Raw genomic sequence first — 115343 nt, forward strand, 5'->3', positions numbered from 1 at the left:
CGCGACCTCACTGGTCTCGAACTTCACCACCGTGATCGCCTCGGTGATCGCCATGATCGCCCTCGACTGGCGGCTCACCTTGGTCTCGCTGATCATGCTGCCGTTCTTCGTCTGGATCAGCCGCCGCGTCGGCGACGAACGCAGGAAGATCACCGCGCAGCGGCAGCAGAAATTGGCGGGCATGTCGGCGATCGTGGAGGAATCGCTCTCGGTGAGCGGCATTCTGCTCGGGCGCACGATGGGCCGCTCGCCCGCGCTGGTCGACGATTTCGCGCGGGAGTCACGCGGGCTGGTGGACCTGGAGATCCGATCCGGCATGGCCGGACGGTGGCGGCAGTCGACGATTCAGATCGTCATGGCGGCCATGCCAGCGATCGTCTACTGGGCGGCGGGATTGACCGTGGCAGCCGGACATCCGCTGGTCTCGATCGGCACGTTGGTTGCCTTCACGACCTTGCAGACGAGCCTGCTGCGGCCGATGGTGCAGTTGCTGAACACCGGTGTGGAGGTGCAGAGTTCCATGTCGCTGTTCAGCCGGATCTTCGAATACCTGGACCTGAGGCCGGAGGTCGAGGAACCGATAACGCCGGTGCCGGTACCGGATTCGGGTGTCAAGGGCGAGGTCCGCTTCGAGCACGTCGGCTTCAGTTATGGATCCGGAACACGGGATGTGTTGCAGGACATCGACATCTGCGTGCCCGCCGGATCCAGTCTGGCCATTGTCGGCGAAACCGGTTCGGGCAAAACCACACTCGGCTACCTGGTCGCGCGACTCTACGATGTGACATCCGGACGGGTGGAGATCGACGGAATCGATGTGCGGGACTTGTCCTTTGCCGATCTCGCCGCCGCCGTCGGTGTGGTGTCGCAGGAGACCTACCTGTTCCACGCCTCGGTCGCGGACAATCTGCGCTTCGCCAAACCCGATGCGACCGACGAGGAGCTGTACGCCGCGGCGCGGGCCGCGCAGATCCACGACCATATCGCGAGCCTGCCGGACGGTTATGACACGCTGGTCGGCGAGCGCGGCTATCGGTTCTCCGGCGGTGAGAAGCAGCGTCTGGCGGTGGCGCGGGTGATCCTGCGCAACCCGCCGATCCTGGTGCTCGACGAGGCCACCAGTGCCCTGGACAACCGGACCGAGCAGGAGGTGCAGGCCGCCATCGATGCGCTGTCCGAAGGCCGGACCACCATCACCATCGCGCACCGGCTCTCCACCATTCGCGACGCCGACCAGATCGTCGTACTCGATCGCGGCCAGATCATCGAACGCGGCACCCACCGCGAGCTCATGGACTCAGACGGCCGCTACGCCGCCCTGGCCTCCGGCGGCGACCTCCTCCAAGCCGCCTGACGCATTCAGACGGGTTCCGGGTCGGTTGCGGCGCGCGTGTCGAATTCATCACGGGCGGTAAGGATTTCGCTGTGGTGCCGCACCGACCAGACCCCCATCGCGTGGCTGAGCTCGCCGAGGCTGGCCCCGAGATCGGTCAGCGAGTACTCCACACGCGGCGGGACGGTGGGGTAGACGGCGCGGCGGACCAGTCCGTCGCGCTCCAGGTTGCGCAGGGTGCGGGTGAGCATCTTCTGGGTGATGCCGTCGAGTCGGCGGCGCAGATCGTTGAAGCGCACCGGCCCGCCGGCCATGCGCAGCACGCCAAGGACCAGCAGCACCCATTTGTCGGCGAGCACCGTCAGCACTTCGCGTGCCGGGCAGTTGGTCAGATAGCTCTTGACCAGGTTGTCGGAGCCGGACCAGTCGACAATGGTATCCATCAGGTACCTCGGGATCATTGAAGTGCCTTCTTTCCCTTGGATACTAAGGGACCGCAGAATCGGTGGCATGCTCGCAATCACGCAACAAACATTCGGTGGTCCCGAGGTCCTGGAAATCGTCGAGGTCGATCGGCCGAGCGCCGGACCGGGCGAGGTGGTGGTGCAAGTCGCCGCCACCGGTATGAATGCGGCGGACTGGAAGCTGCGGTCCGGGCTGGTGCGCAAACTCGGGGATCCGCCGTTCACCCTGGGCTTCGATGTGTCCGGGATCGTCGATGCGGTCGGCGCCGGTGTCGAGCAATTCCGGGCCGGCGACGAGGTCTACGGCATGGTGTTCAGCAGGTCCGGCGCCTATGCCGAATACGTTGTGGCACAGGCAGATATCCTCGCACCGAAACCGGCGATCCTGGATCACATCCACGCGGCCGCCGTGCCGACCGCGGTGCTGACCGCCTGGCAGGGGCTCACCGAAGTCGTTGCCGGACAACGCGTACTGGTACATGCTGCGGCCGGTGGTGTCGGACATTTCGCGGTGCAGATCGCCAAGGACCGCGGCGCGTATGTGATCGGCACGGCTCGTGCCGCCAACCACGAATTCCTGCGGGAGATCGGCGCGGATAAGGTGATCGATTACACGACAACAGATTTCGCGGAGGCGGTGCGTGATGTCGATGTCGTTTTCGATCTCGTCGGCGGTGACTACGGATCGCGGTCGCTGCCGGTGCTCGCCGCGGGCGGTCGCCTGATCGACGCGCAGGGCAATGATGCCGAGGAAGATCCGCGGTACGAGCGGCTCTATGTCGAACCCTCCGGCCGCGATCTGGGCGAGCTGGCCGCCCTGTTCGAGACGGGCCGGTTGCACGTGGAGATCGATCAGGTGCTGCCGATGGCCGAGGTGGTCAAGGCCCATCACCTGAGCGAATCCGGGCGCGTCCGCGGGAAAATCGTGCTGGTGCCGTGGAATTCGCCGGTGTGAGGGTCAGGCCGCGCCGATGGCGGTGATAAGGGTCTGGTTGCCCACGCGCGCCGTCGTGACGACCTGGGGTTTGTAGGTGATCGATGTCGCATCGGGTCGATGCTCGGTCACCTGCACCAGGTACTGGCCGACGAAAGCTCCCGGTGTAATGCTGATGCAGTGCGTGGTGCCGGCCGGAATGCCATCGATGCCCTGTTGAATCGTCCCGGCGGGGGAGACGGATGCGTTGGGCGCCACGAACTCTCGCGTCGCAACACCGGATCGAGTGACGTAATAGGCGTACTGGAACGCGAATATGACACCCGGTCCGGAATCCAGCCCGCCCGCTCCGTTGCCGGTAATGGTGTCCCCGACGCGCTCGGCCGGGCATTGTGCCGCGGACGTGGATCCGGAGACCGCGACCTGGCTGGGCGTGGACGAGGCTACCGTCGCTGGTTGCGGTGCCGGTCGAATCTGCACGAACGCCACCACGAGTAGTCCGGCCGCCGCGACCGACCCGACCAGCACCGGCATCCACCGGCGCTTCGAGCGATTCCGACCGGACCGATCGATCATCGCAGCCAAGGCATGCTCATGCCGGAAGTAGTCCGGCGCAGTCGGTTTCGGCTCCGCGGGAAGTTCCTCGACCCATTCGGACCAGTCGCTTCCATAGTCGAGCTCATACTGCGCGGATTCCCCGTCCACTGCCTGAATCGGGTTGTGCCGCGCCGGATCCTGCTCGTATCGGTCCGGTGCGTAGTGGTTCGGATCTTGCCGAGTGTTTTCTGTGTCGAAAGCCCCTGGGTGAATCGGGTTCTGGCGCATGGGGTCTCGCTGAACCGGCCCGCGCTGGTCCATCTCTTGGGCAACAGGCGCATACCAATTCGGATCTTGCGAGGCATGCGGACGCGGCACGGCAGGCGCAGGAGGGCTCGGGTTCCGGTTGACGGGCACCTGACGGATCGGTTCGGGCAACGTCAGCGAGCCCTCCTGCGCGCCGTCGTGCGCAGTCGGCGCCTGGCCCGTCGAGACTTGCGGAACCGGGGGCTGACGCGGGGGACCTTCCTGGATCGGAATCCGTGGTATCGGCCCGGTTTGCCTCGGGCCCTGGGGATTCGGAGCCTGGCCCCCGGCAACTTGTTGACCGCGAATGCGCCGGAACGGGTCCGTATTCGTCGGCGCACGGTCGACCGGAACTCGGGGCAGCGGTCCGGATTGTGTTGCGGCGCGGCCGATCGGCACTCGGCGTAGTGGACCGGTGTCGACGGGTGCGCCGTCGATCGGGATCCGCGGAATCGGCCCGGTCGGCGCGTTGTCCTCCGTGAAGCCGATCCGGTGGAACGGGTTCGGCGGTGTCGGAGGCTGGTATGCCCTCGGCGCACCGAGCGGCTGTTGTGGCGCAGCGCCCGGCTGCGGGCCTGAATTCGCCCGCGAGGTCATATCCGGTCGATCCATCGCCCCACCTTCATCAGGTCATACGATCACGTGTGTCCCGCAGTTGTATCAACCTCGGCAGGATACTGCCAGGTTTGCTGCCCGTGATGAAATTGAGGGGAGGTGTCGCGAAGGAAAACGGATTGTTTACGGCTCACCAGTGCACGGTGACCGGATCGCCGACGCCGACGGTCTGGTAGTACCAGGCGGCGTCATCGGGAGCCAGGTTGATGCAGCCGTGGCTGACATTGGCATAGCCCTGCGAATCCACCGACCACGGTGCGGAGTGCACGAAAACGCCACCCCACGTGAGGCGTTCGGCGTACTCGCCATTGATGACGTAGCCCTCGGGCGAGCTCAGTGGGATCCCGATGGTGCGCGAGTCGAAGACGATCGAACGGAACTTTTCCAGCACCGGGAAGGTACCTGTCGGTGTCTCGTGGCCGGGCTTGCCCATGGATGCGGGCACCGACCGCGCGAGGGCACCGCCGATGCTCACGGTGAAGGTATGCGCCGACATATCGGCGTCGGCCACCACGCCCGCATTGGTGCGGAACTCCGTGCGCGCGTTACCGACCTGTACCGAGATCGGCGCCCGGGCCGGAAGGAAACTCGTTGGCGTCCAAGTCAATTCACGATCACTCGCCCAGGAGAAAACGCCTGGCAGTGGGTCGGTGGCTCGGATATCGACCAGTCGTTCGGCTCGGTCGCGGTTGGCGACCGGATTGGCGAATCGAATCGTCACCGGTGCCGCGATGCCGACTTCCTGGCCTGCCGACGGGGCAATCGTCGCGACCGCGTCGGCGTTGGGTTCGATAATCGTAGTGGCGAATGCCGTTCCGGATCCGAAGGCCGCCAAGGCGACGACCGTGGTCGCGAGGAACAGGTATCTGAGTGCGCTCCGCATGGTCCACCCCTTCACGCTGGTGTGGGACGCAGAAATCCATTCTAGGACTTCATGATCAACTCGACGTACCGGTTCTGTAACGGGCGTCCAAGTCCACAAGTTTTCAATATAGGGGCGACATACCCGGCATCACACCGAACAAACGATCCGACCGCGGTCGAATTCAGCCGCGCACGGCGTGCAATACGTCGGCGTGCAGTGCGTCCGCGCGGGCGGTGATCTCGTCGATGCGGATCAGCACCGTGGCGAACTTGTCGCCCTGTTCGGCGCTGAGTGAGCGGACGTTGATCTCGATATTGAGCTGCGAGCTGGTGGCCGCGGCCCGCGCCGCATCGGCGGCGGCGCCGATATCGGTGACCACATTGGGATTGCCGATCGGCAGCAGTTCGGTGGCGAGTGAGAGCACCTCGTCAGCCTCGTCGACGACCGCGGCGGGCACCCGGGCGGCCTCGAGCAGCGCGGCGGTTATGGCATCGCTGCGCGCGGCGGCCAGCTCGGAGGAATCCTTCGGCAACTTGTAGGCGTTGCCGACGGCGGTGAACGCCGCGGCATCGGCATCGGCCAGGGCCAGTGCGCGCTCGCGGGCCGCATCGGCCGCCTCGATGATCCGGTCGATGACCGGCCGGTGCTCGGCATCCTTGGCCCGGGTGGTGTAGCGCGCGACCATCGCGACCAGTGCGGCGCCCTGTGCGGCGTGCAGCGCTGCGACGGCGCCGCCACCTGGTGCGGGTACCTTCGCGGCCAGGTCGGTCAGGTACTGCGCGAGGGTGGCCTCAGCGAAGGCGGGCTGCGACACGGCGGGTGGCCTTTCGTTTTCCTGCGACGACAGTGGAGAACTACGGCGAATACGCTACCGCTCGCGCCGGGGTGGCCGGTGCGCGGCCGGTGCGTAGCTGCGGTTAGGTTGAGTGCTATGCGGATCGGATTGAGCATCAACTACTCGGGCGGCTTCAAAGAGGCGGCCGCGGAGGTGGCCGACCTCGAAAAGGCTGGACTCGACATCGTGTTCGTGCCGGAGGCCTACTCATTCGACGCGGTGAGCGCGCTCGGATATCTGGCGGCCAAGACCACTCGGCTGCAGCTGGCCTCGGGCATCCTGCAGATCTACACCCGCACGCCCAGCCTGACCGCCATGACCGCCGCCGGCCTGGACTTCGTCTCCGACGGTCGCTATGTACTCGGCCTCGGCGCATCGGGCCCGCAGGTGATCGAGGGCTTCCACGGCGTCCCCTATGACGCGCCCATCGGACGCACCAGAGAACTGGTGGAGATCTGCCGCAAGGTATGGCGTCGCGAGCGGCTGGAGTACCAGGGCAAGTACTACCAGATCCCGCTGCCCGCCGACCGGGGCACCGGCCTGGGCAAGCCGCTCAAGCTGATCAATCATCCGGTGCGTGAACGCATTCCGGTGCTGCTGGCCGCGCTGGGCCCGAAGAATGTGGAGCTGGCCGCGGAGATTGCCGAGGGCTGGCAGCCGATCTTCTTCGTACCGGAGAAGGCCAAGGAAATCTGGGGCGAATCGCTGGACGCCGGTCTGGCCAAGCGTGATCCGGTCCTCGGCGAGCTGGACGTCTACGCCGGGCCCGCGCTGGCCATCGGCGAGAATGTCACGCCGCTACTGGAATTCGTGAAACCGCATCTGGCGCTCTACATCGGCGGCATGGGCGCCAAGGGCAAGAACTTCTATCACACGCTGGCCACCAAGTACGGCTACGGCGCCGAGGCGGACCGCATCCAGGAGCTGTATCTGGCGGGCAAGAAGGAAGAGGCCGCCAAGGTGGTCCCGGACGATCTGGTGCGGGATATCTCGCTGATCGGTCCGGCCGGATTCGTGAAGGAGCGGATCGCCGCATTCCGTGCGGCGGGTGTCACGGTGCTGAATGTGGTGCCGATGGCGGCGACCCCGGCCGAGCGGGTCAAGCTGATCGAGCAGCTGCGCGAACTCTGTGTCTAATGTGCAGCGCCTTCGGCGCTGCGTGTTCGCGGCCCCATGGTGTCTCGCGGCCGAGCGGTCGAGACTCGCGACTTCGTCGCATGCGCTTCGACCACTCGGCCGCGAGACGGGCCGCGAACGTCGCTCGTAAGACTCGCTCCGTGGCGGTCAGGTGATCGGAAGGTTCCGGTTGAAATCAGACCGCGCTACCGGAGCGCGGCCAGCGCCTCGGCCAGGGTGGTGTGCAGTGCGAACACCTGATCCAGACTCGTCATCTTGAGCTGTCGGCTGGTGGCCGGACCGTCCGCGACCACCACGATGGTCGTCGTGTCGCCTGCCCGCTGATGCGCCGCGACCAGGGTCGCCATACCCGCCGAGGCGAGGAAGCTGACACCGGTCAGGTCGATGATCAGGACCGCCGGTTTGCCGGTGAGGATGGCCTCGATGGTGTTCTCCAGCGCTGGCGCGGTCGCCAGATCGACCTCGCCGGAAACCGTGAGCACGGTCGCGCCATCGTGTGCCTCGACTGTGGTGGTCATCGTGTCCGCCAGGGGATACGCGTCTCCGGAGTTGTTTGTCACATCATCACAATCTGCCATGAACCCGCCTTTCGCGCTGCATTCCTCAGCCAGAAACCTGGCGGTTCGTGCCACGCAGTGGGTTCGCTACGGGGGATTTGATCGCGGGCAACGTTACCGACATGCGGACGCGGGTGCCCAGCCCGCTGTGGTCTATCTCCAATTCTTCCGTCAAAGCCCGCATCATGTCGATGCCGCGTCCGCGCGGCCCCGGATCGGCGGAGCGTGGTTTCCACGTTCCGGTGTCGGCGACCAGAATGACGACCTTTTGGGTATCACATTCGGCGGTCAATTCGACGAGTCCAGGATCGGTGGTGGCCGCCGCGGCGCTGGTCGCACGGCCGAGCAGTTCGGCCGTGGAGCTGATCGCGCGGGTGACCGGGCCGCCGCCGTTGCGGTAGGCATGTTCGATGCTGTTGCTACAGGCCTCGTTGGCCGCGGCGATGAGATCGGAGGCGAGATCGTGCGGTACCGCGGCCGCTGCGAGCCAAGCCTTGAGCCGCTTACGCATGGCCGAGAGCTGATCCGGATTGGCCGGAATCGCCAGCCGCAGCGGTGCGGGGGGTTGCCGGTACACGACCATGGCGACGTCATCGTCGTAGCCCGCGGCCGGACGCAGCCGGGAGAGCACGGCATCGGCGACCTCACGCGGCAGCTTGCCCGCGGTATCGGCGAGCACCCCCGAGATCTTCGCGAAACTGTCATCGATATCGACGCCGCGCTGTTCGACCAGGCCGTCGGTGAACAGCACCAGCGTCGAACCCGGTGTGAGCGCCGTGGTGGCCTCGGGACGCCGTGGCGTATCGAAAGTAGCCAGCGGTACCGCACGCCCGCCCTCGAGCAATCGGCCCGGCTGACCGACATCGGCCAGAATCGGCGGCATATGTCCGGCGCTGCTGTAGCGGACCAGTCCGCGCACCGGATCGAGGACCGCGGCGCAGACCGTCGTGCACATCGCGCCGGGAATCCGGCCCGCGACGGTATCGAGTTCCGCGAGCAGCTGCGCCGGGCCCGCCCCGCGCAGTAGGAGAGCCCGTGCGGCCGTACGCAATTGGCCCATCACAACGGCCGCGGACAGGCCACGTCCGACACAGTCGCCGACTACGACGCCGATGGTGCCGTCGCGCAGCGGAACCACGTCGTACCAGTCGCCGCCGATCTCCAGCGGCGGCAGCGCAGGCTCGTAATGCACCGAGAACCGCGGCGGCAGTTCGATCGGACCGAGCATGGCGCGCTGCAGCGTCAGCGAGGTCGAGCGCGCCTGATCGAAGTTGCGTGCTCGCTGCACCGCCAGACTCAGATGTCCGATGAGCAGCGAGAACAGTGTCCAGTCGGCGGCGCTGATGGCGCGCGGCGCGGCGAAGCGCAGCCACAGTGCGGCATCACCGGTCTCACCGAGCGGTGCGACGATGCCCTCGGAACTCTCGATGCCCTCCGGAATCGCGAACAGACTGCGCGCCGGACGACGGCGAGCCCGATCCAGTAGCGCCCGCGCACGGGCATCGAGCACCGAGCCCTCCGGCACACCCTCGGCCCCCGAGACATACGTCTCCGGCCCGGTATTACGGTTGGGCCACACCATCACCACCGCGGTTTCCGCGCCGACGGTGCGTCGCAGTTCGTCCAGCCCGACGGCGAGCACCTCGACCACGCTCGTCGCCGCACCGACCGCGGTGGCCAGTCGTGACGCGGCCTGATCGCGGGCCTGTGCATCGTGTTCGGCGGTGACATCGCGGATGGTGCCGACGAAGATCTGCTCGTATTTCTCCGGTTCGACCATCGCGCTGGTGCTCACCGCGAGCCAGACCGTGCGGCCGTCGCGATGTTTGACCGGAATCACGAATCGCTGTGCCTCGCTACCGAGATCGGGATAGCGCGGCCCCTCCGGCGTCGACCATGGATGCGGCAGCGGGAACGGAAGTTCCGACGCGCCGTAGCCGGTCAGCGCGCCGAAGGCGGAGTTGACCTCGATGATGGTGCCGCGCGCGTCGGCCACGAAGAAGCCGTCCTGCAGCGACTCCACCAAGGCGGTGCGGAAGGCGTCGCGTCCCGCGAGATCGTCGATGCGCGAACGCTGTTGTTCGGCGCGGCGGGTGCCATCGATATAGCCGCGGGTGGCGATGTCCAGGGCAGCGAGAGTCTGCAGCAGGAATTCCAGTGCGGTCTCGGCGTGTTTGGCGTCCGCGGTGCTCGATTCCACGGTTTGTACTACGCGGTAATGGTTTTCGGTGAGATCGAGCAGGCTGATGCCCTCGATGAGGGCGCGGCGGCCGAGTTCGTAGCCCTCGCCGAGACTTGCCTGCGTCGGTGAGTTCAGATGCCGCCGTAGCGCATCCGAGTAGGCGTCGAGAAATGCGGCCAATGCCGCGCTCATGTCTCCGCCTCGCCGGCGCTCGGCTCCGCCATGACCGCGATGGCGGCTGCGCCTTTTGTTCGCTCGCTCCGCTGTATTCCGCCGTTCACGCTGATCCCTCCAGTACGCCGCCTCGGTGGCGGGCCGCGAGCACCAATGCGTCGTCGGTGTCCTTGGCATGCCTGGCCAGGATTTCGGCGGTGATCTCGGCGGTCGATTTGGACGGATCGATGCCGCTGTCAGCGGATTCGGTGACGATGCCGTCGGTCGACATCAGCAGCAGATCGCCCGGACGCACCGGAACGGTCTGCACCTGTAGGTTCTGAGGTAGCCGATAGCCGACAATGCCACCGGTCATCAGGACCGTCGCGCGCATGGCGAGCCCGACCGGACCCGCGGTCAGAATCCGGCAATCGACATTGCCGACGCCGAGCCAGTGCACGGTATCGGATGCGCCGAACAGCGCCAAGGACACTGCCGCACCTCGGGTGTCGGCCATGGCCCGATGACACAGCACCATCAGCACGTCCAGCGGTTCGGCGCGGTTCTCCGAGAGCACCTGCGCTGCGCGATCGGCGGCGTCCGCGGCCGCCGCACCGTGGCCCAGTCCGTCCAAGACGGCGAAGAGCACCGCGCCGCCGCCCGCGTCGAGGACCACGCCGCGATCACCGGAGACTCGCTGACCGGGCAGGGCACGGCCGGCCACCGCCCATTCGATCCGGCCGATGATCCCGTCCTCATGCACCGTTGGGTACCCACTTCCACATCTCCACCAACGTGCCGCGTCCGGGTGGGGATTCGACGGTGAGCCGGTCCATCAGCCGACGGGCGCCGGGTAGGCCGAGTCCGAGACCACGGCCGGTGGAGTACCCGTCGTCGAGTGCGCGGGCGATATCACGGATGCCGGGCCCTCGGTCCGAGGCTTGGACGACCAGGGCTTGGCGGCCCTCCCGGTCATCGACCAGCAAACGTATTTCACCACTGCCCGCATAACTGGTTATGTTGCGGGCGATCTCGGAGATGGCCGTCGAGATCATGGTCATATCTGTCAGAGAAAAACCGAGCTTGGCCGCCAGCTCACGTCCGGCTTGACGTGCGATCACGATGTCACCCGACACCTTGATCGCGATCACCAAGTTCTCAGCGGCCACTGTCACGACCATCTCGCTGGCGGCGGGCCGGAGTCTTGCGGTTCAGCCACGCCAAGCCCTCTTCCAGGTCGAGGGCGGTGTGCATGCCCTCGAAGGTGAGGCCAAGCTGCACCATGGCGAACGCGACTTCGGGCTGTAATCCGACGATGACCGTTTCGGCGCCGCGGAGCTGCGTCATGTGCGCGATGGTACGGAGCGATCTCGCCGCGAACGAATCCATCACATCGATCGCGGTGACGTCCACGATGATCCCGTGTGCTCGGTATCTGCTGACCTGCTTCATCAGGTCGTCCTGGAGACGCTCGGTATCCGCGTCGGTCAAGGCTGACTGGACCGACGCGATTAAAAAGGTGCCTTGTTTGAGGATCGGAACCGGCATAGGTGGGCCCGATCAGCGCCCATCGCGCTCGGTGAGCATTCGATCCGTGACTCGGGTCACCTCGTAGCCGAGTAAGCGTTCGGCCTCTTCGATACCTCCCTGGAGGTCGCCGACCGCGTTCATCTTGGACAGATCGAGGCCAATGGTCACCAGGGTGAGGGCGATCTCGGAGGACAGACCGGTGATGATCACATTGGCGCCCATCAGGCCGGACGCGTCGACGGTCTGCACCAGGTGGTTGGCCACCGTGGAGTCGATCTCGGGCACACCGGTGATATCGATGACGACCACCTTCGCGCGATTGGCGCGGATGGCGCGCAGTAGCTGTTCGGTGAGCTGACGGGCACGCTGCGAGTCGAGCACACCGATGATCGGCAGGATGAGCAGCTGTTCACGCACCTGCAGCACCGGGGTGGACAGCTCGCGAATGGCTTCCTGCTGCTGGCGGATGACCCGCTCGCGTTCCTGCACGAACGAGATGGCCACGGTGCTCGCGATGCGGTTCGCGGCGGGCTCGTAGGCATCTAGTACCGCGTTCAGTAATTCGAAATCGGCCTGGTATTTCTCGAACAACGAGCGGGCCAGCACGTCACGCAGGAGCAGCACGATGCCGAGGACCTCGTCGGTGTCGACGCCTCTCGGAATGATGCGCTCGGACAGATCGCGTGCGTAGGCCTGCAGCGCTTCGACGCTACCGGTCACGAGCACCTCGACGTAGTTGTCGTACATGGAGGTCGCCTCGGAGAAGATTTCCTCCGGGGTCATCGCGGTCAGCAGTTGCGCCTCGGTGATGCGCCTTGCCCACTCTTCACGCAGCCCGGTTCGGTTCTGCCGCAGGTGTTCGACCAGCTGCGGAAGCAGGTTGTCGACCGGTCCTACGGGCAGGGAATCCGCCGAAAGGCTCATGGACACCTCGGACATGGAAATTCCAGCCCCTTTCGACGGGATTGTCGGGATAGTCGTGCATTCGGCTGCGCGCCGATACCGAGCCTAGTCATACCCCATCCCGGTCGCCGGTGAAACCTGCCGTTAGCTCGATGGTAGATCCGCATCCTCGCTCGGCGGCGCGAATCCGCGTGCCAGTGCCGCGAGCGCCTCGTCGAGATAGACCGTGAGGTCGGCATCGGCGCGGGTAAGCCAGGCATCGAAGGCAGCGCGCGCCGCGGCCAGGGTGGTGCGGCCGACAGCCAGTGCGACCAGGTTGTCCTGTGGTACGCCGAGTCGGCGTGCGGCGAACGCGCTCACGGCCCGCTCCCAGGCGTCGTAGTGCGCGCCCGCGGTGGCGGCCAGTGCCGGATCGCCGCCGACGAGCTGCATGCGAACGCGTAGTTCGGGCACGTCTTCGGCGCGATATCGGTTGGCGTTCACCACAACTCGGCGTACAGCCGTCATCATCGGCACCTCGTCCGGCACGGTGGCGAAGGCCGCGCGCAGCGCCTCGACCTCGGCGTCGAACTGATACCAGAGCACTTCCGCCTTAGTGGGGAAGTAACGGAAGAAGGTGCGCCCGCTGATACCCGCGGCCGCGGCGATCTGCTCGACGGTGGTTTCGTCGAAGCCCTGTTCGGTGAACAGTCGCATGGCGATCAGTTCGAGTTCGCGCTTGGTTGTGCCGCGTGGTCGGCCCCGCACCTTGGCATCTGTCACGGTTGTCGATTATGGGCGTCGATCGCCGGATCTTGATTATGTCAGTGACTGACGATAATCTCGCGGCATGGTGGAAAGTGTCGCGGAACACACCGTGGCCGCACGATTGACCTGGCCGGAGGCCGGGGCGCGCGCGGCTGCGGGCGCGATCCTTGCCGTGCCGGTGGGAGCGACCGAACAGCATGGACCGCATCTGCCGCTGTCCACCGACACCGATATCGCGATGGCGTTGTGCGTGCGGCTGGCCGAGTTGCGGTCGGATGTGCTCATCGCACCGGCGATTCCGTATGGAGCCAGCGGTGAGCACGCGGGATTCGCGGGCACGCTGTCCATCGGACAGGCCGCGCTGGAGTTGCTGATCGTCGAGTTGTGCCGTTCGGCCACCGATACTTTCGACCGCATAGTGCTCGTCAACGGGCACGGCGGCAATCTGGAACCCCTGCGCAAAGCGCAGGCGTTGCTGCGTACCGAATCCCGGGACGTGCGGGTGTTCATGCCGCGCTATCCGGGTGATCCGCATGCGGGTCGCGCCGAGACCTCGATGCAATTGGCGCTGCGCCCGGATGCGGTGCGGACCGAACTCGCCGTCGCCGGTGATACGAGGCCGCTCGCCGAGCTCTTGCCGCTGCTGCGCGCCGGGGGTGTGCGCGCGGTGAGCGCCAACGGGGTCCTCGGCGACCCGACGGGCGCCAATGCCGACGAAGGCACTGCACTGCTCACCCAACTGACCACTGACCTGCATGAACAGATCCGGCTGTGGTGGCCGGTGGCTTCCCCGAAAGGATCCCTGACGTGAACTCGTGGTTCGAAACCGTTGCCGAGGCGCAGCGGCGGGCAAAGAAACGACTGCCGAAGTCGGTGTACGGCGCACTGATCGCCGGATCCGAGCGCGGCCAGACGATCGACGAAAATCAGCAAGCCTTCACCGAACTCGGCTTCGCACCGCACTGCGCGGGCCCGATCGGCGATCGTGACCAGTCGACAACCGTACTGGGACAGCAGCTCTCGATGCCGGTGCTGATCTCACCGACCGGCGTGCAGGCGGTGCACCCGGACGGCGAAGTGGCCGTGGCCCGTGCGGCGGCGGCACGCGGGATCGCGATGGGGCTCAGTTCCTTCGCGAGCAAGCCCATCGAGGAGGTCATCGCGGCGAATCCGGCGACATTCTTCCAGCTGTACTGGTGCGGTTCGAAAGATGAGATCCTGCAGCGGATGTCGCGCGCGAAGGCGGCGGGCGCGGTCGGTCTGATCCTGACCCTGGACTGGTCGTTCTCGCACGGGCGCGACTGGGGCAGCCCGGTGATCCCGGAGAAGCTGGATTTCAAGACCATGCTGACATTCGCGCCGCAGACCCTGGCGCGGCCGCGCTGGCTCGCGACTTATGTTCGCTCCGGCCGTATTCCGGATCTCACCGCACCGAATATGGCCGTCGGCGGTGGTCCGGCACCCGGCTTCTTCGGTGCCTACGGCGAGTGGATGGGCACTCCCGCACCGGATTGGGCAGACGTGGCGTGGATCTGCGAACAATGGGACGGCCCGGTCATGCTCAAGGGCGTGATGCGCGTCGATGATGCCTTGTGTGCGGTCGATGCCGGTGTCGCGGCCATCTCGGTGTCCAATCACGGCGGGAACAATCTGGACGGTACGCCTGCCGCGATTCGGGCATTGCCGGTGGTGGCCGACGCGGTCGGATCGCAGATCGAGGTGGTGCTCGACGGTGGCATCCGCCGCGGTAGCGATGTGGTGAAGGCGGTCGCGCTTGGCGCTCGCGCGGTCATGATCGGGCGGGCCTACCTGTGGGGCCTCGCCGCGAACGGGCAGGCCGGTGTCGAGAATGTGCTCGACATTCTGCGTGGCGGTATCGATTCGGCGCTGCTGGGACTGCGCAAGACCAGCATCGGCGATCTCGATCGGGGCGATCTGGTGGTGCCGGACGGGTTCGAGCGGGCATTGGGAGTGCCGGACCCGGCCGTGCAGTCGGCTTGACCCGGCGGATTATTCGGTAGCCGCGGCTCTTCGATGATGGGCGAGCAGCGTGTCGTAGATATCGGCGAGGGCGGCCAATTGCTGGCGGTCGAGTACGTCGACCATATGTTTGCGCACGCTCTGCACATGTGCGGGCGCGGCGGTGGCCAGCACATCGGCGCCGCGCGGGGTGAGCCGCGCGGCGGTGCGGCGGGCGTCGTCCGGAATCGGTTCCCTGGCGACGAGCGCGCGCTTCTCCATGCGGGTGATCTGATGGGACAGCCTGCTCTGCGACCATTCGAGTTTGGCGGCGAGATCGGCGAAGGTGAGTCGATGATCCGGTGCCTCGGCCAGGTAGGCCAGCACCGAGTATTCGACGTAGGTGAGGTTCGACTCGCGGGATGAGTCGCGCCCGACCGCGGCGGCGATGAGGTCCCTGGTGCGCACATATCCCACCCATGCGCGCATTTCGATGTCATCGAGCCAGTGGGGATCGGTCACGAGAGCGCTCCAAACTCTGACATGTCATTGAATTGTCCCGTCGCATGATGTCGCGCGACAACTGCCAGATCTGAGAGGTAGCACTGCTGGGGTTGAACGTGCAACCTTTTGGCAGGATGCACCGAGTGAGGGTTGCCTAAGCACGGTCGGCCTCCTATTGCTGGATACGCTCCTTGTGCTCGTGACCAGCCTGCCGAAGCCCTTACTCGAGGCCCCGGCGGTGCGTCAGCCCTGAGACCGAATAAGGAGTGCGTCCGTGACCGCGCCGGATTTCCGCTATTCAGATCTGCTGCCGATCGGCGCCGACGACACCCCCTACCGGTTGATCACCACCGAGGGCGTCAGCACCTTCGAACACAACGGCCGTACCTTCCTGCAGGTCGAACCGGAGGCATTGCGCCTGCTTACCGCGGAGGCGATGCACGACATCAGCCACTACCTGCGGCCCGCGCATCTGTCGCAGCTGCGCCGGATCATCGATGATCCCGAGGCCAGCGGTAATGACCGCTTCGTCGCGCTGGACCTGCTCAAGAACGTCAACATTTCCGCGGGCGGCATCCTGCCGATGTGTCAGGACACCGGCACCGCCATCGTGATGGGCAAGAAGTCCGAGGGTGTGCTCACCGGCGTGGACGATGCCGAATGGATCAGCCGCGGCGTATTCGACGCCTACACCAAGTTGAATCTGCGCTACTCGCAGCTCGCGCCCATCACCATGTGGGAGGAGAAGAACACCGGCACCAATCTGCCCGCGCAGATCGAGTTGTACTCCACGGCGGGCGATCCCGCGCATCCGTCCTACAAGTTCCTGTTCATGGCAAAGGGCGGTGGTTCGGCGAACAAGTCGTTCCTGTACCAGGAGACCAAGGCCGTGCTGAATCCCACGCGCATGCTGGAGTTCCTGGACGAGAAGATCCGCTCGCTCGGCACCGCCGCCTGCCCGCCGTACCACCTCGCGGTGGTAATCGGTGGCACCAGTGCGGAATTCGCGTTGAAAACGGCCAAATACGCTTCCGCGCACTACCTGGACACCCTGCCAACCGAGGGGTCCCTCGCGGCACACGCCTTCCGTGATCTGGAGCTGGAGGAAGAGGTCTTCAAGCTCACCCAGTCCTTCGGTATCGGCGCGCAATTCGGCGGTAAGTACTTCTGCCACGACGTGCGTGTGGTGCGCCTGCCCCGGCACGGCGCCAGCTGCCCGGTCGCCATTGCGGTGTCCTGCTCGGCCGACCGGCAGGCGCTGGCCAAGATCACACCGGAGGGTGTTTTCCTGGAGCAGCTCGAGCGCGAGCCCGCGCACTACCTGCCCGAGCAGACCGACTCCATCCTCGGCGGCGATGTGGTCGAGGTCGACCTGAACCGGCCGATGTCGGAGATTCGCGCCGAACTGTCGAAATACCCGGTGAAGACCCGGCTTTCGCTGACCGGTCCGCTGGTCGTGGCCCGCGACATCGCACACGCCAAGATCAAGGAGCGCCTCGACGCGGGCGAGCCGATGCCGGAATATCTGCGCGAGATGGCCGTGTACTACGCCGGCCCGGCGAAGACGCCCGAGGGCTACGCCTCCGGTTCGTTCGGCCCGACCACCGCGGGCCGGATGGACTCCTACGTCGATCAGTTCCAGGCTGCGGGCGGGTCGTTCGTCATGCTGGCCAAGGGCAATCGCTCGGCCCAGGTGACCAAGGCGTGCAAGGAACACGGCGGTTTCTACCTCGGTTCCATCGGCGGTCCTGCGGCGCGACTGGCACTGGATTGCATCAAATCCGTCGAGGTACTGGAGTATCCGGAGCTGGGCATGGAGGCGGTCTGGAAGATCGAGGTCGAAGACTTTCCGGCATTCATCGTGGTGGACGACAAGGGCAACGACTTCTTCGCGGAAACGCAGAAGCCGATTGCGTTGCGGGTGCGCACCCGCTCGAAGGAACGCGTCTGAACGGGCCGCGAGCGACTGCTTGCAGGTCGCTCGGAATGGGCCGTTAGCGACTGCTTGCAGGTCGCTCGGAATGGGCCGTTAGCGACTGCTTGCAGGTCGCTCGAAATGGTCGGCCATCAGGGCACATGTCCGGACACCGGATTGTCACCCCGTTCGCCGGGGTAACAATCCCGCCGAGCGATGCACTCTTGATTAGGGGTACATCGCTGCACCGGTGTCGATGGATGTCGAGGAGGGCAATGAGTACGTCGTTTCGTATCTCGGAATCCGCCAGCCGTCGGTTGGCCGAACGCGCCGCTCGTGAGGGAACCAGTTCCACCGCACTACTCAACCGCCTGATCCGGGAGGGTTTCGATCAACTCGACCATCCCGGAATCGTTTTCCGCGGGCCCATCTCCGACCGCCGCGCGGCATTGGCCGCGGGACCGGAGGTGTGGGAAGTCGTTGCGCGCCTACAGGAACTGGACGGTCCGGAGGAACGCCGTATCGCTGTCCTGAGCCAGCAATCGGATCTGCACTCCCGCAGAATCAAGATCGCCATCGCCTACGCGCGGGCGCACGGCCCGGAGATCATCGAGCGCATCGACCGCAATCGTGAAGCAGCCGAAGCGATCCACGGTTCGTACTCCGTGCGCCCCTGACTCATAGCCTATCGGCATCATAGCGGGTGGCTGTCGCACACAACTAGTGTGCGGTAGCCACCCGTTCTGCGTCTGTGGGGCGTTCGTGTCGCAGCGGAAAGGCTTGCGATGCAATAGGGTTGCGTCGCATGTGGGCGATCGTGGGGCGCTGGGTTGCCGATCGGGACGGCGGCTTCGGGGTCGTGACGACCGAGTCGTGCGAGGAGTTCGTGGTGCGCGATGTGGTGATCGAGTCCGATGCGCCACTGCATACCGGGGATCGCGTGTGGGTCGAATTCGTCGACGGTGGGGATTCCGGCGAGGTCGTGAAACTCGTGAAGGCGCGGTAGTTTCCGGGTTTCTCGGGGGTTGCTGGGGATTGTTGATCGTGATCCACAACACTGGAATAGATTGTGGACAGGGGGATTTCCGCTGCGACAAATCGGGCGTGGCACAGGATGTTTCGGACATTGGTGATTTATTGTGCTGTGAGTATGTGGAAAGCTATGTGAATGACGTCCGTTCGGACAGTAGCGTGTCCTCGCGTTCGCCGGTGTGTTGCTAGCGGTGATCGACGGTGCGGTGTGAGCCGTAGGGGAGTAGATGGGGGGTCCGCGGCCGGGGGGCCGTTACTATCGCTGACATGCCGCTGACGCTTCGTGCCCGGACCCTGCTAGGCGTATCCGCCGCACTGTTGCCGGTGACGGGCGCGGCCGGGCTGTCCATGCCCGCCGCCACGGCCGCGCCGATCGTGCAGGTGGCCGGCAATGCCAGCGGCACCGAGGGGCTGGAGCCGGGGCTCGCCGCGGCGTACACGCGGGCGGAGAACCAGGCACATGCCGAAGGGGTCGGACTGTACATAAACTCCGGCTACCGCACGCTCGCCGAGCAGCAGGCGCTGTGGGACGACGGGGTGGAGACCTACGGCAGTCCCGAGGAGGCGCGACGGTGGGTGCTGCCGCCCAACGAGTCGACCCATGTGCAGGGCCGGGCGATCGATGTGGGACCGCAGGCCGGGGCGCAGTGGCTGGAGGCGAATGGGAATCGCTGGGGCCTGTGCCGGATCTATCAGAACGAATGGTGGCATTTCGAACTCGCCACCGCCCCTGGCGGAGCCTGCCCGGCGTTGCGCGCGGACGCGAGCGATGGCGGTACCGCCCCGGCTCCGTCGTCGCCGATCCAGCCCGTCCTCCCGGGATTGCCGTCCATCCCGCTCCCGCCGTGGTCGAGCGGCTCCTTCGGGCTGTAGTCAGCCGACCGGTACGGGCACCGCGACTCTGCGTTTCCCTCGGCCGCCCGGATCAGCACCGCCGCGCTGATCGTGCTCAACGCGCAGACGGCGACGATATAGCAGGTCACCGCTGCCGAGGTCGAGCCCGCGGTCCACAGTGCGGTTGCGATGAGCGGGGCGAGGCCGCCGCCGAGAACGACCGAGATCTGCACGATCAGCGAGGTGCCGGAGTAACGCACCGATGGCGGGAAGAGTTCGGCGATGATGATGCCGCCGACGCTGTGGCCGATCGGCAGTGTCACGCCCATGCCGAGCAGCGCGAGAAAGACGACGGCCTTGTTGCCGGTGTTCAGCAGCGGGAAGTACACCGCACACCACACCGTCAGCGCGGCGGTACCCGCGAGGAATATCCGGCGCGTGCCGTAGCGGTCGGCGAGCGAGCCCCAGAAGGGCATTGCGGCACACCAGAAAACGGCGGAAACGATGACGCCGAGCAGGAGGAAGTCTCGGCTGAACCCGAGCGCCTTGGTGCCGTAGGTCAACGTGAACACCATGAAGATATAGACGACGGCCGAGGTCGCGATGGCGGCCAACAGAATCAGCAGCAGCCGCACCGGTCCTACCCGAAGTGCGTCGCGAAGCGGGAATGCCACTACTCCGCCGCGTTGGACGAGTTCGGCATAGTCCGCGGATTCGGCGATCCCGAGTCGCACCCAGAGCCCGACGATGACGAGAATCGCGCTGAGTAGGAACGGAATTCGCCAACCCCAGCTCACGAAGGCCGCATCCGGCAGCAACGCGCTGGTGCCGAGGAAGATGCCATTCGCCAGGATCAGCCCGGCCGGTGTGCCCATCTGCGGAAAGCTGGCATACCGGTTGAGTCGTCCCGGTGGCGCATGCTCCATCGACAGCACCACCGCGCCCGCACCTTCACCGCCGAGTCCGACGCCCTGCAGCAGTCGCAGCGCGACGAGCAGTACGGGAGCCCAGAATCCGATGCTCTCGTAGCTCGGGATCACCCCGATGAGCATGGTGCTCACACCCATCAGAAACAGCGAGACGACGAGGGTGGTCTTGCGACCGATCCGATCACCGAAGTGGCCGAAGAGCAGACCGCCGATCGGTCGTGCACCGAAGCCGACCGCGAAAGTGCTGAACGACGCCAGCGTTCCGGCGGCGGGGCTCAGCGTTGGGAAGAATTGTTTACTGAAGATCAGCGCGGATGCCGTGCCGTAGAGCATGAAGTCGTACCACTCGAGGGTGGTGCCGACCAGCGTGGCGATCGCGACCTTGTGGTGGGGCGGGGTGGAGCTCGAAGACACTACTATCCATTCGAATTCAGCCGACCGGCGCCGGGCTGCCCGGCATATTGTCCAGTGCCAGCCCGCCCTCGATCGAGTTCGGGACGCGGCGGCGGTTGGGGGAGCCGAGCGCGGCGGTGAGATCGGTCCCATCGTGTTCGGCGAGCAGATCGCCGCTGTCCCACACCAGCAGCGTCGCGCTGACAGTGTTCTCGGCGGCCGAATGCGCGAGATCGTAATGCGCGCAGCCGGGGACGTGCGGGTAGGTGATCCACAGGTCGTAGCCGGTCATGAACAGGTCGAGGTCGAATTGCACACTCAGGCCGAGCAATTCGCTGCGGCCGTTGTCGTCGACACCGGCGAACGCCTCGTCCAGCGCGAGCAGCCGCGGCGCCTGCGGATCGGCCGAGTCGAGCATGACGTGCGCGGCGGCGAACAGCGGCAGATGCAGCGAGACCGACTGTTCACCGCCGGAGAGCGCACTGTGCCTGGCCACCGTCAGCTTGTCCTCGCTGCCGTCGGCGGAGATGAGAGTGAAGGAGAACACCCGCCAGGTCCGGTAGTCCAGTGTCGCGCCCAGGATTTCGGGGTAGGAACGCTCCGGATGCGCGGCACGCGCGGCCCGGATCTCGGCGGCGAAGTGCGCGCGGATGGCCGCCAGATCATCGGCGACGAGCGAGGATGCGTCGCGATCCAACAGCTTGCACATGGCCCGGGCCGCATCCGAGAGTGAATCGGACAGCACCCAGTGCACGCCGATGGTATTGCCCGAGGACATGCGGCGCTGCTTCATTTCCGCACCCATGCGGGCGATGAGATCGCGCGCATCGCTGGTGCGCTCATAGATCTGCTGCGCCAGGCCGGTGAGCAGTGCGTCCTCGAGGATCCGGCGTTCGGCGTCGGTGAGCAGCAATTCCTGATCGCGGCGGGCGGCATCGATGCGGGTGGCGAAATCCGCGAGGGCCGACAGCCCGTTGTCGTCCTGTACCTGAACGACTGTGAGGCCGTCCGCGGCATCCCATTGCAGCCGGTAGTCGCGGCCGGAGGCGGCGAGCGCGGCGTCGAATTCCTGGAGTGCGGAGGTCACCGCACTGCGCGTGGATTTGCGGGCCGCCTCACCCGCCCGCACGGAAGACGTTGCGGCGGTCAGGTTGACGAAGAGTTCGGCTACCTCGTCCGGCAGCACCTGGGGTTCGACCTGCGGCCCGGCCGCCGAAATGCGGTAGAGCAGTTGTTCGGGCGTCGACCAGGCGGCGTCGCTGCTCGGCCAGCGGCTGTCGGCGGGTGCGCCGAGCAGGGTGAGCAGATCCGGCTGGGCATACGGCGCAAGGGCTTTCACATCGGCCAGGACCTCGGTGAGCGCCGTACCGAGCGACTCGTGCGCGGTGCGGTAGGCCGCCTCTGCATCACCGACCGCCTCGATCGCCTCATTTGCGGCCTTGCGAGCGGCCTTCTGCTCGGCCCGAGTCGCCTCGATCCTCGCGCGCGCCTGTTCGAGTTCGCGATCGATATCGGCGGCGCCCGCGCCGAGTGCCTCGCGCAGGGTTTCGAGTTTGCGCAGCTGCTCCTGGTAGCCCGCGTTGGCGGCCTCGGCCTCTTCGGCGAAGGCCTCGGCCAGATCGCGGGCCTCGTCGAAGCGGTCCGAACCCTCGCGTTCGCGTTCGCGTTCCCGTTCGTGGTCGGCGCGTAGGCGCAACAGGCCCATTCCGGTGTTCTCGAAGTGCCGGATGGCGGCGGCGAGGGCATCGATCTCGCGGGCATCGCGCGGTGTGCGGTGCGCCTGGGCGACTGCGCGCAGCTTCTTCTCGACGGCCGATGCCTCGGCGACCGCTTGGTCGAGGTCGCGTTCGGCCTGTGCGACGGCCTCGGAGCGCGAGCGCATCATGCCGGCGGCTTCCGAAACCGAGCGCAGGGCGGCGGTGACGGCCGAGGGACGCGGTAATGCCTTGGCGGCGGCGGAGATTCGCGCCGATTCGGCGCTCGCTGCCGACTCGGCGGCCTGAGCCTGCTGCTGTGTCTGCTCGGTGGACTCGATCGCGGCGGCCAACTCGGCGAGCCGGATTTCCCGGCGCTTCGCGCGGGCGGTCGCGCCGATGAATTCAGCATCGGGTTTGTGGTGGCGGCCCACCTGAACGCCCTGGCCGAAACCGCCGGTGATGCTCACGCCGACTTCGGTGCCGAGGTCGGAGTCCTTGTCGTACAGGGCGATGGAGGCCAGCACGCCTGCGATGACCTGTTTCGGCACCGTGAGGTCGGCCGAATCATCCTCCACGACAAGGACATCGGCCAGCGTGCGCCCGGACGGCCGCGCCGAGGCAGGCAATGGAACCAGGAACTGGTCGGAGGTGTACTCCGGCCGTTCGGATTCCGCGCAGACCCAACCGTCGAGCAGGTCCGCGGCGTGCAGAGCGGCCTCGATGCCTGCGGCCTGCGCTGGTGTCACGGAATCAGCGAAACGGACCAGCCGCCACAGTGGCGCCCCCGGACGGCCTTGCGCATTCCGCGCACGAGCGGCCGAAACCGGCGGGGCCTCGTCACGCTGGGCCGCGACCTCATCGCGTTCGGCGTCGAGTTCGACCAGCCGGTCACCGGCCAGCGCGGCGGCGGCGCGCGCTTCCTGACGGCGGGTGCGGATGTCATCGAGCAGCGGTTCGGCGCGTTCGGCCAAAACCTCGGCGACACCGGCCGCCTCATCGGAGCCCGCAGCGGCCAGTGCGGTGTCGAGCGCTTCGAACAGGCCTTTCTGAATGGGGGAGTACACCTCTCGATGCGCATCCCACCAGGTGCGCAGTGCACCAGCGGCTTCGGTGCGCGCCAGCACAACGGCCGCCTCGGCGGCCGAGACCTCGGCGGCGGCCGATTCGCGCAGCGCCCGAGCCCGTTCGGCGAGCTGTTCGGCCCGATTCCGTTCGGCCGTAGCGGAATCCATCAGACCGAGCGCCTTGCGCACCGCGCGCACGTCGGCGTCGCGTTCCTCGGCATGTCCACGAACCGCGGCGGTCAGCTGATCGCCACGGGCCTGGTCGGCCGCTCCGGCCCAGGTGATGCCCGCCTCTTCGGCGGCGGCACGCAATTCGTCCTCGCCGCGGGCCAGCGCGGCGGCCGCATTCTGTACCGCCGCCTTGGCGCGTTCGGCCTCCTGACCGCGCTGATCGAGGGTTTGCCGGGCCTTGAGCGCCTTATCCTTGTGTACACCCGCCGAGGTCTCCAGGCGGCGCACCGCGTCGGCGAGATCGTCGAGTTGCTGTTTGCCCTCGTAGGCGCTGGAGCGCTGTAGGGTTTCCCGGTCGGAGAGTGCCTGCTCGTAGGCGCGGTCGGCATCCTCGGCGCGCGCCTCTGCGGCGGTCCGTTCGCCCTCGCGACGTTCGCGCAGTGCGGTGGCGGCGAACAGTGCAGTGCTGGCGTGGGTCACCGCATCGAGTCGGGTCCGTACCTGATCGACATCGGTTTTCGCCTGTACCGCAAGGTATTTACGGTACACATCGACGAACGACCTGGTGGCGGTATCGGCGTGAACCAGCCCCTCCAGGGTGCGCCCGACCTCCTCCATATCGCTGAACGAACGCGCCGCGTCCAGGATCAGCTGCTCGTCGAGCGGGCGCAGACCATCGGTCAGCGCCTGCGAAAGTCCGCGCGGATCAAGGTTTTTCGCGAGCTGTGGACGGCGCAGCGTGAGGATGAGATTGATCAGCTGGTCGTAGCGCTGGGTGCCCAGACCGAACATACGTGCGTCGATCGCATTGCGGTACTCGACCGGTCGATCGACGATGGCATCGGTGCCGATCTGCTCGGCCAACTGCTTGCGGGTCAGCGGCCGATCGTCGGGCCCGATGAGCGAAAAGTCGACGCCGGCACGGCCGTCGGCGACAAAGTACCAGCGGGTCACCTTGTCGGAGGACCGGGTGGCGCGCATACCGATGCCGATGGTGACGACCTCGGGATCGTCCCATTTACCGCGCGCGAACTCCATCCACACATACGAATACGCGGATTCCTGCTTGCGGTACAACAGGTTCGACTTCATGGTGCGCTCCTCACCCGCGAACGGATTGAGCCTGCGCGGTTCGATCCGGCCGTCGAGCACGAATGGGAACAGCACCTCGAGCGCCTTGGTCTTACCGGACCCGTTGGGTCCTCGCAATACCAGCCTGCCGTCGGCGAAGCAGTATTCCTGGTCGCGGTAATCCCACAGGTTGATGATGCCGGCGCGGGTCGGGACGAACCGCACTCCGCCATGGATGAGCGACATGGTTAAATCCCTTCCGTACCAACGCTGTCGGCCCCGAGCGTGTCCGAGGCGGTGACGAACAATTCGGCGGCCCGCTTGGTGCGGACGGTGACGACCGCACCGCGGTAGCGAGCCAGTGCGGGCAGAATTATCAGACCGTCCTCGACCACCTGGACCAGCCGCAGCCGCTCCAGCAGGGCGGTAACCTCCCGGGCCAGCCCGGGCACATTCGCCTGCCACTGCGCGGCGAAGGTGACACCGTAGCGGTCGGTCAGCGCCTGCACGGTCTCGCCCACCCAGCTCGCTTCGACGAACGGGTACGTCGCGCGCACATACGCCATCGCCTTCGCATCGCGATCCGAAACCTCTTCCACCAATTCGGGATCGGTCGATGGGAGATCGGCGAGCGGCACGAATACGGTGGACTCCGGGATGGCGCCGTCGAGCTGCTCGGCAAGGGCGACGGCGGGATCGGGCGCGCCGGGACGCACCGGTACCGGATTGTCGATATCGAGGACACGGTCGGCGATCTCACCGACCAGTAGCAGCGCCACCTGCGCCAGTGTGCCGGTGCCCGGAAAACGGACATCGGAGAGACGCCCGGAGACATCGATCAACGCGACGCCTTCCGCGCGTCGTTCGGCCCGCAGCCCCGTGAACTGTTCGACATCCGCGACGACCCGATCCTGCAGCAACAGCGGTCGTTCGTCGTAGGCCAGATCCTCGGCGTACACCACCGGACGCTCCACGAGACTGCGCCGCACCCGCCGCGCCGCATCGGCGGCCTGCGCATTCGCGGCCGGACTGTGCGCGAGCGCATCCTCGGTCAGCAGACCACGGACACTGTGCAGATGCTGCAGTGCGCGCGGCGGTCGGAACAGCGCGAAAACGACCGGCCGGTCGATGTCGTAGAGAGCCTCACCCGCCTCCGGATCGGCGGCCCAGCCACCCGCATCGCCGTCGGCCAGGGTGAGTGCACCTCGATGTGCGAGCCAGCCGACGGCATCGACGAAGGCATCGCGATCGGCGGCGCGGTCGGGTGACAGTTCGAGGCCGTCGACCCGACTGGTGTAGGCGGCGACCTGATCGGCCAACTCCGACAATGTGATCTGATCGCCGGCCCGGCCGAGCGCTGCCAGTGCCAAGGCCAGATAGGCGTAGCGGCGGCGGTCGAAGACGCGTTCGGTGACGGAGCGGGCCGGTTTGCCCGAATCGAGTCGATCGATGACCGGGAAGACCCGGGCCGTCGTTTCGGTGACCTCGAGCCGGTAGCCGAACAATTCGGCCAGATCCTCGCGGAGTTCGGTGGCCCAGCGCCGGATCAGCGGCAGTGCGATCCGGTCCGGATAGGTCCGGGTGACCAGGTGGTTGGCCAGGATTACGCGGGCGGCGCGTTGATAGTTGTCGAGTGCGAGCGAATCGATGCGGCGGGCGTTGATCATGCGCGCCGCCCGCGGGTCGACTGCTTCACCTCGAGGCGGCGGTTGTTCAAATGCAGTAGCCCGCGTGCGGTGCGGATCACCGTCGAACCCGGATGTTCGGAGACGGTGAGGGTGACACCGCTATCCGAGCCGGTGGTGCCCTCGACGCGGCCGCTCACCGGAACCCAGGCGGTGGACGCGGCGTCGAGCAGGCGCAGCAGCACCTCGGTCTCCCGTTCGTCGAGGACGCGTTCGTGCACCGAGGCGGCGGCCAGGGATTTGGCGGCCTCGGCGCGGGCGCGCTGCGCGTCGAGCTGCGCCTCGCGGAGTCGGCGAATTCCCGCGTCATTGCGTTGAATTCGGGCGGGGGCTCCGGCCTGCGGCGGCCTGCCCGTTTCGGCGAGGGTGCGCGAGATCTCCAATGGCGGTGCTTCCCACCAGGAGCGGATCGCCGGAATCAGGTCCGCATCCGGATGTTCCAGCGAAATGTGACGTGGCCTGCCGAGACCGAAGACGGCATCGAAAAGTGCATGCGCGCTGTCGGCGGTCGGTGCGGCGGTGAACCAGCCCGCGAGGTGCCGAAGCGCCGATTCGCGACTCACCCCGCCCTTACGTGAATCGGTGACCCGCCGCAGCAGCGACAGCACAGCGGCAATGGCGCTCATGGTCGCCTCCCGCAGCCGATCCGCCTCGGTGCCCGACGATTCGCCGGGAATATCGGAGGCCGTCGCGACGAACCAGGTCCGAAGCCCCTGCCAGCGCGCCCGCCAATCCGCTTGCCGCTCGACCGAACTCAGCAGCACCTGTTCGTCACAGCGCGCCGCCCGCTCGATGAGTTCCTCGACGCCGGTCTGCTCGATCTCACCGATTGCGGCGGCCAGGCGCGGCGCGAAACGAGCCAGATCCATGCTGAATTCGCGCATATGCGCGAGCAGCGCGTCCTTGTGCGCCAGGAACGACTCCGGGGTGATCTCGGTGGTGCGCACCATATCGCCGAGCGAGAGGTAGAAATGCGCGGCCCGCGCCGCCATATCCGAGAGTGCGGCGTCCAGACGGCGCAGCGTCCGGTACACACGCTCCGCATCGCCGGCCTTATTCGCCTCGGCGAGGGTATTGAGATCCGCGAGCAGTTCGGGCAGGACCAGTCGCGACAGCGCCGCCTCGTCCAGCCGCGCCTCGAGCACACTCGCGACCGCCCGATATGCCTTGAATCCGGCCTGTGTCAGCTGATAGACGTAGTGCCGATTCCGATATTCCGCGAGCGTCGCGGCGCGCGTGCCGTCATAGCTGCGCTCGACCACACCCCACTGATGCAGCTGATCCAACAGCGGCCCGATCTCCGCGCCGGTCAGCTGCGGTGCATCGGGCGCACTGCGTTCGATCCAGGTCGCGACATCGTCGGCGTGCAGCAACACCACATACGCCGCCCGCGCATTGTCGAACGCCCGCAGCACCCACAGATACTCCGCCCGCTTCTCGGCCGTGGCGAAGGAGAACAGCCGCAACCGCTCATCCCATAGCGCGGGCGCGGCATACGGCAGGCCGTCAACGGAGTCGGTCACCGGGAACAGGGTAGTAGCGGGTCGGTCGCGGGTGTCGAGACCGACCCCCATTCGGCGTGGCCGCGTCCGGTTTGCACCTGTTCGCCATGACTCACAGGTCGAATCGGGCTCGCAGCCCGATCTTGACCTGTTCGAGCATCTCCGAGGTGAGCTCGCCGACCTGCTCGGTGAGACTGTCCTTCGACACGATGGCGATGTCGTACAGCGCGATCACCTGCGAACTCGCCGGCATTGCGACGGTGAGCAATTGATGGCGTGACGGAACTTCGCGAGCCTCGCGCACCGGCGCGGCGACCAACATCGGCCGCTGCCGAATCACCACATCGGAATCCACGATCACCACCGTCGCGCGGCGTCCGGAGATCCGGCTGACGAGATTCCAAATCTGGCCTTGGTGCGTGGGTTCAGCTGGCACGGCCGAACAATACTTGTTCGGCGGTCTGCTCGGCGTCCTTCACCCATTCGGTCCCGGTGCTGTCCGGCAGTGCCCTGAGTTCATCCTCGAGCAACTGCCTGCGCACGGCCTTGGAGATGTAGTCGCTCAACTTATCGTCGGAGGCCGCACGGAGACGGGCCGCGAGATCGTCGTCCATCGAGATATTCAGGCGCACCGTCATACAGCAGACTTTACAGCGGACACCGCACATAGTGGTACGGCGATGGGCACTACCTGCGGAATTACGTCGGCGGCAGGAGGCGCCGGAGGAATGTCTTCCCCTGTTCGAGCAGGGCGTCGATGCGGGTCGACCCGAGTGGGTTCGCCTCGACGATGTCGACCACGCGCCCCAGGTTGGTCAAGGCGAATTCCATATCGCGCAGGGCGCGGGGGCTGGCCGGATCGGTTTCGAGGATGTCCTGGGCGATCGCGAGGGCCTCGCGGTAGACCTCGACGGCGGTGTCGTAGTCGTGTTCGCGTTCGGCGGCATCACCGATCGCCCAGAGGATCAGACCGACATCGCGGTGCAACTGCAGATTCTCGGGGTCGGCGGTGGCCAAGCGGCGGGCGATCGTGAGTGCCTCGGTGTTGTGGCGAAAGGCGAGAGTGAAGGCGCCGGTCGCGGCGGCGACCCTGGCGAGTTGGTGGTGCGAGATGCTCAGGTCGCGCTGCTTTTCGGTATTGGTTGGGTCGGCCGCCGCGAGTTGTTTTGCGAGGGTGAGGGATTGGGTGTAGTGGTGGTCGGCGGCCAGATAATCGCCGGTGCGGACGGCCAAGTCGCCGAGTTTGTCATGGGAGATGCTGAGGTCGCGCTGATTTCGGGCATTTCCCGGGTCGGTGTCGGCGAATCCGCGGTGGATGGCGAGGGCTTGGGTGTAGTGGGTCGAGGCCGTGGTGAATTCGCCGAGTTGCAGTGCCACATCGCCGGATCGGTTGAGTGCGATGGCGAGATCGCGTCGATATTCGGCATTGCCGGGATCCTTCTCGGCGAGTTCGCGGTGGATGGCGAGGGATTCGGTGAAGAAGGTGAACGCATCCTCGGGAGTTTCATATAGCAATGAGGTGTCGCCGATCTGCTGCATGGCAATGGCGACATCGCGGGTGATCTCGGTATCGCCCGGATCGGCAAGCGAGAGTTCGGCACTGATGCGCAGCTTTTCGAAGTAATGCCTGCTCGCGGTCTCGCCGTGCCCCGCGCGCATGGCGAGGTCACCGAGTTTGCCGTGCGCGATGGCCAGGCCACGCCGGGATTCGACGGCGTCGGGGCCGGATTCGATGAGACCACCGTGCAGCGTGAGCGATTCGGTGTAGAGGTAATGTGCCCCGTCGAGATCGGCGGTCAGCACCGCCAGGTCGCCGAGTCGGGTGCAGGCATTGGCGAGGTCGCGGCGCAGGTCCACGCGGGCGGGGTCGTTATCGGCGAGGGAGCGTCGAATGGCCAGTGCCTCGGTGTGGTGGGCGAGGGCGGCCGTGAGATCGCCGGTGCGTACGGCGATATCGCCGAGGCTCTCCAGCGCGCGGCTGAGCACCTGTTGCATATCGACGTTGTGCGGGTCGGTATTCGTGAGATGCCGCGCGGTGCGCAGGGATCGGCTGTAGTGCTCGCGCGCCGTGCCGAGATTTCCGGCCAGCATCGCGAGTTCACCGAGGGTGTCCAGGCCGATGACCAGCGCGCGTCGGGCATCGGCACTGCCCGAGGCCGATTGGACCCGGGCCCGCAGCACCTCGACCAGCGCACACTGGCGATCGGTTGCGGCACCGAGGTTCCCGGTCCGGCGCAGTGCGCGCACCTCGCGCTCGCCGAGCTCGAGATAGCCGGGAGTTTCGGTCGGCAGTGTGGGCATGATCTCGCCGAGCAGGGCGGCGACCTGCAATTGGTCCAGCTCGCGGCAGAAGGGGATGGCGAGTTCGGTGAGTTCCGCGTACCGACCCGCGGCGAGGAGATGTCCGCACGCCTCGCTGTAGTCGTCGAAGTCCCGGAAACCAGCCGAGATTCGGGCCATCCGCATCCCGTGGGCGCGGTTGTGACGGCGAATACGGTCAGTGCCCTGGTGGGCATCGAGGGCTTGGGCGACCCACGGGTGCACGAGATATCGGTCGTCATCGGTGGTCAACAGCGTCAGCCTGAGCAATGTATCGATGGCCGCCATCACTTCGCGGCGCTGGTCTCGCGTCGCGTCGGCACCGAAGCGGGCATGGGAGATATCCAGATCGCGCAGCGGCGTCCGTGAGAGCGAAATCTGTAGCAGCAGTTCGCGTTCGGATGCATCGAGCAGGTCGAGCAGTGCGTCGACGAGGATGTCGCGGGTGCCGAGCACCACCGCGGTATCGAGGCTTTCGGACAGCGTGCGGTCCTGGCCGAGATCGACGGCGTGTTCGTCGGCCAACCGGCGCAGCCGTTCACCGACCGGCCGCAAGGTGCCGTCGCCACCACGCAATAGCGCGTCGACGAATTCGATGAGCCGTGGGTGTCCACCGATCGTCCGCGCGACCAGCCGCTGCTCGTCCACGCGTAAACCGCTGATCTGGGGCAGCCGCAGGAACATTCGTTTCAACTCCGCGGGGCTCAGCGGAGTCAGGCCGACCTCGGTGAGACCGCCGGGAACCGGATAGCGACAAGTGAGGAGTAGTCGGCCTGTTCCGGCAACCCGGCACAACTGCGAAAACTGTTCGGCGAAACCGGGGTCCAGGAATTCGGCACCGCCCGGTCGGGTCAGATTCTGTTCGAAATCATCGAACAGCAACAACACCTGGCTCCCCGCCAACAACCGGTGGACGTGCTTCAGCGCCTGCTCCCCGCTCTCGCGGGCAAGCGCATCGGACACCGTGCGCAATGCCGGGTCGTCCTCGATCGCCGTGCGGACCGCGTCGCACAATGCGGACGGATTCCATTGCCCCACATGTTCGGCGATATGCCAGCCGCGCTCGCGCATGCGCGCGGCCACGCGACCGGCCACCGCCGTCTTCCCGAGCCCGCCCATGCCGGTGATCACCACACCCGGTCGCCCACGCGACGAATCGAGCCTCTGGACGATATCGCGCACCGGCCCACGACGACCGATCAGATATCCGACCGGCAACTCACGCACCGTTGCACCGCTCGGCGCTTGCGTCCGGCGCCCGAGCGGCCGCGGTGGCGCCGTCGCATGCCAGAGCGGCCGGTCCGCGACGCCGGTGAGCAGCGTCGGCACGAACCATTCGGGCGGAACCGATGCGCCATCGGCGAGTCGTTCCTGCTCGAGGGCCCGGCGCGCCTGCCCCAATGCGAAGGCGACCGACCCGGCCGGATGCGCGGACAGCATGGCGTAGAACGATTTCGCCAACAGCGTGGCATACCGGTCCGACACCCGCGTCTGCATGACCAGCACCCGCTCGACACCCCCGCTGATCAGTGTGCGCGCCAACCCGGCAGGCCCACCGTCGACACCGCCGCAACTCGACAACACCACCAGCGGCAGCGCCCGCTCCGAAGCACGCAGCGCGGCAATGAGATCCGCGGCCTGGACCACATCCGGATCGCCGTCCTCATCCTCCAATTCCAGAATCGTCGCCGACCCGTGCGCACTCAGATGCAGAACGTGGAACTCCTCGGCCCGCAGTGCCGCGGTGATCTGTTGCAGCGAAGCGACTTCCAGAATGCGCACGCCGCCCCCGTCCGCGGTCGGCACCTGTGTGACCGCGTCGAGGATCGCCTGCATCTCGGCTTCCACATCCAATGCCACATTGGCCGTGCGTGTCTCGGTCGGCGCGGCGACCGCGGCGAGGACTTTCAACGGCCCCGGTGCCGGCACCGGGGTGGGCTGCCCGTTACCCGAATACCTGCGGGAGATGGTTACGGTCGGCCGCAGAGCCAGGGGCATATCGTCGGCGAGTACCAGCATCTCGTAGGGGAGCAGCATCGTCTCGTCGTCCACATCGAAGACGACCTCGGTATCGGAGCCGTCGACGAGTCGCGTCAGCTGCCGGGTCGTGTGTGGCTCGAACAGTGCGTCACGCAGTGCGGTACCGATCTGAACGGCGGCTCGACGCACCGTTTCCGGTTGGCCGCCCACCACGTCCCACGCGCACGCCACCAGATCAGGCAGTGGCGCTACCCGTTCACCGATGGGCGCACCCGCCTCGAACACTGTGGTGCGTAGCGATTCGTTCGCATCGCGACGCACAATGACGCGAACCCTATTCATCGCCCACCCCTTACCGCTGGCGATGAGTCAAACCTACGCCGAAATGATCACTCGCAGGACAAGGTCCGCAACTGATCCAGATACACTCGGGTGCGCGGATCGCCCGGAAAGCGCTCGATGAATTCGCGCGCCGCCTCGCCCGCGATCCACATCAGCGATGGCAGCGACCGGCGCTTGCCCGCGAAGGCCCGCATACCCTCGTCCAGTGCGAGCTCCAGATCGCGGTTGCGCACCGCGACCACCGCGAGGGTCAGATGTGCCTCCGACACCCGCATCGGATTGCGTATCGTGCCGTCGGCCCGGGTCGAGTGGCGGATGACCTCGCGCGCATAGGATTCCGCGAGCGGATCCTCACCCGCGACCCGGCAACAGTCCATGGCGTAGAAGTCGAACTTCTGCGGATCGACCACGAAATGGTTGTCCAGATTGGTCGGATGGTCGAGTCGCTCGAGAATAGCTCGCCCCCGGTTCAGCGATGCCTCCACCTCGCGCCGATCACCCAGGCGGGCCCAGGCCTTCGCACGTTGTGCGCATAACTGGACACCGGCGCCCAGTTTGCCGCTGGTTGTCAATGCCGGGTCGACCGCCTCGATCGCACCCCGATAGTTGCCCTGGGTCAACGCGAACCAGGCCGCCATTTCCGCACTCCAGCCGGTGATCTCGGCATGCTCGGCTTCCTGGCCGAGCGAATAGGCCGCGCGGCGAGTGGCTTCCGCGGTGGTGCGCCGACCGAGGTCGTAGTCCACGCAACCGACCAGCAGAGCAACCCAACCCGCCAGTACGAGAATTTCGCGATGCTGTGCCAGGGTCAGTCGGCCGTCCAGCAGCGAGGTGATGCGGCGCAACCAGGATGTGCCCTCGGTATGCAGATCGTGCGGATCGGCGAATGGATATTCACAGCACAGCCGCTCCGCAGTGATGCGGATGGCATCGAGTGTGGCCGTGGAGACATCGGACATCCGTAGCCTGCCAATGAATTCGAGGGTGTCCATCCCGGTTGCCGAGAGCAGCTCATCGTCGCGATTCGGACGATTTTTCGGGAAGAACGCGGCCGTCACCGTATCGAATGCGGCCGCGATGATAGGGGCATAGAAATCGTCCGGACGCGACTCGCCCGACTCCCAGCGTCGCCAGTTACGCAGCAGGGTACTGTCCGTCGGCAGGTTGTGCGAAGACTTCGCGCGCATCACACGGACGGCGTCGGCTTGTGACCACCCCCGCGCATCGCGTTCGGAGCGCATTCGGACAGCCCAGACGGGTCGATCGTCTCCAGCGGCCACGTCTGTAGTATCGCATCAGTTAACGCTCAGTGGCCCGGATAGGGCACACCAATGTCATTGGGTTGACACCTGCACTCGCAGTTTTGCGTCCTACATGATGGATAAAGGCGCGGAAGATTTGCCACGCTCCAGATGTAAGAACATGTGCTCTTGCAAGTGCGCAATACCCCTCGGCGACGGGGGTGATCCACATAAGAGAACAGCGAGATCCCCAATCCAACGGAGGTTCGGGTGGAAGCGTTGATCTATGGATACTTGCGTGACGATCTGGCCGATGGCCACAGTGCAGAGCTCGAGGATGCGATGAGCAGCCTCGCCCGTGAGGAAGGGCTTTGCTTCGCCGCAACTTTCCATGAATCGACTTCCGGTGACGGCACGGCATTCGCCGAGCTGACCCAGGAGCTCAAGCGGGCGGACGCGCACCACGTGGTGGTGCCGTCACTCGATCACTTTGCCGGCCAGACGATTCCGCGAGACATTCTGCTCGCGAAGCTGGCCCAGGATGCGGCGGCGCAGGTGTGGACCATCGAGAGCTGCGCGCTTCCAGACGAGGCTCTTGGCGAAGAGGCTGTGCACCAGGACTGACCTGCCGCGCAGGTGCGCCACCAGCCAGGTCGCGACCGCACCGGCTGCGAGGGATGCGAGCAGAGCCGCGACATGGTGTTGCCCGAATGGCGGATAGACCTGCCAGTGCAGCAGATAGACGAACAACGAGCTGTCGGCCAGTAGCGCGGCGACCCCGGCCATCAGGGCGGGCACGCGGATAGCGGGCAGCCAGATCAGCAACAGCAGCCCGGACATCACCAGCCGCTCCCGATCGGGAACGCCGAAGTAGCCGTGCACCGAGATCAGCAGCACCCCGCTCACCAGCAGCCGCTGCCAGATCGCCGTAGCCTTCGCGGCCGCCCACCCGAGAGCGAAGAACCAGCAGGCCAGCGGCGAGAACGGTACATCCTTGGGCGGGTAGAGCCCGAACGACCAGAGCCGGAACACCATGGTGAGGCCGACCAGCCCCATGGCGAACCAGAACGGTTCGCGCCGCTGCACGGCATCGATGAACGGCACCCGCACCAACAGCGCGGACACGACCATGAACAGCACAAGCACCTCGATGAACCACAGGTGCCCCGCGGTGTCGCTGTCGTGTGGTCCGAGAATCTTGTTGAGCAGCAACACGTTCTGCCAGCTGTAATAGTCGGTGAACAGCAGTGTGAGTGCCACCCAGGCAGCGGTCGGAATCGCGATGAGCGCCACCGTGTGCAGCGCGTGCCGCAGCCGTTCGGCGCGCGGGGACATGGTCACCGCGAAGCGGGCGAAGTTGAATCCGGCGACACCGAGCAGGATATGTGCCGCGCCCCAGTGCACGAACATGCCGATATGCGAGCTGGCGATGAGCACGATTCCGGCGGCGCGCAACAAGGTCGGGGTGTCCACCGTGCGACCGAATGTCCGGTGGCCGTGCGGAACTCGCTCGAGTTCGGCGACGGTCAGGTCCGGCCAGTTCGCGGGCAGTCGCCCGAGTGCGCGCTCGAGGCGGGTCGAGGTGGTGATGTAGGTCAGCGAGTTGCCGCCGAGGTCGACGAAGGTGCTGTCGGGCCGGATCCGGGCCGGATCGATGCCGAGGGCAATGGCATAGAGCGCGCGGATATCGCGTGGCGGCAGTTCGGGTTCGGGTGCGGCGAGTCGGCGAACCGCCGGATAGTCGGGCTTGCCATTGGGCAGGCGCGGTATTTCCTCGACCGCGCAGGCGCGAATCGCCGCGGTCGGCAGACCGGACAGTTCGGCGGCGGTCGCGGCGAGCAATTCCGCCGGAGATTCGGCGGCGACGACCAACTGGTCGTCACCATCGGTGCAGCACGCGGTGAAACCGGCTGCGGCCAAACCGGATTCGAGCCGTTGCAGATCGATGCGCAGGCCGAAGATCTTGGCGAACCGGCTGCGCCTGCCGACCACCTGGTACAGGCCCTCGGGTGTACACCAGGCCAGATCGCCGGTGCGCAGCGATTCGACCGTGCGGCCGAGGGCGAGATCGCGTGGGCCGTCGGCATAGCCGAGCATCACGTTGGGCCCGTGATAGACCAGCTCCTTGTCATCGGTATCCGGCACCGGCTCCAGGGTGAATCGGCCGCCGGGAATCGGCTTGCCGACGCAGTCCGGATGTTCGGCGGCCAGTTCTGGTGGCAGATAGGCCATTCGCGCGGTCGCCTCGGTCTGGCCGTACATGACGACGAAGTCCCAGCCCGCCCGCTTGCCGAGCATGGCGTAGTCGCGGACCCGCTCAGGTGCCAGACGGCCGCCCGCCTGGGTGAGGTAGCGCAGGCTCGGCAGTGTCATCTCGGCGAAGCCGACGCGTTCGAGCAGATCGATCGTGTACGGCACCGCCGCGAAAGATGTTGCGCCGTAGCGACGGAACTGGACCCAGAATTCGTCGTCGAGGACCGATCGGTCGGTGAGCAGCAGGCTCGCGCCGCGCAGCAGATGGCTGTGCACCACCGACAGTCCGTAGCAATAGAACATCGGCAGGGTCGTCGCGGCGCGATCATCGGCGTCGATGGCCAGATATTCGGCAATGGCTTCCGCATTCGACATCAGGTTGGCCGCGGACAACCGCACCAGCTTCGGTGAACCGGTCGAGCCCGAAGTGCTCAGCAGCAGCGCCAACTCCGGATGCAGGCGATGTGCGGAGCGGACCCGCCGGATATCAGGGGGGCCCGCATCGATCACGACATCGGGATCGTAGGTGTCCAGCAATTCGCTGGTGACCTCCGCGGTGAGCAGAACAACGCAGCCCGCGCTAAGCGCGCCGAGATACGCGACGAGCGAGTCGATATCGTTGCGCGCTGCGAGCGCGACGAGGCGCCGGGTCGCTCCGAGCTGCCGCGCGTACTCCTCGACACGTGCCGCCAGCTGCGCATAGGTGATCCGCTCCAAACCATCCGGCACCGATTCCGCTGCTGTGACGGCCGCCGATGGAGATCGAGAGCAGAGGACGGCGATCCGGTCGTCGAAACTGCGAAGGTGCGCGACGATCCGGTGAATAGTCACCCGGGAAGTCTAGATGGCAAGCCTTCCCATACCTACGCGTGGCCCCATGGCGAACTTTCGGTGAATTGTCCGGACCCGGACCGCAACGGCGCGAACCGATTACAGCCCGAAGCTGCCCGGACCCCGCCTGCGCAGGTACTTTTCGAATTCGGCCGCGATCGCGTCGCCATCGATCTTGGCCATCGCGTCATTGAGATCGACGGCCGCATCGCCGCGTTCCTCGAGCGAGCGCACGTACTCGCTGATCTCATCGTCGCCGACGGTCATCTCGTTGACGGCGGTCTCCCAGTCCTCGGCCTGTTTGGGCAGCTCACCGAGTGGCACCTCGATATCGAGCACATCCTCGACGCGGTGCAGCAGCGCGATGGTCGCCTTCGGATTCGGCGGCTGCGAGACGTAATGCGGCACGGCCGCCCAGAACGAGACGGCGGGTACGCCCGCCTTCACACACTGATCCTGCAGCACGCCGGTGATGCCGGTCGGTCCCTCGTAGCGGGTCTGCTCCAGGCTGAACCGCTCGGCGGCTTCCTTACTATAGGCCGATCCGGTGACCGGTACCGGGCGAGTGTGCGGGGTGTCGGCGAGCAGCGCGCCGAGTATGACGACGGTCTGCACGCCGAGTTGTTCGATGAACTCGAGCAGATCCGCGCAGAAGCTGCGCCAGCGCATATTGGGTTCGATACCGCGCAGCAGCACCACATCGCGATCGCTGCCGGGCGGCGAGCAGACCGAGAGCATGGTGGAGGGCCACTGGATTTCCCTGGTCACACCGTCGACCTGACGTACCGTCGGCCGATTGACCTGGTAGTCGTAATAGTCCTCGGAGTCGAGTTCGGCCAGCGGCTCGGCATCCCAGATCAGTTCCAGATGCTCGACGGCACCACTTGCCGCATCACCCGCGTCGTTCCAGCCTTCGAAGGCGGCGACCAGTACAGGTTCCCGCAATGTCGGCAGTTCCGGCTCGGGTGACACCGGAGATTCACTGGAGTTCACCCCGGTCAGCCTACGGCTTGTGAGCACGCGGTGTTGAATTTGCGCAGTCGGCGCGGCACCGTCGGTTCATCTGTCTGGGCAGGTGTGGCGCCCGACACCGGTACGGTGGTTCGGCATGTCGTAGCGGCCCACTACGCTTGATCACATGTCTGAGTCCAGCCCAGTCGCCTTTGATACCACCCTTCTCGACACGCTCCGTCGGCGTGTCGTGATCGGCGACGGTGCGATGGGCACGATGTTGCAGGCGGCCGAACTGACCCTGGACGACTTCCGTGGTCTGGAGGGTTGCAACGAAATCCTCAACGACACCCGCCCTGATGTACTGCGCAATATCCATCGCGCGTACTTCGAGGCCGGTGCGGACGCGGTCGAGACCAATACCTTCGGCTGCAATCTGCCGAACCTCGCCGACTACGACATCGCCGACCGGATTCGCGATCTTTCCGAGCGCGGCACCCGCCTGGCCCGCGAGGTCGCCGACGAGATGGGCCCGAGCGCCGATGGCACCCCGCGGTACGTGCTGGGTTCGATGGGACCGGGCACCAAACTGCCGACACTGGGTCATGCCCCCTTCAACGCGCTGCGCGATGCTTACACCGAGGCGGCGCTGGGCATGCTCGAGGCCGGTGCGGACGCCATCCTGATCGAGACCTGCCAGGACCTTTTGCAGGTCAAGGCCGCGGTGACCGGAAGTCAGCGCGCGATGGTCCAGCTGGGTCGGCGCATTCCGATCATCACCCACGTCACGGTGGAGACCACAGGCACCATGCTGGTCGGCAGTGAGATCGGCGCGGCGCTCACCGCGCTGGAGCCGCTCGGTATCGACATGATCGGCTTGAACTGCGCCACCGGCCCGGCCGAGATGAGCGAGCACCTGCGCCATCTGTCCCGGCACGCGACTATTCCGGTGTCGGTCATGCCGAATGCCGGTCTGCCGGTGCTCGGCGCGAACGGCGCGGAGTACCCGCTGACCCCCGAGGAGCTGGCAATCGCGTTGCGCGGCTTCGTATCCGAATTCGGGCTCGCGCTGGTCGGCGGCTGCTGCGGTACGACGCCCGAACATATTCGTCAGGTCACGGCGGCGGTGCGCGAGGTGGAACCGACGCTGCCACCGCTGGAGGCGCGCCGCGAACCGGTGCACGAGCCGAGCGTATCGAGTATGTACACCGCGGTGCCGTTCGAACAGGACGCCTCCGTCCTGATGATCGGCGAGCGCACGAACGCCAACGGCTCCAAGGCATTCCGCGAGGCCATGCTCGCCGAGGACTGGCAGAAATGCCTCGATATCGCCAAGGATCAGACCCGCGACGGTGCGCATATGCTCGACTTGTGCGTCGACTACGTCGGACGCGACGGCACCACGGATATGTCGGCGCTGGCGTCGCGACTGGCGACCGCGTCGACCCTGCCGATCATGCTCGACTCCACCGAAACCCCGGTCCTGCAGGCCGGTTTGGAACATCTCGGTGGTCGCTGTGCGGTCAACTCGGTGAACTACGAGGACGGTGACGGTCCCGAATCCCGGTTCCAGCAGACGATGAAGCTGGTCGCTGAACACGGCGCCGCGGTGGTCGCGTTGACCATCGATGAGGAGGGCCAGGCCCGCACCGCCGAGAAGAAGGTGGAGATCGCCGAGCGGCTCATTGCCGATATCACCGGCAACTGGGGTCTGCGTGAAAGCGACATCATCATCGACACGCTGACCTTCACCCTGGGCACCGGCCAGGAGGAGTCGCGCCGCGATGGCGTCGAAACCATCGAGGCCATCCGGCTGCTCAAACAGAAGCATCCCGAGGTGCAGACCACCCTCGGTCTGTCGAATATCTCCTTCGGCCTCAATCCGGCCGCACGCCAGGTGCTGAATTCGGTCTTCATGCACGAATGCGTCCAGGCCGGGCTGGATTCCGCGATCGTGCACGCCTCCAAGATCCTGCCGATCGCCCGCATTCCGGAGGAACAGCGCGAGACCGCACTGGACCTGGTCTATGACCGCCGTCGTGACGGTTACGACCCGCTGCAGAAGCTCATGTCGCTGTTCGAAGGTGTGTCGGCCTCGTCGTCTCGGGCCTCGCGCGCGGAGGAGTTGGCGGCGCTGCCGCTGTTCGAGCGGCTCGAACGCCGGATCGTCGACGGTGAGAAGGCCGGGATGGAGGCCGATCTCGATGCCGCCATGACCGAGGTGCCGCCGCTGCAGATCATCAATGAAACGCTGCTGTCGGGCATGAAGACGGTCGGTGAGCTGTTCGGCTCCGGCCAGATGCAGCTGCCGTTCGTGCTGCAGTCGGCCGAGGTGATGAAGGCGGCGGTCGCCTACCTCGAGCCGCATATGGAGGCCACCGACGACAGCGGTAAGGGCCGCATCGTGCTGGCCACCGTCAAGGGCGATGTGCACGATATCGGCAAGAATCTCGTCGACATCATCCTGTCCAATAACGGCTACGAGGTCGTCAACCTCGGCATCAAGCAGCCGATCGCGACCATTCTCGACGCCGCCGTCGACAAGAAGGCCGATGTCATCGGCATGTCCGGTCTGCTGGTGAAGTCGACCGTGGTGATGAAGGAGAATCTGGAGGAGCTCAACGCCAGGGGCGTCTCCGACCAGTTCCCCGTGCTGCTCGGCGGTGCGGCGCTGACCCGCGCCTACGTCGAGAACGACCTCACCGAGGTCTACCACGGCGATGTGCACTACGCCCGCGACGCCTTCGAGGGCCTGCGGCTGATGGACGACATCATGACCCGCAAGCGCGGCGGCGGCATCGATCCGGACAGCCCGGAGGCGATCGCGGAACGCGAGAAGGCAGCCGAGCGCAAGGCGCGGCACGAGCGTTCCAAACGGATCGCCGAACAGCGCAAGGCGGCCGAGGTGCCGATTGAGGTGCCGGCACGCTCCGATGTCGCCGCGGACCTGCCGGTGGCGGTGCCGCCGTTCTGGGATACCCGAGTAGTGAAAGGTGTCTCGCTGCACGAGTATTCGGGACTACTCGACGAGCGCGCGCTATTCCTCGGCCAGTGGGGGCTACGCGGTCAGCGCGGCGGTGAGGGCCCGAGCTACGAGGAGTTGGTGGAGACCGAGGGTCGGCCGCGACTGCGGTACTGGCTGGACCGGTTGTCCACCGAAGGCGTACTGCAACATGCGGCCCTGGTCTACGGCTACTTTCCCGCGGTCTCCGAGGGCGATGACGTCATCGTGCTGACCGAGCCGAATCCCGATGCGCCGCAACGCCACCGGTTCACCTTCCCGCGCCAGCAGCGCGACCGGTTCCTGTGCATCGCGGACTTCATCCGCTCGCGCGAACGCGCCCGCGAAACCGGTCAGGTCGATGTGCTGCCGTTCCAGTTGGTCACCATGGGGCAGCCGATCGCCGACTTCGCCAACGAGCTGTTCGCCGCGAACAACTACCGCGACTACCTCGAGGTGCACGGCATCGGCGTCCAGCTCACCGAGGCGCTCGCCGAATACTGGCACCGCCGCGTCCGCGAAGAGCTGGTGCTGGAAGGGCATTCGATCGCCGACTCGGACCCCTCGGATGTGCAGGAGTACTTCAAACTCGGCTACCGCGGCGCCCGCTACTCCTTCGGCTACGGCGCCTGCCCGGATCTGGAGGACCGGGCGAAATTGGTCGACCTGCTCGCGGCCGACCGCATCGGCGTCGTATTGTCCGAGGAGTTGCAGCTGCATCCGGAACAGTCGACCGATGCGTTCGTGCTGCTGCATCCGGAGGCCAAGTACTTCAACGCGTAAGCGCCGACCAGTCTGTTTCCGGTCGGGATTCGTTATCCGGCCGGTCCGGTCGTTGTGATTCTCACCCCATCGGAAACGGTTCGATCGGTGCGTTTCCGGTGCGGTGACGGCCTTGATTACCTCGTGATATGTGAGATCGAATGCGGACGCCGACGACACGAGGGCTTGCGACGCGCGGGCGAATCCGATCGGCCACGCGTCTCTGACCTGGGATATCGCCTCCAGGTTCGCGCGTCGGTGGATGGATGTCGGTCGGGTGTGACAAAGTCGGAACTGTTGCAACTGCATCCGGGGCAGTCGGCGGATGTGAACGTCCTGCGGCAATTCGGGTGCAAAGGACTTCGGCGCGTAGCATTTTCGAAGATTTCCGCTTACGCGCGGAGTGCGGAATTGGCTCGGCGGCAAGCAGGAGGGGCACAACACCATGACAGCGGACCGGTTGATCGCTGGACGGTATCGGCTGACGGATCCGATCGGCACCGGTGCCATGGGTGTGGTGTGGCGGGCCACCGACGTCCGGCTGCGCCGCACCGTCGCGGTGAAGCAGCTGCTGCTCGCGCCCGGTCTGTCCCGGTCCCAGGCCCTGGAGGCCAAGCTGCGGGCCATGCGGGAGGGGCGCATCGCCGCGCGACTACACCATCCCAACGCGATCACCGTCTTCGATGTCGCCGAGGAGGACGGCCAGCCTTGGCTGGTCATGGAGTACATGAATGCGCCGAGCCTGGCCGCGAAACTGGCGGGCAAGCGGACCCTGGCACCGACCGAGGTGGCCCGCATCGGGGCGCAGGCCGCGGGCGCGCTGGCTGCCGCACACGATGCGGGCATCATGCACCGGGATGTGAAACCGGCGAATCTGCTCGTCGGCGACGACGGCACGGTGAAGATCACCGACTTCGGCATCTCCCGTGCCGTCGGCGACGTGACGGTCACCGCGACCGGATTCCTGGCGGGCACCCCCGCCTACCTCGCGCCGGAGGTGGCGCGCGGCGAGAACCCGGAACCGGCCTCGGATGTCTTCGCGCTCGGCTCCACGCTGTATGCGGCGGTCGAGGGCAGTCCGCCGTTCGGTGAGGGTGATAACGCCCTCGCGGTCCTGCACGCCGCGGCGCGGGCGCAGATTCCGCCGCCGCGGCACGCCGGGGAACTCGGGCCGGTGCTGATGCGGTTGCTGTCCGCCTCGATCGACGGCCGCCCGAATATGCGCGAAGCCAAGGAGGCGCTGGAAGCCGTGGCGGCGGGGCGGACTCCGGCACTGGTGACCACACCGACGGTGACCAAGGTGCTGCCCGCGCCGGGCGCGGATGCGACCACCGTGCTGAACAAGTCGGGTGACGCGGAAGGCGCAACGCAGGTCGTCGCGCTCGGGGCTCCGGCCGTCACCGTCCCGCCGCCGCCCGCACCGCCGAAGTCGGGCGGCACGCTGCCCGGCGGTGGCGGCGGCGAGCAGAGTCGTGGCCGACTGATCGCGGTGGCGGCGGCGGCCGCGGTCGCGGTGCTGGTGCTGGTCGCGGTCATCGTGTCGTCACTGAACAACGACGACAAGGGCGGTACGGCGGGCGGCTCGACGACTCCGACTTCCGCGCCCAGCAGCTCGGAGACCGGACCGGAGTCACCGATCGCGATCCAACCGGGTCAGCCCGAGCAGCAGGCGCCGACGACCACGGCGGCGCCGACCACCCAGCCGAGCACTACGGTGACGCCGACACCGTCGACAACCGCACCACCGACGACCGTCACCACCACCCCGTTCGGTCCGGCTACGGCGGACCGGATCTCGCAATTCGTTTACGGCTACTACGGGATGCTGCCGGGCAACGTGCAGGGCGGGTGGTCTGAGCTGACGCCGTCGTACCAGGCCCAGACCGGTGGCTTCGGCTCCTACTCACAGTTCTGGTCCACCATTCGTTCGGTGAGCGTGGGCGCCGTCACACCGAACGGTGAGAACCGGGCAGTCGTTTCGCTTACCTATAGCCTGAAGAACGGCTCGACCTCGTCGGAGAACCGATGGATCCAGGTCGCGTCGGACAACGGGCGATTGCTGATCGCCGCTTCGGGCGTTTAGGAAAGGGAGACGAATCGGGACGTGAGGGAGCGAAGCGAGCGAACCATTGGCACAGCCGCATCGGCGGCGACGGAGCCGAGCGCCAGCGAGGCGCAGTCGATCGCGCGACTTGCCGGGGTGCTGTGGGATATGGACGGCACCCTGCTCGATTCGGAAAAGCTGTGGGATGTCGCCGTGCGCGAATTGGCGCGGGCGCACGGCCACGAGATGACCGATGAACTGCGGCACGCGTTGATCGGTGCGTCCGGACCGAACGCCTTGCGGCTCATTTTCGATGGTTTGGGTATCGAGGCGACGCCCGAGGCGGTGCGGGCCGCCGGTGAATTCATCGAGCGGCGAGTGACCGAATTGATGGCGGGCCCGATCCCGTGGCGGCCTGGCGCGAAGGATGCGCTCTCGTTGGTACGCACCGCGGGCCTCGCGACCGCATTGGTCACCAATACCAAGCGATCGCTTACGGAATTCGGATTGGATACGCTCGGCCGCGATTTCTTCGACGTCTCGGTCTGCGGTGACGAAGTCGCACACGGCAAGCCCGAACCCGAGATCTATCTGCGCGCCGCCGAACTGCTCGGCGTGCACCCGCGAGACTGTGTGGCACTGGAGGATTCGCCGACCGGTGCCGCCGCGGCCGGTGCGGCGGGCTGTGCGGTCATCGTGATCCCGTGTGAGATACCGGTTTCGGCGGCGCCGGGGCGGGTATTCCGTAGTTCGTTGGTGGGATTGACCCTGCAGGATCTGGAAGACGCGCTACGCGTCAGAGGTTGAACCGCGCACCCGGGCCGAGGCGGTTTCGGGACGGAACATGATCGCGAGTCCCGCCGTTTGTGAGCCGACACTCCCGGCCTCGGCATAGTGAGAGTTACTGTGCCGCAACGGATGTGCGTGCAGTTGATAGGTGTGACCGTAGTCACCGGCAACTTTGTCGAATCCCGGGCGTGTCGCCGATTGCTCTACCAAAATGACGCCATGGCAGCGACGGATGTCCTGGACGAGATCGTCGATACGGCACGGTATCCGCTGGGGGATCCGACCGGCGCGGCGTGGGAGGAAGCGGTGGCGCGGGCGCGGGCGGAGCTTGCCGAAAGTGGCTGCACCGTACTGCGGGAGTTCATCCGTCCGGAGCTGATCGACACCTTGCGCGCACAGGGCGAGGCGATGGCACCGGATGCGCACTACGAGGTCGAGCGGGTCAACGCCTACAACATTCCGCTGAATACCGAACTGCCACAAGGTCATCCGGGCCGCGTTGTGCTGGAACGCGGCAACGCCTTCGTCCCGCGCGACCGCATTCCGGCCGAGGCCCTGATCCACCGGCTCTACATCAGCACGGTGTTCCAACGCTTCGTCGCGGACTGCTTCGGACTGACCGAATTGCACGAATTCGCAGACCCTTTGGCCGGACTGTGCCTGAATGTGGTGGCGCCCGGAATGTCGCATCCCTGGCATTTCGACACCAATGAATTCACCGTCAGTATGTTGACCCAGCCCGCCGAGACCGGTGGAATCTTCGAGTACTGCCCCAATATTCGCTCACCCCACGCCGAGAACCTCGACGATGTGCGGGATGTGCTCACCGGATCCGGTGCGCAGCTGATCCGGCGCCTCGATCTGCGGCCCGGCGATCTGCAGTTGTTCCAGGGCCGCTTCTCGCTGCACCGGGTTTCACCGGTCGAGGGCGGCACTGCACGGCATTCGGCGATTTTCGCCTATACCGATCGGCCTGGTGTCATCGGCACCGTGGAACGTACCCGCCAATTGTTCGGGCGGGTGCTGCCCGATCACCTAGCCGCCGCGGCCGACGCCGTCCGTGGCGATCGGTTGCTCGACTGAGAGGGACGACATGCCAGTGCCGTTGCATACGACCGGAAAAGCTTCCTTCGACGATATCTACGACCGTCCCGATCCGCGCGATTATTACGCCCGGATGGCCGAATTGGATTACCGCATACCGGAACTGGCGAAACCGTACTTCCAGCAGCAGATTCGGGAATACCGCGCCTCCGCGCGCGTGGACACCCCGACCGTGCTCGATATCGGTTGCTCCTACGGCGTCAACGCGGCTCTGCTGCGCTTCGACACCACCGTGAGCGAACTCGCCGAACACTACCGAGGCGCCGAGGGCGACGCCGACCAGGCCACACTCATCGCCCGCGACCGGGCCCGCTTGGACACTCGTGACCAACTCCCCGGCGTCCGCTTCATCGGCATGGATGCCGCCCGCCCGGCCCTGGCCTACGCTCAGGAAGCCGGATTTCTGCACGACACGGTGCACGCGGATCTCGAGGCCACCGACCCGACCGAAGCGCAACGCCGTACGCTGGCGGCCGCGGATATCGTCATCTCGACCGGTTGCGTCGGATACGTCACCGAGAAGACGCTGGCGCGTGTGGCAACGGCGCACCCGCGGCGCCGGCCGTGGATGGCACACTTCGTACTACGTATGTTCAGTTTCGAACCGATCGCTGCGGAGTTGGCCGCGCTCGGCTACCGCACCGAGCGAGCCCCCGGGGTGTTCGAACAACGCAAGTTCGCATCCGATAATGAACGCACCCAGGTGCTGAATGCCTTGGCCGCCAACGGAATCGACACCGCTGGCCAGGAAAGCACAGGTTGGCTGCTCGCCAACCTGTACATCTCGCGACCGCTACCGAAACACGCCGACCCCGAGGACCCGCATTGACCGAACGCACCTTCGCCGCCGACGACCACCTGCCAAGGGTGCCCCTGCCGACGCTGGAGGACAGCGGCGAGCGGTTGCTGCAGTGGTGTGCGCCACTGCTGACCGCCGACGAATTCGCCACCACCGAAGCCGCGGTCGCCGACCTGCTTCGCCCCGATGGTCCGGGCCGAAAGCTGCACGCGGCACTGGCCGAATACGATGCCACCCCCGGTGTCGGAAGCTGGCTGGATCTGTTCTGGCCGTCGCGCTACCTGGGCCGTCGCGATCGCATCGCATTGAATGCCAACTTCTTCTTCCTGTTCCGCGATGACACCGCACTGGCCGCCTCCACCGGCGCGTCCCAGGTGGAGCGGGCGGCCGGAATCATCACGGCCGCGGTCGATTACAAGCTGGCGCTCGATCTCGAGGCGATCCCGCCGGTGACCCAGCGGGGACAGCAGCTGTCGATGTGGCAGAACAAGTACCTGTTCTCCGAGACCCGGATTCCGGGGGAGACGCAGGATTCCGTGCGGGTGCCCTACAGCGACGAATGGCCTGGCCCCTCGGCTGCGAGGCATATCGTCGTGTTCTTCCACGGCAGCATGTTCCGGATGGAGGTGATCGGTCCGGACGGTGTGCCCTACTCGCTGGAGGATCTCGCCGACGGACTGCGCGCGGTGCTCAAGGCAGGAGCGCGCTCGGCCCGCACCGACACCGCCGTCGGCCATCTGACCACCAAGGCGCGGGCCGAATGGGCCGTCAGCCGACAGGGATTGCTGGCCGAACCCGCCAATGTCGCGGCCTTGGACACCATCGAGACCGCGCTGTTCGGCCTGTGCCTGGAGGATTTCGCGCCCCGCGATGAACTGCAGGCTTGTGATCAGCTGCTGCACGGTGACAGTGCCAACCGCTGGTTCGACAAGTCGGTATCGTTCATCGTCTTCGCCGATGGTCAGGCCGGCATCAATATCGAGCACTGCGGTCTCGACGGCACCACCATCCTGTCCTTCGTCGACACGCTGCTGCAGGCTCCGGCGGCCGAACACGCCGAGCGGGCCGGGGCGCGGCCACAGGGGTTGCCGTCGGTCGAACCGATCGAATTCGTACTCGATCAGGCGCAGCGCACCGATATCGCAGCTGCTGGAGCGGCGTTCGCTCGGTATGCGGCCGAGAATGCCACCGCGACAGTATCTTTCGAGTTCGGCACCGCCCGCGCGAAGCAGCTCGGCATCTCACCGGATGCGTTCGCACAGCTGAGCTATCAGCTGGCGCACCGGCGCAGCAAGGGATTGACCGGGGCCACCTACGAATCCATTGCCACCAGGCAGTACCGCAACGGTCGCACCGAGGCCATGCGGGTGGTGACACCGGAGATGGTGGCCTTCGTCGACGCCATGCAGGATCCTGCGGTCGCGCAGGCCGACCGGCTCGCTGCCGCGCGGACCGCGGCGAGCGCGCATGTCGAACGCGCCAAGCAGTGTCAGGCGGGTGATGCGCCCGAACAGCATCTCTGGGAACTCGAGTGGATCCAGCGGCGGCGTGGCGCCGAACTCGGCGTCACCGAACCGATCCCGCTCTACACCAGTCCCGGCTGGACGATCATGCGCGACGACTACCTGAGCACCAGTTCGGCCCCGTCGGTCAATATCCGCTACTTCGGTTTCGGCTCCACCAGCCAGAAGTGCATCGGCATCGCCTACGTCCTGCTGCCGGACCGCTGGAACATCTACCTGGCCACCCCGAAATCGGTGGCCGACGAGATGTACGCCTTCGCCGACCACCTGCGCACCGCCGTGGCGGACCTGGAGGCCCTCCTCTCCGAGGACTGACGCATGGCTTCGCACCCCTTGTGCCCGCCACAAGGGGTGCGAAGAGTGCACCTGACGGGTGGTGCCGGGCCGGAGCAACGGGTCCGCATACCCGTCTGAAACAATGGTTCACCGTGAAGAACTTCGAAACCCTGTTCGCCGAGCTGCAAGATCGTGCGGTCAGCCGCCCTGAGGGGTCCGGGACCGTGGCGGCATTGGACGCGGGCGTGCATTTCCAGGGTAAGAAGGTGCTCGAGGAGGCTGGCGAGATCTGGTTGGCCGCCGAGCACGAGGGCGACGAGGCGCTCGCCGAGGAGATTTCGCAACTGCTGTACTGGGTCCAGGTGCTGATGGTGGGCCGCGGGCTGAAACTGGAAGACGTGTACCGACATCTGTGACGGCGGTATTGAATTTGCGGCACTCGCGGGCCCCTGCGTGGTTACGCTCCGCTACCGCCTCCGGGGCCGTCGCTCGCGCCGCGGCGTCGATCTCTAGTTCTCCTCCCCCGAAAGGACCCTCCCATGCTGCGCGTCGCAGTCCCCAATAAAGGCGCACTCTCCGAATCGGCCACCTCGATCCTCGCCGAGGCCGGTTACCGCAAGCGCACCGATTCCCGCGACCTGACCGTCCTGGATCCGGCCAACCAGGTCGAGTTCTTCTTCCTGCGGCCCAAGGACATCGCCATCTACGTCGGCTCCGGCGAGCTCGACCTGGGCATCACCGGCCGTGACCTGGCGCTGGATTCCGGTGCGCCGGTTCAGGAACGGCTCGCACTCGGTTTCGGCCGCTCCACCTTCCGCTACGCCGCCCCGGCCGGGCGCGAATGGAAGGTCGAGGACCTCTACGACAAGCGCATCGCCACCTCGTACCCGAATCTGGTCCTGAGCGATCTGCAGCGGCGCGGCATCGAGGCCGAGGTGATTCGCCTCGACGGCGCCGTCGAGATCTCCATCCAGCTCGGTGTGGCCGATGCCATCGCCGATGTCGTCGGCTCGGGCCGCACGCTGCGCCAGCACAATCTGGTCGCCTTCGGCGAGACCCTGTGCGATTCGGAGGGCGTGCTCATCGAGCGCAGCGGCTCCGATCAGAACGAACGGACCCGCAATCAGCTCATCGCGCGCATCCAGGGTGTGGTATTCGGTCAGCAGTACATCATGTTGGACTACGACTGCCCGAAGGAGCTGCTGGAGGAGGCGGTCAAGATCACGCCCGGGCTCGAGTCGCCGACGGTATCCCCGCTCGCCGATTCGAACTGGGTCGCCATCCGCGCCATGGTGCCGCGCAAGCAGGGCAATGAGGTGATGGACCAGCTCGCCGAACTCGGCGCGAAGGCGATCCTGGCCTTCGATATCCGGTCCTGCCGCGCCTTCTGACCCGATTTCGTCCACTCGGCCCCGTCACCCGGCGGGGCCGAGTTGTTTTGTGCGAGTGATCGATTCACTGCGATTTCAATCGGTGTGTTGACCTGCGGTCGATTGGTACGTTGCGGCCTCGATGAGGAAATGCAAGGAGTACCACCGTGTCGCAGACACCGCTCGTGAAACCTTCGGGTAGCACATTCGCATGGAATGAGGACTGGCTGGCCGCCATCGTCGGCCTGGTTCTCATCGCCCTGGTCCTGATCGGCGCAATCCCGGATTGGTTGGTGCCGTGATGTCGGAGAGCGACGCCAGGACCGAGGCCGGCGCAGTCGATGAGGCTGCGGTCCGATCCGAAACCGCTGCACTGCAGTCGATTTCACGCCCCACGGTAGCCGAGATCGGAGCCGGCATCGCGGCCGTCATCCTGCTCGGCGCGCTGACACGCTACTTCGACACGCACGTGCCGCAGTGGGCCGTCGGTACAGGGTTCAACCGGATCGCCAAGTCGGTCGAATTCCCGGTGTACGCCATTGCCATCGGCCTGATCGGCAATGTCGTACTCGCGAAACTCGATCTCCGGGAACGCCTTTCGGCTGGCTTTCGCACCGAGTTCTTCATCAAGACCGGTGTGGTGCTGCTCGGCGCATCGATCAATCTGAAGATCCTGGTGACCGCGGCGGGCCCGTCGATCGTGCAGGCGGTGCTGTTGATCACCGCGGTCTTCGGTTTCACGTGGTGGCTGGGCGGTCGACTCGGCCTCGACGATAAGCTGCGCGCCCTGCTGTCCTCGGCCGTCTCGATCTGCGGTGTCAGCGCCGCCATCGCGGCCGCGGGGGCGGTGCAGGCCAAACGCGAGCAGATCGCGTATGCGGCATCGCTGGTGATCATCTTCGCTTTGCCGTCGATCTTTGTATTGCCTTGGCTCGCCGATGTTTTCGGTCTTTCCGACGCGGTCGCAGGGGCGTGGATCGGCGGCAATATCGATACGACCGCGGCGGTTGCGGCCTCCGGTGCGATCGCGGGGGAGAAGGCGCTGCAGATCGCCACCATCGTGAAGACCACCCAGAATGCGCTCATCGGCATTGTCGCCATCGCGCTGACCGCCTACTTCACGATCCGGGTCGAGCGCATCCCCGGGGCGGCCCGGCCGTCGGTGCGCCAGTTCTGGGAGCGGTTCCCGAAGTTCGTGATCGGCTTCGTTGCCGCCTCCGTTATCGGCACGCTGTATCTGCAGTCGGTGGACAAGAAGACCGGCGCGGCGCATATCGCGATCGTCAACGATCTGCGCACGTGGTTCCTGATCTTCGCATTCGTCTCGATCGGTCTGGAGTTCTCGCTGCGCGGCCTGCGCGAGGCGGGCTGGCGTCCGATCGTGGTCTTCGGATCCGCGGCCGTCGTCAATCTGGCCGTCGGCTTGGGCCTGTCCGTGCTGCTGTTCCACAACTTCACCGCGTAGATCCGGACCGGCAGCCTGCCGTTTCGGTGCTCGCCGGTTACCCCGGCGAGCATCACGGCGGCATTGTGTGCATTCAGTTCAGGACCGAACTCACGAAAACTTCATGCTTCGCCGTCAACACTGGGGGCGTGTTCGGCGAAACAACTATGGAACACCTCGGACGGGCAAGGCCGTTCGAGCACGGACAGGGGAGGACCCAGTGAAACCGAATGTCGAGTCGATCGGGGCGTGGTGGCGGCTTCGCAATGTGCTCATCGTGATCGGTGATGCCGTCGGCGTACTTGTGCTGATCGGCGTTATCGCCGCGCTCGGCTCGCACGGCCTCGATCTGAATCTGTTCGTCGGCTGAGCTAGTTGGCGACCGCTTCGGCGAAGGTTTCCTCCGGTGACTCACCGGTGCCACTGTCCGGCCAGCCCGGGTAGACCGGTGGTGTGCCGCCGAACGCGGGGCACAGACTCTGGTAGCTGCAATGTCCGCACAGCCAGCTTGTGCTCGGCAGGAACTCCCCGGTCCGCCCGGCCGCCAGAATGGCCTGCCACAGGGCCGAGAGAGTGCGTTCGAAGCGCAGCAGTTCGTCCTCGTCGGGGGCATAGGTGAGGATCTGTTCGTCGGCCAGGTAGATCAGCCGCAATTGGGTGGGCAGGATGCCGCGGGTGCGCAGCACCACCAGCGCGTAGAACTTCAGCTGGAACAGCGCCTTGGTCTCCTGGGCGAGTCCGGGCGCCCGCCCGGTCTTGTAATCGACGACACGCAGCTCCCCGGTCGGCGCGACATCGATGCGGTCGACGAACCCGCGCAACAGCACACCGTCGTCGAGTTCGACCTCCACCCGCGACTCACACGACTCCGGATCGAACCGGGTCGGATCCTCCAGCCGGTAGTACGTCTCGACGAAGGCGCGTACCTCGCCGAGAAAGCCCGCCAGCCCGTCCGCTGCGACCACTTCGGCGCTCTCCGGTCTATCGGCCAGCACCCGGGCCCATGCGGGCTCGACAAGCTCGGCTGCCCGTTCGAACCGGCGTTCCCCGGCGGGCAGTCCGTACAGATCCTCCAGTACCGCGTGCACCACCGTGCCGCGCACCGCGATCCGGGTCGGCGGCTCCGGAATCCGATCGATCGCCCGGAACCGGTACTTCAGCGGGCACTGCTTGAAATCCATTGCCCGCGAAGGTGACAGCGCCGGACGCGGACGGTCGGGTGCGACCTCCCGCGCGGTGTCGGCAGGGGGCGTGGATACCGGCGGATGCATACCTGGCAGGCTATCCGGGCGCACCGACACGCCGGTGCCACTCAGGACAGACAGCAGCGACGACCAGCGAACGGAGATACATGACGGCCAGACGGACCGGGCCATTCACCATCGGGGACCGGGTACAGCTGACCGATGCCAAGGGGCGCCTCTACACCGTGGTGCTGGAACCGGGTAAGGAATTCCACACGCATCGCGGCGGTATCAAACACGACAGCCTGATCGGCGCCGACGAGGGCAGTGTCGTGCAATCCACCAATGGCACACCGTATTTGGCGTTGCGGCCGTTGCTGATCGATTACGTGCTCTCCATGCCGCGCGGTGCGGCGGTCATCTATCCCAAGGACGCCGCCCAGATCGTGCACGAGGGCGATATGTTCCCCGGCGCGCGCGTACTTGAGGCCGGTGCGGGCTCCGGCGCGCTGACGTGCTCGCTGCTGCGCGCGGTCGGCCCGCAGGGCCAGGTGGTCTCCTACGAGATCCGCGAAGACCACGCCGAACACGCGATCCGCAATGTGGAGACCTTCTTCGGCGAGCGGCCGGACAACTGGTCGATCACCGTCGCGGACGTCGCCGCCTACGACGGGCCACCGGTCGATCGCGTCGTCCTGGACATGCTCGCCCCGTGGGATGCGCTCCCCGCCGTGTCCAAAGCGCTGGTCCCCGGCGGTGTGCTGATCGTCTATGTGGCGACCGTCACACAATTGTCGAAAGTGGTCGAGGCGCTGCGCGAGCAGGAGTGCTGGACCGAGCCGCGCTCGTGGGAGTCGATGGTGCGCGGCTGGCATGTGGTCGGTCTGGCGGTGCGGCCCGAACATCGCATGCAGGGCCACACCGCCTTCCTGGTCAGCGCGCGGCGGCTCGCCGAGGGCACGGTCACCCCGAAGCCGCAGCGTCGCCCGTCGAAGGGCTGAATCAGGCCGGCACGCAGGGCGCCTGCGCGAAGCCGAGCATCAGGCAGCCGCTGGCATCCGAGAGCTTCCACGCACCGTCGACGTGTTCCCAGGTCAGGGGCATGGCGGGGGCGGTGCCGTGCGGTGAGGTGATGGTCACCTGGGCGGTCGCGGAATTGCCGCTGGTGGTGATCTCGGCGACCGCATAGGTGAGCTTGCCGTAGCCGCCGAGCGCCTGGTTCATCTGGTCGATATTGGCGACGCGCTTTTCGCCGTCGACGATCAGCTTGGTCTTCTCGGAGGTGGGTTTCGTCGGGTCGGAAAGGGCATCCAGGACGGCGGTGAGCGTTTCGGCAGTGGGTGCGGCGGCGTCGCCGTGGTCGCCGTGACCTGCGGCGCTGGTGGACGCGGCGGCGGAAGTGGTACTCGTGGCCTTGGCATCGGACTTGTCGTCGGACCCGCAGCCGGTGAGCCCGACGGTAGCGGCGATCGCCGCTGCGGCGATAACCATGGACGTACGCAGCGTCCTGGCGGGAAGGAGCATCGTCAGCAACCTTTCGGTTCGATCGGCGAAGCGCGTCGCCGTGGACTGGTTAGGGCAGGCTAACATGGTGTATCCGCCGTCGACCGCAGCCCAGATGTGATCACGACGAAACCATGTCGGAAAGCGAGAACGGTTCGCGCCCGGTAGCGTTAATAGACCGGGACTGGGAGGAGCAGCACATGAGCCCCATCGAGAATTCGGATTCGGCGGCCTGGAGAGAGCTCGAGGCGGTACGCGCCGAAGCGGCTGCACTCCGCAGGCAACTCGCCGATTCGCCGGATCGCGCACGGGAATTGGAAGCCCGCATCGATTCGCTGACCATTCGCAACACCAAGCTGATGGACACCCTCAAGGAAGCGCGCCAGCAGCTGGTGGCCTTGCGCGAGGAGGTCGATCGGCTGGGTCAGCCACCGAGCGGGTACGGAATTCTGATCGGTGTGTACGAGGATCAGACGGTCGACGTGTTCACTTCGGGCCGCAAGATGCGCTTGACGTGTTCACCCAATATCGACACCGCGACCCTCGAATACGGTCAGACCGTCCGTCTCAACGAGGCCCTCACAGTCGTCGAAGCCGGAATCTTCGACGCCGTCGGTGAGATCGGCACCCTGCGCGAGATCCTCGACGACGGACGCCGGGCGCTGGTCGTCGGGCATGCCGACGAGGAGCGCGTGGTGTGGTTGGCGGGTCCGCTGGCCAAGGTCGCCGAGGTCGATGATCTCGACGATCCCGATTCGCCGATCCGCAAGCTGCGGCCGGGTGATTCGCTGCTGGTGGACACCAAGGCCGGTTTCGCCTTCGAGCGGATTCCCAAGGCCGAGGTCGAGGATCTCGTACTCGAGGAAGTCCCCGATGTCGATTACGGCGATATCGGTGGTCTCGGTCGGCAGATCGAGCAGATCCGCGATGCGGTGGAATTGCCGTTCCTGCACAAGGATCTGTTCCGCGAATACGCGCTGCGCCCGCCCAAGGGTGTGCTGCTCTACGGTCCGCCCGGTTGCGGTAAGACGTTGATCGCCAAGGCCGTTGCCAACTCGCTGGCGAAGAAGATCGCCGAGGCGCGCGGTGAGGATGCCAAGGAAGCCAAGTCGTTCTTCCTGAACATCAAGGGCCCCGAGCTGCTGAACAAGTTCGTGGGTGAGACCGAGCGCCACATCCGGATCATCTTCCAGCGGGCACGGGAGAAGGCGTCCGAGGGTACGCCGGTGATCGTGTTCTTCGACGAGATGGATTCGATCTTCCGCACCCGTGGTTCGGGCGTGTCCTCCGATGTGGAGACCACGGTCGTGCCGCAGCTGCTCTCGGAGATCGACGGCGTCGAGGGTCTCGAGAATGTCATCGTGATCGGTGCGTCCAACCGTGAGGACATGATCGACCCCGCGATCCTGCGGCCCGGACGTCTCGATGTGAAGATCAAGATCGAGCGCCCGGACGCCGAATCGGCACAGGACATCTTCTCGAAGTACCTGACCGAGCACCTGCCGTTGCACGCCGACGATCTCGAAGAGTTCGGCGGCGACAAGGGCCTGTGCATCCGCGCGATGATCGAACGGGTCGTCGACCGGATGTACGCCGAGAGCGAGGACAACCGCTTCCTGGAGGTCACCTACGCCAATGGTGACAAGGAAGTCCTGTACTTCAAGGATTTCAACTCCGGCGCCATGATCCAGAACATCGTGGACCGCTCCAAGAAGTACGCCATCAAGGCCGTACTCGACACCGGCAACCCCGGCCTGCGTATTCAGCATCTCTACGATTCGATCGTGGACGAGTTCTCTGAAAACGAGGACCTGCCCAACACCACGAATCCCGATGACTGGGCCCGCATTTCGGGTAAGAAGGGCGAGCGGATCGTCTACATCCGCACCTTGGTCACCGGCAAGAACGCCAGTGCCAGCCGCGCCATCGACACCGAGTCGAACACAGGTCAGTACCTGTAGGTTTCGAACCGAGGGCCGCGCTTCCGTCTGGGAGCGCGGCCCTTCGGTGTTTTCGGGGTCATCATCGTGGGGTAATCGGGGTCATTCTCGAGGTTGATGTGGGGGTTTGGGCGCGTGGATTAAAATTTGGCCATGCGGCCAGAAAATACGACGGATGGTCGGCAGCGGTCGTTCATCGAGGAGGCGCGGCGGCGGCAGATCATTGCCTCGGCGGTGGAGGTGATTTCGGAGGTGGGGTACGGGCGGGCGTCGCTGGCGCGGATCGCGAAGCACGCCGGGATCTCCAAAGGTGTCATCTCGTATCACTTCGCGGGGAAGGACGAGCTGATGGAGCAGCTGGTGATCCAGCTGTATGTGTCCGGTGGCGAGCACATCGCGCCCGCAGTGATGGCGGCGGACGGGCCCCGCAATCAGTTGCTCGCCTATATCGGGGCGAATCTCGGCTTCATCGATGCGAACAAGAAGTATGTCGCGGCACTGACCGATGTGGTGCTGAATCTGCGTGATGCGGATGGAAAGCCACGATTCGCCTCGGCGGAGGGAGAGCAGGAGATCATTCAACCGCTCATCGACATCATGCGGGAAGGTCAGCGCAGCGGCGAATTCGGCGAATTCGATCCGGCGGTCATGGCCAAGTCGATCCGCGATGCCATCGATGGCGCGGCCGGGCGGGCGATTCGGGAGAAAGACTTCGATATGACGACGTACTCGGCGCATGTGTGCCGACTATTCGATTTGGCGACCCGGAAGGGGGGACGTGATGACCACCGTGGTGGAAAGTGAAGTGCGGCAGGAAGATAACGCCGAAACTACGCCGCCGTTCGCGTGGCTCGGTGTCGGCGCGATCGCCGTGGTGTCGGCGATCATGCTGTTCGCATCGCTCGGACGATACGGATACTTCGGTGACGAACTGTATTTCCTGTCGGCCGGGCGTCGGCTCGGATTCGGCTATGCCGATCAGGGGCCGCTGCTGCCCGCGATCGCCCGGCTGATGGATGTGCTGGCACCGGGATCGCTGGTGGCACTGCGGATTCCGGCCGCACTGGTCACCGTTGCCGCGGTGCTCATCACTGCCCAGATCGCCCGGGAGTTCGGTGGGTCGCGGACCGCGCAGGTATTGAGCGCGACCGCGTATGCGACCTCGCCGTTCCTGCTTGTGCAGGGAACTCAGTTGGCCACCAATACGATTGATACCGCGTTGTGGGTGGTGATCAGCTGGCTGCTGATCCGGTGGGTTCGCACCCGCCGAAACAGTCTGTTGCTGTGGGCGGCGCTGGTCACGGCGCTGGATATGCAGGTGAAATGGCTGATTCCATTCTTCTGGATCGCCGTCGCGATCGGAGTGGCGATCTATGGTCCGCGCGAGCTGCTGCGGCGACCGTTGCTGTGGGTGGGCGCGGGTTTCGTTGTCCTGGTCATGGTGCCGACGCTGATCTGGCAGGCCCGGCACGACTGGCCGCAGCTGCGATTGGGTGCGGTGGTCGCGGAGGAGCAGGCGACGATCGGTGGCCGCTACACTTGGCTGCCGCTGGCGCTGATCGCGGCCGGGTTGTTCGGTGGTGTGCTGTTGGTCGTGGGAATCTGGGCGCTGTTCCGCTCGGAGACGTTGCGGCCGTACCGATTCCTCGCGCCGCTACCACTGCTGTTGGCTGTGGCATTCATCGCGACCAACGGTCGCCCCTACTACGCGGCCGGCTGCTACGCGGCGATCATGGCGGCGGGCGCGGTGCGCTGGACCGAATACACCAAACGATGGCGAATCTATGCGACTGTCCCGCTGGTCTCGATTTCGGTGGCGATCGCGGTGTTCACGATGCCGTGGCAATCCGAGTCGTCCATCGATCCGGTCGACAGTCAGGCCGAGGCCGGTATCGAAATCGGCCTGTACGGCAAGTTCGGCTGGCCCGAGCTGCGCGAGGCGAGCGCCGACGCCTACCAGGCTCTCCCACCGGCCGAGCGCGCGAACGCGGTGATCGTCGCCGATTCGTATTGGCAGGCAAGCGCTTTGGATGTCGACCGGAATAGCTACGGCCTGCCCGCCGTCTACAGTCCCAGCCGCGGTTTCGGATACTTCGGCACCCCACCGGACTCCGCGACAACGGTGCTGTGGGTCGGCAATGCCGAAGACGAAATGCGTGCCACCTGTAGCGAATTGACCCCGGTCGGTCACGTCGACGCACGCCTGGGCTACCCGGACGTCACCCGCAATGTCACCATTTGGCGCTGCACCCCACGTCAGCACTGGTCACAGGTCTGGCCCGATCTGCTTCGCCTCGGCTGAACAGCCGTATTGTCCGATTCGTTCAAGACATCCGAACCCCACCCACGTTGACTGAACCACGGCAGGGGCCGAAGCCGCGCCCCAGCCTTGGTTCGAGGATCAGGAGGATCGGTATGAAAACGAACATCCGCGCGATCACCTTGGCCGTAAGCGACCTCGAACGGTCGCTGCGCTTCTACCGTGACGGCCTCGGCCTCTCCTCACCGGGCATTATCGGCACCGAGTTCGTCCGCGACGAGCAGAACCCCGGCGGGTCGGTCGCCATGTTCACCCTCGACAATGGCCTGATTCTGTCCCTCTACTCGCGCACCGACCTGGCGATGGACGCGGGCATCGCCCTCGAGCGAGTCACCGGTTCGCCTATGAGCCTCGGCTTCTTCGCCGACTCCCGCGAGGACGTGGATCGCATCCTGGAACATGCTGAGCGAGCGGGCGGGACCATTATCCGCCACCCCGTCACCCGCCCATGGGGTATCTACGCGGGCTACTTCGCCGACCCCGACGGTCACCTGTGGGAAGCGGTGTACTTCGTGAACGGTACTTCGGATTGATATCCGTTGTTCCACCGTGCTATTCGATGGTGAACAGACCGCTGAGGAACGGGATCAGTCGGGGCCAGGAGGCTTCGACGATGCCCAGATGGTCGGTGGGGTAGCTCTGGAACTGGTATCGGGTTCCGGAGGCGCTCAGTTGGCCGAGGAGTGCGGCGGTCGAGGGGAAGGGGACGGTGGCGTCCTGCTCGCCCTGGGTGATGAGTAGCGGCTGTCGGTAACCGGAGGCCGGTACGGCCAGGTAGTGGGTGAGTCGAGCGGTGAAGTCGCCGGTCAGCAGCGGTTTGGTCAGTAGCGAACCGAGGGAGAGGCCTTGGACCTGGACGGGCCAATTCGATACGCACGAGGTGGCCAGACGTTGCATCGCGGCGATACCCGTTGGGGTGTAGTAGCTTTCGATATCGGTGGCAGGGTAGGCGATGCGCATGCCCTCGAGTACCGCGGCGACGTTATCGACGAAACCATCGAGGATGGGCACGCGGGGTATGTAGGGACCCGCGAGTGCGATGGCCTGCTCCACGTTGGCCGGCGGTGCGAGCGCGGCGGTGCCGCGGAAGTCGAGTTCGGGCGCGTAGGTCGGGGCGAGGGCGCCGGTGTTCAAAGCGGCGTGTCCGCCCTGGGAGACGCCCACGACCGCCCAACGCGGCGACAGGTCCTTATCGGCGGTGCGCGCGGCGCGAACGAGGTCGATAGTGGCGGTGGCTTCGGTGCGGGATTGCAGGTAGGGATGCGGTGTCGCGGCACCGGCATTCAGGCCGACATAGTCGGGCGCGACCACCGCATAGCCTTGGTCCAGCAGACGATGCAGATACGAGGCATCGGCCCGGGCCTTCATGGTGGTGATCCCGCACTGCGGGCCAAGCCGCTGGTGCCGTGATCCCACGCGATTACCGGCCAACCTCCAGGCGGCGGTGCTCCATTCGAGGTGAGCAGCAGTCCGGTCGCCGTCGTGGCTGCGCCGGTGGGGCCCTCGGTGACGTATTCGAGCACCGAGACCCGATCGAACCCACCCCAACCCGCCGCCTGTGCGGTCGACGACACAAGTTCGCCCATCGTATCGTCGGCATGTGCGCCACCCGCGCTCGATACGGCAAGTATCGCGGCTGCCAGCGCTGTGAGACCGGCTCTCCGGCGGATGCGATCGCTGTTCCGACAGTTCGCACGCACGGCTGCTCCTCTGCTCGGTACAGATGTCAGCAGACTATCGAGAACCCGCCATCGACGGTAGGCGAACTCGAGTCGCTCGCCGGTGACGAGATCGGACACGACACATGCCCTTTCGCATTGGTTCGTTGCGAAAGAGCATGTGTCGTGCGGGCGCTAACCGAGTTCGGCCAGTTGGGTTACCGCCGGCGCCATGCCCTCGATCCACGCCGCCGGAGACCCGGTGGTCGGGATAATGATCACGGTGTGCACGCCGAGCTTGGCGTAATCGGCCATCTGGCGGACGAATTCGTCGCGATTGTCTGGATTCGGGCGCGGATTATTGGCCATGATGGTGATGCGAATATCGTCGAAATCGCGCCCGACATCGTCGCAATGGCGGCGCAGGACGTCGAGTTTGTGGGCGACATCCTCGGGTGCGGAACCGAAGAGGTTGCAGGCGTCGCCGTACTGCGCGACCAACCGCAGCGTCTTGCGTTCGCCGCCACCGCCGATGAGCACCTTGGGCCGGTTGATCGGCTGCGGCGAGCACAGCGTCTCGGCCAACTGGTAGTGCTTGCCGTCGAAGGGGCCGTTGTTCTGCGGATCCCACATCTGCTGACAGATGCGCAGCGTCTCCTCGAGGCGCTCGAACCGTTCGGCGATCGGCGGGAACTGCACACCGAGCCCGCGATGCTCTCGTTCGAACCAGGCGGCGCCGATGCCGAGCACCGCGCGGCCGCCCGAAAGGACATCGAGGGTGGTGACGATCTTGGCGAGCAGGCCGGGATGCCGGTAGGTCACGCCGGTGACGAGCAGGCCGAGGTCGATACGGGAGGTGTGCGCGGCCAGATAGCCGAGGGTGGTGTAGCCCTCCAACATATTGGACTCGGCCGGGAGGCCGGTCGGCTCGATCTGGAAGTAGTGGTCCATGAACGACAGCCAGGTCGCACCGGATGCCTCTGCCGCGGCGCCGACCCTGGCCAACTCGCCGGCAATGGCGGTGGTGCCGCCGTCGATGTCGAATATCGGTAGGTGAAAACCGAGTTCCATGAAGTGATCCCCTGGTACTAGACGATTTTGTACTGCCAACGCTATGATCTGGAGTGCACTCCAAGTCAAGTCTTGTTCGGGGGTCACCAAAGACCGGTGGCGGTGTCGCCATGGACGACACCGCCACCAGCTTAAGTCGATCAGCCCTGAGTGGTGGTCACCGAATTCAGGACGACATCGGCGTTCGGGCGACCGTCTTCGCCGCCCGCGGCCCCCGCATCGGCGACCCGCGCCAGAACATCCATACCGGCGGTGATCTTGCCGAACGGAGTGTAGTTCGGCGGCAGCTGCGAATCCTTGTAGACCAGGAAGAACTGGCTGCCATTGGTGTCGGGACCGGCGTTGGCCATGGCGACCGTACCGGCCGGATAGGTGGCGCCGTCCAGGTTCTCGTTCGGGAACTGGTAGCCCGGACCGCCCGTGCCGGTGGCAGTGGGATCACCACACTGCAGGACGAAGATGCCCGCGGTGGTCAATCGGTGGCACTGGGTGTGGTCGAAATATTTCTGCCCGGCCAGGAATACGAAGGAGTTCACCGTGCGGGGTGCGCGGGCGGCCTCCAGGGCGATACCGACTGTGCCGCAGGTGGTTTCCAGCTGCGCGGTGTACTTCGCGCCCGTGTCGATCGCCATCGCGGGCTCGCTGGCCCACTGCTTGCTCTCCGGCTTGGCCGAATCGGGGGCCACGCATCCGGCGACCGGTGTGCCCGGATCCGCCGAGACCCCGCCCGCGGCGAAGATCGCGAGGGTGGTGCCGACGGCGAGTACACCGAGGCCTCGTAGCAGGGCAGTCCCGACTCTACGATGCTGCCTGATGGGCTGATGGTGGTCGAATTGCCGCACCTGCACTTCGCTGCTCACCGGTCAGGATCTCCTTCTGTTGTGTATCGCATCGGGTGATGCTGAGCGGATCATTCCATCTCGACGCTTCCAGCGGAACGAGATGCGTATTGCGACTGTGTGGCAATAGAAATCAGCGGATACGCGGCCGATGGTCGGTTAGCATGGCTGCGACGGAGGCGCATCTGATCGGCTAACTGGCTCGGCACGCATAGACTCTCCGGTGACATCGCCTCCACGGGAGGTGTATCAGCTTGTCCGGATACGTATTTCGCTGGTGTACCGCGTTGTTGTGTGTAGGCGCACTGGTGGGCGGATGCACGGCCGGCGCCGAGACGAAATCGACCACGCAAACGGGTGCCTGGCCACCGAGCGATGACCGTGGCACCTGTGCGGTCGACAAGCAGGCAGACGTTCCGGCAACGATGCGCGACGGCACGGTGCTGCGCGCAGATGTGTACCGCCCGCACACCAGCGATCCGGTGCCGGTGATCCTGATGCGCACCCAGTACGGCAAGGCCGCCGCGCAGATCCAGCCCTCGCGCTATCGCACACCCGACTGGTTCGCCTCGCACTGCTACCTGGTGGTCATCCAGGACATTCGCGGTATCGGCAGCTCCGACGGCACATTCACCGAATTCGGCAATGACACCCACGACGGCTACGACACCGTGGAATGGGCCGCGCAACTGCCCGGTTCGAACGGCAAGGTCGGCATGTACGGCTCGTCATATGTCGGTGCGACACAATGGCTGGCGGCGATCGAGACGCCGCCGCATCTGACCACGATCGTGCCCGCGAACACCGCCTCCGACTACTACGACGGCTGGACCTACGAGGGCGGCGCCTTCCGCCTCGGCTTCGTCGAACCATGGGCCATGGGCACCATCGGCGCGGAATCCGCCGACCGACGTGACGACAAGGCCACCGCCAACCAGCTGCGCGCGGATTTACAGAACATCACCTCGTGGCTGAATTACCGTCCCTACAAGGACTTTCCGCCGCTGCAGCCGAATAATCCGGCCGTCGCGCCGTGGTACTTCGACTGGATCCGCAACTCGACGAGAAACGATTACTGGAAGCAGTGGAGCATCCGCGACCGCTATCCGAATGTGCGAGTGCCGGTGCTCGATATCGAGGGTTGGTACGACGCATTCCTCGCGGGCGGCATCGAGAACTTCACCGGAATGGTCGAGCGTGGCGGCGCACCGGCACGGCAGGACCAGCGATTGGTGATCGGTCCCTGGGACCACCTCGGCTGGGGACGACCCACATCGATGATCGCGCCCCGGCTCGAGCAGCTCGGGCCGGTCGGCGACAGCCCGATCAACGAGTTGATGCTGGCGTGGTTCGACCACTTCCTCAAGGGCACGGGCAACGGCGTCGCGGGCAAGCCGCGTGTCGACTATTTCCTCATGGGTGCCAATCGATGGAAGTCGGCACCGAGTTGGCCACTGCCGCAAACACAGTGGAAGGAATACTTCTTCACCGACAGCGGCGCCAACGGTGTTGTCGGCCGGGTCGGCAAACTCGTCGATCACGCGCCGAGCGGGCCGGCGGCGGTCGACCGGTATATCTACGACCCGGCCGCACCCGTACCGAGTATCGGCGGGCATTCGTGCTGCTCGGTCGGATCGGGTCCGCAGGGTCCGTTCGACCAGACCGCGGTCGAGCAGCGTTCGGATGTGCTCACCTACACCACCGACCCGCTCGGCGCCGATACCGAGGTGACCGGCCCGATTACGGTGAAACTGTGGGCCTCGTCCACCGCGCCCGACACCGATTTCGTCGCGCGGCTGGAGGTCGTCTCACCCGACGGATCGGCCGTCAACCTCAACAATGGCATCATCCGTGCCGCGTTCCGGGATTCGTTATCGGATCCGACCCCGCTGGTGCCCGGCCGGCCCTATCCGTTCACCATCAAGATCTGGCCGACCAGCTACCAGTTCAAGGCGGGCGATCGAATCCGGGTGGCCATCAGCAGCAGTGACTACCCGCAGTACGCGCCGAACCCGAATACCGGCGAACCCTTCGGCGACAGCGTCCGGACACAGCCCGCGACGCAGACGATCTACAAGGATGCCGAGCACCCGTCCTCGGTGATCGTGCCCGTCATCCCGGCCGGTCACGACGGCGCCACCAGCTTCGATATCGAGCCGGGCTCCTAGGCGCGGCGAACGCGACGGTAGGTGGGGGCCGCGGTGGTCGCGGCGGCGAGCTCGCCGGTGAGCCAGTCCAGCTCGCCGTCGGTGATCGCGGCGACGGTGATGCGCAGGTGATCGCCGTGTGGGTGGTCCTCGACCTCGAAGGGACGGCCGGGTGCGGCCTTGATACCCGCGGCGGCAAGCGAGATCATTGCCGCGTTCTCGTCGGCGACGGGGAGCCACAGGTTGATGCCGTCGCCACGGGCGACGGCGACGCCCTTGCGAGCCAGCGCGCGGCGGAGTTCGGTTGAGCGCCTGCGGTATTCGGTACGGGCTGCGGCTACGGTGCGCACGGCGGTGTCGTCGTCGAGCATGGTGAGCAGCAAGCGTTGTAGTAGTCGGCTGGTCCAGCCGGGGCCGAGCATGCGCCGTTCGATCATCGGATCCAGGAATTCGGCGGGGCCGCCGACCGCCGCGAGGCGCAGGTCAGCGCCGTGCGATTTGGAGTAGGAGCGGATATGTACCGTTCGGCTCGGCAGTCGCGAGCCGAGGGAGCGCAGCGTGGTGGATGCGATGCCCGCGGAGTGGTCGTCCTCGATGACGAGAGTGTCTGTGCCGGTCAGGATTTCGGTCAGTTCGCGGGTGCGTGCGGCGGTGAGCGAGACGCCCGTCGGATTCTGTGCGCGCGGCTGCAGGATCAGCGCTGCGGCGCCACGTGCCCGCTCGAGATCGTGTGGCAGTAAACCGGATTCATCCATGCGAACCGGAATGGGCCGAGCCCCGATCCGGGCGAGCAGGTCGAGGAAAGGTGGGAAGCAGGGATCTTCGACAGCTACCGCATCGCCCAACCGCACATGGGTGGTGAGCAGTCGATCGATGGCGTCGAGCGCCCCGTCGACGACTGCGAGTCGTTCGGCGCGGAAGGGCCAATCTGTGCGCACCTTGGCGGCCAGTTCCGGCAGCACGGCCTCGCCGAGATAGTCCGCCGCGAGATCATTGCCGCGTCCGTGCTCGGTGATCGCGCGCAGTGCGGCGACCAGATCCGGTAGCAGCTTCGGATCGGGGGTGCCCCGGGACAGATCGATGCGGAAGGCGCTGTCCGAAGGCGGGTGCAGGCGCTGATAGCGGCCCGTGGGCGTGGATGCGCGGGTGGCGCTGCGTTCGCCGACGAAGGTTCCAGCACGCCCCCGCGCCACTATCGCGCCGGTGGCGGCCAGCGCGCGCCAAGCCTGGTTGACGGTAGCGGGGGACACCCGCAATTCGCGGGCGACTTCACGCACGGTCGGCAGCCGCGATCCGGGTTCGATTGCTCCGGAACGAATCCGGCGGCTCACCGCGGCCGCGATTCCGGCCGGGGTGCGATCTTCGAGAGCCGCGTTGAACAGCCACGACCCGGCTGCGACAGGTGCGGGCGTGGTGTCTCGCAGGTCGTCTGCGGGCACCTGCGGCGCGGTCGTCGGATCGAAGTTCACAGCGTCATTCTGCGTCGGGCACAGCGCCGGAACGAAGACCGGCCCCAAGGTTTACGGCTACGAAACTGTTTCCGCAATCTTGTAACACAACCGAATTGGATCTCGGTGAAGTATAACAAAGCATGGGAATCGTTCGAGCGGCGCTCGTCCAGACGAACTGGACGGGTGATAAAGAGTCCATGATCAAGGCGCACGAGGACTACGCACGCCAGGCCGCCGCGCAGGGCGCCAAGGTGATCTGCTTCCAGGAGTTGTTCTACGGCCCGTACTTCTGCCAGTTGCAGGACACGAAGTTCTACGACTACGCGGAATCGGTGCCGGGGCCGACGACGGAGCGATTCGCTGCCCTGGCAAAGGAATTGGGCTTGGTAATGATCCTGCCGGTATACGAGCAGGAACAGCCCGGGCTGCTCTACAACACCGCGGCGGTCATCGATGCCGACGGCAGCTACCTCGGCAAGTACCGCAAACACCATATTCCGCACGTCAACGGATTCTGGGAGAAGTTCTACTTCCGGCCCGGAAATGTGGGCTGGCCGGTCTTCGATACCGCGGTCGGCAAGGTCGGCGTGTACATCTGTTACGACCGGCACTTCCCGGAGGGCTGGCGCGCCCTGGGACTGGCCGGCGCGGAAATCGTCTTCAACCCCTCCGCGACCTCGCGTGGCCTGTCCGGCTACTTGTGGAAGCTGGAGCAACCGGCCTCGGCGGTCGCCAACGAATACTTCATCGGCGCCATCAACCGGGTCGGCATCGAGGAATACGGTGATGACGATTTCTACGGAACCAGCTATTTCGTGGATCCGGAAGGTAAATTCGTCGGAGACCTCGCCTCGGATACCGATCCGGAGCTGGTGATCCGTGACCTCGATATGGATCTGATCAAGGTGGTGCGCGATCGCTGGGCGTTCTATCGCGATCGCCGCCCTGACGCCTATGGACCGATGGTGGCTCCGTGAGGCTGGTGATATCGATATGACGAAGACATTCATTCACGGCGGCACGGTGGTATCGGCCACCGGCTCGCAATTGCTCGATGTGCTCGTCGACGGCGAGACCATCGTCGCGGTCCTGCAGCCCGGCGCCACCGCATTGGGCGCGGATCTCGCCGAGTCCTCCGATGTCGTCATCGACGCGACCGGCAAGTATGTGATTCCCGGCGGCGTGGACGGCCACACCCATATGCAGCTGCCCTTCGGCGGCACCGAGGCCTCCGATACCTTCGAGACCGGCACCCGTGCGGCCGCCTGGGGCGGCACCACGACCATTGTCGACTTCGCGGTGCAGAAGCCGGGGGAGCGGGTGCAGGACACCCTTGGTCTGTGGCACGAGAAGGCTGCGGGCAACTGCGCGATCGACTACGGCTTCCACCAGATCATCGGTGAGGTGAACGACGAATCCCTCAAGGGGATGAGCGAATTGGTGGCCGAGGGAGTCACCAGCTTCAAGTTGTTCATGGCCTATCCGGGTGTCTTCTACTCCGATGACGGTCAGATCCTGCGGGCCATGCAATCGGCGGGCGATCTGGGCGCGCTGCTGATGATGCACGCGGAGAACGGCATTGCCATCGATGTGCTGGTCGAGCAGGCATTGGCCCGCGGTGAGACCTCGCCCTATTACCACGGTGTCTCGCGGCCGTGGCAGATGGAGGAGGAGGCCACCCATCGCGCGATCATGTTGGCGCAGTTGACGAATGCGCCGTTGTATGTCGTGCACGTCTCGGCCAAGCAGGCGATGGAACAGATCGCCGCCGCGCGGGGTAACGGGCAGAACGTCTTCGGTGAGACCTGTCCGCAGTATCTGTATCTGTCACTCGAAGAGCATTTGGGCGCACCGGGTTTCGAGGGCGCGAAGTGGGTGTGCTCGACGCCGCTGCGATCGAAGGCGGAGGGGCATCAGAACGAGCTGTGGCGCTATATCCGCACCGGCGATGTCACATCGGTCAGCACCGACCACTGTCCCTTCTGCATGAAGGATCAGAAAGAGTTGGGGCTCGGCGACTTCAGCAAGATCCCCAACGGAATCGGCGGCGTCGAACACCGGATGGATCTGATGTTCCAGGGCGTCAAGAACGGATTGATCTCACTGGAGCGCTGGGTCGAGGTCTGCTGCACCACACCGGCACGCATGTTCGGCATGTATCCGCGCAAGGGCGTCATCAGTCCGGGCGCCGACGCCGACATCGTCATCTATGACCCGAACGGGCACACCAGCATCGGGTTCGGCAAGACCCACCACATGAATATGGATCATTCGGCCTGGGAGGGCTTCGAGATCGACGGACACGTCGACACGGTGCTCTCGCGCGGCCGCGTGATCATCGACGACGGCTCGTATCTGGGCAGTGCCGGTCACGGCCGGTTCATCGCCCGCGAACTGTCGCAGAACCTGATCTGACCCCGATTGGCCTGATTTGACCTGATTGGAGAGTGCCGCATGGATATCGGTGTGGTGCTGCAATGCACACCGCCCGCCTCGCGGGTGGTCGAACTGGCCAGACAGGCGGAGACACACGGCTTTTCGCATGTATGGACCTTCGATTCGCACCTGCTGTGGCAGGAGCCCTACGTCATCCACAGCCAGATTCTGTCCGCCACCCGCAAGGTGGTCGTCGGCCCGATGGTCACCAACCCGGCCACCAGGGACTGGACCGTGACCGCGTCGACCTTCGCGACGCTCAACGATATGTTCGGCAATCGCACCGTCTGCGGTATCGGCCGCGGTGACTCCGCGGTGCGCACTCTCGGCGGCAAACCGACCACGCTGGCGACATTGCGAGAGTCCATCGAGGTGATCAGGGAGCTCGGCAACGGTCGCAGTGCCCGCATCGGCGACACCGTGGTGCGCTTCCCGTGGGCGAGCGCGTCGCGGCTCGAGGTGTGGGTGGCCGGATACGGTCCGCGCGCACTCGATCTGACCGGCGAGGTCGCCGACGGATTCATTCTGCAACTCGCCGACCCGGATATCGCCGCGTGGACGATCGCCCGGGTGCGGGCGGCCGCGGAGAAGGCGGGGCGCGCGCCCGGATCGGTGAAAATCTGCGTGGCGGCACCGGCCTACGTCACCGACGGATCCGATGCCGCGACGGCGCATGCCCGCGAACAGTGCCGCTGGTTCGGCGGCATGGTCGGCAATCACGTCGCCGATATCGTCGCGAAATACGGTACCGACGGCGATATTCCGGTCGCGCTCACCGACTACATCGCGGGCCGTCAGGGCTACGACTACAACGAGCACGGTCGCGCGGGCAATACGCATGCCGAATTCGTGCCGGACGCCATCGTGGACCGCTTCTGTGTGATCGGCACGCCCGACGAGCAGTTGGCTCGGCTGCACGAGCTGGAGAAGTTGGGCGTCGACCAGTTCGCGGTCTATCTCCAGCACGATGCCAAGACCGCCACATTGGATGCGTACGGGGAGTCGGTGCTGCCCAGGCTGGCGCATCCGGTCACGGCGACGGCGGGTGCCGAGTGATCGCCTCGGCAGCGGCGGGGTGCTATGAGCTGGTCGAGAGGCGTCTCGCGGAACCGGTTCCGGTGTCGGTGGGTGATCGATGAGAGCGGGAGCTTTGCGGGCGCGGCAGGTCGGCTACGCGGTCGGTGTGCTGGTGCTGGTGGTCGCGGTCTGGGAACTCGTCAAGTACTTGGTGCCCGAACGCGGGGTGAGTATCGGCGATACCCGGATTCTGCCGCGCACGAGTGACGCTGCATTGCCGCACGCCTGGTCGGTCATCACCGTGCTCGGTGACAAGGACGGCGCAGGCACCGTCGGCGGAACACTGCTGCGAACAGCGGGATTCACCTTCGGGCTCGCGCTGTTGGCATTGGCGATCGGCACGGTAGTCGGTATCGCGCTCGCGGTGGTGATGCAGCGTTTCTCCTTCGTCGAACGCGGATTACTGCCCTACATCGTTGTCTCGCAGACGGTTCCGTTGATCGCCTTGGCGCCGCTGGTGGCCGGGTGGGGCGGGAAGATCGTCATTGCCGGTGAGCCCTGGCGGCCGTGGATGAGTATCGCGGTCATCGCGTCGTATCTGGCCTTCTTCCCGGTGGCGGTCGGGATGTTGCGCGGATTGCAGTCGCCGTCCAAGGCATCGGTGGAATTGCTGCACAGCTACTCCGCGAATTGGTGGCAGACATTGGTGCACTTGCGGTTTCCCGCCGCAGTGCCGCACTTTCTGCCCGCCTTGCGCCTGGCCGCCGCGGCATCGGTGATCGGTGCCGTAGTCGCGGAGATCTCGACCGGCACCGCGGGTGGCATCGGCCGCCAGATCATCGTCTTCTCCCAGCAGGCCACCGGCGACGCGGCCCGGCTCTATGCGGCTGTTCTCGCCGCCGCACTGCTCGGTGTCGCGGTGACCGCCGTCGTCGGCTTGGCAGAAGTGGCACTACGTCGTTACAGCCGTCCCGCCGGGGCGCGCGGTTCTTCAGGAGGTACCCGTTGACCGGGAAAGTGGAATCGGCCACCACGGGTAGCGATGCGGCCGGCGAGCAGATCCAGACGCCGGATCCGGGTCTCGTCGCGGCGAAGGCCGAAGACGTTGCGGCGGTCGACCTCACCGATGTCGGCAAAATCTTCGACGCGGGTTCGGTGACTGCGCTCACCGGCGTCTCGCTGAAAGTCCTTGCGGGGGAGTTCGTCTCGCTGATCGGTCCCTCGGGCTGCGGCAAATCCACCCTGCTGCGCATCATCGCCGATCTGGAACGACCGAGCAGCGGCACCGTGACCGTGCACGGCAAGTCCGCGCGGCAGGCCAGAATCGACCAGGACTACGGCATCGCGTTCCAACAGGCGGGACTTCTGGACTGGCGCACCGTTGCGGCCAATGTCGAACTACCACTCGAGTTGCACAAGGTCCCGAAGGCCGAAAGACGCTCTCGCAGTGCGGAGCTCCTCGAGATGGCCGGTCTCACCGATTTCGCACACCGCTATCCGGCGGAACTGTCCGGCGGTATGCAACAGCGCGTGGCGATCGCCAGGGCATTGGCCCGTAAACCTTCGCTGCTGCTCATGGACGAACCATTCGGGGCGCTGGACGAAATGACTCGCGAACGCATGCAGGGCGAGTTACTGCGCATCGCCGGAGAGACCGGTGCCGCAGTGGTTTTCGTGACGCACTCCATTCCGGAGGCGGTGTTCCTGTCCGACCGCGTGGTGGTCATGTCACCGCGGCCCGGCCGCATCACCGAGATCGTGCCGACCGGCGGCTGGGGCCGTGCGGCCGGCGTCAGCGGTGACGATATCCGTTCCAGCGAGGCGTTTTTCGAGGCCGTAGCCGCCGTCCGTACCGCACTGCGCGGCGGACACGAGACCGCCGACATCATCGTGGCGGGACAGGATCTGCAATGAAGACGTGGCTACCACCGGTGGTATTCGGCGTCGGCGGATTGGTGCTGTGGCAGGTGCTGACCGTCGTTGCGGGTGTGCCGTCGTTCCTGCTGCCCGCGCCGACCGCGATCGCGAAACAGTTCACCGAGAACTTCGACCGCATTGTCGATGCTGCCACCGCGACCGGTACGAACGCTCTCATCGGCCTGCTGGCCGGTGCGGTCCTTGGCATTGCGGCGGCCATGGTGGCGGTGCGGTTCCGGCTGGTCGAGGGGCTGTTGACGCCGCTGGCCGCTGCGGCCGCCGCGGTGCCGATCGTCGCGCTCGCCCCGCTGCTGAATTCGATGTATTCGACCACCACCGATACCCCGCGCCGCATGGTGGTAGCCATCGTGGTGTTCTTCCCGATGTTCGTCAGTACCGCCCGTGGCCTGCGGCAGGTGCCGCAGGTGCACGCCGATCTGATGACCTCGTATGCGGCGGGCGGCTGGCAGATCACCCGTACTGTGCGGCTGCCCGCGGCACTGCCGTACCTGTTCACCGGGTTGCGGATCGCGGCGCCGGGCGCGGTGATCGCGGCCATCATCGCCGAATACTTCGGCGGCCTGCAGAACGGCCTCGGCAGCCGAATCACCTCCGCCGCCGCGAATACCGCTTATCCACGTGCGTGGGCGTATGTGGTCGGCGCCATGATCGTCGGCCTGCTCTTCCTTGCCGTCGTCCTGATCCTCGAACAATTGACCCGCCGACCCCGGACCATCCTGATCCGTGACATTTTTGGGAGATCGAAATGAGAACTGCCACAGGGCGTTTACGCGCTTGTCTTGCGCTGGTTGCGTTGGCGGCGGCCGCGCTGACCGGTTGCAGCACCACCGACAACAGCTCGGGAACCACCGCAGACGGCCTGACCAAGGTCCGCCTGCAGTTGCAGTGGTTCAAGCAGGGGCAGTTCGCGGGTTATCTGGCCGCCGTGGATCAAGGCTTCTACAAGGAACAGGGCCTGTCCGTCGAAATCCTCGATGGCGGAACCGATATCGTGCCGCAGACGGTACTGGCCCAGGGACAGGCCGATTACGCGATCGCCTGGGTACCCAAGGCGCTGGCCTCACGTGAGGCCGGGGCGGGTATCACCGATGTGGCGCAGGTGTTCCAGCGCTCGGGCACCAAGCAGGTGTCGTTCAAGTCCGACAACATCACGGGCCCGGCCGCGCTGCGCGGAAAGACCGTCGGAAACTGGGGCTACGGCAACGAATTCGAGCTGTTCGCGGGCATGACCAAGGCGGGCATCGACCCGTCCAAGGATGTCAAGCTGGTCCAGCAGCAGTTCGATATGAACGCCTTCCTCGCCAAGGACATCGCTGCCGCCCAGGCCATGTCCTACAACGAATACGCCCAGCTGCTGGAGACGAAGAATCCGGGCACCGGGAAGCTCTACACCGCAGACGATTTCGCCACCATCGACTGGAACGAAGAGGGCGTGGCCATGCTGCAGGACGCGATCTGGGCGAATTCGGAGAAGCTGAAGGATGCGAAATACCAGGACCAGACCGTCAAATTCATCGCGGCCTCGCTGAAGGGCTGGGCGTTCTGCCGCGACAATGTCGACAAATGCCGCGATATCACCGTCGCCGCGGGCAGTACGCTCGGCGCCAGCCACCAGCAGTGGCAGATCAATGAGGTCAACAAGCTGATCTGGCCCTCGCCCAACGGGATCGGCATGATCGACAAGTCCGCATGGGACCGCACCGTGAAGATCGCCAAGGAGACCAAGAACCAGGAGGGCGTCACGGTGCTGAAGCAGGATCCCGATGCGGGCGCGTTCACCAACGAATACGTCACCAAGGCACTGGACCTACTGAAATCCGGTGGAATCGATATCGCCGGAACGGGATTCGCGCCGCAGCAGGTGACACTGACCGAAGGCGGTAAATAGGTGGTCGATCATGTCTTCTATCCGTGGAGCGCCCAGGCGACCCTGAATCCGGTACCGATCGTCGGGGCGTCGGGGTCGTGGTTCTGGGAGGAGAGCGGCAAACGCTACCTCGACTTCTCCTCGCAACTGGTGAATGTCAATATCGGCCACCAACATCCGGATATCGTCGCGGCCATTATCGATCAGGCGCAGAAACTCGCTACCATTTCGCCGACCGTCGGCAATGAGGCACGCAGCGAACTGGCCCGGCTGATCGTGGAACGCGCACCGGGCGGGCTGAACCGGATTCTGTTCACCACCGGTGGTGCGGAGGCCGTCGAACACGCGGTGCGGCTGGCCCGTAGCTACACCGGTCGCACCAAAATGCTCGCCGCATACCGCTCCTATCACGGCGGCACCGGCGTCGCGATCGGGCTGACCGGTGAGCCCCGGCGCTGGGGTGCCGAGCCGACCAATGTCGACGTGGTCCGCTTCTTCGGGCCCTACCCCTACCGATCCCCATGGGGCTCGAGCACTCCCGAAGAAGAGACGACGGCGGCGCTGAACCACTTGCGCCAGGTCATCGAATTGGAAGGGCCGCAACATATTGCGGGCCTGATCCTGGAGACGGTGGTCGGAACCAACGGTGTGCTCGTGCCGCCGCCGGGCTATCTCGCCGGTGTCAGGGAGCTGTGCGACGAATTCGGCATCGTCTATATCGCCGATGAGGTGATGGTCGGATTCGGCCGGGTCGGTGAGTGGTTCGCGGTCCAGGCCTTCGACGTCGCGCCCGACATCATCACCTTCGCCAAGGGCGTGAACTCCGGTTATGTTCCGCTCGGCGGTGTACTGATGGCCGAGCGGATCGCGCAGCGCTACGACAATACGGTGTATCCCGGCGGACTCACCTATGCCGGACATCCCCTCGCCTGTGCCGCGGGCATCGCCTCGATCAATGTCTTCGAACGCGACGGCATTCTCGACCATGTGCGCACGGTCGGCGCTGACGTCCTCGGAAAGGGCTTGGCGGAGTTGGCGTCTCGACATCCGAGTGTCGGCGAGGCGCGCGGCCTCGGATTCTTCTGGGCACTGGAGTTGGTGCGCGATCCACATACCCGCGAGCCGCTGGTTCCGTTCGCGGCCGCTGGTCCCGCCGCTGAACCGATGAACCGGGTCACCGCCACCGCCAAGGAACGTGGGCTATGGCCGTTCAATGCGGGCAACCGCTTCCAGATCGCGCCGCCGCTGACCACCTCGGCCGACGAGCTGCGCACGGGGCTGGAGATCGTCGACGAGGTGTTGGAGGTCGCCGACGAGTACGTGGGGTGAATCGCCTGCTGGCCGGCGGGGAAATGGCCGTTTCCTGCTACATGCGAGCGGTCCACCTCGCGACTCCGCAGGAGTTGACGCGACCGAAACCGCCGATCGTCGGGTGCTGACCGCCACTGAGGTGCGTCCGCCCATGGCGACCATGGGCGTCGGTGTCATCGCCGCCGCGGCCCTGGTCGTCTTGGTGTTCTCGACCAGCCGCTATGACTACTTCGGCGATGAGCTCTACTTCCTGGCGGCGGGTCGGCGGCCGTCGTTCGGCTATGCCGATCAAGGTCCGGTATTGCCGATGCTGTCGCGGTTGATGGACACGATCGCACCCGGAAACTTCTTCGTGTTGCGGCTGCCCGTTGTCGCGCTGACCGTCCTCGGCATCGTGCTGTGCGCGGTGATCGCGCGCGAACTCGGCGGCGCAGCGGCGGCCCAGGTGCTGGCCGCCCTCGGCTACGCGACCTCACCGTTTCTGCTGCTCCAAGGCAAAATGCTGACCACCAACGCGGTCGACACCGTGCTCTGGGTGATCATCACCTGGCTGGTGGTGCGCTGGGTGCGAAGCCGCCGCGATCGCCTGCTGCTGTGCGCCGCACTGGTGACGGCGGTCGATATGCAGGTGAAATGGCTGATTCCGTTCTTCTGGATCGGCGTCGCGGTGAGTTCGCTGATCGTCGGGCCGCGCGAGCTGGTCCGGCGGCCGCTGCTATGGCTCGGCGGGGTCATCGTGGTCGCGGCGACCGCGCCGTCACTGAGTTGGCAGGCGCGCCGCGATTGGCCGCAGCTGTCGATGGGCGAGGTGATCAGTGGTGAACAGGGCATACTCGGCGGCCGGGTGCTGTTCGTGCCGCTCGCGGTGCTGCTGGCGGGGTACCTGGGAGCGGTGCTGTTGGTCTATGGCGTGTGGGCGCTGCTGCGCGATGCCTCGCTGCGGCCGTACCGGTTCCTCGGCGTGACTCTGTTGCTACTTGTCGCCGTGTTCCTGCTGATCGGTGGCCGGATCTACTACGTTGCCGGAATGTTCGGGGTGGCGCTCGCGGCGGGTGCGGTCGGTCTCGTCGAACTCGCGGATCGCCTGAACCCCGCACCGAGACGTTTGGTCTCCGTGGTCGGTGTGATGCTTGCCGCCGTGGCCACGGGCCATGTGCTGTGGTCGACGCCGTGGCGCGATGCCGCGCACGTCCAGCCACCCGCCGATGACGCCGAGGCCACCATCAATATCGGCGTTTACGGCGAATTCGGTTGGCCCGAACTGACTTCCACCGTCCGGCAGGCCTATGAATCGCTTACTCCAGCCGAACGCGCCGACGCCGTCATCGTGACCGACACCTACTGGCAGGCCAGCGCCCTGGACCAATTCGACCGCGATCGCCTCCCACCGATCTACAGTCCGAGCCGCGGTTTCGGCTACTTCGGCATGCCAACGGACAATGCCTCGGCTGTCATTGCCGTCGGCGTGAACGATGCCTTTCTACACTGGGATTTCGACCACGTCGAACCGGTTGCCAAGGTGGACAGTCGAATCGGCTATCCGGGCAACACCCAGAACGTCACCGTGTGGAAATGTACCGACCTGCGCCACCCGTGGTCGCAGGTGTGGCCGACCTGGATGCACCTGTAGGTACGCTGCGACCATGACATCTGGGCAAACCGAGATCTGGCACAACCCGCGGTGCAGCAAGAGCCGCAATGCCACCGCACACCTGGACGAGGCGGGCGTGGAATACACGGTCCGGCGCTATCTCGACGATCCGCCCACGGCGGCGGAATTGCGGACCGTGCTGAAGCGGCTGGGCGCCGAGCCGTGGGATATCACCCGCACCGGCGAGCAGATCGCCAAGGATCTGGGCCTATCCGGCTGGGGACGCACCGCCGCGGACCGGGACCGTTGGATCGAGGCGCTGGCGGCGAATCCGCAGCTGATCCAGCGGCCGATCGTGCTCACACCCGACGGTGGCGCGGTCGTCGCGCGCGATGAGCTGACCTTGGAATCGCTGGACCCTTCGTAGCCGAAATAGCCGGTAGGGTCGGCATTTATGAAGGTACAACTGCGTCATAGTCCGGCCTCCGCGGTCGCGCGGTGCTTCCTGGCCGGCGGCGAGCCGATGCGGGTCGAGAGCGGCGCCATGGTCGCGCATTCGGCGGGAGTTTCGTTGCAGGCCAAGGCCGAAGGCGGAATTCTCGCCGGGCTGAAGCGTTCGGTGCTGGCGGGCGAATCATTTTTCGTCTCGACCTTCACCGCGCCGCCGCAGGGCGGCTGGGTGGATGTGGCGCCCGCCCTGCCCGGCGACATGCTGAATCTGCAGATCACCCCTGATCGGCCGTTCTTCATCAGCCGCGGCGGTTGGATCGCCAACTCGCACGGCGTGCAGGTCGAGGGCAAATGGGGCGGTTTCGCGAATCTGTTCGGCGGCGAGGGCGGCTTCGGTCTGCGCGCGCACGGCGAGGGTGAGGTGGTCGTCGGTGTATTCGGCGCGATCGATGTGATCGATCTGCAGCCGGGCGAGCCGATCACCATCGATACCGGCCATGTGGTGGCCTATGACCTGGCCATGAACTTCACCATCCGGCGCGCGGTATCTGGGCGGTCGATCCAGTCGCTGAAGTCGGGCGAGGGCTTCGTTTTCGACTTCACCGGCCCGGGCCGAGTGCTGCTGCAGACCCGCAATCCGGGCGCCTTCGCGGCTTGGGCGGGGTCGGTGGCGTCCTCGGGTTAGTCGCCGGTTTTCACGACCCTCTTACCTGCTGGACACCTAGCTCATGCAGAATGCAACTTTCATATCGGGTCCAGCAAGGGAATGTACATGGAGCTCCTCGAAGTCGTCGCGAACCTCTTCACCCAGGTCATGGGTGCCATGAGCGGTAGCGCCGCCTGACAGAACGCAGGCTCGTCGGCCCATCAGGTCCTCGACCTGGTGGGCCGATGGCGTTTCAACCCAGCAGCTGGTCGGTGAGGATTCGGGTGTCCGGGACGAACGGCCAGGTCGGGTCGGCCAGATGTGCGCGCAGTTCGGCATCGGTCCACCACCAGCCGTCCACGATCTCCTCGGGCTGGTGCTGGATGGGCCCGTCGTAGCGCAACTCGTAGGCGAACAGATGGCAGCGCATCGGCGCCCCCTGCCAGATGCCGTCCCAGGACGCGCCTGCCCGCAGGGGGAGTGGTGGTGCGTCAGCGGGCAGGACGATGCCGAGTTCCTCGGCGAGTTCACGGACCGCGGTCTGCGCTGGTGTCTCGCCGGGGTCGACGACACCACCGGCCAGGCAGTCGTGCATACCGGCGAAGACCATCTTGGTATCGGTGCGACGGTGCACATAGATGCGTTCGCCGTCGCCGGAGCGAACGAGCACACCCGCACTGGCATGCCAGATGCCGTCGCGATAGACGGTGGCCCGGTCGGCCACGCCGATTTCGCGGCCCGCGGCGTCATAGACCGCGATCATCTCCGACTGAGGGTGCACGAACACCGCTCGAGAGTAACCTGATCTGCGCACGCCACCCTGAGAGAGGACCGCCCCAGATGGTGCTTCCGCGCACACTGGCGAAATTGAACCGGCACGTGACGAACCCGATCCTCGGTCGGTTGGCCGGGAAAGTGCCCCCGATGAGCGTGGTCGTACACAAGGGACGGAAAATCCGGGCGGGCCTATAGAACTCCGGTGTGGGCGTTCGAATCCGACGGTGTGTACCGGATCGCGCTGACCTACACGGTCGAGGCATTGGGCACGCGAGAGGCGATCGGCGTTCTCGACGAGACCGGCGACGTCAAGAAAGGGCGTCACAGCGTCGGTGTGCAACGCCAGTACACCGGCACCGCCGGGCGGATCGAGAACTCGCAGGTGGCGGTGTTCCTGTCCTACGGCACTGCGTTGGGTCACACGTTGATCGACGCGGAACTGTATCTGCCGAAGTCCTGGACCGATGACCGCGACCGCTGCGCCGCAGCCGGGGTGCCCGACGACGTGGGATTCGCGACCAAACCCGTCCTGGCCGCGCGCATGATCACTCGCGTTCTGGACGCGGGCGTGGTGCTGCCGTGGATCGCCGGCGACGAGGTGTACTGAGCATGCCCGCATCTGCGAGGGCAGCTCGAATCCCGGTCGGTGGCCTACGTTCTGGCCATCGCCTGCAACCGGGAGGTGACGGCGTCGGCGGCCGTCGGACCGGTCCGCGTCGATCGGCTGGTGGCCAAGCTACCCAAACATGCCTGGCAGAGGTTGTCGGCCGGTGACGGTGCCAAAGGCCCCCGCCTCTACGACTGGGCGTGGATCCGCCTCGCCGCCGACACTGACGCCCCGGGACGGCGGTGGCTGCTTGTGCGACGCAACCGCAAGACCGGCGAACTGGCCTATTACCGCTGCTACGCACCGAAATCGGTGCCGCTGACCACGCTCGTGCGCGTCGCTGGCCGCAGATGGTCGATCGAAGAGAATTTCCAAGCCGCGAAAACCCTCGTCGGCCTCGACCAACACCAGGTTCGCACCTGGACTTCCTAGCGACGCTGGACCACCCTGTGCCTGCTCGCCCTGACTTTCCTCACCAGCGTCGCCGTCGCCGCAACCCGTACCGAGCAGACCGAAGCAGGGCTGATCGCGTTGACCCGCAACGAAATACGCCGACTCCTCACCAAACTCATGGTGCAACCGATTACCAGTATCGTGCACCACCTGCACTGGTCACGATGGCGACGACGCCACCAATACCGCGCCCGCACCAGCCACTACCAACGAACAACCGAACCCAGTAGTTCGTGATGGCGGCGGCGCTGGACCGTCCTGACCATGCCGGCCGGGGTCCTCCGGGCCGTGCTGACCGCTACAGAGCGCGCCGATCAGCCTGCCCGCGTTGAATGGCGTCAAAGGAGCTTGCGGTAGTAGATGACTCGTTCGCGTTCCTCGAAGCCGAGTCCCTTGTGCAGCTCGTGGCCCAGCGAATTGTCGGTTAGCGCATCCGAACCCAATTCGGTGCAACCCAGCTCGCGGCCCCATTCCTCAACAGCCGCGCAGAGCGCCCGCGCTGCACCCGACCGCCGCTGGTTCGGTTCAACGTAGATCCCTTCGAGGAACGCCACCGGCGAACTGTCGCAGCCGTTGACATATTCGGTGCGCAGAGTGGCTTCACTGAACCCGATCGCCGTGCCGTCCTCACCGCGGGCCAGGAATGCAGCCGCAGTGCGGTCACCATCGTAGGTCTCCTCGACCTCAGCACGATGTTCGGCGACCGTGCCATCAGGCCACAGACGCGCACGCAAACCCGCGAGCACATCCAGATCGGCGTCACAGTATCGATCGATTCTCATTCCCCGAACATAGACCCCACCGCAGCGCCCGCGTCATCCATCAAACGACCGGTCACCGATTCGTCACAGCTGACCACAACGAACTACTGCTGGAGTACTAGCAACCGGCGCATTTCGTGAAAAACACCAGCGTCAGACGAGCGCCCGCGCTTGCTGATTACCGAAACCGTGAAATGCAATGTCGGCGGGGAAAAGTCGGAAGTGTCGGGCGTCGGCGCTGAGGGAAGTGGAAGTCCGAAGGCCGCCGACGTTGATCGAGCCGGCGCATGCTCGTACTGGGTTGACATGGGACTCATTTCTGTCCCAGCCTGCTGATTCTCCCACCCTCTATGAAACCTGATTGCAGGTGATTTCGCCACATCCGATGCCAAGGACGAGCGTGCCAAGAGGTCAGTTCCCTATGCACTGCTGCGAACTCAGGTCATCGGCAACCGTTGACCTCGGTACTCTCCACGTCGTAACAGTCGTAACCGCCGCATTCGAACATGCGGTCTATCGAGCGCGGCTACTGTCGGCGTTCACGAAAATCCCTTGATAAGCCGGTTTTTGTAAAGAATCAGGACCTGGCTATCTGGCCGTACTCGTGACCTGGTTGACAAGTTCGGACTGGGTTGCGGGGCTTTCGGCCCGTGCCAGCGGTGAGGCCTGATAGAGCGCAAAGTTGGCATCGACACCGGCAGAATTACCGAACTACTGATTGCCGTCATCGACGGGCTGGAGTCGCCATGGCTCATCGATGACGGCACCGACATGACGGCGGCCTTCGAGTACCACGCGGCCGGTCTATTGGATTCGGTAGCGGTCCGGCCGCATTCGCGCTGACCGCTGTCCTCTCAGGACTCGATTCCGATGATTGTCCGCATTCGCAAGCTGACCGTCTCATTGTCGATCCAGGCGTAGCCGATCGGGGTATGGTTAATTCGTTTGTGGTGCAACGGTTTTCGGTTACATGGAACGGCAGGCATGCCTTCGTCGCACACCATCTGCTTTGACCTCAGGTCGGCGCCTGCAGGCTGTGTAGGACCCAATGCCCTTTTTCGTTGGTCTTCGCGTAGTAGAGGCTGGCGTCTGCGGCGTCGAGCAGGGATTCGGCGTTGGCGCCCGCGATCGGTGTGATCACCGCACCGATGCTGGCCGCTATTTTCAGTTGCTGCCCGTCGATAGTGATGGGGTCGGGAAATACCGACAACAGTTGGTCCGCGATAGCTGTTATCTGGTCGGTGGTGGCTGGTGGCGGGATCAGGACGACGAATTCGTCGCCGCCGAGCCGGGAAATAAGGCAGTCGTATCCGCGTAGCTTGTCGTGCAAGCGGGTGGCCACCGCGACGAGGACTTTGTCGCCGGTTCCGTGGCCGAATCGGTCGTTGACATGTTTGAAGTGATCGAGATCGGCGAAACACAGTCCGGCCCGGTCGTTTTCGCCGGCGGTCGTGATGAGTTCTTCGATCCGCTCGAGTAGGTAGCGTCGGTTCGGCAGGCCGGTGAGGGGATCGTGTCGGGCCTGTTTATGCAGTTCGAGTTGGAGCCGGTGTTCTTCGGTGATGTCGGCTCCGATGGCGAGCAGGTAGTCGGGTTGTCCTTCGGTGCCTTTGACGTAGGAGATGGCGAATGACATCCAACCGACGCTGCCGTCGGCGCGCACCAGTCGACGTTCGAGTCTGACCGTGCCTTCCCCGGCGGGAACAAGGTTGTCGTAGAGCAGGGCACGGATATCGTCGCGGTCATCGGGATGGGCGAAGTCGTACACCGATATCCCACGCAGCGCCTCGATCGGTACGCCGATCATATCGGCCAAGCCCCGATTGGCTTCCAGCAGTGTGCCGTTGGTGTCGCCGATGGCGATCGCGACGGCCGTATTGTCGAAGAGGATGCGATATCTCGCATCCTGTTCGTTGCTGTCGTGCTCGCTCGAATGAGCACGAGACTGATGGCGGTGCGCCTGATGGCCTTGTCCGAGAGCGGCCAGCAGACCGGCGAGGCGCCCTCGGGCGTCGGGCCGATCAGAGTAGTCGGACAGTCGGTACAACACCTGTGCCGACACCGTGGGCACCCGCTCCTCGGCCAACTGGGCAGCCGATAGCGCCGCCCCGACTCGGGCGCCCACGGTCACGTCGAAGGGTTCGGCCTCCAGTGCTGCGGAAAGTTCGTCGATCAGGCCGGACAAGTGTTGGTATTCGAAGTCATCGGGCATACGCATGCCGTCGACGGCGGCGAGTGTTTGCCACCAGGTTCGAGCCAGTGCCGCACACTGGGAGTCGTCCACCACAACCCTTCGATACCTTGCGCCGCTCGACACCCTGGCCGAGAGCGGTCTTGCGTTCAACCGAACGATAGACCGTGGCTATACCTTTTCGTGTGGAAATTTCCGCGTTCATTCACGAGAGCCGGTTTTCGCCGAAGATCGATGTCCCTTTGTATCTGAGGGTTGTTTTCTGCCATATCCAGGTGGCTTGCACACACCCGAGCAGGTCCTCGATATGGGCTGATACCGGTTCAGCGACGGATCTGTCGGTGATCTCCCCGCACTGGCTATCGATCCTGGCTCGGATCCTGCGGAATTCGGTCAGGCGGTCGCGCACGAGTCGTGCGGCGTCGTGCACGGCGTCGGCAAGGGTGGCGCCGGGGGTGCTCAGCAGGCAGATCGGGATCAGGTTGAAATCAGCGCGGTCGTGGATGCATTCCTTTTCGAAGGAGAACATGTCGTTCATCAGCGCTCCGATCTCTACGGTCGAGCGCCGTAGCTGCCGCAGATCGGTGTCCAGTCCGACGGCGCGAATCCGATCCCACGGCAGATACTCGTCGCGGCCGAACTCGCACAGCGCGATCGCGGGATACATTCCCGACACCTGCGCACGCAGGTCGATGTAGTCCGCTACGGTGAGCAACTCGCCGCGCGCACGAGCGTTCTGATCCTGGATCGCCGGACGCAGATGGTCGATGGTCGAATCGAGGAACCGATTCAGCCAGTCCGGGTCCGCCCGAGCCGTCACCTGCTCCAAAAACTCTGCGGTCGCGGCCTCCACTGGAGTGGGATTCGTTGCAGCACAACGGGTATCGATCAGTCGGCAGAGGTGTTCCACCGTCGCGCGGGCCTGCTGTTTTTCGACATCGGTCAGGTGGGCGAACTTCTCGCGGCCGACAGTATCGTTGAGCCAGAACAAGATCGCGTTGTAGATCCCGATAATCGTCATCCGTTCGGCGGTGACAGCATGTGGATGCAGGTACGGAGTCATGCTGTTGTAGTGCGCGCCACCGGCGTGCAACCAAATCTCGTAGCGGCGGCAGAACTGTTCCACCTCCGCACATGCCCGCTCCCCGAACCGATTCGGCGCGAAACCCGCACAGAAGTCGACGATATCGCAGTCGGGTGTACTGAACAGCCCCCGCAGCGACCACCCCTGCCGCGACCGGACCAACGCCGCATACTCTGCCTGCATCGTGGCGAGCCGCGCCTCGATCACCGGCGTGTACTCGCCAACCACGAAAACTCCCTCCCCGACCACACCGCGTCCCACCTCGACAGAGTGCCGGACCGAATCCAGCACTGGCCGCATCCGGTCATTGAATGATAAACGACCGCAAGCCAGATAGCTCCCGGTCTGCGCCCCGCTGCCGGTTTTGCTGGCGTAGAACGTTGCTTTCATGTGGGAGTGCGGGTTTCGGACATCGGGGTGATCATTTACCTCCCCAGGTCGGGCTCTGCCCTGCATCCAGGCCAAGACGTCGAGGACGCGTAGTGCCGACACTTCTTCGGGCAGACCAGCGGTGTCGCGGGGACATGCCCGGTGCGGGGTAGGCGAGTTCTTGGTCGGCCTCGACGTCGAGGGCGTGTCCGATGCCGTATCCGGCTAGAACTTGTGCCACCGCCGCGCCGATGCTGCCACACCGCTAAACGCGGTGTCGCCCTTTTCCGGAGGTATTCGATATTGCCAGTGGGGCGAACTGAACCGATCGAGTGTATTAGGCGGCGCGGATTCGTGAAAGGAGTGCTGCTGCCGGGCTAACAGGTTCGGTCCGGTTCATCCTGGCCCCTCTACCAGTCGAGACTTTGCATGGTTGTCGCACAGATGGCGGGCAAGCTCGATCGTCGGTACCGAGCCCGCCTATCCGGTGTCCAGCGATAGCGGCGACGTGAGATGTACTCCGCTGCAGATGTTCCCTCGTATATCCCGGAGGATCTGCCTCACGGTGGTTTCGTGCATGGAGCCGGCTATGACGACAGCGATCGACCGCCGAGCTCGACCACTGGTTCGCCGGCGATGATGTCGCCACCGACAACGGACGCGTTCGCGAGGGCTTGTAGGACGGCCAGGACGTTCGTTCGGCGAGGGGATCCAGGCCACTGGGTATCGCCACATGCGATTGCGGTTGCGAGCCAACGGGTTTGGGGTAGGTCAACCGGTATCAACCCGCAGTCGGCCCCAGTGTGGGTTCAACGCCAGATCCCGCTCGATTACCAGTACCCGGCATTGTGCGGCGGGCCGACATCCGGCGCTGGGTGGCCGCCGCCGCTCTGCGGTAGTGCCCCGTTCTGCGGGTGGACGGATTGTGAGCGCGTCGCGGTTAGGGAGCCCTGCGTGAGGATCTCGAGGTCCGGGTCGTCGTTGATTCCGCTGCCGCCGACGCATCCATCACGCAGCAGCCTTCCCCTGCGGGAATCCGGGTGAAGCACAACGGCAATAGGGGCGGATGTCATGATGCCGATTCGATCAGCAGATGCTCCAAGCGGGCCGTATCGTCGGAGTCCTGATCGACACCGACCACTGCGACGAACTCGCGATCACCGGCACGTCGCTGCAAGGGACTCCAGGAGTTGGCGAGATACCAGCTTGCCCCGGTGGTACCACGCGGGCCTAAGCCCGCGCAGAATATCCAGTATCGGTCGGGGTGCAGGTCCGGGCTCGGTCGCACCCGCGCGATGACGCCGATGCTGTGATCTCCGCTCGAGCCATACCGGCTACCGTCGGTCAACTCCAACTGCTCTGAACGGGAACTGCCTTCGGCACCACTGCCTTTGAGAGTGAAAAGCGGACGATCGACGCTTTCGAGGTACATGCGTGTGCAGTCGTTGCAAGTCAGTCCAAAACTGATATAGGGGCGGTCGCCATGCGCAACGACGTCCCGGTCGCTCCGGATCTCAGTCAGCAGACCGGGGTGGCGCTGGAGCGCGGCAAACACGTACAGCAGTCCGCGAACTTCCCTCTCCGGTAAGGCAGCCAGCACATCCGAGTGATGATCAGCCGCAACCGCGCGGAACTTCCCGAATGCGCATCGATAGGGAGCCTCGGCCGCATCGAGTGCGTGCACGGGCCGCAGTGGTAGCTCGAAGGTCGGGTACACGAGCGTAATCCCATTGGTGATCATCTCGGCCCCGAGAAATGCCCCGAGCTCGATGTCGGTTCCAGGAGGGTCCAACTCGTGCGCTCGGGCACCGACTGGTGCGGCATCTGCCATTTGAAACAGTCTTTCGATCGTCCAGCCAGGGAACATCCTGGCCAGCACCCGGCAATGGTAGTCGCGGGGAAGCCCGACCATCCTGCCCGAAAGCCACTGGTAGAACTGGGTCTTCGCGGGCCCGTAACCAGGAGGAATGGGAGGGTCGAGTTGCGCGGCGCACCTATCGTAGGCGGCCATGAAATCCGAATGGCTCTTGAGATGCTGCTCCGCCAGCAGCATCTTCAGAACGGTAGCCAATGAAACCCCCTTACCCCTGAAACCACCGCCCTGGTGGCGGCGACTCGATTTACAACCGCGGCTCGCACGGTCGGCAACGCTGTCCGGTGACCGCCCCGACCGCTCGGACGCCGGTGCAGCAGAGGCTGTTACCGTTCCCACCCGCCGTGGCCACGGTGAGCTGTGCTGTCCCCTCCCTGCTGGGGCGAGCACAAAGCTGCGTGTCCGGACCGATGTATAGCGAGGTAGCCGCAATGCTGCCGACGAAGGCGAGCGCAGTGGCGGTCGACAGGCCGGTCCCGGTGCGGCTGGGTCGTAGCGCCGGCTGCGGCAGACCCTTGGATGGTGCTGTTCAAAGCGGGTATTGGAACCTAACAGACACTGTTGCCGGGTCTCTCCGAGGGGTGGCAGTGACCTGCACCGTACCGGCAGGCGCGATCGCCGTGACCTGCGTATCCGAGTCGATGGTGAAGGTGGTCGCGGCAGTACCGGATCGCCCGATCAAGGAACGGCGAAGCCGGTACCCATCACGGAACGGTCGCGTCTCCGGACGTGTTCCACAAGGTCGGAGAGCGGGAGGTGATGGTAGGCATGACGCGCCTCCTTTGCCGCGATGATGATTCCCCGACTGCAACCGGATGGTTGCTTCCAGTAAGCCCTCTACGTTGTTGCAGAGCAATGAATCTCCGATCCGTTTTCGTCCGTTTTCACACTTAGACCTTGCCTCCGTCGATGTAACCGACCGACTGCTGCAGATCCCCCGACGGTAGAGCTGCGACCAGGTTGATTCGGTACCGGCGGTGGCGTGGACTGACCTGCACGGTGATCGCATCAGAGCGTCGCCGGTGAGTCATCGCATCAGTGACGAAAACCGTTGTGGCGCATGTCTTGAGGGTACCCATGCGGCGTTATATCCAACGGCTGCGGCGGTGCTCGTGATCACGGCGATCTGCTCAGGTCCGGCAGGGTTGCCGACCCGACAGGGAGTCTCCAGTTCTTCGACAGGCGGCGGGAATCCGATAACGAACGAAAACGAACCCCTCGGGCCGGTCCACCGCCTGTTTCAAGGACGTTAATGGAAGTTGGGGGCCGCCACAGCAACTCGTGCAACCGGCCCAGTTGCACTACAGGAATTACACAGCAAAAAAAGGAGGCAAGCATCGTGCCTACCATCACGTCGATCTCCCCGACCTCGGGACCCACGACGGGGGGAACCAGCGTCACGATCACCGGTACGGGGTTCACCGGCCCGACTACCGTGCGATTCGGTACTACCGCAACGACTTTCACCCTGGATTCACCGACGCAGATCACGGCGATCGCCCCCGCCGGCTCAGTCGGTACCGTGCAGGTCACTGTTACCACCTCGGCGGGCACCAGCAACGGTGTGCCCTACACCTATCTCGCGGTTCCCGCGTTGAGCGGCATCAGCCCCAGCCAGGGGTCCACTGCGGGCGGAACGACAGTCACGCTCACCGGGTCGGGCCTGACGGGAGTCACCGCGGTGAACTTCGGTGGCACACCGGCGACCTCGTTCACGGTCAATTCCGACGCACAGATCACCGCCGTTGCCCCAGCGGGCACCGGGTTCGTGTCCGTCACCGTCACCGGACCGGGCGGCACCAGCAACCCAGTTACCTACATCTATGTCGTCGTTCCGACGATCACCAGCATCTCCCCGACCGCCGGACCCACCGCGGGCGGGAACAACGTGACGATCACCGGCACCGGATTCACCGGCCCGTTGACCGTCCGGTTCGGCACGACCGCAACGACATTCACCGTGAACTCCGCCACCCAGATCACCGCCATCGCCCCAGCCCATGCAGCCGGGACGGTGCAGGTCACGGTCACCGGCTCGGGCGGAACCAGTAACGGCGTCGCCTACACCTACGCCGCGGTTCCTACCCTGACCGGTGCGGTACCGAACACCGGCCCGGTCGCTGGTGGGACGAGCGTCGTCCTCACCGGGACGGACCTGACAGGTGCGACTGCGGTGAGTTTCGGTGGCACACCGGCAACCTCGTTCAGTGTCGACTCCGCCACCCAGATCACCGCCGTCGCCCCAGCCCATGCAGCCGGCACGGTGCAGATCACTGCCACGACAGCGGGCGGCACCAGTAACGGTATCGCTTTCATCTACGTCTGACAGCGAATGGGGCTGGGCCGCCGGTAGACCGTTGCCTGTCGGCGGCTCAGTTGCATGACGATCGAACCGAAGCCCGCCGCCAACATGGATGGTGTTGCAGGGTAGGAGGTTCCGCACGCGCCGTGCTGAGATCGCTACGTCTTTTGCCCATCCGATCGGATCGAGTCAGTTGCGCGGGGCCTGGCGGCGTAGACCTCGTGCAGTTCGGTTCCGATCAAGTTCGGGTATTGCCTGCCTGCAGCGTGGGGACAGTCAATGGCGGCTCATTCGTTGGACCGCGGCGCCATAGACAGCAACTGGTCTTCTGGCCGGCCCAGATCGAGTCGCACGAGTGCCTGGATCGAGACATCGACGGTGCGGATACCGCGTTTGGGACTGGGTTTGCCGAGTTCGAGGCTGCTACCGTCGTTTTTCCACACCTCGTTGATACGCCCCGTGCCGGTTTCGGGGTCGACATCGCGATCCAGCAGCGCGTCGACTTGGGCCGCGCCATGGACATGAGCCCAAATTCTGCTTGTGGGTCGCCACCTTTCGAGCACCAGATGCTCGAACAGCTCCCAGTCGTCGTTGTAGAAAATGTCGATCTCGGCCAGGTCGCGGCACGGCAATCGGACACCGGAGCGCGGATTGAATGGCAGCGAGGGCACGGAACGCTGATCCGCTGCCGCACGCAGGCCCGCGCTGAGGTACCTCGGAGGGTGAACCCTGGTTGCGTACACATCGACAAACGGGGGCCTGCGGAAGTGTTGCGGGCGGCGAGAATCGCATCGAGTGCGAGACATAAAAAGGTGATGTCCAGTAGTATTAGCTGGGTGCGGTGCAACGGTTTTCCATATATCGCAGACGCAGGAGGTCTCTACGCGTAGTTCCGGCGCGTGGACGTCTGAGCATCGTGTCTTTTGAAGGGGCAAGACAATGTCCGAAGCGGCAGTCGCCCGGGCAGGGCTCAACTTTGAGGTTGTGATTCCGAACCGAGGAATCAGCCACCTCCGCACCGCGGATCTCATTTCGATACGGACATATCGTGCATAGCTCCGCGTGTCCGGCGAGGTCTCCATAAACCTGCTGTGAGCAGGGGTTTTCTGGACCTTTGCACGCTTGCGGCGGCACATCTTCGTATCGCCGATACGGCGAAATTGTTGCACCGTTGCTCGGCAACGTCGGGGAGAGTCTGTTAGTGAAGTAATGCGCTTCAGCCGGTGCATGACCGCAGCAGGGGATGGATGCTGGCTGCGTGTTGATGAAATGCATATGTAATTGCATCGGTATCGAAAAGCGCCTACGGGAAATTCCGGACACGGACAGGTCTTTGTGCACGTTGCACCTGTGTCTTGGAATTCGAGGAGGGGTTAGACGATGAGTTCGAATTCAGCGACGCCTGCCGACCGACATCAGGCTTTGATTCCACTTTCGAGGGCGCAATATGGAATGTGGCTCGCGGACAACCTGCCCGGCGGCCCGAACGTCAATATCGCACACTACGTCGAGATCGAGGGGCCTATAGACTACGGCGTGTTCACCAAGGCGGTGAACGACGCCGGCCGTGAAACCGAGTCTCTTGTTGTCCGGGTGGTCGAATCCGGCGGTCAGCCGTACCAACTCGTCGACCGCGGCATTGTGTACGACGAGCCGTTGCTGGATCTCAGCGCCGAAGAAGATCCGTACGCGGCGGCGATGGAATGGATGCGCCGTGACTACAACTCCAAAGCCCTCGACCTAGCCCGGGACCGGCTGGCCGCGACGCGGCTTATCCGGCTCGGCGAAGAGCGGTATCTGTGGTACGCGCGCGCCCATCATCTGGTGATCGATGGCTTTGGCGCATTCAACACCGTGAACCGAGTGGCCGAGCACTACAACGCGTTGCTCGAAGGCAGGCCGCCGGCCCGGCGGGCGGCGGCCCGGCTGGCGGACATCATCGCGGCGGAGCGCGAATATCGAATGAGCCGCCGGTTCGACACCGATAAGGCGTACTGGCTCGACAAGGTCGCCGATCTGCCGCCAGCGGCGAGTCTGTCCGGTCGTACCGCCAAGTGGAGCGAAGACGACCGCTTTGCCGGTCGGCCGTTGCCGGCGCGGTTGACCGCCGTGCTCGACCGTTTCGCCGACGATCTGCACGCATCGCCCGCGCAAGTGGTGGTGGCCGCGTTCGCCGCGTTTCTCGCCCGCATGACAGACACCGACGACGTCGTCCTGTCGCTGCCGGTGACCGGACGTGTGACGATGCCCTTGCGGAACGCTGCCGCGATGTTGGCGAATATGGTGCCGATCCGATTCGCCGTGGACGCGACGACCACCGTGGACGGGCTGATTCGCACGTCGGTGTCCGAACTCGTCCTGGCAATGCGGCACCAGCTCTATCGGTTCGAGGATCTGCGCCGCGAGTCCAACGCGTTGGACGCGGCGGCGACCTCGTTCGGTCCGATCGTCAATATCTTGTTCTTCGATTCCGGGATTCGGCTCGGTTCGGCGATCGGCCGCTACCGCGCACTGACGTCCGGGGCCCTGGACGACCTGCAGCTCAATATGTACCGCTCCGGGGCAGACGCGCCGCTGCTCATCGAATTGCACGGCAACGCCAACCTGTACAGCCAGGACGAACTCGACGTGCACGCCGGTCGATTCGTCGACTTCCTGCACCGCATGATGGACTCGCCTGTCGACACCCGCCTGGTCGACATACCGCTCGTCGATTCCGCCGAGGAGCGGCGCATGCTGGGCGAACTCGTCGGCCGCGACGGCGTGGCGACCTCTGCGACGCTCGTCGATCTGCTGATGCGACAGGCCGCGTCCACCCCGTCGACAGTGGCCGTCACGTCGGGTACGACCGCCCTCACCTACCGCGAGCTCGACGACCGGGCGAACCGGTTCGCCCGCAAGCTCATCGCCCTCGGTGCTGGGCCGGAATCGCTGGTGGCCATCGCGATGCCACGCGATGCCGATCTGATCATCGTCGCTCTCGCGGTGCTGAAGTCGGGCGCCGGGTATCTGCCGCTGGACCTCGCGCATCCGCTCGATCGACTCGATTACGTGCTGAACGACGCCGATCCGATCGCTGTCGTCACTAACCGGAGCATGCGCGATCAGCTGCCCGCTGAGACCGGCACCGTGGTGCTGTTCGATGACGACCCGGGCGTGGAGACCGCTGGTCCGATCACCGATGCGGAACGTACCCGCCCGCTGCGCAGCGAAAACGTCGCCTACGTCATCTACACCTCCGGATCGACAGGGCGGCCGAAGGGCGTGCCGATCACTCATCGCGCGGTCGCCACCTACCTGACGAATGCGTGTACCGAAATCGGAGTCCGCGCCGGCGATGTGTGGACGTTGTTCCATTCGTTCGCATTCGACTATTCGGTGTGGGAAATCTTCGGTGCACTGGTCAGCGGCGGCAGGGTGGTCGTGGTGGGCGGCCCTGCCACACGCTCGCCGGACGACGTCGTGCGCCTGGTGGCGCGCGAGCACGTGAGCATCCTCAACCTGACCCCCTCGGCGTTCCATCAATTCGCCACCGCGCGACGGCGATATGCGGAGGCAGGGGAACCCGATGGTGAGGTTTCCTTGCGACTGGTCGTCCTCTCGGGCGAAGCTCTCGATCCCGCGGATTTGTCGGACTGGTACGAACATAATCCGAACCTGCCCGTGCTCGCCAACAGCTACGGCATCACCGAAACCACCGTCTTTGTCACCTATCTCCGGTTGACACCCGACATCGCCGTGCCCGGCGCACCCAGCACGATCGGCCCACCGCTGCCCGGCTTGCGTGTGTACATCCTGGACGAACGACTGCGCCCGGTGCCGCTGGGCGCCTGGGGCCAGATCTATGTCGCGGGATCGCAACTTGCCCGCGGCTACCTGGGCCGCCCTGGGTTGACCGCAGGACGCTTCGTCGCCGACCCGTTCGGCGAGCCGGGGCAGCGTCTCTATCGCAGCGGCGACGTCGCGCGACGAAATACCAAGGGCGAGTTGGAATATCACGGACGCGCCGATCAACAGGTGCAGCTGCGCGGGTTCCGGATAGAGCTGGACGAGATCCGCAGCGCGCTGGTCAGCCACAGTGCGGTCTCCACGGCGGTCGTCATCGTGCACTTGCCAGGTACCGAAGCGGCACGGCTGATCGCCTACGTCGTGCCCGTCGACGACGCGGTCTGCGAGCCCGAGGTGCTGCGCACGCACGTCGGGTCGATGCTGCCGGAATACATGGTCCCAGTCCACATCGTCGTATTGCAGGCGTTGCCCCTGACCGTCAACGGCAAAGTCGACCTTCGGGCGTTGCCCGAGCCGACCGTCGGTTCGGCTGCGGCATATGTAGCGCCGCGCACCGCGGTCGAGGAGACCATCACCGACGTCTTCGCCGAGGTCCTCGGCACCGCGAAGGTCGGCGTGCTGGACAATTTCTTCGACCTGGGCGGCAATTCGCTCACCGCCACCAGCGCTTCCGTACGGATCGCTGAGCTGACCCGGTGCGAGGTATCGGTGCGCGAGCTGTTCGGCAAGCAGAACGCTGCCGAACTCGCCGCCCATATCGAAGCCGGTCGGCACTCCAGCCGCCCCGCGCTGCGGGCGCGGCCACGCATCGAGCCCATTCCGCTGGCACCCGCGCAGAACCGGATCTGGTTGATCAATCAGGTCGACCTGGAGTCGGCGGCGTACAACATTCCGCTGGTGCTGCAGCTGACCGGACACCTCGACACCTCTGCACTGCGCTCGGCGCTGATCGACGTGCTCGAACGGCACGAATCCCTACGCACCGTGTATCCGGCCGTGAACGGTCAAGGGACGCAGGTGATTCTGTCTGCCGAGCAAGTCGCTGCCGACCTCGATGCGACCCCGCAGCTCACCAGTCCCGAGGATTTCGACAACCGGATCCGCGAGCTGACCGCGACCGGGACTGACGTCCGCCGACGTCCACCGATCCGGGTTGCACTGCTCGCATCCACCGACCAGCGCAGACATGTCTTGGTCGTCGTCCTGCACCACATCTGCTGCGATGGATCGTCACTGGTACCGCTCGCGGCCGATTTCGCCGCAGCCTACCGGGCGCGGTCGCAGGGACATGCCCCGGATTGGCTGCCACTGACCGTGCAGTACGCCGACTACAGCATCTGGCATCGCGATGTGCTCGGCGACGAAGACGATCCGGACTCGCTTGTGGCGCGCCAATTGCGTTACTGGACAGCGCAATTGGCGGGTATGGCACGACCGTTGGAACTCCCTGCCGACCGTCGGGCGCCGGCTCGCCGGTCCACGCTCGCAGATGTCGTCGACACCGTGCTCCCCGCCGAGACGTGCGCCGGGATCCAACGAGTGGCGCGCACGGCGAACGTCACGACCTTCATGGTCGCTCATGCCGCGTTGGCCGTCCTGCTCGCCCGGCTGTCGGATTCGGCGGACATCACCATCGCGACGCCGGTCGCGGGCCGGGGCGAGCGCGCGCTGGAACCGCTGATCGGCATGTTCGTCAACACGGTGCCACTGCGCACTCAGGTGCGCGGTGGCGAATCGTTCACGGATTTCCTCACGCGAGTCAAAGATATCGATGTCGAAGCTTTCGCCCACAGCGACGTGCCGTACGAACGCGTGGTCGAAGCGGTTGATCCGATGCCGTCGGCGGCGCACGAACCGCTGTGTCAGGTATACCTCGCCTTCGAGAACATGGACCGCCCGAGCCTGAAGCTGTCCGAGCTCGCCGCTGAGATCCTGGATCCGGGACCGCAACCGGCGAAGGTCGACATCATTGTCACCGTCACCGAGAACGCCAGGGCAGCAAGCGATCTCGAGCTACGGATCAACTACGCGACTGACCTTTTCGATCGGGGGACGATCGAGGAATTCGCCGCGCGACTGAATCGGATCCTCGAGTCGGTCGTGTCGAATCCGCAGCAGCGGGTGGGTGCTGTCGATGTGCTGTCGAGGACCGAGCGAGCTGCGTTGGTGCCCGCGTCGGGCGGCTGTGCCGAGGCACCACGGGTGCTGGCGGAGTTGCTGACGGTCCAGGATCCGGATGCTGTGGCGATCGTGTCGGGAGAACGCATGGTGTCCTACGGGGAGTTGGATGCCTGGTCGAATCAGCTCGCTCGGTTGCTGATCGAGTGGGAGATAGGCCCGGATGATCATGTCGCGCTGGTGATGGCGCGGTCGGTGGAACTCATAGTGGGGATGTGGGCAGTGGCGAAGGCGGGTGCGGCATTCGTCCCGGTGGATCCGCGGAATCCGGCCGAGCGAATCGCGGTCATGGTCGCCGATGTTCAGGTGGCGTTGACGGTGGAAGCAACCCAGCACCTGCTCCCACCCGCAGTGGAGCGGTTGATACTCGACGATCCGGGCAGTGCGGTCTGCATCGCGGCGCGATCCCCGGCCGCCGTGACGGAAGCGGATCGGATCCGCGCCTGCCGTGCCTCGAACGCGGCGTACGTGGTGTACACCTCGGGGTCGACGGGTGAGCCGAAGGGCGTCGCTGTGACGCACGAGGGCTTGGCGAATTTCGCCGCCGAACAACGTGAACGCTATTGGATCGACAGATCTGCGCGGGTGTTGCAGGTGGCGGCTCCGGGCTTCGATGCGGTGGTGCTGGAGTTGCTGATGGCGCACCCGAACGGTGCGGCCTTGGTGGTGTCGCCGCCAGATGTTTTCGCTGGCGATCGGTTGACGGAACTGATTCGCAAGCAACAGGTTTCGCATGCATTCATCACGCCGAGCGTGCTGGCGACGATGTCGCCCACCGATATGGATTCATTACAGGTATTGATCGCCGGTGGAGAGGCAGTGCCGGCGGAAACGGCCGCGGTGTGGAGTCCAGGCCGTCGGTTGTTCAACGGGTACGGGCCGACCGAGACCACGATGATGGTCGCGATCAGTGATCCCCTGTGCTCGGGTGCCCGCGTCACGATCGGTGGCCCGATCCGCGGTGTCGAGGCCCTGGTATTGGACGCGAATCTGCAGCCGGTACCGGTCGGGGTAACCGGACAGCTCTACATCGGCGGTATCCATCTCGCCCGCGGATACCTCGACCGACCCACGGACACCGCGTCGGCATTCGTGGCCGATCCCTTCGGTGCGGTGGGGGCACGTATGTACCGCACCGGCGACCTGGCTCGCTGGACACCCGAGCGCACACTCGAATACGTCGGGCGCACCGACTTCCAGGTGAAGATCCGCGGCCAGCGCATCGAACTCGGCGAAATCGAAGCCGTCCTCGCCGGGCATCCAGCGGTTGCGGCCGCGGTGACGGTCAGCGTTGCGACCGAGAGCGGACCCAGGCTGGCCGCCTGTGTCACGCCGGCAACCGATGATGCCGTCGACGTCGCCGAGCTCATGTCCTACGCTGCCCGGCGCCTGCCGTTGCACATGGTGCCGGAGGCGGTGACGGTGCTGGACACACTACCGCTGACAGCGGTGGGCAAGATCGACCGTGCCGCGTTGCCGGTACCGGTTTTCGCCGCCGAGACCACCGAGTTCGTCGCGCCACGCGATGCGGTCGAGCAGATCGTCGCCGATGTGTGCGGCGCTGTTCTGGGCATCGATCGTGTCGGTGTCCTCGACAACTTCTTCGATCTCGGCGGCAACTCGCTGTCGGCGACGCGGGTGGCCGCGCGGTTGAGCGCTGTGTTCGGTGTCGAAATTCCGCTGCACACCGTGTTCGACGCACCGACCATCGCGGCATTCGCGGCGGATCTGCGGGCCATCGACGCACCTGGGCGGGAACCACTGATTCCGCAGGAACGCCCGGCGCGCGTCCCGCTGTCGCCTGCCCAGGCCCGCATGTGGTTTCTCAATCAGTTCGATACCGGCTCGGCGCTTTACAACATCGCCCTCGTCGTGGACATGTCTGGTCCCTTCGACGTTGCAGCTATGCACGCGACGATCGCCGATGTGCTCGACCGGCACGAAGCTCTCCGGACTATTTATCCGGACAGCGACAGCGGACTGCATCAGCTGATCGTGCCGGTACAGGTGGCACTACCCCCGCTGGCGCCGATCGAGGTGGCGGCGGCAGACTTCGAGGCGCACATCGCTGCGGCGGCCGCAGCCGGCTTCGACGTCACACGCGAGGTTCCTTTCCGAATCACGTTGCTGCGCAGTGCGTCCGATCAACACACCCTGGTCCTGGTCGTCCATCACATCAGCTTCGACGGATCCTCGCTGAGGCCGCTGGCCGCGGACCTGATGACCGCCTACAACGCCCATATCCGGCACGAGGCGCCGCAGTGGTCCCCGTTGCCCGTGCAGTACGCGGATTATGCCCTGTGGCAACAGAAATGGCTGGGCACCGAAGACGAGCCGAACAGCCCGGCCGCCACCCAGATCGAGTATTGGCGGGCTGCACTGGCCGATCTGCCCGAAGTACTCGATCTGCCCACCGACCGTCCGCGCCCGGCGCGGCAATCGTTCCGTGGCGCGACGGTGTCGGCGACGCTGCCGGCCGACCTCGGTCGTGCCCTGGTCGCCCTGGCCCGCCGCCGCAGCGTGACGGTCTTCATGGTGCTACACGCGGCGTATGCCACACTGCTGGCCAGGCTTTCGGGAACCGGTGATATCGCTGTCGGCACGCCCATTGCCGGTCGCGGTGAACCGGGACTCGAGCGCCTGGTCGGAATGTTCGTCAATACCTTGGTGCTGCGCACGCGCATAGAACCCGGCGCGTCCTTCCTCGACATCCTGGAACAGGTCCGGGCTATCGATCTGGCCGCCTTCGACCACGCCGACATCCCGTTCGAGCGCCTCGTCGAAGTGCTGAATCCGCCACGCACGGCGGCCCACGCGCCGTTGACACAGGTGGGTTTCTCGTTCCACAACATCGAGATTCCCACGGTGCAGTTCGAGGGCCTGACGGTGTCGGCCCGGATCGCCGATCCGAGCGTGGCCAAATACGATCTGCATCTGAATCTCGTCGACACCGCGGAGCGTTCTGGTGAGCCCGGTCCGATGGCAGTCGAATTCAGTTACGCCACAGATCTTTTCGATGAGGCAACGATTACTTCGATGGTCGACCGGTTCGTGCTGCTGCTGCGCGCGATAGTCGCCGATCCCGCCCGCGCGGTCGGCGACATCGAGTTGCTGACCGCGCACGAGGTGCGCGAGCGGGCCGTGCGCGAAACCGGGGGGACGACGACTCCGCCGTCGTCTGCGACGATCGCGGACCTGTTCGCCGCGCAGGCCGCGGCGACGCCGGACAGCACGGCCGTGCTCGACTCCGAAGACGGCACGCGCCTGAGCTATCGAGAGTTCTCGGCGCGGGTGAATTCGCTGGCGCGTTCGTTGATCGGACGCGGAGTCGGCCCCGAAACCGTTGTGGCCGTGTCGATGCGCCGCTCCATCGACCTGCTGACCACTCTGTATGCGATCCACGCGGCTGGCGGGGCCTACCTACCCCTGGATCCGGATCACCCGCTCGATCGCGTGCGCACCGTCCTCGCCGCCGCGCGGGCGCGGGCGGTGCTCACCCGTCGGTTCGACGACGCGAATCTGCCCGAGAACGCCCCGGTTTGGGCGCTCACGGAACTCGACGCCGAGTACCGGGATGCGTCGCCGGTGTCCGACGCCGACCGGGTCGAGCCGCTACATCCCGAGAACCTGGCGTATGTCATCTATACCTCTGGCTCGACCGGAGTGCCCAAGGGTGTGGCGGTACCGCATGCGGCGGTGGTCAATCAACTCCGCTGGATGGGTGAGCACTACGGACTCGGCGACGATGTCATGCTGTTGCGGACTCCGGTCACATTCGACCTGTCGGTCTGGGAGCTGTTCTGCCCCTTGATATGTGGTGCGAAGCTCGTTGTCGCGGGTCCCAACGGCAGCGGCGACCCGGACACGGTGGCGCGGTTGATAGCCGAACAGCATATAACGACAGCGAATTTCGTGCCGTCCTTGCTCTCGGTGTTCCACGAGACGGCCGACGGGCACCGGTTCCCGGACCTGCGGCGCGTGCTGTGCATCGGCGAGGCGCTGCCGGTCGAAACCGTCCGCCGTTTCCGGGATCTGAGCGACGCGCGCATCGACAACCTGTACGGGCCGACGGAGACCGCGGTCAGCGTCACCGCGTATCACATCGACGGGTTGGACAGCCCGGCGGTGCCGATCGGGGTTCCCCAGCCGAACGTCATCGTGCACGTACTGGATTCGCGACTGCACCCCGTTCCGGTGGGGGTGACCGGTGAGCTGTATCTGGGTGGTATCCAGCTGGCCCGCGGATACCATCAACGGCGCGATCTGACGGCGGCGGCGTTCGTCGCCGACCCGCTCGACGGCGCGCACGGATCTCGCCTGTACCGCACCGGCGACCTTGTTCGCTGGGACAAGGGCGGTGCCCTGCACTATGTCGGCCGTGTCGACGATCAGGTGAAGATCCGCGGGCTGCGGATCGAATTGGGCGAAATCGAGGCAGCTCTGCTCGCGTACATGCAGGTGACCGCCGCCGTTGCGCGAGTGTATTCCGGCCGCGACGAGCAACGCTTGGTCGCCTACGTGGTCACTCCGGAAACATTGGACACCAGACAGATTCGACGCTTTCTGCTCGAGCGACTGCCTGCCTATATGGTGCCGTCGGCGATCGTTCGGATCGACGCGGTCCCGCTCACGGCGAACGGCAAGGTCGATTATCGGGCTTTGCCGGTTCCAGATCTGAGCAACCACTCGGAATACCGGTCGCCGCGAGGGCTTGTGGAGCAGGTCGTCGCTGAGGTTTTCGCCGAGCTGCTCGGCGTGCCGACGGTCGGCGCGGACGACGACTTCTTCGACCTCGGCGGGAATTCGCTGGTCGCCACACGCGCGCTGAGCCGGATCGGCGCCACGGTCGGCGCGACCGTACCGGTACGGATGATCTTCGAGGCCCCTACCGTCGCCGAGTTGGCCGAACGGATCGCACAACTGCGTGGGGTGCCCGCTCTGCCCGCCCCGACGCCGAAGCCCAGACCGCAGCGCTTGCCGTTGTCTACGGCGCAGGCCCGGATGTGGTTCCTCAACCAGTTCGATCCGGCCTCGCCCGGTTACGTTGTGCCGCTGGCGATTCGGCTCGATGGCCTGCTCGATGCCGAGGCGCTCGCCGCGGCCGTAGGGGACGTCGTCGCCCGGCACGAGAGTTTGCGGACCATGTATCCAGCGCTCGACGGCATGCCCACGCAGGTGGTGTTGGCCGCGACCGATGTCGTCGGGGGCTGGGATCTGACCCCGCATCGGATCGAGGAGCGCGAGCTGGCCTCTCGGTTGGCCGCGTTCTCGAGCACCGGGTTCGATGTGTCGAAGGGCGTGCCGCTGAGGGTCGCGCTGTATCAGCTGTCGGATTCGGCCTGGGTGGTCGCGGTGGCCGTGCACCACATCAGTTGTGATGGATATTCGGTGGCACCGCTGGCAGCCGATATCGTGACCGCCTATCGGGCGCGTACCAGTGGAAACCTTCCGGATTGGGCGCCTCTCACCGTCCAATTCGCCGATTACGCCCTGTGGCAGCGCGAGGTGCTCGGCTCGCCCGACGCCCCGGATTCGCCCGTGTTCGGCGATATCGCCTACTGGCGAACCCGGTTGGCGGGTATCCCTGAACTGCTCGAGTTGCCGACCGATCGGCCGCGCCCGGTCGAGCAGACCCATCACGGCGCGGTGCTGCGGGTCGAGATTCCGGCTGAACTGCAGGGCCGGGTGGAGGCACTGGCCCAGCGAGCCAGAGCCACGACGTTCATGGTGGTGCACACCGCACTCGCGGTGCTGCTGTCGCGGCTGTCCGGCAGCGACGACATCACGATCGGAGTGCCGCACGCCGGTCGCGGACACCGTGCCCTCGACCATCTCGTCGGGATGTTCGTCAACACCTTGGTGCTGCGCACCCGTGTCTCGCTCGATCAGACCTGCGCCGACCTGCTGGATGCGGTGCGGCGCAACGACATCGAGGCCTTCGACCATGCCACCGTGCCGTTCGAGCAGCTGGTGGAGGCGCTGAATCCGGCACGCTCGACCGCGCACGCCCCGTTGTTCCAGGTGATGCTCGCCTACCAGAACATGGTCCGGGCCCACGTGGAACTTCCCGGGCTCACCATCGAGACCATCGACCCGGGTGACAGTGCCGCGATCTACGACCTGCTGCTCATGATGACCGAAGAGCACGGGCCCGGCAACGAGCCGACCGGCATGACGCTGCGCCTGACCTACGCCACCGACCTGTTCGATGCCGACTCCGCGCAGCGTTTCGCCGATCGGTTCGTGCGCCTGCTGGATGGTCTCACGACCGATGCCGATACGCCGGTCGGCCATATAGATCTGCTCGATGACGGCGAGCGGCACCGGGTACTGGACCGCTGGAACGACACCGGCGACCCCGCCTCGGCGGGCCGGACTCTGGTCGACGCCTTCACCGACCAGGTCGAACGCACCCCCGATGCCCCGGCGATTCGGCTTGCGGACGGAGAGGCGCTGACCTACGGGGAGTTCGCCGCCCGCGTCAACCGGATGGCCAGGTGGCTCATCTCCCGCGGCGCGAGTCCGGAAACTATTGTGGCGGTGAGTGTTCGGCGTTCGATCGAGCTCGTCACGGCACTGTATGCGGTGGTCGAGGCCGGGGCCGCCTTCCTACCGATAGACCCGGACCAACCGACCGCGCGCATCTCCGGCGTGCTCGGCACGGCACGTCCACCGCTGGTGCTCACCACCTCGGCGGACGATGACAGTCTGCCCGCCGGATTCGACTCCGTTCACATCGATCGACTCGAGGTGGGCGACCTGTCCGGCGCCCCGATCACCGACGCGGAACGGCTCGCCCCGCTGCGCCCGGAGAACGTGGCCTACGTGCTGTTCACCTCCGGCTCCACCGGCGTTCCCAAAGGCGTGTCCCTGACGCACGCCGCGACCATGAGTCAATTGGCGTGGGCGCAGCAGCAGTGGCCGCACACCGCCTCCGATACGGTGTTGCACAAGACCCCGATTACCTTCGACATCGCCGTGTGGGAGTTGTTCTGGCCGTTGCAGGTCGGCGCGCAGATCGTGGTGGCCGAACCCGGCGGGCACCGTGACCCGGCCTACCTCGCCGGTGTGATCGTGAGCCGCGACGTCAGCACAGTGCACTTCGTACCGTCGATGCTCGAGGTCCTGCTCGAATCCGATGACGATACCGAATTGCCTTCCATCCGAAGGATTTTCGTCGCCGGAGAGGCGCTGGCGCAGCACACCGTCGATGCCGCGGTGCGCGTGTTCCCCGAGGCCGAGGTGGTCAACTGGTACGGTCCGGCGGAGGCGGAGGTGGTCACGGCCACGCGCTGCCTGCCGGGTGCGCGGACCCCGGCGACGGTCCCGATCGGCGCGCCCGTGGCGGGCATGCGGGTCTACGTGCTCGACAAGCGGCTGCGACCGGTGCCGGTCGGTGTCGTCGGTGATCTGCACGTCTCGGGTGTGCAGGTGGCGCGCGGATATCACGCTCGCGCCGACCTCGCCTGCGCAGCCTTCCTCGCGCACCCGTTCGGGGCGCCGGGGGAGCGGATGTATCGCACAGGTGACCTGGTGCGCTGGACGCGCGACGGTGAGCTGGAATTCCTGGGCCGCAGCGATTTCCAGGTCAAGGTGCGCGGTCAGCGGGTGGAGCCGGGCGATATCGAAGCGGCGGCGTGCGCCCTGCCGGAGGTGGCTCGTGCGGTTGCCGTCGCGACCTCCGAACGCATCGTCGCCTACGTGACACTGATGCCCGCCGCGGTGACCGATGGGCGCATGATCCGCGAGCAGCTTTCGCACGTGCTGCCGTCGTATCTGGTGCCGGCTCGCGTCGAGGTGCTCGACGCCATGCCGCTCAGCTCGAACGGCAAACTCGACCGCACCGCCCTGCCGGCGCCTATCTTCGACGACGGCGAGGACTTCGTCGCGGCACGTACCGAACGCGAAGCGGCACTGGCCGATATCGTTGCCGCGGTCACCGGTAGCGAGCGAGTGAGCGTGGCGGCGAACCTTTTCGAAATCGGCGTGGACTCCCTGTCGGCAGTTCGGATCGCCGCGCGCGCGCAGACAGCGCTCGGTGTCGAAGTCGGCATCCGCGATATTTTCGAGGAGCCCACGATCGAGGGATTGGCGGCACGGCTGGCGCAGCGGACGCGGTCAGCGCTGATCCCACTCGCGCCGCGCCCGCGCCCGGCGGCGATCCCGCTGGCTATGGCGCAGCGCCGGTTGTGGTTCATCAACCAGTTCGATACCGCTTCGGCGGCCTACAACATCAGTTTCACGGCCCGGTTGACCGGGGCGCTCGACGTCGAGGCGCTGCGGGCGGCGTTCGGCGATGTGGTGGCTCGGCACGAGCCGTTGCGGACGGTGTATCCCACCGTCGGCGGCGAGCCGTGTCAGGTCGTGCAGGATGTGACGACCGTGGACGACGGCTCGGCACTGGATCCGGAGCCCGTCGCCGATGAGACGGTGCTGGGCGAGCGGATACGGCAGACCGTCGAGACGGGCTTCGATGTCGCGCACACGGTGCCCCTGCGGGCACGGCTGTATCGCACCGGCCCCGACGCGCATGTTCTGGTGCTGGTCGTCCATCACATCGCCGCCGACGGCGCGTCGATGGCGCCGTTGGCGCGCGATGTATTCGCCGCTTACCGTGCGCGGGTGAAAGGCACAGCGCCGCAATGGAAACCGCTGGCCGTCCAGTACGCCGACTATGCGCTGTGGCAGCGGGAGGTGCTCGGCGTCGAGGACGATCCGTCGTCGATGATCGCGCGGCAGATCCCGTATTGGACCGAGGCTCTCGCCGACGCCCCGGAGTTGCTCGACCTGCCGACCGATCACCCTCGCCCGGCGACCATGTCGATGGTGGGCGGCAGTGTCCGCTTCGACATCCCGCAGCGGCTGCACGAGCAGGTCGTGCGGCTGGCGCGCCACGAGGGCGTCACCGTTTTCATGGTGCTGCACGCCGCGCTGGCGATCGTGCTGGCGCGCACCGCGCATGCCGACGATGTGTCGGTCGGTACGCCGGTCGCGGGCCGGGGAGGTCCGGCGCTGGAGGATCTCGTCGGTATGTTCGTCAACACGGTGGTGCTGCGTACGCCGGTCCGCGACGACCGTTCGTTCCAGCAACTTGTGGCCGAGGTACGTGGAATCGACCTCGAGGCGCTCGCGCATGCGGATCTGCCCTACGAGCGGTTGGTCGATGTGCTCGACCGGCCCCGGTCGACGGCGTATACGCCGCTGTATCAGGTGCTGTTCGGATTGCAGAGCGCCGCTGCGGCCCGGTTCCAGCTGCCTGAGGTCGATGTCGAATTGCTCGATCCCGGTGTCGCCCAAGCCAAGACCGACCTCATGATGTTGCTGACCGAACGCCTCGACGGCGCTCGACCCGCCGGTATCGAAGGTGAAATCGTCTATGCGACAGATCTTTTCGCGGAACCGTTTGCGACAGCGCTGGCCGACCGGTTCCTGCGCGTCCTCGACGCGCTCCTCGCCGATCCGGCCCGGTCGATAGGTGAGATCTCACTGATCGGTGTCGAAGACGCCGAACGGCTGCTCCCGGCGCGCGGCGGCGACGCCCCCGCGCCGCGTCTGCTGCCCGATCTGCTGGCTTCGGCCGTCGCAACGACTCCCGAGGCGACCGCGCTGATCGACGGCACCCGCACCCTCACCTACGGCGAGCTCGACCGCCGCGCCGATCAGATTGCGGCGCAACTGCTTTCCTGGGGTGTGGGGCCGGGGAAGTGCGCCGCACTGGTCGTGCCGCGCTCGGCCGACTACCACGTCGCCATGTGGGCGATCGTGAAGACCGGAGCCACATTCGTGCCCGTGGACCTTCGTTATCCGCCGGAGCGGATCGCATATCTGCTCGACGATTCCGGCGCCGAGGTCGGCGTCACGGTCGCGGCGGCGCGACCATCCCTGCCCGACGGCGTCCGCTGGCTGGTGTACGACGACCCAGGCACGGTCGCCGAGATCGCCGCAAGTCCAAGCCATGCCGTATCGGACGCGAATCGCCCTCGCCCCCTTCACATTCAGGATGCGGCCTATGTGATCTACACGTCGGGTTCTACCGGCACGCCGAAGGGGGTGATGGTCACCCACGAGGGGCTGGCGGCCTTCGCGGCCGAGCAGCGTGAGCGCTACCGGGTCGAGGCCACCTCGCGCGTGCTGCAAGCCGCGGCACCCGCATTCGACGCGGTGCTACTCGAAGCCTTGATGGCACATGCGGCCGGCGCGGCGCTGGTGGTGTTGCCGCCGGAAGTGCTCGGCGGCTCGGCTATGGCCGAACTGATCCGGACCCATCAAGTGACCCACGCGTTCCTGACACCGAGTGTGCTGGCGACGATGTCGCCCACCGAGGTGGATTCGGTGCGGATGCTTGCCGTCGGCGGTGAAAAGGTGGCGCAGGATCTGATCACCGCCTGGTCGGCCGGGCGGCGGCTGCACCACATCTACGGCCCGACCGAGACGACGATCGTGATAACGATCAGCGACCCGGTGCGGCCGGGGGAGGTGCTCACCATCGGCGGACCGATCCGCGGCGCCGAGGCGGTGGTGCTGGACGCGCGGCTGCGGCCGGTGCCGATCGGAGTGCCCGGCGAGCTGTACTTCTCCGGAGCCGCACTGGCCCGCGGCTATCTGAATCGTCCTGGAACAACGGCACGTTCGTTCGTGGCCAACCCGTACGGTGCGCCGGGTTCGCGGATGTATCGCACTGGCGATATCGTCCGCTGGACCGCGCAGGGCACACTGCAGTACGTCGGGCGCCTCGATTTCCAGATCAAGATTCGCGGTCAGCGCGTCGAGTTGGGCGAAATCGACGCCGCGCTGCAGACCTATCCGTCGGTCGCGACCGCAGTCACTGTGAGTCGTCGAGGCCCCAGCGGGCACCCGGTGCTCGCCGCGTACGTCACGGCCGAACCCGCAACGGTCCTCGAACCGAGCGCGGCGCTCGATCATGTCGCTGCCACCCTGCCCGCACACATGGTCCCGGCGACGATCACCATGCTCGATCACCTGCCACTCACCTCGTCCGGCAAGGTGGATCGAGAAGCATTGCCGCAGCCGGTTTTCGAGACCACCGAAGACGCCGCCGTCGCGGCATCGACCGACCTGGAACGCACCATCGCCGCCGCCTTCGCCGACGTCCTGGGTGTGTCCACAGCGGGCGCGACGACCTCCTTCTTCGCGCTCGGCGGCGACTCCATCATGTCGATTCAGCTGGCTGCGCGCCTGAAAGCGGCGGGGATCGCCGTGACGGCCCGAGACATTTTCGAGCACAAGACGGTTCGCGGGCTTGCGCAGGTCGCGCAGGCCGCCGAACGGGCGACGCTCACCGAGCTGCCCGGCGCTGGTGTGGGCGAGATCCCGTGCACGCCGATCGTGTCCTGGTTCGTCGAGCGACTCGGATCGCCTGCTCGGTTCGCGCAGTCGATGCTGGTGCGTTTGCCGCACGACGCGGGCATCGACGCGGTGGTCTCGACCGTACTGGCGGTCGTCGAAAACCATGACATGCTGCGCTCGCGGCTCGATGGGCAACGCTGGGAGGTATTGCCGCCGAGCGCCGCCGACGCCGCCGGTGCGGTCTCCGTACGGTCCTTCGGCGCCGACGAAACTCCTGGCAGCGCCGGTTTCACCGCAGCGGTGGAAGCGGCGTCCGCCGCAGCCTACGATCGGCTCGATCCGGCGGCGGCCAGGCTGGTGCATGTCGTGTGCCTGCTGCCCGAACCCGGTGTGGACGCCGAAGGCCGGGCAGTGATCGTGATCCATCACTTGGCCGTCGACGCGGTGTCGTGGCGAATCCTGGTGCCGGACTTCGTGACTGCCTGGCAGCAGATCACCCAGGGCCGGGCGGTCGAGCTAGCGGCACCGGGCACCTCCATGCGCCGGTGGGCGCACGCGTTGATGGCCGCGGCCGCCGAACGCGCCGGGGAAGTCGAGCTGTGGCAGCGGATCGGTACGGCACCGGATCCGCTGCTCGGGCGGGCGCAGCTGGATTCCGCGCGCGACACCCAGGCGACCGTGCGTGAGCTGACCGTGTCGCTCCCAACCGAGGTGACCTCGGCATTGCTCGACGAAGTGCCACACGCCGTGCGCGGCAGCGTCGACGAGGTGCTGCTCGCCGCGCTCACCGTGGCACTGACCCGGTGGCGCAGGCGTCACGGCGACGCGCACACGGGCATGAAGGTCCTGCTCGAAGGGCACGGCCGCGAGGAGCAGATCGCCGCGGGCAGCGACATCTCCCGAACTGTCGGATGGTTCACCAACCGCTATCCGGCTGCGCTCGATCTGAGCGGCATCGATCCAGCGGATCCGCGCGCGGCGGTGAAATCGGTCAAGGACCAGCTGCGCGCCATCCCGGACAAGGGCATCGGCTACGGCCTGCTGCGCTATCTGAACCCCGACACAGTCGACCGGCTCGCCGCGCTGCCTGAGCCGCAGATCAGTGTCAACTATCTCGGCCGGGTGGGGGTCGATCTCGCGACACTGTCGGATCTGCCGTGGGCACCCACCGACGAACCCTTCGACCGCCGGGCCGCCTTCGATCCGGATATGCCAGCGGCCTCGGTGCTCACGATCGATATAAACATCGTCGACGCCGCAGCCGGACCGCAGCTCTCGGCCTACCTCGGCTACGCCTCGCGGCTGCTCGACCACGACGACGTGGCCGAACTCGCCGACGAATGGGTCGATGCCCTGACCGCGATCGCGGCCCACGCGACCGAGGACTGGGGGCTGTCGCGGGCCGACGTTCCGTTGGTCGATCTCACCCAGGGAGATCTGGACGAGTTCGCCGACCGGTACGGACCACTGAGTGAGGTGTGGCCGTTGGCGCCGCTGCAGGCGGGGCTGCTGTTCCATGCCGAGATCGCCGTGGGCGGGCTCGACGTCTACCTCGCGCAATCGGCGCTCACCCTGACCGGGGCGGTCGACGAGAACCGGCTCGAGCATGCCGCGCAGGCCCTGCTTGCCCGCCATCCCAACTTGCGGGCCGCCTTCACTCGCACCGCAGAAGGCATTGCAGTGCAAGTGATTCCAACCGGTGTGGCGGTGTCGTGGCGCAGCATCACGCTGTCCGGCGACACCCCGGACCTGAACGAGGTGATCGACACGGAGCGGGCGACCGGATTCGATCCGGCCGATCCGCCACTGCTGCGGTTCGTCTTGATCGCGGTGGGACCGCAGGAGTTCCGGCTGCTGCTGACCGCGCATCACCTGCTGCTCGACGGCTGGTCGTTGCCGCTGCTGTGGCGTGAGCTCATCGGGTTGTACGCCGCGGACGCACAGTCGCGGTTGCTGCCCGCTGCCGCGTCCTACCGCGATTACCTGGAATGGCTGGAGCGCCGTGACCGCACCGAAAGCGCCGAGGCGTGGCGAGACGCACTGCGCCATGTCACCGAACCGACACTAGTCACCGGTGCGCACACCGAGACGGCCGCGACGATCCCGATCGATCTGACGATCGGTCTGGATCGGGATACGACAGCGGAGTTGGTGGAATTCGCCCGCGCGCACGCGGTCACGATGGCGACGATCGTCCAGTTCGCCTGGGCGGTCGTCCTGAGCAACCAGCTCGGCACCGAGACCGTGGTTTTCGGCAGCACGGTGTCCGGCCGTCCCGCCGACGTGCCCGGGGTCGAGTCGATGATCGGTCTGTTCATCAACACGATTCCGGTCGCCGCCGACGTGCGCAGGGACCGGACTATCGCCGATACGCTGACCCGACTGCAGGCCGACAACACCCGGCTGCTCGACCACCACTATCTCGAACTGCCGCAGATCCTGGCGGCCGTGGACGCCGTCGCATTGTTCGACACCCTCGTCGTGTTCGAGTCCTACCCGGTCGACAGCAGTGGACCGGGTGAAACCGAGATCGACGGGATCCGGGTGATCGCGGCGGATGGCCGCGACGCCGCGCACTATCCGATCACCGTGCAGGCCCACCAGACCGACGCGCTGCACGTGCGCCTGCGCTATCAGCCGGACTATATCGACGACGAGACGGCATCCGGTCTGGCGGCCCGGCTCGACGTCGTGCTGCGCGCGATCGCGACCGATCCGCACGCGCGGCTGGATTCGGTGGATCTGCTCACCGCGACCGAACGGCGGGAGTTGGTGCCCGCAACGGGTGGCCCTCCCGTGGCGCCGCAACTCGTGGCCGAGTTGCTCACTGCGGGCGTTGATGTGAATCCCGGTGCGGCAGCGCTGCTTTCGGGGCGGCACACGATGTCCTATGCCGAATTGGATGCCCGGTCGAACCAGCTGGCGCGGCAGTTGATCGAGTGGGGTCTCGGCGCCGGCGATCGGGTCGCGCTGGCGCTGGGGCGCTCGGCGGAGTTCGTCGAAGGCCTGTGGGCGGTGACCAAGACGGGTGCGGCGTTCTTGCCGATCGATCCGCGCAATCCGGCCGAGCGCGTGGCACATATGGTCGCCGATGCCCATGTGCGGGTCGCGCTCACCGTCGCGGCGTCGCGGGATCTGCTTCCCGACGTGGTGCGCCCGCTGGTCCTCGACGATCCGGACACCGCGGCCGCCATCGAGGCGAAGTCCGCAGCGACCATCGCCGATGCCGAGCGCCTGCGGACGCCACGGATCCAGGACGCGGCGTATGTGATCTACACCTCGGGGTCCACCGGAGTTCCGAAGGGCGTCGAGGTCACCCACGCGGGGCTGGCGAATTTCGCCGCGGTCATGCGTGACCGCTTCCGTGTCGACACCAGGTCGCGTGTGCTTCACGCCGCAGGTACCGGTTTCGACGTGATGTTCCTGGAAGTTCTGCTGGCGCACACCAGCGGCGCATTGCTTGTGGTCGCGGAACCGGACGCGTTCGCCGGGGACGAGTTGGCGGAACTTATTCGCACGCAACAGGTTTCGCATGCATTCATCACCCCGAGTGTGCTGGCTACCATGGTGCCGACCGGGATGGATTCGTTGCGCGTGCTGATGGCCGGCGGCGAGGCGGTGACACCGGAGTTGGTTTCGGTGTGGTCGCCGGGCAGGTGGTTGTTGAACGGATACGGACCGACCGAAACCACGATTCTGGCCGGGATCAGCGACGCGTTGCTTCCCGGTGATGTGGTGACGATCGGTGGACCTATTCGCGGTGTCGAGGCCGTAGTCCTCGATCCGTGGCTGCGGCCGGTGCCGGTCGGGGTGGTGGGGGAGTTGTACCTCGCGGGCATCCAGCTGGCCCGCGGGTATCTGAAGCGGCCCGGCGTCACCTCCGGGTCCTTCGTGGCGAATCCGTTCGGCGCGCCGGGCTCGCGCATGTACCGCACCGGCGATCTGGCCCGCTGGGACGCCGACCACGCCGTGGAGTATCTCGGCCGCCGCGATTTCCAGGTCAAGATCCGCGGTCAACGCATCGAACTCGGCGAGATCGAAGCCGTATTGTCCGAACAGCCCAGCGTCGACCACGCGGTGGTCGTGCTGCGCACCGATATCTTCGGCACCGACCGGCTCGTCGGCTATCTGGTCGGCGACGGCCGCATCGATCCGAACGTCGTCAAGGCCGCGGCCCGGCGGCACCTGCCCGCGCACATGGTGCCAGACCTGCTCGTGCCGCTGACCGAACTCCCGCTCACCGCGACCGGCAAGCTCGATCGGGCGGCACTGCCAGCGCCGCGGTTCCCCGAAGAACGGGAACCGATCGCCCCACGCACCGAGACCGAACAGCACATCGCGGATGTCTTCGGCGAGGTCCTCGGTATCGGCGCGGTGGGCGCGGCCGACAGTTTCTTCGACCTCGGCGGCAATTCGCTGTCGGCGACGCGGGCGGTCGCGCGATTGCGCACGATACTCGGGGTGAGACTGGGTATCCGAGATCTGTTCGACGCACCGACCGTCGCCGAGTTGACTGCGCATCTCAGCACGGCCGAGCGCCAGCTCGCGCTGCCGCTGACACCGCGCACCCGCCCGGCGCAGGTGCCGCTGTCCCCGGCCCAGCAGCGGATGTGGTTCCTCAACCAATTCGACACGTCGGTCGGCGGCTACAACATTCCGCTCGTGATCCGGTTGCGCGGCGAACTCGACGTCGATGCTTTGCGGCAGGCGTGCGCACTGGTCATCGACCGGCACGAGTCGCTGCGCACCAAATTCCCGATGATCGACGCAATGCCCGCCCAGGTCATGGTCGATGCCGCTGAGGTGGCACCGGCGCTGGCCCCGATCCGGGTCGAGGAACAGCAGGTGCTCGAACGGGCGGCGGAGGTGGTCTCCGCGGGCTTCGATGTGACCGAGGCACCGCCGGTGCGAGCCGAACTGTTCGCTCTCGACGAACGCGATCACGTGCTGGTGATCTGCGTGCACCACATCTGCGCCGACGGACAGTCGATGATGCCGCTCGCACGGGATGTGGCGGTGGCCTACGAGGCGGGTCGGCAAGGGAGGCAACCGAACTGGCCGCCGTTGCGGATCCAGTACGCCGACTATGCGTTGTGGCAGCGCGAGGTGCTCGGTGAACAGCACGATCCGGATTCGCTGGTCTCCGGGCAGCTGCGATTCTGGACCGACACTCTCGCCGGACTACCCGAATTGCTCGAGCTGCCGACCGATCTGCCGCGGCCGCCGGTGGCGTCCATGCGCGCCCGCACGGTCGACTTCGAGCTGTCCGCCGAGTTGCATGCCCGCATCGACGAACTCGCTCGCGCGGCCAACGCCACGGTGTTCATGGTCCTGCACACCGCGTTGAACGTACTGCTGGCACGGCTGGCCGGTGTGGACGATGTGGCGATCGGCACCCCGATGGCCGGTCGTGGCGATCGCGAACTCGACGATCTGATCGGCATGTTCGTCAACACGCTGGTGTTGCGGTCGCGGGTGTCGGTCCGGCAGCCGTTCGACGAGTTGCTGGCTGCCACCCGCGAGACGGATCTGGCCGCGTTCGCGCACGCCGACGTGCCGTTCGAGCAGGTCGTGGAGGTGTTGAATCCGCGCAGGTCGACCGCGCACATGCCGCTGTATCAAGTGACCCTCGACGTCCAGGATCTCAGCGCGGCCGCGTTGGAGCTGGGAGGGCTCACCGTCGAGCCGATCGAGGCGGGCTTCGACCAGGCCCGCGCGGATCTGAACGTGAAACTCGTCGAACAGTTCGACGCCGGGGGCGCACCGAGCGGCATGGCCGGCCGCTTGACCTTCGCCGCCGATCTGTTCGGCCAGCAGACGATGTCTCGTTTCGCGCGCGCGTTCAGCCGAATCCTGGAGCAGGGGACCGCGAATCCGACTGTCGCCGTGGGCGATATCGACATCGTGGACCCCGGCCAGCGGCGCGAAGTGCTCGCGGCCGCCGGAGTCGACGGCGGCGCGGTCGCGGAAGTGACTCTGGCCGAGCTGTTCACCGCCCGGGTCTCGGCCCAGCCCGATGCGATCGCGGCCACCGACGGCGTGTCGCAGATGAGTTATGCGGAGTTGGATCGGCGCGCCACCCGACTGGCGGTTCGGCTCGCCGAGCACGGAGTGGGCCCGGAAACCCTGGTGGCGGTGGCATTGCCGCGTTCGGTCGATCTGGTCGTTGGGCTGCTCGCCGTGGTACGCGCGGGTGCGGGATATCTGCCGCTGGATATCGCCAACCCCCCGCAGCGGTTGCGGTTCATCCTCGATGACGCGCGTCCGGCCGCGGTGTTGACTTCGGCCGAGCTGGCAACAGACGTACTGGAATACCCGGCACCGACGGTTCTGATCGAAAAGGCCCTCGACGTGGTCTCAAACCAGCCGTTACCCGCGGCCGCGCGGCCGGACAACCTCGCCTACGTGATCTACACCTCCGGGTCGACCGGCACGCCGAAGGGCGTGGCTGTCAGCCACCGCGAAGCCGTCACCTTGTTCACCCACGCCGCCGAGCGATTCGATCTGCGCCCCGACGACGTGTGGACGCTGTTCCATTCCTACGCCTTCGATTTCGCGGTATGGGAGATGTGGGGCGCGCTGCTGAGCGGCGCCCGGGTGGTCGTCGTCGACTACACCACCTCCCGATCGCCGCAGGCGTTGGTGGAACTGGTGGCGCGCGAGCGCGTCACGGTGTTGAGCCAAACACCTTCGGCGTTCTACGGATTCGTCGAGGCCGAGCGTCGATATCGCGAATCCGGATGCGGCTGCGGCGATCTCGTGCTGCGGTATGTCGTCTTCGGTGGCGAGGCATTGGATGCCACGCGGTTGACCGACTGGTTCGCCGCACACCAGCCCGGGTCGCCGCAATTGATCAACATGTACGGGATCACCGAGACGACCGTGCACGTGACCTTCGCCGAGGTCGACAGCGTGGGCGCCGCGGGGATCGGCTCGCCGCTACCGGGGCTGCAGGTGTATGTGCTCGACGACCGGCTGCAACCGGTGCCTATCGGTGTTCGTGGCGAAATCTATGTCGCCGGAAGGCAACTCGCGCGCGGCTACCTGCGAGCGCCCGCATCGACGGCCGGCCGTTTCGTGGCGAACCCGTTCGATCCGCACGGCGGCCGGTTGTATCGCACCGGCGACGTCGGTCGCTGGCTCGAGACCACCGATGGGCTCGAATTGATCTACCTCGGCCGGGCGGACGCGCAGGTGCAGTTGCGTGGGTACCGGATCGAACTGGGCGAGGTGGAGTCGGCGCTGCTGCGGCATCCCGCGGTGTCACGGGCCGCCGTGGCGGTACACCGCCACGAGCGCGAGGTGGACCAGCTGATCGGCTACGTCGTGGGCGGCAACGGGCAGCGCATCGATCCGGGCCAGATCCGCGCAGCCGCAGCCGAAGTGCTGACCAGTTACATGGTGCCCTCGGTGGTCATGGTCCTGCCCGATCTGCCATTGACCATCAACGGAAAGCTGGATCGAAAAGCATTGCCCGCTCCCGATTTCGACGGAGCGGTAGATCGGTTCGTCGCACCGCAGACTCGTACCGAGAAAGCGATCAGCGATGTGTACGCCCAAGTCTTGGGAACACAGCGTGTCGGGGTGATCGACGGATTCTTCGACCTGGGGGGCAACTCACTGCTGGCCACCATGGCGGTAACAGAGTTGCGGACTCGTGGTGTGAGGATCGAATTGCCGTGGATGTTCGAGGATGCGACTCCGCAGGCGTTGGCGCGCAGGGCCGACGGCTCGGAAGGCGACTCCGGCCTGAAGGTGTTGCTGGCGCTGCGCGCGAGCGGATCCGAGCCGGCGGTCTTCGCCGTGCACCCGGCGGGCGGTCTGGCGTGGTTCTACGGCGGCATCATCGAACATCTGCATCCGGATCGGCCGGTGTACGGGTTACAGGATCCGCACGTCGTGTCCGGCGAACCACGAGCGGAGTCGGTCGAAGAACTGGCCGCGCGCTATGTCGCCGAGATTCGCCAAGTGCAGCCTAGGGGTCCGTATCACCTGCTCGGCTGGTCATTGGGCGGACAGATCGCGCACGCAATGGCGGTACAGTTGCAGCGCGACGGTGACCGGGTCGGCATCGTGGCCCTGCTCGACTGCGCCGCCGAGGCACCGCCGCAATCGGCACCGACCCACAAGCCCGCACCGGGACAGCTGATGGCCGATCTGCTCGGCGGCTGGCGAGAGCTATTCGGTCTCGGCGACGAGCTCCAGGCGAGCAGCCACGAACAAGCCTGGAACATCATCCGCGACCAGGTGGTCGCGACCGGTCTGTTCACCGCCGAACAGACCGATCGGGTGATGGAGAGCTTCCGGACCGCGAGCGATATCTCCGTCGCGCACCGGCCACACGTCTTCGACGGCGACCTGGTGTTCTTCACCGCTGGGAAAGACCACGCCGACCACGACGGACTCGTCCACACGTGGCGGCCCTATGTCAGCGGCGACATACACAACGTCGTCGTCGACGCCCGCCACCTCGAGTTGAGCCATCCGCATGCGCTGGCCACCGTCGGCCCTGTACTCGAAAGGTTCATACAACAATGCTGACCACTATGCAGCAACTGCGTCTCGACGACGGCAGAACGGTAACCTGCACAAGCCCGGCCGAGGCGCGGATGCTGTGGGGTGAGACGACCGCACCGCACGGCTTCTACCGGCGCGCCGCCGCGTGCCTTTGCCCTGGAGACGTTGCCCTCGACATCGGCGCCAACATCGGACTCACCGCGATGATGTTCGCCGACATCTGCCCCGGAATTCAAGTCATCGCGGTCGAGCCCGTGCCGATGACCTTTCGTTGCCTGGACCGCAATATTGCAGCGCATGTTCCGGCGGGGCTACCCCTGCAGATCGCGGTCGGCGACACTGCGGGCACGCGACCGTTCACCTGGTATCCGCACGCATCGGCGAACTCCGGTTTCTTCGCCGATCGCGAGGCAGATGACGAAGCCACCAAGATCTATCTGCGCAACTGCGGCTTGGACGACAAGGCCATCGAGCTCATCACCACCGGCCTACACGACGGAGTACCACTACAGGTCGGGGTCACCACTGTTTCGGCGATCCTGGACGAACACTGCCGCGACAGCGAGATCGGTTTACTCAAAGTCGATGTCGAGCGTGCCGAATTGGATGTCTTGCAAGGCATCACCGACGCGGACTGGCATCGTATCCACGCCGTCGTCGCCGAAGTCCATGATCGCGACGGCCGCCTGCGAGAAGTCGGCGAGGTGCTCGGTCGGCAGGGCATGCACGTGCAGACTCAGCAGGACCCGCGTTTGATCGGAACTGAAATACACGAGGTTTTTGCCGTCAGGCCCTCGGGGACTGACTGACGCAAGGAGCAGCGCGATGAGGCATGTTGGTATCTTGGCGCACAGTATCGAAGGCGCGTCGCTCTGCTTGCGGACGCTGTCGCAGGAGGGTGCCCGCGATCTCGGAAGACACGAGCACGCGGATGTGACCCTGGATTGCATCGCGATGGGCCGCAGCATGCCCGCGTGGGAGGCCGGTGATCACGGCGCGATTCGAAAGACCTTGGCCACCAGCATCGATCGCCTCGCCAACGCCGGAGCCGAATTCTTCGTCTGCCCCGACAACACCGCGCATATGGCGCTGGAGTATGACGGCGAAGACCTGGCTCTGCCGGGTCTGCACATCGCCGAAATCGTCGCGGAGAATGCGGCCGCGGAAGGTTATCGGCGGGTCGCAGTGCTGGGTACCAAGTACACGATGACCGGCCCGATCTACCCGCGCGTGTTGGCGGCCAAGAGAATCGCCGCCGAGATCCCGGACTCCGACGAGCGCCGCTTGATCGACGACATCATCTTCACCGAACTGTGCGCAGGAGTGATCACGGCCGCATCCCGGCAGCGCTACCTCGATATCATCAACCGCCTGCATGGTCTGGGCTGTGACGCTGTCGCCCTGGTTTGTACCGAGATCCCGCTGTTGGTAACGCCGGACGTATCCCCTTTACCCACACTGGATTCCACTCGACTGCTTGCCGCGGCCGCCCACCAGGTCGCCATCGAGGCGCGCCCGCTTCCGACCTGGTATGGCGGCGCCATCGACTGAAATCCGTGTCCGCCAACGATTTCGGTATTCCATGACATCCGCGGCAGGTCTTTCCGCGCCACACCAACATAGGAGCGCCAACGATCGGCAGGGTGCTAGGTCGGCGGGCCTGCAGATACGAGCGAGGCGCGGTAGTCCTCGGTGTCGTTGGTGTCCCATGGTTCGCTCAGTACGGGATCGGATAGTTCGGTGACTGTTGGGGTGCCGAACCGTCTGCCATGGAACGAACACCTACGCCAGATCCCGCCCGGGAACCCCGCTCCGCAACCGATACAGCATCCCCTCGACCACGCGGCGGTTGTTGGCATAGTCGCGGCCGACTCGGCCCAAGGATCTCGGTAGCAGCTGTTCCAGCAATTCCCATCGCTGGTCGGTCAGAACCCGAAACCGAGACCAGCAACCGCATCGACCACCGTGACCACTTTCCATCTCACCATCGCACCGATTTCCGTGTCACCGCAACGGGATTGGTACTGGGGCTAGGTACGGGCGGGCCGATTTCGACCTTCTTCTGGCATCGCCTCTGGCGGTTGCGTCAACGACTCGGCGATGAGGACCCCACCCGCAAGCAGGATCCGAATCTGCGCCGCCACCTCACCGCGGCCGACAACTTCCTCACGTGGCTCACCGACCAAGGACTCACCTGGCCACCGGCAGCAGCGACTACACCGCCCTGCTGTGGGATGTCGGCTTCACAGCCGACGTCGTCGCTTCCCTGTGCAGCTGGGGCGGGAAGGCGTTCGATTCCCCGCAATGGCCGCAGGACGTCCCCGCAGCCCCACGTCCCCGGCTTTGCCCCTGAGACCGACGCTCGTGACGCGCACATCATCGCCGATGCGGCCCGCACCATGCCGCACAAGCTGCGCCGCGTCGATGTCGGGGACGAAACTTTCACTGAGTTCGGTGGGCTCCGAGCGACTCGGCGATACGGGCAGGCCCGTGCGTATTGAGATCGAATACCGCGGCGGTGGGGCATCTCCTGTCGGGGCGGTCGGCTCGAGTTCGGGGAACAGGTGCCGCGGGTAGCCAGCGCGCTGAACAGCTACCGGACGAACAGAACACGGATACAAACCGGACGAAAACGGACCGGGGATTCATTGCCGTAGTGCCTGCGCTGGAGGGTTACTGGATATAAGCGGTGTCACGATCCAGGCCTGTGCTGCTGCGGGACAACCCATTTCACTATCACTGGTTAGAAGGCAAGAAATGGCACCTGTTATCACCTCGCTGACACCCTCGTCCGGCCCTGCAGCGGGTTTCAATTCTGTAGTCATCACCGGCTCCGGGTTCAGCGGTGTGGGTCCGTTGGCTGTCCGGTTCGGCACGACGGCA

General features: G+C 65.7%; 80 protein-coding genes and 2 pseudogenes (2 of these 82 cut by a window edge). 45 read left to right on the forward strand and 37 right to left on the reverse strand.

Annotated elements, in window-relative coordinates; all coding sequences use genetic code 11:
- Window positions 1-1354, forward strand: the 3' portion of a protein-coding gene (locus ACFYOW_RS28355; RefSeq protein ID WP_387292916.1) for an ABC transporter ATP-binding protein. Its footprint begins 407 nt before the window's first position; 1354 of the gene's 1761 nt are visible here — the last part of the coding sequence; its start codon lies off the left edge, out of view; its stop codon occupies window positions 1352-1354.
- Window positions 1355-1359: 5 nt separating this feature from the next.
- Here ACFYOW_RS28355 and ACFYOW_RS28360 read toward each other — a convergent pair whose 3' ends face one another.
- The gene (locus ACFYOW_RS28360; RefSeq protein ID WP_387292918.1) at window positions 1360-1776 is read right to left on the reverse strand and encodes a winged helix-turn-helix transcriptional regulator; all 417 of its coding nucleotides are present in this window, start codon (window positions 1774-1776) and stop codon (window positions 1360-1362) included.
- Window positions 1777-1843: 67 nt separating this feature from the next.
- Between ACFYOW_RS28360 and ACFYOW_RS28365 the strand changes: the two genes are divergently transcribed.
- The gene (locus ACFYOW_RS28365; RefSeq protein WP_387292920.1) at window positions 1844-2752 is read left to right on the forward strand and encodes an NADP-dependent oxidoreductase; all 909 of its coding nucleotides are present in this window, start codon (window positions 1844-1846) and stop codon (window positions 2750-2752) included.
- A 3-nt stretch (window positions 2753-2755) separates the two neighbouring features.
- On the opposite strand, the gene ACFYOW_RS28370 is transcribed toward ACFYOW_RS28365, so the two are convergent.
- The 3 genes from ACFYOW_RS28370 to ACFYOW_RS28380 form a co-directional block, all read right to left on the reverse strand.
- Window positions 2756-4186 (reverse strand): hypothetical protein, encoded by a 1431-nt coding sequence (locus ACFYOW_RS28370; RefSeq protein WP_387292922.1) that lies wholly within the window; start codon window positions 4184-4186, stop codon window positions 2756-2758.
- Window positions 4187-4319: 133 nt separating this feature from the next.
- Complete coding sequence (locus ACFYOW_RS28375) at window positions 4320-5072, reverse strand: L,D-transpeptidase family protein (RefSeq protein WP_387292924.1); 753 nt, start codon at window positions 5070-5072, stop codon at window positions 4320-4322.
- A gap of 163 nt (window positions 5073-5235) precedes the next feature.
- Window positions 5236-5868 (reverse strand): cyclodeaminase/cyclohydrolase family protein, encoded by a 633-nt coding sequence (locus ACFYOW_RS28380; RefSeq protein ID WP_387292926.1) that lies wholly within the window; start codon window positions 5866-5868, stop codon window positions 5236-5238.
- Between the two features lie 117 nt (window positions 5869-5985).
- On the opposite strand from ACFYOW_RS28380, the gene ACFYOW_RS28385 reads away from it, so the two are divergent.
- On the forward strand, window positions 5986-7026 hold the full coding sequence (locus tag ACFYOW_RS28385; protein WP_387292928.1) for an LLM class F420-dependent oxidoreductase: 1041 nt from the start codon (window positions 5986-5988) through the stop codon (window positions 7024-7026).
- Between the two features lie 185 nt (window positions 7027-7211).
- On the opposite strand, the gene ACFYOW_RS28390 is transcribed toward ACFYOW_RS28385, so the two are convergent.
- From ACFYOW_RS28390 to mftR, 7 genes are all read right to left on the reverse strand, one after another.
- Entirely contained in the window at window positions 7212-7544 is a 333-nt protein-coding gene (locus ACFYOW_RS28390) for an STAS domain-containing protein (protein ID WP_063037258.1), read from the reverse strand.
- Between the two features lie 85 nt (window positions 7545-7629).
- The gene (locus tag ACFYOW_RS28395) at window positions 7630-9957 is read right to left on the reverse strand and encodes a SpoIIE family protein phosphatase (protein ID WP_387292930.1); all 2328 of its coding nucleotides are present in this window, start codon (window positions 9955-9957) and stop codon (window positions 7630-7632) included.
- A gap of 85 nt (window positions 9958-10042) precedes the next feature.
- Complete coding sequence (locus tag ACFYOW_RS28400; RefSeq protein ID WP_387292932.1) at window positions 10043-10681, reverse strand: SpoIIE family protein phosphatase; 639 nt, start codon at window positions 10679-10681, stop codon at window positions 10043-10045.
- Window positions 10674-11099, reverse strand: coding sequence for an ATP-binding protein (locus ACFYOW_RS28405; RefSeq protein ID WP_357475559.1), 426 nt, complete (start codon window positions 11097-11099; stop codon window positions 10674-10676). The genes ACFYOW_RS28400 and ACFYOW_RS28405 overlap by 8 nt, the downstream gene beginning before the upstream one ends.
- Window positions 11077-11466, reverse strand: coding sequence for an STAS domain-containing protein (locus ACFYOW_RS28410; protein ID WP_387292935.1), 390 nt, complete (start codon window positions 11464-11466; stop codon window positions 11077-11079). Before ACFYOW_RS28410 ends, ACFYOW_RS28405 begins: the two co-directional genes overlap by 23 nt.
- Window positions 11467-11478: 12 nt before the next feature.
- Window positions 11479-12387, reverse strand: coding sequence for an STAS domain-containing protein (locus ACFYOW_RS28415; RefSeq protein ID WP_357475561.1), 909 nt, complete (start codon window positions 12385-12387; stop codon window positions 11479-11481).
- 108 nt (window positions 12388-12495) lie between these two features.
- On the reverse strand, window positions 12496-13113 hold the full coding sequence (mftR, locus tag ACFYOW_RS28420) for a mycofactocin system transcriptional regulator (RefSeq protein WP_387292937.1): 618 nt from the start codon (window positions 13111-13113) through the stop codon (window positions 12496-12498).
- Between the two features lie 67 nt (window positions 13114-13180).
- Between mftR and mftE the strand changes: the two genes are divergently transcribed.
- The gene (gene mftE / locus ACFYOW_RS28425) at window positions 13181-13909 is read left to right on the forward strand and encodes a mycofactocin biosynthesis peptidyl-dipeptidase MftE (RefSeq protein ID WP_387292939.1); all 729 of its coding nucleotides are present in this window, start codon (window positions 13181-13183) and stop codon (window positions 13907-13909) included.
- A complete protein-coding gene (gene mftD, locus ACFYOW_RS28430) occupies window positions 13906-15099 on the forward strand; it encodes a pre-mycofactocin synthase MftD (RefSeq protein ID WP_387292941.1) in 1194 nt (397 codons plus the stop codon). Before mftE ends, mftD begins: the two co-directional genes overlap by 4 nt.
- A gap of 9 nt (window positions 15100-15108) precedes the next feature.
- On the opposite strand, the gene ACFYOW_RS28435 is transcribed toward mftD, so the two are convergent.
- A complete protein-coding gene (locus tag ACFYOW_RS28435) occupies window positions 15109-15579 on the reverse strand; it encodes a MarR family winged helix-turn-helix transcriptional regulator (RefSeq protein WP_387292943.1) in 471 nt (156 codons plus the stop codon).
- Window positions 15580-15835: 256 nt separating this feature from the next.
- On the opposite strand from ACFYOW_RS28435, the gene ACFYOW_RS28440 reads away from it, so the two are divergent.
- From ACFYOW_RS28440 to ACFYOW_RS28455, 4 genes and pseudogenes are all read left to right on the forward strand, one after another.
- The gene (locus ACFYOW_RS28440; protein ID WP_387292945.1) at window positions 15836-17512 is read left to right on the forward strand and encodes a fumarate hydratase; all 1677 of its coding nucleotides are present in this window, start codon (window positions 15836-15838) and stop codon (window positions 17510-17512) included.
- 239 nt (window positions 17513-17751) lie between these two features.
- On the forward strand, window positions 17752-18153 hold the full coding sequence (locus ACFYOW_RS28445) for a hypothetical protein (RefSeq protein WP_387292947.1): 402 nt from the start codon (window positions 17752-17754) through the stop codon (window positions 18151-18153).
- A 128-nt stretch (window positions 18154-18281) separates the two neighbouring features.
- Complete coding sequence (locus tag ACFYOW_RS28450; RefSeq protein ID WP_387292949.1) at window positions 18282-18482, forward strand: hypothetical protein; 201 nt, start codon at window positions 18282-18284, stop codon at window positions 18480-18482.
- Between the two features lie 374 nt (window positions 18483-18856).
- Window positions 18857-19174, forward strand: a pseudogene (locus ACFYOW_RS28455) (D-alanyl-D-alanine carboxypeptidase family protein); the annotation flags it as partial.
- A 26-nt stretch (window positions 19175-19200) separates the two neighbouring features.
- On the opposite strand, the gene ACFYOW_RS28460 reads toward ACFYOW_RS28455, so the two are convergent.
- From ACFYOW_RS28460 to ACFYOW_RS28505, 10 genes are all read right to left on the reverse strand, one after another.
- Window positions 19201-20685, reverse strand: a complete 1485-nt coding sequence (locus ACFYOW_RS28460) for an MFS transporter (protein ID WP_387292951.1) — start codon at window positions 20683-20685, stop codon at window positions 19201-19203.
- A gap of 16 nt (window positions 20686-20701) precedes the next feature.
- Window positions 20702-24913: a TIGR02680 family protein gene (locus ACFYOW_RS28465; RefSeq protein WP_387292953.1), complete on the reverse strand. Its 4212-nt coding sequence runs from the start codon at window positions 24911-24913 to the stop codon at window positions 20702-20704.
- Window positions 24914-24915: 2 nt separating this feature from the next.
- Window positions 24916-26331 (reverse strand): TIGR02678 family protein, encoded by a 1416-nt coding sequence (locus ACFYOW_RS28470; RefSeq protein ID WP_387293237.1) that lies wholly within the window; start codon window positions 26329-26331, stop codon window positions 24916-24918.
- Complete coding sequence (locus ACFYOW_RS28475) at window positions 26331-27818, reverse strand: TIGR02677 family protein (RefSeq protein ID WP_387293239.1); 1488 nt, start codon at window positions 27816-27818, stop codon at window positions 26331-26333. The genes ACFYOW_RS28470 and ACFYOW_RS28475 overlap by 1 nt, the downstream gene beginning before the upstream one ends.
- Before the next feature lie 148 nt (window positions 27819-27966).
- A complete protein-coding gene (locus tag ACFYOW_RS28480) occupies window positions 27967-28290 on the reverse strand; it encodes a type II toxin-antitoxin system PemK/MazF family toxin (protein WP_387292955.1) in 324 nt (107 codons plus the stop codon).
- Window positions 28280-28492, reverse strand: a complete 213-nt coding sequence (locus ACFYOW_RS28485; RefSeq protein WP_040691708.1) for a hypothetical protein — start codon at window positions 28490-28492, stop codon at window positions 28280-28282. The genes ACFYOW_RS28480 and ACFYOW_RS28485 overlap by 11 nt, the downstream gene beginning before the upstream one ends.
- Window positions 28493-28553: 61 nt before the next feature.
- Window positions 28554-32495 carry a CHAT domain-containing protein gene (locus ACFYOW_RS28490; RefSeq protein ID WP_387292957.1) on the reverse strand — a complete coding sequence of 1314 codons (3942 nt, stop codon included), beginning with the start codon at window positions 32493-32495 and terminating at the stop codon, window positions 28554-28556.
- Between the two features lie 47 nt (window positions 32496-32542).
- Window positions 32543-33736 (reverse strand): XRE family transcriptional regulator, encoded by a 1194-nt coding sequence (locus ACFYOW_RS28495; protein WP_387292959.1) that lies wholly within the window; start codon window positions 33734-33736, stop codon window positions 32543-32545.
- Window positions 33737-34213: 477 nt separating this feature from the next.
- Window positions 34214-36820 (reverse strand): AMP-binding protein, encoded by a 2607-nt coding sequence (locus tag ACFYOW_RS28500; RefSeq protein ID WP_387292961.1) that lies wholly within the window; start codon window positions 36818-36820, stop codon window positions 34214-34216.
- Between the two features lie 99 nt (window positions 36821-36919).
- On the reverse strand, window positions 36920-37822 hold the full coding sequence (locus ACFYOW_RS28505) for a PAC2 family protein (protein WP_387293241.1): 903 nt from the start codon (window positions 37820-37822) through the stop codon (window positions 36920-36922).
- Window positions 37823-37958: 136 nt separating this feature from the next.
- Here ACFYOW_RS28505 and metH point away from each other — a divergent pair, with 136 nt between their 5' ends.
- The 11 genes from metH (at window position 37959) to ACFYOW_RS28560 (ending at window position 51253) form a co-directional block, all read left to right on the forward strand.
- A complete protein-coding gene (gene metH, locus ACFYOW_RS28510) occupies window positions 37959-41555 on the forward strand; it encodes a methionine synthase (RefSeq protein WP_387292963.1) in 3597 nt (1198 codons plus the stop codon).
- 382 nt (window positions 41556-41937) lie between these two features.
- Window positions 41938-43617 carry a serine/threonine-protein kinase gene (locus tag ACFYOW_RS28515; RefSeq protein WP_387292965.1) on the forward strand — a complete coding sequence of 560 codons (1680 nt, stop codon included), beginning with the start codon at window positions 41938-41940 and terminating at the stop codon, window positions 43615-43617.
- A gap of 99 nt (window positions 43618-43716) precedes the next feature.
- The gene (locus tag ACFYOW_RS28520; RefSeq protein ID WP_387293243.1) at window positions 43717-44385 is read left to right on the forward strand and encodes an HAD family hydrolase; all 669 of its coding nucleotides are present in this window, start codon (window positions 43717-43719) and stop codon (window positions 44383-44385) included.
- A 201-nt stretch (window positions 44386-44586) separates the two neighbouring features.
- A complete protein-coding gene (locus ACFYOW_RS28525) occupies window positions 44587-45450 on the forward strand; it encodes an arpA protein (protein WP_387292967.1) in 864 nt (287 codons plus the stop codon).
- A 10-nt stretch (window positions 45451-45460) separates the two neighbouring features.
- Window positions 45461-46300: a class I SAM-dependent methyltransferase gene (locus ACFYOW_RS28530; RefSeq protein ID WP_387292969.1), complete on the forward strand. Its 840-nt coding sequence runs from the start codon at window positions 45461-45463 to the stop codon at window positions 46298-46300.
- Window positions 46297-48108 carry a choline/carnitine O-acyltransferase gene (locus ACFYOW_RS28535; RefSeq protein WP_387292971.1) on the forward strand — a complete coding sequence of 604 codons (1812 nt, stop codon included), beginning with the start codon at window positions 46297-46299 and terminating at the stop codon, window positions 48106-48108. Before ACFYOW_RS28530 ends, ACFYOW_RS28535 begins: the two co-directional genes overlap by 4 nt.
- Before the next feature lie 95 nt (window positions 48109-48203).
- The gene (locus tag ACFYOW_RS28540; RefSeq protein WP_387293245.1) at window positions 48204-48485 is read left to right on the forward strand and encodes a phosphoribosyl-ATP diphosphatase; all 282 of its coding nucleotides are present in this window, start codon (window positions 48204-48206) and stop codon (window positions 48483-48485) included.
- 123 nt (window positions 48486-48608) lie between these two features.
- A complete protein-coding gene (hisG, locus tag ACFYOW_RS28545) occupies window positions 48609-49460 on the forward strand; it encodes an ATP phosphoribosyltransferase (RefSeq protein WP_387292973.1) in 852 nt (283 codons plus the stop codon).
- Between the two features lie 146 nt (window positions 49461-49606).
- Window positions 49607-49741 carry a hypothetical protein gene (locus ACFYOW_RS28550; protein WP_387292975.1) on the forward strand — a complete coding sequence of 45 codons (135 nt, stop codon included), beginning with the start codon at window positions 49607-49609 and terminating at the stop codon, window positions 49739-49741.
- Entirely contained in the window at window positions 49741-50904 is a 1164-nt protein-coding gene (locus ACFYOW_RS28555; protein ID WP_387292977.1) for a YeiH family protein, read from the forward strand. The genes ACFYOW_RS28550 and ACFYOW_RS28555 overlap by 1 nt, the downstream gene beginning before the upstream one ends.
- Before the next feature lie 199 nt (window positions 50905-51103).
- A complete protein-coding gene (locus ACFYOW_RS28560; protein WP_387292979.1) occupies window positions 51104-51253 on the forward strand; it encodes a hypothetical protein in 150 nt (49 codons plus the stop codon).
- A gap of 1 nt (window position 51254) precedes the next feature.
- Here ACFYOW_RS28560 and ACFYOW_RS28565 read toward each other — a convergent pair whose 3' ends face one another.
- Window positions 51255-52154: a RecB family exonuclease gene (locus ACFYOW_RS28565; RefSeq protein WP_387292981.1), complete on the reverse strand. Its 900-nt coding sequence runs from the start codon at window positions 52152-52154 to the stop codon at window positions 51255-51257.
- An 80-nt stretch (window positions 52155-52234) separates the two neighbouring features.
- On the opposite strand from ACFYOW_RS28565, the gene ACFYOW_RS28570 reads away from it, so the two are divergent.
- Window positions 52235-53068, forward strand: coding sequence for a tRNA (adenine-N1)-methyltransferase (locus ACFYOW_RS28570; protein WP_387292983.1), 834 nt, complete (start codon window positions 52235-52237; stop codon window positions 53066-53068).
- A 1-nt stretch (window position 53069) separates the two neighbouring features.
- Here the strand turns inward: ACFYOW_RS28570 and ACFYOW_RS28575 are convergent, their stop codons facing one another.
- The gene (locus ACFYOW_RS28575) at window positions 53070-53591 is read right to left on the reverse strand and encodes a hypothetical protein (protein ID WP_387292985.1); all 522 of its coding nucleotides are present in this window, start codon (window positions 53589-53591) and stop codon (window positions 53070-53072) included.
- Between the two features lie 179 nt (window positions 53592-53770).
- On the opposite strand from ACFYOW_RS28575, the gene arc reads away from it, so the two are divergent.
- The 4 genes from arc (at window position 53771) to ACFYOW_RS28595 (ending at window position 58363) form a co-directional block, all read left to right on the forward strand.
- Window positions 53771-55531, forward strand: coding sequence for a proteasome ATPase (arc, locus tag ACFYOW_RS28580; RefSeq protein ID WP_387292986.1), 1761 nt, complete (start codon window positions 53771-53773; stop codon window positions 55529-55531).
- A gap of 132 nt (window positions 55532-55663) precedes the next feature.
- A complete protein-coding gene (locus tag ACFYOW_RS28585; protein WP_387292987.1) occupies window positions 55664-56314 on the forward strand; it encodes a TetR/AcrR family transcriptional regulator in 651 nt (216 codons plus the stop codon).
- Window positions 56292-57812, forward strand: coding sequence for an ArnT family glycosyltransferase (locus ACFYOW_RS28590; RefSeq protein ID WP_387292989.1), 1521 nt, complete (start codon window positions 56292-56294; stop codon window positions 57810-57812). The genes ACFYOW_RS28585 and ACFYOW_RS28590 overlap by 23 nt, the downstream gene beginning before the upstream one ends.
- Window positions 57813-57925: 113 nt before the next feature.
- Window positions 57926-58363 (forward strand): VOC family protein, encoded by a 438-nt coding sequence (locus tag ACFYOW_RS28595; protein ID WP_387292991.1) that lies wholly within the window; start codon window positions 57926-57928, stop codon window positions 58361-58363.
- Window positions 58364-58382: 19 nt separating this feature from the next.
- On the opposite strand, the gene ACFYOW_RS28600 is transcribed toward ACFYOW_RS28595, so the two are convergent.
- The 4 genes from ACFYOW_RS28600 to ACFYOW_RS28615 all read right to left on the reverse strand — a co-directional run bounded on the left by ACFYOW_RS28600 (window position 58383) and on the right by ACFYOW_RS28615 (window position 61419).
- On the reverse strand, window positions 58383-59198 hold the full coding sequence (locus ACFYOW_RS28600) for an alpha/beta fold hydrolase (RefSeq protein WP_387292993.1): 816 nt from the start codon (window positions 59196-59198) through the stop codon (window positions 58383-58385).
- Window positions 59195-59530 (reverse strand): hypothetical protein, encoded by a 336-nt coding sequence (locus ACFYOW_RS28605; RefSeq protein WP_387292995.1) that lies wholly within the window; start codon window positions 59528-59530, stop codon window positions 59195-59197. Before ACFYOW_RS28605 ends, ACFYOW_RS28600 begins: the two co-directional genes overlap by 4 nt.
- Before the next feature lie 153 nt (window positions 59531-59683).
- Window positions 59684-60559: an LLM class F420-dependent oxidoreductase gene (locus ACFYOW_RS28610; protein WP_387292997.1), complete on the reverse strand. Its 876-nt coding sequence runs from the start codon at window positions 60557-60559 to the stop codon at window positions 59684-59686.
- A gap of 140 nt (window positions 60560-60699) precedes the next feature.
- Complete coding sequence (locus ACFYOW_RS28615) at window positions 60700-61419, reverse strand: peptidylprolyl isomerase (protein ID WP_387292999.1); 720 nt, start codon at window positions 61417-61419, stop codon at window positions 60700-60702.
- Window positions 61420-61823: 404 nt separating this feature from the next.
- On the opposite strand from ACFYOW_RS28615, the gene ACFYOW_RS28620 reads away from it, so the two are divergent.
- Window positions 61824-63566: a CocE/NonD family hydrolase gene (locus ACFYOW_RS28620; RefSeq protein ID WP_387293247.1), complete on the forward strand. Its 1743-nt coding sequence runs from the start codon at window positions 61824-61826 to the stop codon at window positions 63564-63566.
- Here ACFYOW_RS28620 and ACFYOW_RS28625 read toward each other — a convergent pair.
- On the reverse strand, window positions 63563-65014 hold the full coding sequence (locus ACFYOW_RS28625) for a PLP-dependent aminotransferase family protein (protein WP_387293001.1): 1452 nt from the start codon (window positions 65012-65014) through the stop codon (window positions 63563-63565). The two genes, ACFYOW_RS28620 and ACFYOW_RS28625, sit on opposite strands and share 4 nt — an antisense overlap.
- A 122-nt stretch (window positions 65015-65136) precedes the next feature.
- On the opposite strand from ACFYOW_RS28625, the gene ACFYOW_RS28630 reads away from it, so the two are divergent.
- From ACFYOW_RS28630 to ACFYOW_RS28680, 11 genes are all read left to right on the forward strand, one after another.
- Window positions 65137-65973: a nitrilase-related carbon-nitrogen hydrolase gene (locus ACFYOW_RS28630; RefSeq protein ID WP_387293003.1), complete on the forward strand. Its 837-nt coding sequence runs from the start codon at window positions 65137-65139 to the stop codon at window positions 65971-65973.
- 16 nt (window positions 65974-65989) lie between these two features.
- On the forward strand, window positions 65990-67411 hold the full coding sequence (gene hydA, locus ACFYOW_RS28635; protein WP_387293005.1) for a dihydropyrimidinase: 1422 nt from the start codon (window positions 65990-65992) through the stop codon (window positions 67409-67411).
- 39 nt (window positions 67412-67450) lie between these two features.
- Window positions 67451-68488 carry a TIGR03842 family LLM class F420-dependent oxidoreductase gene (locus tag ACFYOW_RS28640; protein ID WP_387293007.1) on the forward strand — a complete coding sequence of 346 codons (1038 nt, stop codon included), beginning with the start codon at window positions 67451-67453 and terminating at the stop codon, window positions 68486-68488.
- Between the two features lie 79 nt (window positions 68489-68567).
- Window positions 68568-69458: an ABC transporter permease gene (locus ACFYOW_RS28645; protein WP_387293009.1), complete on the forward strand. Its 891-nt coding sequence runs from the start codon at window positions 68568-68570 to the stop codon at window positions 69456-69458.
- Window positions 69455-70363, forward strand: a complete 909-nt coding sequence (locus ACFYOW_RS28650; RefSeq protein WP_387293011.1) for an ABC transporter ATP-binding protein — start codon at window positions 69455-69457, stop codon at window positions 70361-70363. The genes ACFYOW_RS28645 and ACFYOW_RS28650 overlap by 4 nt, the downstream gene beginning before the upstream one ends.
- A complete protein-coding gene (locus ACFYOW_RS28655; RefSeq protein WP_387293013.1) occupies window positions 70360-71136 on the forward strand; it encodes an ABC transporter permease in 777 nt (258 codons plus the stop codon). The genes ACFYOW_RS28650 and ACFYOW_RS28655 overlap by 4 nt, the downstream gene beginning before the upstream one ends.
- The gene (locus tag ACFYOW_RS28660) at window positions 71133-72275 is read left to right on the forward strand and encodes an ABC transporter substrate-binding protein (RefSeq protein WP_387293015.1); all 1143 of its coding nucleotides are present in this window, start codon (window positions 71133-71135) and stop codon (window positions 72273-72275) included. Before ACFYOW_RS28655 ends, ACFYOW_RS28660 begins: the two co-directional genes overlap by 4 nt.
- Complete coding sequence (locus ACFYOW_RS28665; protein ID WP_387293017.1) at window positions 72276-73583, forward strand: aspartate aminotransferase family protein; 1308 nt, start codon at window positions 72276-72278, stop codon at window positions 73581-73583.
- Between the two features lie 103 nt (window positions 73584-73686).
- Window positions 73687-75195: a glycosyltransferase family 39 protein gene (locus ACFYOW_RS28670; protein WP_387293019.1), complete on the forward strand. Its 1509-nt coding sequence runs from the start codon at window positions 73687-73689 to the stop codon at window positions 75193-75195.
- A gap of 13 nt (window positions 75196-75208) precedes the next feature.
- Window positions 75209-75583, forward strand: coding sequence for an arsenate reductase family protein (locus tag ACFYOW_RS28675; protein WP_387293021.1), 375 nt, complete (start codon window positions 75209-75211; stop codon window positions 75581-75583).
- A 27-nt stretch (window positions 75584-75610) separates the two neighbouring features.
- Complete coding sequence (locus ACFYOW_RS28680) at window positions 75611-76291, forward strand: TIGR00266 family protein (RefSeq protein WP_063037160.1); 681 nt, start codon at window positions 75611-75613, stop codon at window positions 76289-76291.
- 214 nt (window positions 76292-76505) lie between these two features.
- On the opposite strand, the gene ACFYOW_RS28685 is transcribed toward ACFYOW_RS28680, so the two are convergent.
- A complete protein-coding gene (locus ACFYOW_RS28685) occupies window positions 76506-77015 on the reverse strand; it encodes an NUDIX domain-containing protein (RefSeq protein ID WP_387293249.1) in 510 nt (169 codons plus the stop codon).
- A gap of 216 nt (window positions 77016-77231) precedes the next feature.
- Between ACFYOW_RS28685 and ACFYOW_RS28690 the strand changes: the two genes are divergently transcribed.
- Window positions 77232-77636 carry a transposase gene (locus ACFYOW_RS28690; RefSeq protein ID WP_387293023.1) on the forward strand — a complete coding sequence of 135 codons (405 nt, stop codon included), beginning with the start codon at window positions 77232-77234 and terminating at the stop codon, window positions 77634-77636.
- 39 nt (window positions 77637-77675) lie between these two features.
- A complete protein-coding gene (locus ACFYOW_RS28695; protein ID WP_387293025.1) occupies window positions 77676-78068 on the forward strand; it encodes a hypothetical protein in 393 nt (130 codons plus the stop codon).
- Window positions 78069-78427: 359 nt separating this feature from the next.
- Here the strand turns inward: ACFYOW_RS28695 and aac(6') are convergent, their stop codons facing one another.
- From aac(6') to ACFYOW_RS28720, 5 genes are all read right to left on the reverse strand, one after another.
- On the reverse strand, window positions 78428-78871 hold the full coding sequence (aac(6'), locus tag ACFYOW_RS28700; RefSeq protein WP_387293027.1) for an aminoglycoside 6'-N-acetyltransferase: 444 nt from the start codon (window positions 78869-78871) through the stop codon (window positions 78428-78430).
- 994 nt (window positions 78872-79865) lie between these two features.
- On the reverse strand, window positions 79866-81134 hold the full coding sequence (locus ACFYOW_RS28705) for a diguanylate cyclase domain-containing protein (protein WP_387293029.1): 1269 nt from the start codon (window positions 81132-81134) through the stop codon (window positions 79866-79868).
- Between the two features lie 112 nt (window positions 81135-81246).
- The gene (locus ACFYOW_RS28710) at window positions 81247-82425 is read right to left on the reverse strand and encodes a terpene synthase family protein (RefSeq protein ID WP_387293031.1); all 1179 of its coding nucleotides are present in this window, start codon (window positions 82423-82425) and stop codon (window positions 81247-81249) included.
- Between the two features lie 899 nt (window positions 82426-83324).
- Complete coding sequence (locus ACFYOW_RS28715) at window positions 83325-83567, reverse strand: hypothetical protein (protein ID WP_387293033.1); 243 nt, start codon at window positions 83565-83567, stop codon at window positions 83325-83327.
- Window positions 83564-84547, reverse strand: coding sequence for a hypothetical protein (locus ACFYOW_RS28720; protein ID WP_387293035.1), 984 nt, complete (start codon window positions 84545-84547; stop codon window positions 83564-83566). Before ACFYOW_RS28720 ends, ACFYOW_RS28715 begins: the two co-directional genes overlap by 4 nt.
- Before the next feature lie 1159 nt (window positions 84548-85706).
- Between ACFYOW_RS28720 and ACFYOW_RS28725 the strand changes: the two genes are divergently transcribed.
- The gene (locus tag ACFYOW_RS28725; protein WP_387293037.1) at window positions 85707-86693 is read left to right on the forward strand and encodes an IPT/TIG domain-containing protein; all 987 of its coding nucleotides are present in this window, start codon (window positions 85707-85709) and stop codon (window positions 86691-86693) included.
- Window positions 86694-86956: 263 nt separating this feature from the next.
- Here the strand turns inward: ACFYOW_RS28725 and ACFYOW_RS28730 are convergent, their stop codons facing one another.
- Window positions 86957-87340 (reverse strand): hypothetical protein, encoded by a 384-nt coding sequence (locus ACFYOW_RS28730; RefSeq protein ID WP_387293039.1) that lies wholly within the window; start codon window positions 87338-87340, stop codon window positions 86957-86959.
- A 709-nt stretch (window positions 87341-88049) separates the two neighbouring features.
- Between ACFYOW_RS28730 and ACFYOW_RS28735 the strand changes: the two genes are divergently transcribed.
- From ACFYOW_RS28735 to ACFYOW_RS28745, 3 genes are read left to right on the forward strand one after another with little or no spacing between them, the layout of a single operon-like run.
- The gene (locus tag ACFYOW_RS28735) at window positions 88050-112484 is read left to right on the forward strand and encodes a non-ribosomal peptide synthase/polyketide synthase (RefSeq protein ID WP_387293041.1); all 24435 of its coding nucleotides are present in this window, start codon (window positions 88050-88052) and stop codon (window positions 112482-112484) included.
- Window positions 112478-113269, forward strand: a complete 792-nt coding sequence (locus ACFYOW_RS28740) for an FkbM family methyltransferase (RefSeq protein ID WP_387293043.1) — start codon at window positions 112478-112480, stop codon at window positions 113267-113269. Before ACFYOW_RS28735 ends, ACFYOW_RS28740 begins: the two co-directional genes overlap by 7 nt.
- Window positions 113270-113285: 16 nt before the next feature.
- Complete coding sequence (locus ACFYOW_RS28745) at window positions 113286-114011, forward strand: aspartate/glutamate racemase family protein (RefSeq protein ID WP_387293045.1); 726 nt, start codon at window positions 113286-113288, stop codon at window positions 114009-114011.
- 231 nt (window positions 114012-114242) lie between these two features.
- Here ACFYOW_RS28745 and ACFYOW_RS28750 read toward each other — a convergent pair whose 3' ends face one another.
- Complete coding sequence (locus ACFYOW_RS28750) at window positions 114243-114440, reverse strand: transposase (protein WP_387293047.1); 198 nt, start codon at window positions 114438-114440, stop codon at window positions 114243-114245.
- Window positions 114441-114796: 356 nt separating this feature from the next.
- Here ACFYOW_RS28750 and ACFYOW_RS28755 point away from each other — a divergent pair.
- Together ACFYOW_RS28755 and ACFYOW_RS28760 are read left to right on the forward strand one after the other, a co-directional pair.
- Window positions 114797-114922: pseudogene (locus ACFYOW_RS28755) on the forward strand (transposase); the annotation flags it as partial.
- A gap of 295 nt (window positions 114923-115217) precedes the next feature.
- The coding region annotated (locus ACFYOW_RS28760; RefSeq protein WP_387293049.1) for an IPT/TIG domain-containing protein crosses the window boundary (this coding region is incomplete at its 3' end): on the forward strand, window positions 115218-115343 show 126 of its 1158 nt. The annotated region continues 1032 nt past the right edge of the window.

Origin of the sequence: Nocardia sp. NPDC006982 (assembly GCF_042869435.1) — a bacterium.
Lineage (GTDB): Bacteria > Actinomycetota > Actinomycetes > Mycobacteriales > Mycobacteriaceae > Nocardia.

Bases quoted from the DNA above. Each gene is read 5' to 3' on its own strand.
- ACFYOW_RS28360 (WP_387292918.1), bottom strand. From the start codon at position 1,776: ATGGATACCATTGTCGACTGGTCCGGCTCCGACAACCTGGTCAAGAGC.
- ACFYOW_RS28365 (WP_387292920.1), top strand. From the start codon at position 1,844: ATGCTCGCAATCACGCAACAAACATTCGGTGGTCCCGAGGTCCTGGAA.
- ACFYOW_RS28370 (WP_387292922.1), bottom strand. From the start codon at position 4,186: ATGGATCGACCGGATATGACCTCGCGGGCGAATTCAGGCCCGCAGCCG.
- ACFYOW_RS28375 (WP_387292924.1), bottom strand. From the start codon at position 5,072: ATGCGGAGCGCACTCAGATACCTGTTCCTCGCGACCACGGTCGTCGCC.
- ACFYOW_RS28385 (WP_387292928.1), top strand. From the start codon at position 5,986: ATGCGGATCGGATTGAGCATCAACTACTCGGGCGGCTTCAAAGAGGCG.
- ACFYOW_RS28390 (WP_063037258.1), bottom strand. From the start codon at position 7,544: ATGACCACCACAGTCGAGGCACACGATGGCGCGACCGTGCTCACGGTT.
- ACFYOW_RS28395 (WP_387292930.1), bottom strand. From the start codon at position 9,957: ATGAGCGCGGCATTGGCCGCATTTCTCGACGCCTACTCGGATGCGCTA.
- ACFYOW_RS28405 (WP_357475559.1), bottom strand. From the start codon at position 11,099: ATGGTCGTGACAGTGGCCGCTGAGAACTTGGTGATCGCGATCAAGGTG.
- ACFYOW_RS28410 (WP_387292935.1), bottom strand. From the start codon at position 11,466: ATGCCGGTTCCGATCCTCAAACAAGGCACCTTTTTAATCGCGTCGGTC.
- ACFYOW_RS28415 (WP_357475561.1), bottom strand. From the start codon at position 12,387: ATGTCCGAGGTGTCCATGAGCCTTTCGGCGGATTCCCTGCCCGTAGGA.
- mftE (WP_387292939.1), top strand. From the start codon at position 13,181: ATGGTGGAAAGTGTCGCGGAACACACCGTGGCCGCACGATTGACCTGG.
- ACFYOW_RS28445 (WP_387292947.1), top strand. From the start codon at position 17,752: ATGAGTACGTCGTTTCGTATCTCGGAATCCGCCAGCCGTCGGTTGGCC.
- ACFYOW_RS28450 (WP_387292949.1), top strand. From the start codon at position 18,282: ATGTGGGCGATCGTGGGGCGCTGGGTTGCCGATCGGGACGGCGGCTTC.
- ACFYOW_RS28465 (WP_387292953.1), bottom strand. From the start codon at position 24,913: ATGTCGCTCATCCATGGCGGAGTGCGGTTCGTCCCGACCCGCGCCGGC.
- ACFYOW_RS28485 (WP_040691708.1), bottom strand. From the start codon at position 28,492: ATGACGGTGCGCCTGAATATCTCGATGGACGACGATCTCGCGGCCCGT.
- ACFYOW_RS28490 (WP_387292957.1), bottom strand. From the start codon at position 32,495: ATGAATAGGGTTCGCGTCATTGTGCGTCGCGATGCGAACGAATCGCTA.
- ACFYOW_RS28495 (WP_387292959.1), bottom strand. From the start codon at position 33,736: ATGCGCTCCGAACGCGATGCGCGGGGGTGGTCACAAGCCGACGCCGTC.
- metH (WP_387292963.1), top strand. From the start codon at position 37,959: ATGTCTGAGTCCAGCCCAGTCGCCTTTGATACCACCCTTCTCGACACG.
- ACFYOW_RS28525 (WP_387292967.1), top strand. From the start codon at position 44,587: ATGGCAGCGACGGATGTCCTGGACGAGATCGTCGATACGGCACGGTAT.
- ACFYOW_RS28530 (WP_387292969.1), top strand. From the start codon at position 45,461: ATGCCAGTGCCGTTGCATACGACCGGAAAAGCTTCCTTCGACGATATC.
- hisG (WP_387292973.1), top strand. From the start codon at position 48,609: ATGCTGCGCGTCGCAGTCCCCAATAAAGGCGCACTCTCCGAATCGGCC.
- ACFYOW_RS28555 (WP_387292977.1), top strand. From the start codon at position 49,741: ATGTCGGAGAGCGACGCCAGGACCGAGGCCGGCGCAGTCGATGAGGCT.
- ACFYOW_RS28565 (WP_387292981.1), bottom strand. From the start codon at position 52,154: ATGCATCCGCCGGTATCCACGCCCCCTGCCGACACCGCGCGGGAGGTC.
- ACFYOW_RS28570 (WP_387292983.1), top strand. From the start codon at position 52,235: ATGACGGCCAGACGGACCGGGCCATTCACCATCGGGGACCGGGTACAG.
- ACFYOW_RS28575 (WP_387292985.1), bottom strand. From the start codon at position 53,591: ATGCTCCTTCCCGCCAGGACGCTGCGTACGTCCATGGTTATCGCCGCA.
- arc (WP_387292986.1), top strand. From the start codon at position 53,771: ATGAGCCCCATCGAGAATTCGGATTCGGCGGCCTGGAGAGAGCTCGAG.
- ACFYOW_RS28585 (WP_387292987.1), top strand. From the start codon at position 55,664: ATGCGGCCAGAAAATACGACGGATGGTCGGCAGCGGTCGTTCATCGAG.
- ACFYOW_RS28590 (WP_387292989.1), top strand. From the start codon at position 56,292: ATGACCACCGTGGTGGAAAGTGAAGTGCGGCAGGAAGATAACGCCGAA.
- ACFYOW_RS28595 (WP_387292991.1), top strand. From the start codon at position 57,926: ATGAAAACGAACATCCGCGCGATCACCTTGGCCGTAAGCGACCTCGAA.
- ACFYOW_RS28600 (WP_387292993.1), bottom strand. From the start codon at position 59,198: ATGAAGGCCCGGGCCGATGCCTCGTATCTGCATCGTCTGCTGGACCAA.
- ACFYOW_RS28610 (WP_387292997.1), bottom strand. From the start codon at position 60,559: ATGGAACTCGGTTTTCACCTACCGATATTCGACATCGACGGCGGCACC.
- ACFYOW_RS28620 (WP_387293247.1), top strand. From the start codon at position 61,824: ATGCGCGACGGCACGGTGCTGCGCGCAGATGTGTACCGCCCGCACACC.
- ACFYOW_RS28630 (WP_387293003.1), top strand. From the start codon at position 65,137: ATGGGAATCGTTCGAGCGGCGCTCGTCCAGACGAACTGGACGGGTGAT.
- hydA (WP_387293005.1), top strand. From the start codon at position 65,990: ATGACGAAGACATTCATTCACGGCGGCACGGTGGTATCGGCCACCGGC.
- ACFYOW_RS28640 (WP_387293007.1), top strand. From the start codon at position 67,451: ATGGATATCGGTGTGGTGCTGCAATGCACACCGCCCGCCTCGCGGGTG.
- ACFYOW_RS28645 (WP_387293009.1), top strand. From the start codon at position 68,568: ATGAGAGCGGGAGCTTTGCGGGCGCGGCAGGTCGGCTACGCGGTCGGT.
- ACFYOW_RS28655 (WP_387293013.1), top strand. From the start codon at position 70,360: ATGAAGACGTGGCTACCACCGGTGGTATTCGGCGTCGGCGGATTGGTG.
- ACFYOW_RS28660 (WP_387293015.1), top strand. From the start codon at position 71,133: ATGAGAACTGCCACAGGGCGTTTACGCGCTTGTCTTGCGCTGGTTGCG.
- ACFYOW_RS28675 (WP_387293021.1), top strand. From the start codon at position 75,209: ATGACATCTGGGCAAACCGAGATCTGGCACAACCCGCGGTGCAGCAAG.
- ACFYOW_RS28680 (WP_063037160.1), top strand. From the start codon at position 75,611: ATGAAGGTACAACTGCGTCATAGTCCGGCCTCCGCGGTCGCGCGGTGC.
- ACFYOW_RS28685 (WP_387293249.1), bottom strand. From the start codon at position 77,015: ATGATCGCGGTCTATGACGCCGCGGGCCGCGAAATCGGCGTGGCCGAC.
- ACFYOW_RS28710 (WP_387293031.1), bottom strand. From the start codon at position 82,425: ATGCGGCCAGTGCTGGATTCGGTCCGGCACTCTGTCGAGGTGGGACGC.
- ACFYOW_RS28715 (WP_387293033.1), bottom strand. From the start codon at position 83,567: ATGACATCCGCCCCTATTGCCGTTGTGCTTCACCCGGATTCCCGCAGG.
- ACFYOW_RS28720 (WP_387293035.1), bottom strand. From the start codon at position 84,547: ATGCTGCTGGCGGAGCAGCATCTCAAGAGCCATTCGGATTTCATGGCC.
- ACFYOW_RS28735 (WP_387293041.1), top strand. From the start codon at position 88,050: ATGAGTTCGAATTCAGCGACGCCTGCCGACCGACATCAGGCTTTGATT.
- ACFYOW_RS28740 (WP_387293043.1), top strand. From the start codon at position 112,478: ATGCTGACCACTATGCAGCAACTGCGTCTCGACGACGGCAGAACGGTA.
- ACFYOW_RS28745 (WP_387293045.1), top strand. From the start codon at position 113,286: ATGAGGCATGTTGGTATCTTGGCGCACAGTATCGAAGGCGCGTCGCTC.
- ACFYOW_RS28750 (WP_387293047.1), bottom strand. From the start codon at position 114,440: ATGGAAAGTGGTCACGGTGGTCGATGCGGTTGCTGGTCTCGGTTTCGG.